Source organism: Streptomyces adelaidensis (assembly GCF_016598475.1).
Lineage (GTDB): Bacteria > Actinomycetota > Actinomycetes > Streptomycetales > Streptomycetaceae > Streptomyces > Streptomyces adelaidensis.
Genome location: NZ_JAEMUX010000012.1, coordinates 1 through 114,095, shown reverse-complemented (window position 1 = coordinate 114,095; position 114,095 = coordinate 1). Strand labels below are relative to the sequence as shown.

104 protein-coding genes, 1 other RNA gene, 5 pseudogenes and 1 riboswitch (1 of these 111 running past the window's edge) are annotated in these 114,095 nt (G+C 70.7%); of the genes and pseudogenes, 60 read left to right on the top strand and 50 right to left on the bottom strand.

Going from position 1 to position 114,095, the window contains the following annotated elements:
- The 23 genes from I8N67_RS09860 to I8N67_RS09750 form a co-directional block, all read left to right on the top strand.
- A protein-coding gene (locus I8N67_RS09860) for a hypothetical protein (protein ID WP_200302346.1) crosses the window boundary here: on the top strand, positions 1-239 show its 3' portion. 376 nt of this gene lie to the left of the window's left edge; only the last 239 of its 615 coding nucleotides appear in the window; the start codon falls outside the window, past its left edge; it ends in the stop codon at positions 237-239.
- A gap of 12 nt (positions 240-251) precedes the next feature.
- Positions 252-848: a head-tail connector protein gene (locus I8N67_RS09855; protein ID WP_200302233.1), complete on the top strand. Its 597-nt coding sequence runs from the start codon at positions 252-254 to the stop codon at positions 846-848.
- Positions 845-1,189 (top strand): head-tail adaptor protein, encoded by a 345-nt coding sequence (locus I8N67_RS09850; RefSeq protein WP_200302232.1) that lies wholly within the window; start codon positions 845-847, stop codon positions 1,187-1,189. Before I8N67_RS09855 ends, I8N67_RS09850 begins: the two co-directional genes overlap by 4 nt.
- Before the next feature lie 10 nt (positions 1,190-1,199).
- Positions 1,200-1,529 carry a hypothetical protein gene (locus I8N67_RS09845; RefSeq protein ID WP_200302231.1) on the top strand — a complete coding sequence of 110 codons (330 nt, stop codon included), beginning with the start codon at positions 1,200-1,202 and terminating at the stop codon, positions 1,527-1,529.
- Positions 1,530-1,533: 4 nt separating this feature from the next.
- Positions 1,534-1,908 (top strand): HK97-gp10 family putative phage morphogenesis protein, encoded by a 375-nt coding sequence (locus I8N67_RS09840; protein WP_200302230.1) that lies wholly within the window; start codon positions 1,534-1,536, stop codon positions 1,906-1,908.
- 4 nt (positions 1,909-1,912) lie between these two features.
- Positions 1,913-2,056, top strand: a complete 144-nt coding sequence (locus tag I8N67_RS09835) for a hypothetical protein (RefSeq protein ID WP_200302229.1) — start codon at positions 1,913-1,915, stop codon at positions 2,054-2,056.
- 2 nt (positions 2,057-2,058) lie between these two features.
- Entirely contained in the window at positions 2,059-2,283 is a 225-nt protein-coding gene (locus tag I8N67_RS09830; protein WP_200302228.1) for a hypothetical protein, read from the top strand.
- Positions 2,280-2,681, top strand: a complete 402-nt coding sequence (locus I8N67_RS09825; protein WP_200302227.1) for a DUF3168 domain-containing protein — start codon at positions 2,280-2,282, stop codon at positions 2,679-2,681. Before I8N67_RS09830 ends, I8N67_RS09825 begins: the two co-directional genes overlap by 4 nt.
- 13 nt (positions 2,682-2,694) lie before the next feature.
- Entirely contained in the window at positions 2,695-3,114 is a 420-nt protein-coding gene (locus I8N67_RS09820; RefSeq protein ID WP_200302226.1) for a phage tail tube protein, read from the top strand.
- Positions 3,114-3,428 carry a hypothetical protein gene (locus tag I8N67_RS09815; RefSeq protein ID WP_200302225.1) on the top strand — a complete coding sequence of 105 codons (315 nt, stop codon included), beginning with the start codon at positions 3,114-3,116 and terminating at the stop codon, positions 3,426-3,428. Before I8N67_RS09820 ends, I8N67_RS09815 begins: the two co-directional genes overlap by 1 nt.
- Entirely contained in the window at positions 3,425-3,793 is a 369-nt protein-coding gene (locus tag I8N67_RS09810) for a hypothetical protein (protein WP_200302224.1), read from the top strand. The genes I8N67_RS09815 and I8N67_RS09810 overlap by 4 nt, the downstream gene beginning before the upstream one ends.
- An 80-nt stretch (positions 3,794-3,873) precedes the next feature.
- A complete protein-coding gene (locus I8N67_RS09805; protein WP_200302223.1) occupies positions 3,874-4,137 on the top strand; it encodes a phage tail assembly protein T in 264 nt (87 codons plus the stop codon).
- 24 nt (positions 4,138-4,161) lie between these two features.
- Complete coding sequence (locus I8N67_RS09800) at positions 4,162-6,306, top strand: phage tail protein (protein ID WP_200302222.1); 2,145 nt, start codon at positions 4,162-4,164, stop codon at positions 6,304-6,306.
- Between the two features lie 13 nt (positions 6,307-6,319).
- The gene (locus I8N67_RS09795) at positions 6,320-9,442 is read left to right on the top strand and encodes a hypothetical protein (protein ID WP_200302221.1); all 3,123 of its coding nucleotides are present in this window, start codon (positions 6,320-6,322) and stop codon (positions 9,440-9,442) included.
- 13 nt (positions 9,443-9,455) lie between these two features.
- Positions 9,456-11,072 (top strand): right-handed parallel beta-helix repeat-containing protein, encoded by a 1,617-nt coding sequence (locus I8N67_RS09790; protein ID WP_200302220.1) that lies wholly within the window; start codon positions 9,456-9,458, stop codon positions 11,070-11,072.
- Positions 11,069-11,446 (top strand): hypothetical protein, encoded by a 378-nt coding sequence (locus I8N67_RS09785; RefSeq protein ID WP_200302219.1) that lies wholly within the window; start codon positions 11,069-11,071, stop codon positions 11,444-11,446. The genes I8N67_RS09790 and I8N67_RS09785 overlap by 4 nt, the downstream gene beginning before the upstream one ends.
- Before the next feature lie 67 nt (positions 11,447-11,513).
- Complete coding sequence (locus tag I8N67_RS09780; RefSeq protein WP_200302218.1) at positions 11,514-11,762, top strand: hypothetical protein; 249 nt, start codon at positions 11,514-11,516, stop codon at positions 11,760-11,762.
- A 71-nt stretch (positions 11,763-11,833) separates the two neighbouring features.
- A complete protein-coding gene (locus I8N67_RS09775; protein ID WP_200302217.1) occupies positions 11,834-12,754 on the top strand; it encodes an N-acetylmuramoyl-L-alanine amidase in 921 nt (306 codons plus the stop codon).
- Positions 12,754-13,125, top strand: coding sequence for a hypothetical protein (locus I8N67_RS09770; RefSeq protein ID WP_200302216.1), 372 nt, complete (start codon positions 12,754-12,756; stop codon positions 13,123-13,125). Before I8N67_RS09775 ends, I8N67_RS09770 begins: the two co-directional genes overlap by 1 nt.
- A complete protein-coding gene (locus I8N67_RS09765) occupies positions 13,122-13,460 on the top strand; it encodes a hypothetical protein (RefSeq protein WP_200302215.1) in 339 nt (112 codons plus the stop codon). Before I8N67_RS09770 ends, I8N67_RS09765 begins: the two co-directional genes overlap by 4 nt.
- A gap of 142 nt (positions 13,461-13,602) precedes the next feature.
- Positions 13,603-14,856 (top strand): helix-turn-helix domain-containing protein, encoded by a 1,254-nt coding sequence (locus I8N67_RS09760; RefSeq protein ID WP_200302214.1) that lies wholly within the window; start codon positions 13,603-13,605, stop codon positions 14,854-14,856.
- 120 nt (positions 14,857-14,976) lie between these two features.
- On the top strand, positions 14,977-15,480 hold the full coding sequence (locus I8N67_RS09755) for a hypothetical protein (RefSeq protein ID WP_200302213.1): 504 nt from the start codon (positions 14,977-14,979) through the stop codon (positions 15,478-15,480).
- Entirely contained in the window at positions 15,477-15,635 is a 159-nt protein-coding gene (locus tag I8N67_RS09750; RefSeq protein ID WP_200302212.1) for a hypothetical protein, read from the top strand. The genes I8N67_RS09755 and I8N67_RS09750 overlap by 4 nt, the downstream gene beginning before the upstream one ends.
- Before the next feature lie 94 nt (positions 15,636-15,729).
- Here the strand turns inward: I8N67_RS09750 and I8N67_RS42455 are convergent, their stop codons facing one another.
- Positions 15,730-15,969 (bottom strand): helix-turn-helix transcriptional regulator, encoded by a 240-nt coding sequence (locus I8N67_RS42455; RefSeq protein ID WP_200302211.1) that lies wholly within the window; start codon positions 15,967-15,969, stop codon positions 15,730-15,732.
- Positions 15,970-16,478: 509 nt separating this feature from the next.
- Here I8N67_RS42455 and I8N67_RS09740 point away from each other — a divergent pair.
- Complete coding sequence (locus tag I8N67_RS09740) at positions 16,479-17,060, top strand: TMEM165/GDT1 family protein (RefSeq protein ID WP_200302210.1); 582 nt, start codon at positions 16,479-16,481, stop codon at positions 17,058-17,060.
- 213 nt (positions 17,061-17,273) lie between these two features.
- Positions 17,274-17,432, top strand: a pseudogene (locus I8N67_RS09735) (HAD family hydrolase); the annotation flags it as partial.
- 130 nt (positions 17,433-17,562) lie between these two features.
- Here the strand turns inward: I8N67_RS09735 and I8N67_RS09730 are convergent.
- The 10 genes from I8N67_RS09730 to I8N67_RS09685 all read right to left on the bottom strand — a co-directional run bounded on the left by I8N67_RS09730 (position 17,563) and on the right by I8N67_RS09685 (position 30,266).
- The gene (locus I8N67_RS09730; RefSeq protein WP_200302209.1) at positions 17,563-17,796 is read right to left on the bottom strand and encodes a hypothetical protein; all 234 of its coding nucleotides are present in this window, start codon (positions 17,794-17,796) and stop codon (positions 17,563-17,565) included.
- A gap of 83 nt (positions 17,797-17,879) precedes the next feature.
- Positions 17,880-18,812 (bottom strand): ornithine cyclodeaminase family protein, encoded by a 933-nt coding sequence (locus I8N67_RS09725; RefSeq protein ID WP_200302208.1) that lies wholly within the window; start codon positions 18,810-18,812, stop codon positions 17,880-17,882.
- Positions 18,809-19,936 carry an aminotransferase class I/II-fold pyridoxal phosphate-dependent enzyme gene (locus I8N67_RS09720; RefSeq protein WP_200302207.1) on the bottom strand — a complete coding sequence of 376 codons (1,128 nt, stop codon included), beginning with the start codon at positions 19,934-19,936 and terminating at the stop codon, positions 18,809-18,811. The genes I8N67_RS09725 and I8N67_RS09720 overlap by 4 nt, the downstream gene beginning before the upstream one ends.
- A 46-nt stretch (positions 19,937-19,982) precedes the next feature.
- Positions 19,983-20,972 (bottom strand): aldo/keto reductase family protein, encoded by a 990-nt coding sequence (locus I8N67_RS09715; protein WP_200302206.1) that lies wholly within the window; start codon positions 20,970-20,972, stop codon positions 19,983-19,985.
- Positions 20,969-23,056 carry a molybdopterin-containing oxidoreductase family protein gene (locus I8N67_RS09710; RefSeq protein ID WP_200302205.1) on the bottom strand — a complete coding sequence of 696 codons (2,088 nt, stop codon included), beginning with the start codon at positions 23,054-23,056 and terminating at the stop codon, positions 20,969-20,971. The genes I8N67_RS09715 and I8N67_RS09710 overlap by 4 nt, the downstream gene beginning before the upstream one ends.
- A complete protein-coding gene (dapF, locus tag I8N67_RS09705; RefSeq protein ID WP_200302204.1) occupies positions 23,053-23,970 on the bottom strand; it encodes a diaminopimelate epimerase in 918 nt (305 codons plus the stop codon). The genes I8N67_RS09710 and dapF overlap by 4 nt, the downstream gene beginning before the upstream one ends.
- A 32-nt stretch (positions 23,971-24,002) precedes the next feature.
- A complete protein-coding gene (locus I8N67_RS09700) occupies positions 24,003-24,704 on the bottom strand; it encodes a 2OG-Fe dioxygenase family protein (RefSeq protein ID WP_200302203.1) in 702 nt (233 codons plus the stop codon).
- 27 nt (positions 24,705-24,731) lie between these two features.
- The gene (locus tag I8N67_RS09695; protein ID WP_200302202.1) at positions 24,732-25,808 is read right to left on the bottom strand and encodes an iron-containing redox enzyme family protein; all 1,077 of its coding nucleotides are present in this window, start codon (positions 25,806-25,808) and stop codon (positions 24,732-24,734) included.
- Between the two features lie 226 nt (positions 25,809-26,034).
- Complete coding sequence (locus I8N67_RS09690) at positions 26,035-27,048, bottom strand: DMT family transporter (protein ID WP_200302201.1); 1,014 nt, start codon at positions 27,046-27,048, stop codon at positions 26,035-26,037.
- A 242-nt stretch (positions 27,049-27,290) separates the two neighbouring features.
- Complete coding sequence (locus I8N67_RS09685; RefSeq protein WP_200302200.1) at positions 27,291-30,266, bottom strand: Tn3 family transposase; 2,976 nt, start codon at positions 30,264-30,266, stop codon at positions 27,291-27,293.
- A gap of 255 nt (positions 30,267-30,521) precedes the next feature.
- Here I8N67_RS09685 and I8N67_RS09680 point away from each other — a divergent pair.
- Positions 30,522-31,052, top strand: a pseudogene (locus I8N67_RS09680) (HAD-IA family hydrolase); the annotation flags it as partial.
- A gap of 295 nt (positions 31,053-31,347) precedes the next feature.
- On the opposite strand, the gene I8N67_RS09675 reads toward I8N67_RS09680, so the two are convergent.
- Positions 31,348-31,671 carry an antibiotic biosynthesis monooxygenase family protein gene (locus I8N67_RS09675; protein ID WP_200302198.1) on the bottom strand — a complete coding sequence of 108 codons (324 nt, stop codon included), beginning with the start codon at positions 31,669-31,671 and terminating at the stop codon, positions 31,348-31,350.
- A gap of 176 nt (positions 31,672-31,847) precedes the next feature.
- Here I8N67_RS09675 and I8N67_RS09670 point away from each other — a divergent pair, with 176 nt between their 5' ends.
- The gene (locus I8N67_RS09670; RefSeq protein WP_200302197.1) at positions 31,848-32,228 is read left to right on the top strand and encodes an antibiotic biosynthesis monooxygenase family protein; all 381 of its coding nucleotides are present in this window, start codon (positions 31,848-31,850) and stop codon (positions 32,226-32,228) included.
- Between the two features lie 49 nt (positions 32,229-32,277).
- On the opposite strand, the gene I8N67_RS42450 is transcribed toward I8N67_RS09670, so the two are convergent.
- On the bottom strand, positions 32,278-33,099 hold the full coding sequence (locus I8N67_RS42450; RefSeq protein ID WP_307835191.1) for a peptidoglycan-binding domain-containing protein: 822 nt from the start codon (positions 33,097-33,099) through the stop codon (positions 32,278-32,280).
- A 471-nt stretch (positions 33,100-33,570) separates the two neighbouring features.
- Between I8N67_RS42450 and I8N67_RS09660 the strand changes: the two genes are divergently transcribed.
- Entirely contained in the window at positions 33,571-35,793 is a 2,223-nt protein-coding gene (locus I8N67_RS09660; protein WP_234045384.1) for an MDR family MFS transporter, read from the top strand.
- On the opposite strand, the gene I8N67_RS09655 is transcribed toward I8N67_RS09660, so the two are convergent.
- Positions 35,774-36,280, bottom strand: a complete 507-nt coding sequence (locus I8N67_RS09655; RefSeq protein ID WP_200302340.1) for a GNAT family N-acetyltransferase — start codon at positions 36,278-36,280, stop codon at positions 35,774-35,776. The two genes, I8N67_RS09660 and I8N67_RS09655, sit on opposite strands and share 20 nt — an antisense overlap.
- Positions 36,281-36,429: 149 nt before the next feature.
- On the opposite strand from I8N67_RS09655, the pseudogene I8N67_RS09650 reads away from it, so the two are divergent.
- Together I8N67_RS09650 and I8N67_RS09645 are read left to right on the top strand one after the other, a co-directional pair.
- Positions 36,430-37,190: pseudogene (locus I8N67_RS09650) on the top strand (hypothetical protein).
- Between the two features lie 5 nt (positions 37,191-37,195).
- Positions 37,196-37,729, top strand: a complete 534-nt coding sequence (locus I8N67_RS09645) for a hypothetical protein (protein WP_200302195.1) — start codon at positions 37,196-37,198, stop codon at positions 37,727-37,729.
- Between the two features lie 122 nt (positions 37,730-37,851).
- Here I8N67_RS09645 and I8N67_RS09640 read toward each other — a convergent pair whose 3' ends face one another.
- Positions 37,852-40,515 (bottom strand): NACHT domain-containing protein, encoded by a 2,664-nt coding sequence (locus tag I8N67_RS09640; protein ID WP_200302194.1) that lies wholly within the window; start codon positions 40,513-40,515, stop codon positions 37,852-37,854.
- Between the two features lie 97 nt (positions 40,516-40,612).
- Positions 40,613-41,014 carry a DnaJ family domain-containing protein gene (locus I8N67_RS09635; RefSeq protein ID WP_200302193.1) on the bottom strand — a complete coding sequence of 134 codons (402 nt, stop codon included), beginning with the start codon at positions 41,012-41,014 and terminating at the stop codon, positions 40,613-40,615.
- Between the two features lie 119 nt (positions 41,015-41,133).
- On the opposite strand from I8N67_RS09635, the gene I8N67_RS09630 reads away from it, so the two are divergent.
- The gene (locus I8N67_RS09630; protein ID WP_200302192.1) at positions 41,134-41,529 is read left to right on the top strand and encodes a hypothetical protein; all 396 of its coding nucleotides are present in this window, start codon (positions 41,134-41,136) and stop codon (positions 41,527-41,529) included.
- A 22-nt stretch (positions 41,530-41,551) separates the two neighbouring features.
- On the opposite strand, the gene I8N67_RS09625 is transcribed toward I8N67_RS09630, so the two are convergent.
- Together I8N67_RS09625 and I8N67_RS09620 are read right to left on the bottom strand one after the other, a co-directional pair.
- Complete coding sequence (locus I8N67_RS09625; protein ID WP_200302191.1) at positions 41,552-42,223, bottom strand: O-methyltransferase; 672 nt, start codon at positions 42,221-42,223, stop codon at positions 41,552-41,554.
- 694 nt (positions 42,224-42,917) lie between these two features.
- Entirely contained in the window at positions 42,918-44,231 is a 1,314-nt protein-coding gene (locus tag I8N67_RS09620; RefSeq protein WP_200302190.1) for a DUF2330 domain-containing protein, read from the bottom strand.
- A 274-nt stretch (positions 44,232-44,505) separates the two neighbouring features.
- On the opposite strand from I8N67_RS09620, the gene I8N67_RS09615 reads away from it, so the two are divergent.
- Positions 44,506-46,569 (top strand): bifunctional glycosyltransferase 87/phosphatase PAP2 family protein, encoded by a 2,064-nt coding sequence (locus I8N67_RS09615; RefSeq protein ID WP_200302189.1) that lies wholly within the window; start codon positions 44,506-44,508, stop codon positions 46,567-46,569.
- Positions 46,570-46,648: 79 nt separating this feature from the next.
- Here the strand turns inward: I8N67_RS09615 and I8N67_RS09610 are convergent, their stop codons facing one another.
- Positions 46,649-47,884: a cytochrome P450 gene (locus I8N67_RS09610; RefSeq protein ID WP_200302188.1), complete on the bottom strand. Its 1,236-nt coding sequence runs from the start codon at positions 47,882-47,884 to the stop codon at positions 46,649-46,651.
- Between the two features lie 224 nt (positions 47,885-48,108).
- Between I8N67_RS09610 and I8N67_RS09605 the strand changes: the two genes are divergently transcribed.
- The 3 genes and pseudogenes from I8N67_RS09605 to I8N67_RS42440 all read left to right on the top strand — a co-directional run bounded on the left by I8N67_RS09605 (position 48,109) and on the right by I8N67_RS42440 (position 50,379).
- A complete protein-coding gene (locus I8N67_RS09605) occupies positions 48,109-49,278 on the top strand; it encodes a steroid 3-ketoacyl-CoA thiolase (protein WP_200302187.1) in 1,170 nt (389 codons plus the stop codon).
- A gap of 318 nt (positions 49,279-49,596) precedes the next feature.
- A pseudogene (locus I8N67_RS42445) lies at positions 49,597-50,040 on the top strand (helix-turn-helix domain-containing protein); the annotation flags it as partial.
- Positions 50,041-50,379 (top strand): WD40 repeat domain-containing protein, encoded by a 339-nt coding sequence (locus tag I8N67_RS42440; protein WP_307835194.1) that lies wholly within the window; start codon positions 50,041-50,043, stop codon positions 50,377-50,379.
- 20 nt (positions 50,380-50,399) lie between these two features.
- On the opposite strand, the gene I8N67_RS09595 is transcribed toward I8N67_RS42440, so the two are convergent.
- The 6 genes from I8N67_RS09595 to I8N67_RS09570 all read right to left on the bottom strand — a co-directional run bounded on the left by I8N67_RS09595 (position 50,400) and on the right by I8N67_RS09570 (position 56,449).
- Complete coding sequence (locus tag I8N67_RS09595; protein WP_200302185.1) at positions 50,400-51,719, bottom strand: patatin-like phospholipase family protein; 1,320 nt, start codon at positions 51,717-51,719, stop codon at positions 50,400-50,402.
- On the bottom strand, positions 51,716-52,879 hold the full coding sequence (locus I8N67_RS09590; protein ID WP_200302184.1) for a ComEC/Rec2 family competence protein: 1,164 nt from the start codon (positions 52,877-52,879) through the stop codon (positions 51,716-51,718). Before I8N67_RS09590 ends, I8N67_RS09595 begins: the two co-directional genes overlap by 4 nt.
- A gap of 30 nt (positions 52,880-52,909) precedes the next feature.
- Positions 52,910-54,775 carry a S8 family serine peptidase gene (locus tag I8N67_RS09585; RefSeq protein ID WP_200302183.1) on the bottom strand — a complete coding sequence of 622 codons (1,866 nt, stop codon included), beginning with the start codon at positions 54,773-54,775 and terminating at the stop codon, positions 52,910-52,912.
- Positions 54,776-54,924: 149 nt separating this feature from the next.
- Positions 54,925-55,248, bottom strand: coding sequence for a hypothetical protein (locus tag I8N67_RS09580; RefSeq protein WP_200302182.1), 324 nt, complete (start codon positions 55,246-55,248; stop codon positions 54,925-54,927).
- Positions 55,249-55,368: 120 nt separating this feature from the next.
- Positions 55,369-55,641 carry a DUF397 domain-containing protein gene (locus I8N67_RS09575; protein WP_200302181.1) on the bottom strand — a complete coding sequence of 91 codons (273 nt, stop codon included), beginning with the start codon at positions 55,639-55,641 and terminating at the stop codon, positions 55,369-55,371.
- Positions 55,601-56,449 (bottom strand): helix-turn-helix domain-containing protein, encoded by an 849-nt coding sequence (locus I8N67_RS09570; protein ID WP_200302180.1) that lies wholly within the window; start codon positions 56,447-56,449, stop codon positions 55,601-55,603. Before I8N67_RS09570 ends, I8N67_RS09575 begins: the two co-directional genes overlap by 41 nt.
- Before the next feature lie 92 nt (positions 56,450-56,541).
- On the opposite strand from I8N67_RS09570, the gene I8N67_RS09565 reads away from it, so the two are divergent.
- The gene (locus I8N67_RS09565; RefSeq protein ID WP_372443678.1) at positions 56,542-56,979 is read left to right on the top strand and encodes an ATP-binding protein; all 438 of its coding nucleotides are present in this window, start codon (positions 56,542-56,544) and stop codon (positions 56,977-56,979) included.
- Between the two features lie 835 nt (positions 56,980-57,814).
- On the opposite strand, the gene I8N67_RS09560 is transcribed toward I8N67_RS09565, so the two are convergent.
- From I8N67_RS09560 to I8N67_RS09535, 6 genes are all read right to left on the bottom strand, one after another.
- Complete coding sequence (locus I8N67_RS09560) at positions 57,815-58,249, bottom strand: aggregation-promoting factor C-terminal-like domain-containing protein (RefSeq protein ID WP_234045404.1); 435 nt, start codon at positions 58,247-58,249, stop codon at positions 57,815-57,817.
- A gap of 324 nt (positions 58,250-58,573) precedes the next feature.
- Complete coding sequence (locus I8N67_RS09555) at positions 58,574-59,425, bottom strand: ECF transporter S component (protein ID WP_200302178.1); 852 nt, start codon at positions 59,423-59,425, stop codon at positions 58,574-58,576.
- On the bottom strand, positions 59,422-61,182 hold the full coding sequence (locus I8N67_RS09550; protein ID WP_200302177.1) for an ABC transporter ATP-binding protein: 1,761 nt from the start codon (positions 61,180-61,182) through the stop codon (positions 59,422-59,424). Before I8N67_RS09550 ends, I8N67_RS09555 begins: the two co-directional genes overlap by 4 nt.
- Positions 61,179-62,258 (bottom strand): CbiQ family ECF transporter T component, encoded by a 1,080-nt coding sequence (locus I8N67_RS09545; RefSeq protein ID WP_307835193.1) that lies wholly within the window; start codon positions 62,256-62,258, stop codon positions 61,179-61,181. The genes I8N67_RS09550 and I8N67_RS09545 overlap by 4 nt, the downstream gene beginning before the upstream one ends.
- Positions 62,251-62,949: an SCO2322 family protein gene (locus I8N67_RS09540; protein ID WP_234045383.1), complete on the bottom strand. Its 699-nt coding sequence runs from the start codon at positions 62,947-62,949 to the stop codon at positions 62,251-62,253. Before I8N67_RS09540 ends, I8N67_RS09545 begins: the two co-directional genes overlap by 8 nt.
- 98 nt (positions 62,950-63,047) lie before the next feature.
- Entirely contained in the window at positions 63,048-64,307 is a 1,260-nt protein-coding gene (locus I8N67_RS09535) for an SCO2321 family membrane protein (protein WP_200302175.1), read from the bottom strand.
- 117 nt (positions 64,308-64,424) lie between these two features.
- A riboswitch (cobalamin riboswitch) is annotated at positions 64,425-64,575 on the bottom strand.
- Positions 64,576-64,606: 31 nt separating this feature from the next.
- Here I8N67_RS09535 and I8N67_RS09530 point away from each other — a divergent pair.
- On the top strand, positions 64,607-64,975 hold the full coding sequence (locus I8N67_RS09530) for a hypothetical protein (protein WP_200302174.1): 369 nt from the start codon (positions 64,607-64,609) through the stop codon (positions 64,973-64,975).
- 23 nt (positions 64,976-64,998) lie between these two features.
- Here I8N67_RS09530 and I8N67_RS09525 read toward each other — a convergent pair whose 3' ends face one another.
- Positions 64,999-66,027 (bottom strand): Strvi_7410 family MBL fold metallo-hydrolase, encoded by a 1,029-nt coding sequence (locus I8N67_RS09525; protein ID WP_200302173.1) that lies wholly within the window; start codon positions 66,025-66,027, stop codon positions 64,999-65,001.
- A gap of 374 nt (positions 66,028-66,401) precedes the next feature.
- On the opposite strand from I8N67_RS09525, the gene I8N67_RS09520 reads away from it, so the two are divergent.
- The 3 genes from I8N67_RS09520 (at position 66,402) to I8N67_RS09510 (ending at position 69,056) form a co-directional block, all read left to right on the top strand.
- A complete protein-coding gene (locus I8N67_RS09520) occupies positions 66,402-67,874 on the top strand; it encodes an aldehyde dehydrogenase (protein WP_200302172.1) in 1,473 nt (490 codons plus the stop codon).
- Between the two features lie 3 nt (positions 67,875-67,877).
- Positions 67,878-68,111 (top strand): ferredoxin, encoded by a 234-nt coding sequence (locus I8N67_RS09515; protein WP_200302171.1) that lies wholly within the window; start codon positions 67,878-67,880, stop codon positions 68,109-68,111.
- Between the two features lie 81 nt (positions 68,112-68,192).
- The gene (locus I8N67_RS09510) at positions 68,193-69,056 is read left to right on the top strand and encodes a tetratricopeptide repeat protein (protein WP_200302170.1); all 864 of its coding nucleotides are present in this window, start codon (positions 68,193-68,195) and stop codon (positions 69,054-69,056) included.
- 282 nt (positions 69,057-69,338) lie between these two features.
- Here I8N67_RS09510 and I8N67_RS09505 read toward each other — a convergent pair whose 3' ends face one another.
- A complete protein-coding gene (locus I8N67_RS09505; RefSeq protein WP_200302169.1) occupies positions 69,339-69,983 on the bottom strand; it encodes a TetR family transcriptional regulator in 645 nt (214 codons plus the stop codon).
- A gap of 217 nt (positions 69,984-70,200) precedes the next feature.
- Between I8N67_RS09505 and I8N67_RS09500 the strand changes: the two genes are divergently transcribed.
- From I8N67_RS09500 to I8N67_RS09490, 3 genes are read left to right on the top strand one after another with little or no spacing between them, the layout of a single operon-like run.
- Positions 70,201-71,700, top strand: coding sequence for a glycosyltransferase family 4 protein (locus I8N67_RS09500; protein ID WP_200302168.1), 1,500 nt, complete (start codon positions 70,201-70,203; stop codon positions 71,698-71,700).
- Positions 71,694-72,428, top strand: a complete 735-nt coding sequence (locus I8N67_RS09495) for a class I SAM-dependent methyltransferase (RefSeq protein WP_200302167.1) — start codon at positions 71,694-71,696, stop codon at positions 72,426-72,428. Before I8N67_RS09500 ends, I8N67_RS09495 begins: the two co-directional genes overlap by 7 nt.
- Positions 72,425-73,504 (top strand): prenyltransferase/squalene oxidase repeat-containing protein, encoded by a 1,080-nt coding sequence (locus I8N67_RS09490; RefSeq protein ID WP_200302166.1) that lies wholly within the window; start codon positions 72,425-72,427, stop codon positions 73,502-73,504. Before I8N67_RS09495 ends, I8N67_RS09490 begins: the two co-directional genes overlap by 4 nt.
- Before the next feature lie 4 nt (positions 73,505-73,508).
- Here I8N67_RS09490 and I8N67_RS09485 read toward each other — a convergent pair whose 3' ends face one another.
- From I8N67_RS09485 to I8N67_RS09470, 4 genes are all read right to left on the bottom strand, one after another.
- Positions 73,509-73,796, bottom strand: coding sequence for a hypothetical protein (locus I8N67_RS09485; protein WP_200302165.1), 288 nt, complete (start codon positions 73,794-73,796; stop codon positions 73,509-73,511).
- A gap of 43 nt (positions 73,797-73,839) precedes the next feature.
- Complete coding sequence (locus I8N67_RS09480) at positions 73,840-74,850, bottom strand: LLM class F420-dependent oxidoreductase (RefSeq protein WP_200302164.1); 1,011 nt, start codon at positions 74,848-74,850, stop codon at positions 73,840-73,842.
- Positions 74,851-74,956: 106 nt separating this feature from the next.
- Positions 74,957-75,799, bottom strand: a complete 843-nt coding sequence (locus tag I8N67_RS09475; protein WP_200302163.1) for a DUF5336 domain-containing protein — start codon at positions 75,797-75,799, stop codon at positions 74,957-74,959.
- A gap of 357 nt (positions 75,800-76,156) precedes the next feature.
- Entirely contained in the window at positions 76,157-77,119 is a 963-nt protein-coding gene (locus I8N67_RS09470; RefSeq protein WP_200302162.1) for an N-acetylmuramoyl-L-alanine amidase, read from the bottom strand.
- A 75-nt stretch (positions 77,120-77,194) separates the two neighbouring features.
- Here I8N67_RS09470 and I8N67_RS09465 point away from each other — a divergent pair, with 75 nt between their 5' ends.
- Positions 77,195-77,908: a hypothetical protein gene (locus I8N67_RS09465; protein ID WP_200302161.1), complete on the top strand. Its 714-nt coding sequence runs from the start codon at positions 77,195-77,197 to the stop codon at positions 77,906-77,908.
- Between the two features lie 158 nt (positions 77,909-78,066).
- The gene (locus tag I8N67_RS09460; RefSeq protein WP_200302160.1) at positions 78,067-80,169 is read left to right on the top strand and encodes a restriction endonuclease; all 2,103 of its coding nucleotides are present in this window, start codon (positions 78,067-78,069) and stop codon (positions 80,167-80,169) included.
- Positions 80,170-80,202: 33 nt separating this feature from the next.
- On the opposite strand, the gene I8N67_RS09455 is transcribed toward I8N67_RS09460, so the two are convergent.
- Both I8N67_RS09455 and I8N67_RS09450 read right to left on the bottom strand, forming a co-directional pair.
- Positions 80,203-80,913 (bottom strand): class I SAM-dependent methyltransferase, encoded by a 711-nt coding sequence (locus tag I8N67_RS09455; RefSeq protein ID WP_200302159.1) that lies wholly within the window; start codon positions 80,911-80,913, stop codon positions 80,203-80,205.
- Between the two features lie 128 nt (positions 80,914-81,041).
- A complete protein-coding gene (locus tag I8N67_RS09450) occupies positions 81,042-82,625 on the bottom strand; it encodes an MFS transporter (RefSeq protein ID WP_234045382.1) in 1,584 nt (527 codons plus the stop codon).
- A gap of 203 nt (positions 82,626-82,828) precedes the next feature.
- Here I8N67_RS09450 and I8N67_RS09445 point away from each other — a divergent pair, with 203 nt between their 5' ends.
- Complete coding sequence (locus I8N67_RS09445; RefSeq protein ID WP_200302158.1) at positions 82,829-83,368, top strand: SigE family RNA polymerase sigma factor; 540 nt, start codon at positions 82,829-82,831, stop codon at positions 83,366-83,368.
- A 192-nt stretch (positions 83,369-83,560) separates the two neighbouring features.
- Positions 83,561-84,403 carry a hypothetical protein gene (locus I8N67_RS09440; RefSeq protein WP_200302157.1) on the top strand — a complete coding sequence of 281 codons (843 nt, stop codon included), beginning with the start codon at positions 83,561-83,563 and terminating at the stop codon, positions 84,401-84,403.
- Positions 84,404-84,674: 271 nt separating this feature from the next.
- Here the strand turns inward: I8N67_RS09440 and I8N67_RS09435 are convergent, their stop codons facing one another.
- Both I8N67_RS09435 and I8N67_RS09430 read right to left on the bottom strand, forming a co-directional pair.
- Complete coding sequence (locus I8N67_RS09435; RefSeq protein ID WP_200302323.1) at positions 84,675-85,307, bottom strand: response regulator transcription factor; 633 nt, start codon at positions 85,305-85,307, stop codon at positions 84,675-84,677.
- A gap of 137 nt (positions 85,308-85,444) precedes the next feature.
- Positions 85,445-86,731: a sensor histidine kinase gene (locus I8N67_RS09430; protein ID WP_200302156.1), complete on the bottom strand. Its 1,287-nt coding sequence runs from the start codon at positions 86,729-86,731 to the stop codon at positions 85,445-85,447.
- Positions 86,732-87,052: 321 nt separating this feature from the next.
- Between I8N67_RS09430 and chsH3 the strand changes: the two genes are divergently transcribed.
- From chsH3 to I8N67_RS09410, 3 genes are all read left to right on the top strand, one after another.
- Positions 87,053-88,021 carry an enoyl-CoA hydratase ChsH3 gene (chsH3, locus tag I8N67_RS09425; protein ID WP_234045381.1) on the top strand — a complete coding sequence of 323 codons (969 nt, stop codon included), beginning with the start codon at positions 87,053-87,055 and terminating at the stop codon, positions 88,019-88,021.
- A 118-nt stretch (positions 88,022-88,139) separates the two neighbouring features.
- Positions 88,140-89,216 carry a Zn-dependent alcohol dehydrogenase gene (locus I8N67_RS09420; protein ID WP_200302155.1) on the top strand — a complete coding sequence of 359 codons (1,077 nt, stop codon included), beginning with the start codon at positions 88,140-88,142 and terminating at the stop codon, positions 89,214-89,216.
- 164 nt (positions 89,217-89,380) lie between these two features.
- Complete coding sequence (locus I8N67_RS09410) at positions 89,381-90,352, top strand: 3-oxoacyl-ACP reductase (RefSeq protein ID WP_200302154.1); 972 nt, start codon at positions 89,381-89,383, stop codon at positions 90,350-90,352.
- 238 nt (positions 90,353-90,590) lie between these two features.
- Here I8N67_RS09410 and I8N67_RS09405 read toward each other — a convergent pair whose 3' ends face one another.
- Both I8N67_RS09405 and I8N67_RS09400 read right to left on the bottom strand, forming a co-directional pair.
- Entirely contained in the window at positions 90,591-90,749 is a 159-nt protein-coding gene (locus tag I8N67_RS09405; protein WP_200302153.1) for a hypothetical protein, read from the bottom strand.
- Positions 90,750-90,883: 134 nt separating this feature from the next.
- Entirely contained in the window at positions 90,884-92,281 is a 1,398-nt protein-coding gene (locus I8N67_RS09400; RefSeq protein WP_200302152.1) for a hypothetical protein, read from the bottom strand.
- Between the two features lie 232 nt (positions 92,282-92,513).
- On the opposite strand from I8N67_RS09400, the gene I8N67_RS09395 reads away from it, so the two are divergent.
- From I8N67_RS09395 to I8N67_RS09385, 3 genes are read left to right on the top strand one after another with little or no spacing between them, the layout of a single operon-like run.
- Positions 92,514-93,440, top strand: a complete 927-nt coding sequence (locus tag I8N67_RS09395) for a Nif3-like dinuclear metal center hexameric protein (RefSeq protein ID WP_200302151.1) — start codon at positions 92,514-92,516, stop codon at positions 93,438-93,440.
- Positions 93,437-94,180 carry a zinc ribbon domain-containing protein gene (locus I8N67_RS09390; RefSeq protein WP_200302321.1) on the top strand — a complete coding sequence of 248 codons (744 nt, stop codon included), beginning with the start codon at positions 93,437-93,439 and terminating at the stop codon, positions 94,178-94,180. Before I8N67_RS09395 ends, I8N67_RS09390 begins: the two co-directional genes overlap by 4 nt.
- A 56-nt stretch (positions 94,181-94,236) precedes the next feature.
- A complete protein-coding gene (locus tag I8N67_RS09385) occupies positions 94,237-95,499 on the top strand; it encodes a bifunctional RNase H/acid phosphatase (protein ID WP_200302150.1) in 1,263 nt (420 codons plus the stop codon).
- Between the two features lie 36 nt (positions 95,500-95,535).
- Here I8N67_RS09385 and eda read toward each other — a convergent pair whose 3' ends face one another.
- Together eda and yaaA are read right to left on the bottom strand one after the other, a co-directional pair.
- Complete coding sequence (eda, locus tag I8N67_RS09380; RefSeq protein WP_200302149.1) at positions 95,536-96,192, bottom strand: bifunctional 4-hydroxy-2-oxoglutarate aldolase/2-dehydro-3-deoxy-phosphogluconate aldolase; 657 nt, start codon at positions 96,190-96,192, stop codon at positions 95,536-95,538.
- Between the two features lie 79 nt (positions 96,193-96,271).
- Positions 96,272-97,054 carry a peroxide stress protein YaaA gene (gene yaaA / locus I8N67_RS09375; RefSeq protein ID WP_200302148.1) on the bottom strand — a complete coding sequence of 261 codons (783 nt, stop codon included), beginning with the start codon at positions 97,052-97,054 and terminating at the stop codon, positions 96,272-96,274.
- Between the two features lie 224 nt (positions 97,055-97,278).
- On the opposite strand from yaaA, the gene I8N67_RS09370 reads away from it, so the two are divergent.
- A complete protein-coding gene (locus I8N67_RS09370) occupies positions 97,279-98,805 on the top strand; it encodes an RNB domain-containing ribonuclease (protein WP_200302147.1) in 1,527 nt (508 codons plus the stop codon).
- Here I8N67_RS09370 and I8N67_RS09365 read toward each other — a convergent pair.
- On the bottom strand, positions 98,756-99,427 hold the full coding sequence (locus tag I8N67_RS09365) for a hypothetical protein (protein ID WP_200302146.1): 672 nt from the start codon (positions 99,425-99,427) through the stop codon (positions 98,756-98,758). The genes I8N67_RS09370 and I8N67_RS09365 overlap by 50 nt on opposite strands.
- Entirely contained in the window at positions 99,412-100,200 is a 789-nt protein-coding gene (locus tag I8N67_RS09360) for a MerR family transcriptional regulator (protein ID WP_200302145.1), read from the bottom strand. Before I8N67_RS09360 ends, I8N67_RS09365 begins: the two co-directional genes overlap by 16 nt.
- Before the next feature lie 251 nt (positions 100,201-100,451).
- Between I8N67_RS09360 and I8N67_RS09355 the strand changes: the two genes are divergently transcribed.
- The 3 genes and pseudogenes from I8N67_RS09355 to rnpB all read left to right on the top strand — a co-directional run bounded on the left by I8N67_RS09355 (position 100,452) and on the right by rnpB (position 102,658).
- On the top strand, positions 100,452-101,273 hold the full coding sequence (locus I8N67_RS09355; RefSeq protein ID WP_307835190.1) for a helix-turn-helix domain-containing protein: 822 nt from the start codon (positions 100,452-100,454) through the stop codon (positions 101,271-101,273).
- A 62-nt stretch (positions 101,274-101,335) separates the two neighbouring features.
- Positions 101,336-102,163 (top strand): annotated as a pseudogene (locus I8N67_RS44570) (DMT family transporter); the annotation flags it as partial.
- An 82-nt stretch (positions 102,164-102,245) separates the two neighbouring features.
- An RNA gene (gene rnpB / locus I8N67_RS09345) (RNase P RNA component class A) lies at positions 102,246-102,658 on the top strand.
- 61 nt (positions 102,659-102,719) lie between these two features.
- On the opposite strand, the gene I8N67_RS43795 is transcribed toward rnpB, so the two are convergent.
- Together I8N67_RS43795 and I8N67_RS09340 are read right to left on the bottom strand one after the other, a co-directional pair.
- A complete protein-coding gene (locus tag I8N67_RS43795; protein WP_267912693.1) occupies positions 102,720-102,854 on the bottom strand; it encodes a hypothetical protein in 135 nt (44 codons plus the stop codon).
- Between the two features lie 179 nt (positions 102,855-103,033).
- Positions 103,034-104,323, bottom strand: coding sequence for a PIN domain-containing protein (locus I8N67_RS09340; protein ID WP_200302143.1), 1,290 nt, complete (start codon positions 104,321-104,323; stop codon positions 103,034-103,036).
- Between the two features lie 412 nt (positions 104,324-104,735).
- On the opposite strand from I8N67_RS09340, the gene pglW reads away from it, so the two are divergent.
- Both pglW and pglX read left to right on the top strand, forming a co-directional pair.
- Complete coding sequence (pglW, locus tag I8N67_RS09335; RefSeq protein ID WP_200302142.1) at positions 104,736-109,472, top strand: BREX system serine/threonine kinase PglW; 4,737 nt, start codon at positions 104,736-104,738, stop codon at positions 109,470-109,472.
- Positions 109,469-113,089: a BREX-2 system adenine-specific DNA-methyltransferase PglX gene (pglX, locus tag I8N67_RS09330; RefSeq protein WP_200302141.1), complete on the top strand. Its 3,621-nt coding sequence runs from the start codon at positions 109,469-109,471 to the stop codon at positions 113,087-113,089. The genes pglW and pglX overlap by 4 nt, the downstream gene beginning before the upstream one ends.
- On the opposite strand, the gene I8N67_RS09325 is transcribed toward pglX, so the two are convergent.
- A complete protein-coding gene (locus tag I8N67_RS09325) occupies positions 113,016-113,600 on the bottom strand; it encodes an ATP-binding protein (RefSeq protein WP_372443680.1) in 585 nt (194 codons plus the stop codon). The genes pglX and I8N67_RS09325 overlap by 74 nt on opposite strands.
- Before the next feature lie 203 nt (positions 113,601-113,803).
- Between I8N67_RS09325 and I8N67_RS09320 the strand changes: the two genes are divergently transcribed.
- Positions 113,804-114,095, top strand: a 292-nt coding sequence (locus I8N67_RS09320) for a helix-turn-helix domain-containing protein (RefSeq protein WP_200302140.1), incomplete at its 3' end; no start/stop codon positions are given.

The following is a 114,095-nucleotide window of genomic DNA, read 5'->3' as shown; positions in this document are numbered from 1 at the left end:
CGGAGCGGGCCGAGGGCATGACCCGCCAGGAGCTGATCGACCTCCCGCCGGACTTCGCCCAGCACCCCGGCCCCACCCCCGGCGACGACCCGGAAGACGGCGCCCTGTCCGGGCCCGGCCGCCCGGCCGAGGACGCCCCCAAGTCCGAGTGGATCGCCCACGTTGTCTCCAAGGGCCTGCTCTCGGTCGAGGACGCGGCGAACTACACCAAGGCCGACCTGATCGACCTTGCGACCTGACGGGAGGCCACCGTGGCACTGGACCCCCTGGCGACGGTGGCCGACCTGGAGGCCCGCGGCCTGACCGTCGACCCCTCCGAGACGGCGGTCGCCGAGACCTTCCTCGAGGAGGCCTCGGCCGCCGTCCGGGAGGCGGCCGGCGTGCCCATCAGCGAGACCATCTCCACCGTCACGCTGGAGGCCCCGGACAACTCGCCCTGGCTGACCCTGCCAGGACCGCCGATCCAGTCCGTTTCTGCCGTCACCATCGACGGCTGGACCGTCACCGACTACAAGCTGCGCTCCCACCAGCTGTGGCGTCCGGGCGGCTGGCAACTGGGCAGCGAGCCGTCCGAGGTCGCCCTCACCCAGACCCACGGCCTGCCCACGGTGCCCGCGGACATCGTCGGCCTGGTCTGCCGGATCGCGGCCGCCGTCCTCGTCCACCACCGGGCGCAGCCCGACGGCGAGGGCCTGGCCGCGAAGGACATCCGCGCCGAGCGGATCGGGGACTACTCCGTCACCTACGGCGACAGCGGCCGCATCACCGACATCGAGCTGCCCGAGTACATGCGCGAGCAGCTCGCCGCACGCTTCGGCGGCGGTGTGGCGGTGGTGAGGTCGAGGTGAGCCGCGCCGGGCACCTCCTCAACCGCACGGTCGAGGTGTGGCGGAAGACGGCCGTCGACGACGGCGGTGGCGGCCAACAGACCACCTGGGTCCACCAGTCCACCCCGCGCGCCCGCAAGTCCCAGCCCACCGCGCGCGAGCGGACGGCCGCCGACCAGGCCGGCGCCAAGCTCGCCGAGACCTGGTACTTCAACCCCGGCACCGACGTGCAGCGCGGCGACGAGCTCCGCCCCGCCGGCCGCGTCCTGAAGGTCATCGCCGTCTTCGAGCCGTCCGAGGACGACGTCTACCTGCGGGCGGACTGCGAGCTCGTCCAACCCCTGAACGGCACCACCACGTGAGGAGCAATCCATGGCCATCCTGACCGCACAGGCCACACCCCTGGGCGGGCTGCAGCCCACCTACGCCGCCGCCACGTCCGGCGGCGACCAGTCGCCCGTCGGCGAGAAGCTCGTCTTGCACGTCCGCAACGACGACGCCTCCGCCAAGACGGTCACCGTCGCGACGCCGGGGACCGTCGGCGGGCTCGCGGTCGCCGACGCCGCGCAGGTCATCCCCGCCGGCGGGGACGCGTTCATCCCGATGAAGTCATCCGCGTTCCGCGACCCCGCCACCGGGCGGGCCGCCATCACCTACAGCGCGGTCACCTCGGTCACCGTCGCCGTCCTGCAGCTGCCCTGAACCCGTGGCCAGCCGCGTCCGCCTCGACGGCCTACAGAACGCCTTGCGTGCCATCGCCCGCGTGCCCGAGGCGATGCGCCAGGCCCGCAACGACACCCTGCACGAGTGGGCCGACGCCGTGGAGAACACGGCCGCCGACAAGTCGCCCCGCGACCAGGGCAACCTGTTCCAGGCCATCGATCAGCGCGTGAACGAGCACTACGGGCGTGCGGACGTCGGCGTGTGGCAGCCCGACCAGCTCGAATACGCGATGTACGTGGAAAAGGGCACCTCGAAGATGGAGGCCCAGCCCTACCTCGTGCCCGCGTTCAACGAGCACCGCCGCCAGGTCACCCGCACCTACCGTGCCGCGTTCCGCCGGCACATCGGAGGGGGGTGAGCGCATGAGCCTGACCGACTCCTGGCTGCGGCAACTGGCCCGCGAACGCCAGCGCCTGTCTGACGCGGAGAAGAAGCGGGCCGAGGCGCTGAAGGAGATCGCCCGGCTGGAGAAGAAGCTCGCCAACGCCAAACAGCGGAGGGGGTGAGCATGGCTGTGCTCGGCAAGATCCGCATCCCGATCTACATGAGGACGGGCGACAGCAGCCCCGAGCGGCAGATCGGCACCGTCGTCTACGACCCCCAGGACGACGCCGCGGCGGAAGCCAGGCTGTGGCGGCCGCAACTGGCCGCGATGCTGCGCAAGGCGGCCGACTCGATCGAGAACCCTGCCCCCTGTGACTGCGACGGGCCGCCCGAAGCAGGCGCAGGGTGACGACCGCGCTGTGGCCGCTGCAGGTCGCGGTCGTGCAGAAGGCGCGCGCCCACGCCCCGCTGATGGCGCTCGTGACGGGCGTGTTCGACGAGGTCCCCGAGGACCAGGCGCACCCCTACGTCACGGTCGGCTCGATCACGGAGACCGTGGACGACGCCCACAACCAGCGCGGCCTGGAAGCACAGGTGGAGCTCCACATCTGGTCGCGCTACGAGGGGTTCAAGGAGGCCGCCGACGTCCTCGCCGCCCTCGATGCGGCCCTGGACCGGCAGCCGCTCACCGTCACCGGCTTCCGTGACATCTCCGTCGCGCATCAGCAGCACACCGAGCTGCGCGACCCCGACCCCGACATCCGGCACATCAACGTCAGCTATCGCGTGTGGCTGACCAAAGCGTAAGGAGGTACAGGCCATGGCTGGTCTGGACGCTTTCGGCACCCAGCTGCAGCGCGGCGACGGAGCCACCCCCGAGACGTTCTCCCCGCTCGCGAACGTCACCGACATCACCCCGCCCGGCATCGAGCGGGAGACCTACGACGTCACCGCCCACGACTCCCCGGACGCCTGGCGGGAGTTCACCGGCGGCCTGAAGGACGGCGGGGAGGTCGAGCTGGACATCAACTACGACCCGCGCGAACACGACGGGCTGATCGCCGACTTCGCCGACTCGGCGCCCCGCAACTACAAGATCGTCTGGCCGGGCACGCTCGGCAACTGGGCGTTCGCCGCCATCCTCACCAACTTCGAGCCCGAGGCGCCGCACGACGACAAGCTCGCCGCGTCCCTGACCCTCAAGGTGTCGGGCAAGCCGACCATCACCACCGGCGCCTGATGGCCGACGAGACCGTCTACGACGCCGATACGTGGCCGGTCGTCGCCTGCAGCGAACGGCTCCCGGAACTCAGGGACTGGCTGCGCGCCAACGGCATCGACCCGGGCGACGTCCCCGTGCATGAGGACATCACCATCGAGCCGCTCACGCTCGGCGGCGACCGGGCGATCCGCTTCACCGCCCACCTGCGCAACGCGGACGGGTGCAAGTACCTCGACGAGGCCACGGGCGAAGCCGCCCAGGAGGAACGCACCGTTCCCCTCGTCGTCGAACCCCCGCCGCAATGGCGGACCGAGAAGGAGAACGACGGATGACGACCTACCTGTCCGCAGAGCAGATCCTCGACGCCGACGACCTCGGATACGAGGACGTCGAGGTACCGGAGTGGGGCGGCACCGTGCGTGTGCGGGAGCTTCCGGGCACCGAGCGGGACAAGTTCGAGGCGCAGTTCGTGGGCAAGGACGGCGCGAGCCTGCGCACCGAGGGCCTGGAGGGCTTCCGGTCCCGGCTCGCCGCCGCGGCGATCGTCGACGACAAGGGCAAGGTGCTGTTCCGGTCGGCGGCCGAGACGAAGCGGCTGGGGGAGAAGTCGGCATCCGCGCTGCAGCGGGTGTGTGACGTCGCGATGCGCCTGTCGGCGATGAACGAGGAAGACGTCAAGGAGCTCGTGGGAAACTGAGGGCGCGACCAGAACGGCAGTTCTATTTCCGTCTGGCCGCGCACCTCGGCGCCCGTTCCGTGCGCCACCTGCTCGCCGATATGGGCTCGGCCGAGATCTCCGAGTGGCGGGCCTATGAGCAGCTCTCCGGTCCCCTCGGCGGAGTCCGCGGGGACGTCAACGCCGCCATGGTCGCGGCCGCAATCGTCGCGGTGAACCGGGGCAAGGGCCAGCGCGCGCCGTCGCTGGCCGACTTCATGCCGCGTTGGGACCGCACCCGGGTGCGTAAGACGCCCGAGGAACTCTTCAAGGCGGCCCTGGCCGCGAACACTGCCCTGCAGGGGCGGGTGATCGTCAACAACTGAATAGCGCCGAGGGGGTGATGGCCGGTGGCCACGCTCGCCTCGATGATGGTCCGTCTCGGCATCGACACCGACCAGCTGAGTGCCGGTGCCGACAAGGCCAAGGGCATCCTGACCGGGATCGGCAAGGCCGTCGGGGGCCTGGGGATCGGCCTTCCGGTGGCGGCCGCGGTCGCGGCCGGCGTGGGCGCGATGGCGGCCGCGTTCGTCTCCGCCGGGGTGGCGGCGAAGGCGCTGCAGCTCGCCGTCGGCCCGCAGATGCAGGCGATCGCCGACGTCGCCACCCTCGCCGAGGAGGCCGAGAAAGCCGCCGCCGAAGGCGCCGCGGACGCCGCCGAGAAGCAGAAGGCCTACAACGACGCCCTCGCTCAACTGCCCCCGGCAACGCGGGCGACGGCGAAGGAGTTCATCGGCCTCAAGAAGGACTACAGCGCCTGGTCGGACTCGCTGTCGGCGACGACGATGCCGGCCTTCACCAAGGGCCTGCAGCTGCTGCGCCGTCTGCTGCCCGCGCTCACCCCGTTCGCGAAGGCCGGCGCGCAGGCCTTCGGCGAGTTCGTCGACGAGATCGACCGCGCCACCTCGGGCAAGGGCCTGCAGGCCTTCGCCGACTCCATGGCGCAGGTCGCCGGGCGGAACCTCAAGTCGTTCCTGTTCGGCCTGAAGAACATCGCGTCCGGCATCGGCGGGATCATCAAGGCGTTCCTGCCGCTGTCGACGACCATGTCCGGCGGGTTCGAGGAGGGCACCGCCGCGTTCGCCCGCTGGGGCCAAGGCCTGAGCGACAGCAAGGGGTTCGCCGACTTCATCGCGCTCGCGCGCGAGGGCGCCACCACGCTGTCCCAGGTCGCGACCGCGGCCCTGAACCTGATCGTGGCGCTCGGCCCGCTGGTCGGGGTGACCACCCAGGTCGCCCTGGTCCTCGCGCGGATCATCAACGCCCTGCCGCCGGACGTGCTGTCCGCGATGGCCACCGGGATCGTCGCGGTCGCCATCGGGATGAAGCTGTGGGCGGCCGGAGCGAAGGTCGTCGCCGTCGCGAACGCGGTGATGGCCTCCAGCTCCTACCGGGCGATTGCCGGGTGGACGCGGATGATGGCCGTCGGCGTCGCCGCCTACGTGCGGATCGCGGCGGCCGCCGTCGTCTCGGGGGCCCGCACGGCGGCCGCGTGGGCGGGGGCCGCGCTGCGGTCGATGGCGACGTTCGCCGCGCAGATGATCCGTACCGCGGCGATCGCCGTGCGGCAGTTCGTGCTGATGGCCGCCCGGGCGATCATCTGGGCGGCGACGATGGCCGCGCAGTGGCTGATCGCGATGGGCCCGGTCGGCTGGATCATCCTCGCCGTGATCGCCCTGGTCGCGCTGATCATCGCCTACTGGGACGAGATCAAAGCCTTCACCATCGCGGCCTGGAACGCGATCTGGACGTGGATCAAGGGCGCCGCACAGAAGATCTGGGACCTGTTCCTGTCCTGGACGATCATCGGGCTCGTCATCAAGCACTGGGACACCATCAAGGCGAAGACGGTCGCCGTATGGAACGCGATCGTGGCGTGGGTGAAGCAGATCCCCGGCTGGATCTACAACGCGTTCCTCAACTGGACCGCCCTCGGCCTGCTGATCAAGCACTGGTCGGCCATGAAGTCGGCGACGGTCCGCAAGGCGACCGAGCTGATCAACTGGGTGAAGGGCATCCCGGGCCGGGTGAAATCCGGGCTGGGCAACCTCGGAAACGTCCTGTCCGGCGCCGGCCGGGCGCTCATCCAAGGCTTCATCAACGGCATCAAGAACATGCTCGGCTCGGTGAAGAGCGCGGCCGGCTCGATCGTCTCGGCCGCCCGGGACTACTTCCCCTTCAGCCCCGCCAAAACGGGGCCCTTCGCAGGCAAGGGCTACACCCTGTACTCCGGTATGGCGCTCGCCGACGCCTTCGGGCAGGGCATCACCGACGGCGTTCCAGGCGTGCAGTCCGCGCTGGACGGCATGGCCACCATCCCCGGCCTGCGCACCGCGAACCGTATCGGCGCCGGCGGCGGCGCGGCCGCGCAGGCCACGCGGATCCTCGTCGAGGTCGCCGGGCCCGAGGCCGTCAAGAAAATCATCCGCGCCATCGTCGTCAAGGACGGCGGCGGCAGCGTGCAGAAGGCCTTCGGCCAGCCCGGCCAGGCATAAGGAGGTCCCCGCCGTGGCGTTCCCCAACACCGCCCTGGACATCCGTACCGAGCTGAAACTGGACGGGGTATGGACCGACATCAGCGGCGACGTCTACGTCCGCGACGTCAAGGAGACCGACGTCGGCCGCCGCGACATGGGCGCCCGCACCGACCCCGGCAAGCTGACCCTGACCCTGAACAACAGAGGCGGCAAGTACTCCACCCGCAACCCCGAATCGGAGCTGTGGGGACTGCTCGGGCCGAACACGGGCGTGCGGGTGTCCGTGCCCGGCACCACCACCTACCTCGAACTGTCCGGCGCCGCCGACTCCTACGCCTCCACCCCCGACCACGCCGACCTCGACATCACCGGCGACCTCGACCTGCGATGGGAGGGCGAAGCCAACTGGTACGGGCCCGGCAGTCGCATGCTCATCGGCAAATGGGGCGACGCCGGGCAGCGTTCCTACCACCTGCGCCTCCAAGACGGCGCTCTCCTGCTCCACCTGACCCGCGACGGCACCAGCGGCCCCAACGCCGGATGGACACTGCCCCCTCTGCCCGCCCGGGCAGCCCTGCGCGCCACCCTCGCCGACGGCGAGACCGTCACCGTGTACTGGGCCCAGAGCCTCGCCGGGCCGTGGACCACGCTCGGCAGCGTCACCCTTCAGAGCCCGCTCACCACCGGCATCTTCGTCAGCACCGCACCGCTGCTCATCGCCCCCAGCCAGAGCGGCGTCACACCGGTGCGGACCGTGGTCGAGGGCAAGGTGTACGCCGCCGAAGTCCGCGACGGCATCGGCGGCACCCTCGTCGCGGCCCCCGACTTCGAGGGCCAGCCCCTCGGCACGGCAGCGTTCGCCGACTCCGCCGGCCGCACCTGGTCCTACAGCGGCACCGCCCGCATCTCGGACCGGGCGTACCGGTTCGTGGGTGAGATCTCCACCTGGCCGAAGAAGTGGGTGCCGGGCGGCTCCGACGTGTGGTGCTCGGTGGAGGCCGCCGGCGTCCTGCGCCGCTACGACCAGGGCACCAAGGCCCTGGCCTCCACCCTGCGCCGCCGCATCCCCTCAGGAAACCCCATCGCGTACTGGCCGATGGAGGAAGACAGCCTCGCCTCCCGCGCCTACAGCCCGGTCCCCGGCGTCACCCCGGCCGCCCTCACGGGAGTGGAGTGGGCCGCCGTCGACACCCTCCCAAGCTCCAGCCCCCTGCCCAAGCTCACCGCGGCGGCCACGCTGTCGGCGATCGTCCCGGACGCCACGGACGGGCAATGGCAGGTCGAGTGCGTGTACAACGCCGACGACAAGGCGCCCACCGCCAGCGAAACCCACGCCGAAGTGCTCAGCGTCTCCACCACGGGCACCGTGCGCCGCTGGGTCATCGGCATGCGGCAGAGCGGATGCCGCGTCTGGGGCTACGACGCCTCCGGCACCGACGTCATCTTCACAGCCGTCGCCCTGGAAGGACACCTGCACGGCTGGTACCGGCTGCGCCTGTACGCCCAGGACCTGGGCGGCGGCCAGATGGAGTGGGTGATCGGCGTCGCCAACGTCGACGGCCCCATCATCCAGCTTCCCAAGGAGATCACCGGGGAGCCCGGCCACGTCACCGCCGTGACCGCGAACTGGTCAGCCGACACCGAGGGCTGGTCGATCGGGCACCTGTCGGTGATGCCCGACGCGGCGAACACCATCTACGACGGCTCCGACAACGGCTACGCCGGTGAGACCGCCTGGCAGCGCCTCAGCCGCCTGGCCTCGGAACAGGGCCTGCCGATGGCCCGCATCCCCGGCCGGCTCACCCCGGAACGGCTGGGCGCCCAGCGCCCCGAGGAACTGCTGGAGCTGCTGCACAAGGCGGCCGAGGCCGACGGCGGCATGCTCCTCGAAGACCGGGACCGGCTCGGCCTCGTCTACCGCGAACGCTCCAGCCTCTACACCCAGGAACCCGCCCTCGTCCTGGACGCCGACCAGCCCGGCCTGGCCGACGAGGACATGGAGCCCGCCGAGGAAGCCGACTTCGTCCGCAACGACATCACCGTCAAGCGCACCGGCGGCTCGGAGGGCCGCGCCGTCCAGACCGAGGGCAAGTACGCGGTCGACCGGATCGGCGTGTACGACACCGCGCCCGAACTGTCGCTGGACGCCGATACCCAGACCGAGCCGATCGCCCACTGGCTGCTGCACCAGCTGACCTACGACGGCGCCCGCTACCCGGCGGTCACCGTCATGCTCCACAAGCCCGGCGCCCAGGCCCTGATCCCGGCCGTCCTGGCGCTGCGTGAGGGCGACCTGATTCGCATCACCAACCTGCCCTCCTACGTCGAGTACGGGCACCTGGACCTGATCGTGCAGGGCTGGCACGAGGAACTCGACCTGCACCGCTGGACGGTCACGTTCAACTGCTCGCCCGGCGGCCCCTGGCGCCTGGCCACCACCAACACCGTCCACGAAGGATTCGACGACGCCATCTACGACGTCACCCTCACCGACGGCGGCACCCTCCCGTGGACACGCACGAGCGCGCAGGCCCACACGGGCACGTACTCGCTGCGCTCCGGCGCGATCAGCAACAACCAGACCTCGGACGTGGCCCTCACCTTGCCGGCCGCGGCCGCCTCGCTGTCGTTCTGGTACCGCACGTCCAGCGAAGCGTCCGGGACCGGGTTCGAGGGGGACCGGCTCCTCGTCCTCGTCGACGGCGTCCAGGTCCTCCGCGCCCAAGGCACCACCGGATGGACCCAATTCACGACCGACGTCACCGGCAAGAGCGCGGTCGTCTTCCGCTACATCAAGGACAACTCGGCCACGGCCGGGGAGGACGCCGTCTACATCGACGACCTGCGGCTGACAGTGGGCAGCCACGCCCCCGCCAAGGCCAACACCGACGGCAGCGAACTCGACGCCGGCGTCGACGCCGACGACGGCACCCTCAGCGTCGCCGTCACCGCCGGGCCCCGCTGGACCACCGACGCGAACGAGATGCCGATCCTGATCGACGTCGGCGGCGAACACATGCTCGTCACCGCGATCAGCGGCACGAGCAGTCCGCAGACCTTCACGATCGGCGCCCGCTCGTACAACGGCGTCACCAAACCCCACCTCGCCGGGACACCGGTGACGCTGGCGTACCCGGCGATCGCGTCCCTGTAGGAAGGAGGACCCCTTGGCGACACCTGTCGAGGAATGGTTCGCCGGGATGGACATCACGGCCGGCCGCCTGGAGTCCATGAACCAGCGCTCCGCGTTCCAGGTCACCAACTACGGCGCGGACAGCAGCGGCACCGTGGACGCCTCACCCGGCATCCAGCTCGCCCTCAACGCCGCGCGGGACGTCGGCGGCGCCCAGGTCCTGGTCCCGCCCGGCGTGTACCTGATCGGCGCGACCCTGCGGATCTACACCAACACCAGGCTCACGCTCATGGCTGGCGCGGAGTTCCGCCGGGACGTCGCCGCGACGATGATCATCAACGGGGACGCGGGCCAGGACCTCGGCGGATACACCGGCCACTCGCAGATCGTCATCGAGGGCGGCCTGTGGAACATGAGGGGGACCACCAGCGGCCTCACCGCGAGCGCGATGTGCATCTCGATCGGGCACGCCACCGACATCGTGATCAGGGATCTGGAGGTCCGCGACCTGCCGGGATTCCACGCCGTCGAACTCAACTCCACCCTCCACGGGGTCATCGAGAACTGCCGGTTCAGGGGCTACGTCGACCCCGGGTCGAGGGATTTCAGCGAGGCCGTCCAGATCGACCTCGCCAAATCGAGCGGCGTGTACGGGGGGTTCGGACCCTATGACCACACCCCGAGCGAGGACGTCCGCGTCACGGGCTGCCACTTCGGCGCGAGCGGCACAGCGGGCACGACCGCGTGGCCGCGCGGCATCGGCAGCCACTCCGCGACGATCACGAAGTGGCACCGGCGGATCCGCATCAGCGACAACAGCTTCGAGGGAGTCCTTCAGTACGCCGTCTCGGCCTACAACTGGGAGGACGTGACGGTCACCGGGAACACATTCGTCGACTGCGGCTCCGGCGTCCGCGTCCGCACCGTGATCGTCTCGGACACCGAGGACACCAAGCTGCCCGACGGCACCCAGACGTCAGCGTCGCAGAACCTGCGCAACGTCACCGTCACCGGCAACTCCTTCCGGGGCGGACTGGCCTACGACGAGCCGATCATCGCGCTCGGCGAGACAACCGGCACCGTCCTCAACCTGACGGTCACCGGCAACACGATCGACGGCACGACATCCAGCCAGAACGGCATCCGCCTCCAAGAGGTGTCCCGCGCCACAGTCGGCACCAACGTGATCGCCAACGTGGCCGGGACCGGCATCTCGACGGAGGACTGCAACAACCTCGTCATCACCGGGAACAAGATCTGGACTCCGGGCGGGTACGGAATCACCCTCGTCGACACCACGCACTCCAGCGCGGTCGGCAACCAGACCCGCGACACAGGCAGCGGCGGCATCTACATCGACGGCGGCAACGACCTCCACATCCGCGACAACTACGTCAAGTCCCCGAGCCGCTCCTCCAACGGCACCTACTACGGGATCAGAGTCGACAACGCCGCATCCGTCTCACTGTCGGGGAACAAGACCAGGCCCAACGGCAGCGGCAACGAAGCCGCCTACGGCCTGCGGATCTTCAGCGGCGCGTCACTGATCCACCGCTACGGCAACGACTGGCGAGGAGCAACATTCACGACCGGAGCCATGCTGGACAGCTCCACCACCCCCAACACGTCGGCCACCGACGTCACCGCGTGACCGAAACAGACGACCACCCCGACGAAAGGGCCCCCTTGTCCACCACCGTCACCACCTCGTACGTCCTCGTGAAACGGGACCAGGCGACCGGCCGCGTCCTCGCTTCCGGCGTCGCCGGCGCGACGGCCGCCGAGGCCGGGCAACGGGCCGCCCTCACCAACGCCGGAGGCTGGCTCGCCTCCTGGCGGCCGATGTCCTGGCAGAAGGACGCCAACGACCAGTTCTGGACCGACCCCGCCACCGTCATCGTCTCCGCCGAGGACCCCGACTCCTCGGTCCTGTACGAGGCACGCATCGTGAAGCGGACCGTCACGGTCGTCGACGAGCCCATGATCACGTCGGGCGAGACCGCCTACGAGCTCTTGCCCGCCTGACCCTTCACCCCGCCCGGCCCCGGAGCCACCCCTTGGCCCCGGGGCTTCTTCCCGCCCGGGAGGGCCCATGAGCTTCAGTCTCCACGCGGAGGGCCTGCTCGCCGACGTCGTCGAGCAGGTCACCGCCGCCGACAGGGGCGCAGACCCGCAGTTCGAGACGGTCCGCGCGTTCGTACTCGCCGAACTGGACGCCTGGCCCACCGCAGAGGGCGCACCGAACGGCGTCCTCCTCGACCTGGCCGGCCACCACGAGGCGACCAGCCGGAACGTGACGATCGTGATGCGGCCTATGCGGGTCAGCCCGCCCGAGGACTGACCGCCACCCAACCCACGCGCCCCGAGCCGTCTGGCCGGGGCGTTCCTCATGCCCCGGAAAGGGGGAAGCTCATGGCCACACCACCCACCGCTGCCACGTTCGCCGCGCTGCTGCGCGCCGAGGGTGTCACCGTCGTCGAGGTCGGTGACTGGGAGGACCACAACCGCAACCACATGGGGCCGTGGGGCCCCGTGCACGGGGTGATGTTCCACCACACGGTCACCTCCGGCAGCGCGCGTACGGTCGCGATGTGCCGCGACGGCTACGCCGGTTTGCCCGGGCCGCTGTGCCACGGCGTCATCACCAAGGACGGCCGTGTGTACCTGGTCGGCTACGGCCGCGCCAACCATGCGGGCCTGGGCGACGACGACGTCCTGCGGGCGGTCATCGCCGAGCGCGCGCTGCCGGCTGATGACGAGGCCAACACCGACGGCAACCGCCACTTCTACGGCTTCGAGTGCGAGAACCTCGGCGACGGCGAGGACCCGTGGCCGGCCGCCCAGCTGCTCGCGATCGAACGCGTCGCCGCGGCGGTCGTCCGGCATCACGGCTGGGGCGCGGCGTCGGCGTTCCGCCACCTCGACTGGCAGCCGGGCAAGGTCGACCCGAAGGGGATCAACTGGCCTGCGATGCAGAAGCGGGTCGCGTCCCGTCTCGGCTCGTCCGTGCCGGTCCCCTCGCCGCCGGCGCCGAGCACCCCGACCGTGAGCCTCGGCAAGCTCCGCGCGGCCGCGCGCAGCGACCCCCAGAAGGCCAGCACTCCGGTCTCGTACAAGGGCGTGATCACCGTCGAGGCCGCGCTCGTCGACCGCGGCCTCCTCGCCGCCCGCTACTCCGACGGCCACTGGGGCACCAAAACGACGCCGGCGTACGCGGCATGGCAGCGCTCCGAGGCGGGCGGCGGCTACACCGGCGCCGACGCCGACGGCATACCCGGACGTGACAGCCTGCGCCGCCTCGGACTGCAGGCCGGATTCAAGGTGGAGGACTGATGCAGATGCAGAACCTGTTCGTGAGCTTCATGCGGACGCTCGTGCCGATCGTGGCCGGCCTCGTACTCGGCGCGGCCGCGCGCATCGGCCTCGACCTCGACGACGCCACCACCGCGGCGTACGTCACCGCCGCGCTCACCGCTGGGTATTACGCGCTCTTCCGTGCCGTCGAGGAACTCGCCGAGCGGATGGCCTGGCAGCCGCTGCAGCTGCTCGCCGGGGTGCTGCTCGGCTGGGCGCGGCCGCCGCAGTACGTCCAGCCGGTGACCGCTCCGGTGCGGCTGCAGCTCGACAAGGCGGCCATGCGGCAGGACATCAGCGACTTCGTCCGCCGGCTCGACAGCGCCGCTCGCGACCGGGGCCCGAGATGAGTCAGGGCACCGGAGTGCCGGCGGTCGATGTCATCGTCATCTGGAGCGTGGCCGCCGTGGCGGTCGCGGGCCTGGCCGCGCTCGCGTGGCGCACGTTCCGGGGGGTGCGTCGGATCGTCGACCGGATGGACGACCTCGTCGACGACTGGCACGGTGTGCCTGAGCGGCCGGGTGTGCCCGGACGGTTGGGGGTGATGGCGCGCCTGCGTCAGATCGAGGTCCGTCTCACCTCCGTCGAGCATGAGCTGCAGCCCAACAGTGGGCGGTCGCTGAGGGACGCGGTCGACCGCGTCGACGCCCGCACACGGACCCTCACAGCCGACACCGACAACTGACGAGTGCCCCTGCACGGCCCTGACGGGTCGTACAGGGGGCCTTTCGTCATGTCCAGGCGGCCGTCAACACCACAACGGCCCCCGCAGGGCGGGGGCCGTGAGGCGTACCGTTCTGAGTACCACCACAGAACGGAGCACAAGTATGCCCGAGCCATCAGGCAGCCACGTACTCACCTTCGGCCAGCGCGTCCAGCGAGCCCGCGAACGTGGGGGTAAGAGCCGCCCCGTCGTGGCAGGCCTCATGGACCAATCCACGGAATGGGTCAAAGCAGTTGAGAAAGGCACGATCGGCATGCCTCGCCTGCCCAAACTTCTCCGACTGGCCCAAGTCCTGGGCGTCGAGGACATCGCCGAGCTCACCGGAGACGACCGCATCGCCGCTACCACCTACACAAAGGCCGTTCACGGCGACCTCCCCATCGTCAAGCGCGCCCTCACCACCTACCGGCTCACGCCCGCTGACCGCGAACCCGAGCCAGCCGACGTCCTTGCCGCCCGTGTCCGCGCGGCATGGAAGATGTGGCACGCAGGCGATACCGAACACCCCGTACGCCGCGACGTCGAGGGCCACCGGTCCCGCATCGCCAACTTGCTGCCGGCACTGCTCGCCGACACACAGCACGCTTCCCGCGCCCTCGATGGCACAGACCGCAGGCGCGCCCTCGTCGCCCTCGCCGAGTCCTACCACCTGGCCCAGCTCTTCCTCTCCTTCCAACCCGCGCCCGACCTAGTGGTCCTCACGGGTGACCGCGCCATGACTGTGGCCCAGGACGCCGACAGCCCACGCGCGATCGCCGGTGCCGCCTGGTACATGAACCACGTCCATAGGGACGCGGGGGAGGCGGCCGAGGCGCGCGTCGAACTTGCCGAGCAGGCCGCCGCACTCCTCAATGATCAGGAGGACCCGGAGCACATCGCCCGCCGTGGGGTTCTGTACCTCGCCGTCGCCCTGTCGTACGCGAAAACGGGCCAAGCCGGGGACGCGTGGCGGTACTGGGACAAGGCTGACGCTGAGGCCCGCCAGCTCGGCGACAGCTACGCCCACCCCTGGCTGATCTTTGGGCGAGGCATCGTCGACGGCTACGCCATTACCATCCACACCGACTTGATGCAGCCCGCGAAGGCGTTGCAGGTGGCTGAGTCTCTCGACCTGGGTCGGATCCCGTCCGCTACGAGGCGCGCGTACCACCTGATCGAGACAGCACGGGCGCACAACATGCTCGGCGAGAGCGTCGCGGCCGTGTCGCTGCTGGGCAAGGCGAAGGTGGAGTCACTGGAGACGATCCGCTTCAACCTGCACACCCGTTCGGTACTGCCGGAACTGGCCAAGTCTGGCCCGCGCATGGTGCGTCAGGACGCGCTAGATCTCGCGCGGCAACTCGGCGTGCCAGCATGATCATCTGAGGGGTAGGAACCCTACCCCTCAACAAGGGGGTAGGACTCCTACCCCCTGCGCCCGCCCGCCGCGCTTACGGTCGGTGATCTGACGATCACCGAACCGTGGAGCGTGGCAGTGATGAATCGGGCACTTCTCAACAGACTCATCACCGACTGGCTCGCCCGCGCCCACCCGCACCCCGACCGCGCCCGCGCCGAATGGTCGGACCGCGGCGTCGCGCTCCTTCCTATGGCCACGCGTTTCAGCGCCGTACGCCTCAGCAGCCAGCTCGTCCACGCGGCAGTCGGCACTCACGAGCCGAAGGCCCTCGCCGAGGAACTCGCTTTCCGCCTCGACGGGGCCGTCATCCACGACAGCTTCTCGGTCGGGCGCGCGTACTACGCGCTCGTCCACTGGCACGCTGGCCTCGTCTGGGACAACAACGACAACGACGCCCAGTGCCTCGGAGCGGACGCGTACCTCGGCGTCCCGCGCATAGAACGCGTCGCGCCCCCCGGAACCTATTGGCTGGTCCCTCCCCAATACGAGGGCGACTACTGCCGCCCCGAGGCCGTACGACGATTGGTCGAGCAAGGCCGTGCCGTATTGGCAGTCGACGACACAGTAGGGGCGGCATCATGATCTGCGGACGTTGCCAGGAGGCGATCAAGAAGCGCGAGCGCTACGAGTCGTTCGTCCCCGACTCTGCCTCAACGGCCGCGCCCACCGTGTACTACCACGCGTGGCTGTGCCCCCAGCCTCCGACCCAGACCGCCCCCATTTCCATACGCCGCTGAGTCTCCTGCCGTCGGTCAGCACCCCGGCCGCAGGATGCCGCCCCGTGCCGATGGGGCGGCCGGTGACCCGCCGCACGCCCCCGTCGGCGGCGGGTCACTGCACGAGATCAGACAGGGGTACGTCGAGGACGTATGCGATGCGGTGCAGTGTGGCGAATGTTGGGTTGCCGCTCCCGGCCTCAAGGGCCTGGAGGGTCCGACGGTCCACCCGGGCCGCGAGATACAGGTTCTCCTGGGTCAGGTTCTGGCGTATCCGCTCGGCCTGCACTCGCCTCCCGACAGCCCATTGCCGCTCGGCGAACCAGTTGTCATCGTCAGGTGGTAGATCGCGCACTCCGTAAACGCTTGACCGGCCACGATCTTCTGTCGGCGGAATATATTCGGCATTGTGTGATCTTGAAGAGCGGGGGTAGGGACGGAGCTATCCCCCTCCTCGAACGGCCCTCCCTGTCCTGCTGCCAGGCGGTAGGGATGGGCCGCGGCGCCCTCGGTCTCCGGACCGGGGGCGCTGTCCTTTGTGGGGCGGGGGTAGGCGAACGACCTCTCGCATCGGGCATGCATGCTGGATGCAGGCCGAGGGCCCACATATGTGTGTCTTAGTAAGATTCTCGCCGGACCGTCGACATACTGCTCAGCTCGTCTGAGCCGGCGCCCGGAGGCAGGTCCCGTGATTCGGGGCCCGCCAGCGAGACCTTCGGCAAGCAGTGCACCGTCCGTGCCGTTCGGCGCGGTCAGTCTTCCGTCCCGTACCGTTTCGGTGCGGGCGACCGTGTGCTGCCGTGCCGAGGTGTCGCGTCAGCGGATGGTTTCTCTCGGCGGGGTGGCCCGACCGATTGAGGAACCTTGATCAGCTTCAGTGTCACGGCGCTCGTCTTCGGCGTCGTCTTCCTCGCCGAACTCCCCGACAAGACCGCTCTCGCCGGTCTCGTGCTCGGCACCCGTTACCGCGCCTCGTACGTCTTCGCCGGTGTCGCCGCCGCCTTCGCCGTGCACGTCGCGCTCGCGGTCGCGGCGGGCAGCGTGCTCACGCTGCTGCCGCAGCAGATCGTGCACGCGCTGACGGGAGTGCTGTTCCTCGGCGGCGCGGCGGTGCTGCTCCTGAAGAAGGGCGAGGATGACGAGGAGATCCGCCGGCCCGAGAATCAGAGCTTCTGGAAGGTCTCGGGGGCGGGCTTCATGCTCATCCTGGTCGCCGAGTTCGGGGATCTGACACAGATCATGACGGCGAACCTCGCGGCCCGGTACGACGATCCGCTGTCCGTGGGCCTCGGGGCGGTCCTCGCCCTGTGGGCCGTGGCCGGACTCGGGATCGTCGGCGGCAGGGCGCTGATGAAGCGGGTGCCGCTGGACCTCATGACGCGGGTCGCCGCCGTGCTGATGACGGGGCTCGGTGTGTGGAGTCTGTGGGAGGCCGTGACGGGTTGAGGGAGAGGGGTGGCGGGCGACCCCCTTGTTTTGTATCGTAGAGAAACAAAGTGGCTCCCGCCCGCACTCCCTGACCGGTGGGCGGGGCCACCTTGTCCCTCCGGGGCTGCCCGGTTCCCTCCGGGGCCGCCCGTCCCTGGGCGCGGCTGCTCCTGGGTACGGCTGTTCGTGGCGCCCCTCCGGTTTCCCGTTCCCGCCCCTTGGAGCCTGCCGATGACGGCCGCCACCGTTCTGACCGCCCGCGCCCTCCTGCTGGACATGGACGGCACCCTCGTCAACTCCGACGCCGCCGTCGAACGCGTCTGGCGGCGCTGGGCCGAGCGGCACGGGCTGGACGGCACCGCCCTCATGAGCTGTTTTACAGGGCGAAAGAGGATCAGCTACTCGTGGTTTGTCACTCTGGGTAACTGCTTCTAGGGCCTTCCCGACCGCTTTGCCAGAGGGCGGTGGCGAGGCGATGACGCCGTACAGGGTGGTGCCCAGCTCAACTGCGTGTCCCCCATCACTTGGTGCTTCGGCCCGCATGCGCGCGGAAGACCCTGTCCTCATGCGGACCGTAAGCGAGGTCGAACACGACCAGGACGCCGGTGCGACGGTCCCGTCCCTCCTCCGCGTCTCGTAACTGGACATGGATACGGCGGTCACGGATGGTCCCGATGATCGCGGGGAGTACCGCGACTGCCAATACGGTCAGAGTGATCACGGTCTGGACGGCGGTGTCGAATGTGTTGTTCATGGCTCCCAGCCTGGTCATTGGCACGCCTCAGCGACAGCGCCAGGACTGTCACCTGGCATCAGATTCCGGCCATATTTGTGCGCTTATGAGAGCCCTTCGACGGCAGCTGCGGCCACAACCAGGTCCTGCCATGACATGCCCACGCTCTTGAAAAGCTTTGGCCTCTGGGGCATGACGTTCACGGCTCCGCGCACAAGCTCGGACAGGTTGCCAGCTATCGCCTCCGTACCGATGTCGCCGGAGCGCAGAGGAATCAGGATGTCGCCTGCCTCACTCAGCGCCGCGGTGCGCGCTTCGACAACGACTGTGGCCCGGGCGACGAATTCGGTGTCCACCTCTCGGGCCGTCGGTTCGTGAGATCCGATGGCTACGACGACTGTGTGGGATGCGACGGCTGCGGCCTGGAACAGCGGCGTACGCGATGTCGTGCAGCAGGCCACGATGTCGGCGGTCGCGACGGCTTCTGAGGGAACCGTCTCTGCGTCCAGATCGGCCTTCTGGCAGCGCTCGACCAGCTTCGCTGCCTGCTCTGGGCGACGCGCGACGACGCCGACCGAGGAGACGGGGCGCACGGCCCGGATTGCTTCCACGTGGCCCCATGCCTGCGGTCCGGCTCCGAAGAGGACGAGCCGTTCGGCATCCGGGACCGCCAGGTGGTCCACGGCGACGGCGGAAACCGCGGGGGTGCGCAGCAGGGTCAGGGCGGAGCCGTCGATCAGGGCTGTCGGGCGGAGCGTGGCTGCGTCCATCAGGAGGTAGGAGGCGATGATGCGTGGCTGCCCGCGGGCGGGGTTGCGGGGCGCGACTCCAGCGATCTTCACTCCGGTGTACGAGGATGTCGTGGAGGGCATCAGCAGCAGCTGGCCCGCGTCGACGTCGAGCACGGTGCGGGGGACGTCCGCTTCGGGGTCCAGCCCCGCGCGCAGGGCTTGTTGCACTGCCTGAATGGCTCGTGGCATGGGCAGGCGGCGCGCCAGTTCGCAGGCGTCGATCAGTGGCAGTGCTGTGGGGTTCACGCACTCAGTTCTTTCAGAACATGTGAGGCCTTTTCCAGAGCGGCTGCCAGCTGGGCCGGTTCCTGCCCGTAGGTGAACCGGAGGTGGTGCTCGGTTCCGAAGTGGGTCCCGGCGCCGACCAGCACGCCGCCGCGGGCGTGCAGTGCCTCGGCGACTTCGGTGCTGGGCAGGTCCAGGTGGTAGCGGACGAATGCCAGGGAGGTGGCCTGGGGCGGCACGGCCGACAGCAGTTGGTCGTGGGAGTCGATCCACTGCTGCATCTGGGTCCAGCTCTCGCGGAGGAAGCCGCGGTAGCGGTTCAGCAGTCGGGTGCGGGTGGTGGGGGTGAGCGCCAGTTCCGCGAGGGCCATTGCCGGCCCGGCTGCGGAGACGGTGGTGTATTCGTGTCGTTGGCGAAGCTGCGGTGTGAGCGTGGGTGGTGCGATCAGCCAGCCGAGACGCAGACCTGGCATGCCGAATGCCTTGGAGAGGCTGCCGACGCATACGACTCGGTCGTACCGCCCCCAGAAGGTGGGGCTGGCCTCGTCGGTGTGGAGTTCGGTGCCGCGGTGCACTTCGTCGGAGAGGATCCATGCGCCCGCACGGTCCGCGATGGAGACGATCGCTTGTATCTCCTCCTCGGTGAGGATGGTGCCGGCCGGGTTGTTGGGGGTCGTCACCGAGATGGCTCGGGTGTCCGGGCGGACCGCGTTTGCCAGCGCGGCGATGTCGGGTCGCCAGCCACGCTGCGGGTCCAGTGGGAAATCCTCGACGACGGCGCCCCGGTTGAGGGCGGCACCCCAGACTTGACGGTAGCCGGGTGACATAGTCACCACGTGGTCCCCGGGTTGGATGAGGGTCTCGACGGCGACTGTGTTGGCCTCTGCCGCCCCGACGGTGACGATGACCTCCGAGGCATGTTCCGTGCTGCCGGCGTGCCACTGCGCTATCTGCGCGCGCAGTTGGTCCGTGCCGCATGTCGGCGGGTAGCTCAGCTCGCTGTTGAGAAGTCGGCTCAGGGACTGCTCGTTGTCCACCAGGTCGCGCAGCCGGATCGGCCGGCAGCCGCTGTCGGCCAGGCTGTACGTGGCCGTGGCTCCCAGTCTCCCCTGCCATTCCAGCAGTTCGAACGGGGTGAAGGTCATGGATATTCCCCAGGGACTCGGTGGAATGAACGCATGGGAGGTGGCATTACTCGGCGCTGTCCACCTTGGCTGGATCACGTTCGATGACCGGGCCGAGGGCGGTGTCGATGCGACGCATCAGCGCCGGGTCGATACGGATGCCCGCAGCCTTTGCGCTGTCGCGTATCTGCTCCGGCCGGGAGGCGCCCACGATGGCCGAGGCGACGTTCGGGTTCTGCAGCGTCCAGGCGACAGCGAGCTGGGCCGGGGTCAGGCCCAGCTCCTGAGCGATGGGGGTGAGCTGCTGCACTCTCTCGAGCACTTCGTCGCGCAGGAAGGTCTTCACCCAGCCGGAGCCCACCTCGTCCGTGGCCCGCGATCCGGCGGGCGGAGGATGCCCGGGCAGGTACTTGCCGGTGAGTACGCCTTGAGCGAGAGGCGACCAGACGATCTGGCTGAGACCTTCCTGTTCACAGAGGGGTACGACCTCCTCCTCGATGACACGCCAGAGCATCGAGTACTGGGGCTGGTTGGACACGAACTGGTCCAGGCCCAGTTCGCCGGCGAGTTTCATGGCCCGTGCGATCTGGTCCGCGGTCCACTCCGAGACGCCGATGTAGAGGACCTTGCCTTGCCGGATGAGGTCGTCGAAGGTCTTGAGGGTCTCCTCGAGCGGTGTCCGGTGGTCGAAGCGATGTGCCTGGTACAGGTCGACGTAGTCGGTGCCCAGTCTCGACAGTGAGCCGTTGATGGCCTCGGTGATGTGTTTGCGGGACAGACCGCCGTCGTTCGGTCCGGGACCGGTCGGGAAGAACACCTTGGTGGAGATCACCAGGGACTCGCGACGCTGGCCTTTCAGCGCCTTGCCGAGTACGGCCTCGGCGGCTGTGCCCGCGTACACGTCGGCCGTGTCGAACGTGGTGATTCCGGCGTCCAGCGCGGCATGGACGCACTGGACGGCCTGGTCGTCGTTGATCTGGGCGCCGTGCGTGAGCCAGTTTCCGCAGGCGATCTCGCTGACCTGAAGTCCACTACGGCCCAGTTGTCTGAATTTCATGCGCAGTCCTCACTGCTGTCGTCCCCGCGCGGAGGCAGGGGTGTGATCCGCACGCGGTTGTCGTGGAAGACCGCTCCGCCGCCCATGTCCGCGTCCCGTTCGTCGACGGTGGCGTTCGGGCCGGAGCCGTCAGTCAGTTTGGGCCAGTGGCCCTTGGTCGTCATGGCGACTCCTGGGCGTACGACGTCGTCGATTCTGACCAGGGCCTCGAAGGCGCCTCGGCTGTTGGCCACTTGGACAGGGTCGCCGGTCACGATGCCGCTCGCCGCGGCGTCCTTCGGGTGCAGCACGACATACGGCGGGCCGGCCCGGCGGCGCAGCGCAGGCTTGTTTCCGAAGATGGTGTTGAGGAAGAAGTGGTTCGCCACGGAAAGGAGGACGAAGGGGAAAGACTCTGCCAGTTGGGTGTCACGGGTCTCCGTGGCCGGAACGTATCCGGCCACGGCGTCGAAGCCGTCTGCCCGGGCGGTCTCCGAGAGGAACTCGAGTTTCCCCGACGGGGTGGGGAAACCGTTCTCGAAGGGCACGTACCCCTTCGGGTAGGAGAGCCGCGCCCATCCTCTGTCGCGCAGTGTGTCCACGGTGATGCCGGCCAGGGACGGGTGCCGGGAGTCGAGGAGTTCGCCCGCCAGTTCTTCGTCGCTGGCGTACAGCGCCGGTTCCGTCAGCTTCATGGCCCGGGCCAGGCGCCGGAACGTCTCTGTGGTGGACAGGCACTCCCCGGGCGGGGCAACCGCCGGTTCGTTCCAGGTGATGTACAGATGGCCGTAGCCGTCGTGCACGTCCAGGTGCTCGGGCTGCATGGTGGCGGGCAACACGATGTCCGCGTAGTCGGCGGTGTCGGTCTGGAAGTGATCCATGACCACGGTGAAGAGGTCTTCCCGGACCAGGCCCTGGCGGATTCGGTTCTGATCAGGGGAACTGGCCAGAGGGTTGGCGCCGTAGACGATCAGTGCCTCGACGGGTGGATCGTCCGTCTCCAGCAGCCCTTCGGCCAACCGCGTCATGGACAGGCTCCGTACGGGACGGCTCAGCAGGTCGTCCCGGTAGAGGGCCTCACGGTTCCCGCCGAAGTATCCGTCGGTCGAGTAGAGCAGACCGCCGCCGGGTCGCCGCCAGTCGCCGGTCACGGCGGGCAGACAGGCGAGGGTTCGCAGGGCGGTGCCGCCCCCGGCGTGGCGCTGAATGCCCTGCGACACCCGGATGGCGGTGGGCCGACTGTTGGCGATGCGCCGTCCGAGCCGGACGATCTCCTCCTCGGTCACTCCCGTTTCCTGCGCCGTGAGACGCGGGCTGAACTCCAGCACTCTCTTCCGGAACTCCTCCCACCCCACGGTGTAGGTGTCCAGGTACTCCTGGTCCTCGGCACCCTCCTGGAGAACCACGTGCATGAGGCCCAGGGCGAGCGCCGCGTCCGTGCCCGGAAGGGGCGCGATGTGCTCGTCGGCCTGGGCCGCTGTGCGGCTGCGGATCGGGTCGATGACGACGACATGTGCACCGTCGCGCCGCGCGCGCTGGATCACCTTCCAGAGGTGGTGGTGGGTCGTGAGGGGATTGCTCCCCCACAGCAGGATCAGCCGGGAATGAACCAGATTCTCCGGATCGATCCCGGTGCTGGTGCCGAGTGTGTACTGGAGTCCGGCGAGACCGGCGATCGAGCAGATGGTCATGTCGTGGCGCGAAGCACCCAGTACGTTCCACAGCCTGCTGCCGGCCCGCCCCTGCAGCCCTTGGAGGAAGCCGAGGGTTCCGGTGCCCTGGTACGGCCAGATCGCCTCGCCACCATGGCGTTCGGTGGTCTCCGTCAACCGCCGCGCGATCTCGCCCAGGGCGCTGTCCCAGCTGATGCGTTCGAACCGGCCCTCGCCCTTGCGGCCGATGCGCCGCAGCGGGTGAAGCAGCCGGTCCGGCGCACGCGTGTGCTCCAGGAACTGGTTGACTTTCACGCACAGGGTGCCCCTGGTGTAGGGATGGTCCGGGGTGCCGCGCAGCGCGACGGCCTCACCGTCCCGGACCGTCACTTGCCAACTGCAGCCGTCCGGGCAGTCCAGCGGGCATGCCCCGGGGACTTGCGTGACACTCATGTGCCTCTCCTTCCAGACGGCTCCGGCACTGCGCGCCGATCAGCCAACTCCGTGCGCAGCGAAGGCGAAAGAACGCCCCGCATCACCTCCCGCGCGGTTCCGGTCAAGCTGACCCGGCCGTCCCGCGCCACGCTCACCTCGACTTCACCGCCGGGCATGCGGACTCTCACGTCCCGGCCGACGAAGCCGCGCGCGTACGCCACGGCCGCCGCGGCACACGCACCGCTCCCCGAAGCGGGTACCTGGCCGGCGGCCCGCTCCCAGACCACCGCATCCAACGTGTGGTCGTCGTTCACACGCACGAACTCCACGTTGGTGCCGTCGGGATAGCGGGAATGCCAGGCCAGAGCGGGACCCAGGCGCTGAGCCAGCTCCCTGTCGATCCGGTCCCTGAACACGACTGTGTGTGGAACGCCCAGGTGCAGGTCGGTGACGGTGACCGCCGCGTCCGGCCCCTCACCGGCAACAGAGAGAGCAACGCCACCGACGCCGACGCCGTTGTCTCCGTTGCCCTCCACGGAGGTGAACCGCGGCAGCCCCATGCCCACACGCACCAGGCCGTCAGCGAAGTCCACAATTCGGACCTCCGCATCGCCGCCTCGTGTCCGTACCGTGAACGGCTTGCCCCCACGCCACTGCTCGACGTGGTGCTCAGCGACGTACAGGGCGAACATGCGCAGTCCGTTGCCGCTCATCCCGCATTCGCTGCCGTCCGCGTTGAAGATGCGCAGCGACACGGGGGTGTCGGGCTTGGGGGGTTCCAGTGGCCCGAGAAGCAGCCCGTCCGCCCCTGCTCCGTAGTGCCGGTCGCAGAGCAAGCGGACGGCCTCGGGGGCGGGCTCGGGGGCGAGGACCGTGCCGCCGTATCGGGGGTCGACGACCAGGTAGTCGTTGCCCAGCGCCTGGTACTTCACGAAGTCGACCATGAGCTGCCCGCCGCGGCGGGTCAGTTCTTCGGGCTGTTGGCGAGGGCCGCCACGTCGTGCTCGTCGCCGTACCACTTGTCCTTCCAGCGGGAGAAGGCGATGATCACGATGTCCCGGTGGCCAGGCCCGCCGTCGGCGGAGGTCACGTCCGTGACGTCGTGCTGGAGTGCCTTGTCATCCAGAAGGACGGCCTGTCCGGCCGCCAGTGTGCCCGTCCAGAACGGCTCGTCGGCGCCCGGCTTCCACAGGCGGGTCTCGCTTCCGCCGACGTTGTTCCGCCGCAGCACGGCGATCATGACGTGCTCATGTCCGTCGTGGTGCACACCCTCCGGGGTCAGTGGTCCGGGGTGCTGGCCGTCGGCCCTGGTGCGGTTCTGGTGGACGTTGATCTGCCAGTCCTCACCGCGGTCCAGACCGATCGCATCCGCACCGAGTGTGATCATCGGGGTGAAGTCGGCAAGGATGGTCTCGTACGTACGGCGAATACCACCACCCACCTTGTTGAACTGCTTGTAGGTGGTGTAGTCACGCTGCGGCAGCTTCTCGTAGAGCCAGCCCTTGTCGCGTCCGGGTTCCGGCGTGAGCCGGTACTGGGCGAACCGTTTGAAACGCGTGCCGTTGCCCATGTACGGGTCGAGCGGGAGGTCTTCGTAGCTCTGGAGCATCTCCGGCGTGGCCGGAGGGAGAGCGATGATCGAGAATCCTTGCGGGCCGAGTGGCATGACGCGGAGCCTTTCCTGTCAGACCGGTCAGTGAGCGGCGAGATCGGGCATGCGTTCGTCGAGGTAGCGGGCGGAGGAGTTGAGCCGCCACAGTGTTCCTCGGGCGATCGCGCGCCGCATGCGCTCGGACTCGGCAGCCGGGACGACGACGTTGTGGAACCAGCCGGCCGCGTGCCGGGAGTCGATGGTGATGTGCAGCTTGTGGTACACGATGCCGACGTCGGGCAGTCCGAGGCGCTCCCAGGCGTGCACGACCTGCACGAAGCGGTCGGGCGCCAGCCACTCGGTCATTCCCAGGAATCCGACGGCTTCCGGGTACAGGTGCCGGTAGCGGCAAAGAAGCACGGCGAGATTTCCGGACAGAAGCGCGTTGGCGGTGAGTGACCGCTCCAGCTCTTCGGCGGGAATTTCGAAGACTCGGAAGATCTGGTTGAAGAGATGGGTGTGGACCTGTGACGGGTCCCCGTTTCCCATCTCGTCCCAGAAGTTTTCGGCTATCTCCATCTTCGCGGCGCCGCTGGTGCCGACCTGCATCATGGCGAGCAGATCATCGAATCGCCCGTCGACGACCGATTCCTGGATCACATAGTTCCGCAGGTCGTCTTCCGTTGCCTGGTTGCGGATGAACTCCCGGTAGTACGGGTGCTTGTAGACCCGGTGTTGACGGGCGAGTTTCTTCAGCCACGAGAGGAACGCGGAGGGTTCCGTCGGCGCGGCGTCGAGTATGCCGGGCTCCAGCATGGCGTCTTCGGTGGCCATGGTGGCCTGTTCGAGCAGCCGGAGTACCTCTTGAACGACCACGGAACCTTCGGCGGTGGGCGCCTCGGGGAGTTTCGTCGAGAGCCCGTAGATACGGGAGAGCAGCAGTTGCTGGCCGTAGAAGGCTCCCTGATCGCCGGTTGCGGACTGCGCGTTGAGTTCGCTGACCGCTTTGCGGAGATCCGCCCGCTCACCAGTGGTGAGTGAAGCGTCAAGATCTTGCGCGGACCGATTCAGCAGCGAGGATATTTCCTCAACCACCGGATAGACCTCCACGCCCGTTTTCTGATCGAGTAAGTGAACCCCTGTGCTCACACCGTCTCCTGTCGTATGCCGATTCTCCATGCCAGCGGCATGACCGCATGGCTACCTGCGGAACGCTAACTTCTTTGTCATTCAAGGAGCTACATCGCATCGAGAGGTTTGGCGTGACGAGAGGTCTTGACGCATCTGGTACAAGGATGCGTGCTCACTGAACGTGGATGGCGTGATGCGCATCATTCGCTACCGGTTGTAATGACGGGCGGCGGCCTCAACGGCCGCCGCCCGCCTTGTGCATGGTGCTTAGGCGTCAGTCCTTCGTCGGCATGGCCGGACGCGACATGCGCTGGCCGTGGTCAGCACCTGGGTCGGACGCCCTTCGGGAAGCCGCTCGGCCAACCCCCTCGTCGGCGGCGAGGAAGAGAACCGCGAACAGCAGCAGGGCCGTGCCGGTGAGGACGATCGCGTTGAGCCGCTCGCCGAAGACCAGCATGCCGATGACCGCCGCGGTGAGCGGCTCCACCAGGGCGACCACGGAGGCCGTGGTCGCCCGTACCGCGCCGAGGCCGACGAAGAACAACGTGTACGCCAGCGCCGTCGGCACAGCCCCCAGGTAGAAGATCAGGCCCAGGGTCCACGCCGGACGCTCCAAGTCGGGCAGCAAGCCCTCCAGCAGAGCCATCGGCAGAAGGCAGACCATGCCGACCGCGAAGCCGGTCACCGTGGACTCGAACGCGCCACCGGCGTTCTTCCGGCCGGAAAAACGGCCCAGCAGCGTCACGCCCGCGTACCCGGCGGCGGAGAGCAGCGCGTATCCGATGCCCAAGAGAGGAGCCGGGCCAGTACTCCCATCAGCGCCCCCCATCAGCAGCACCAAGCCGCCGACGCCACTCGCCACCGCGGCGGTTCCGGCGACGCCAGTGCGCTCGCCCAGCGTGAGCCGGGCTCCGACCGCGACCAGTACCGGACCCGAGCCCAAGGTCACCACCGTGGCCACGGTCAGCCCGGCCTGCTGCACGGAGGCGAAGTAAGCCGTCTGGTACACCGCCAGCCCGAAGCCTGTGATCAGTGCTCGCCGCGGGTTCGCCGCGAACGTTGCGCGCAGCGACAGCGCAGTCTCCGGCCGCCGGGACCGTCGGACCAGGTGAGCTGCCAGAAGCAGCCCGAGCCCGGTGAGGAACCGCCAGAAGGAAACGGAGATGGGGCCGATTCCGCCGACGTCGTACAGTTCGGCGGCCACTGCGCCGCCAGTGCCCCATGCTGTGGCCGCAATTGCGACGTAGAAGACACCCTGCCGGACGGGCAGGGCAGAAGAGGACTGCAACTGAGGTCTCCTCGATTGATTGCCATCACGATGTCTCCGTGGGCAACCCGCGCAGCCACCCCGGTAACCCCGGGATGGCTCTGCATGACTGCCCGCCTTAAGCGGCGGGCGGCGGAGGCGTCAGAAACAGTTGCATGTGATCACCCTACCCGGCAAAGGGCAGGCGTCCCAGCATGGACTGGGACCTGTCCACCGCTCGGGGACAGATCCCCTCGTGTGACCTGCGCGTTCTTCAAGCACCGTCAGAGGCCATCCGCAGGAAGGCGAAGCGCGCTGTCGTACGGGCCGGGCGGGATGTGGAGGGTGGCGGTGTCGTAGTCGCCGAAGCGCAGCACGTTGTCCCTGCGGTGCGGGCTGAGCGCCGCGATGTCGTCGGGGCTCAGCTCCCAGCCCTGCGCGGCCATCTGACGCAGTGTGTCGGTCATGTCGACGGTGGTGGAGAAGATGATGCTGTTGGCCATCAGGTCGAGGAACTTGACGGCTTTCTCCTGGAGTTCGGGATCGCGGGAGCGCAGGTAGCCGTCCCCGCCGAAGTGCAGCCACTTCGTGTACCCGTTGTATGCCTCGGCCTTGTTCGTGGCCCTGGTGATCTGTTCCCGCAGCTGTGGGTCCGACAGGTAGCGGAGCAGGACGATCGTCCGGACTGCGCGGCCGACCTCGCGGAAGACCCGGTAGATCTGGTTCTTGCGGGAGTGGTTGTTCAAGCGCCGCAGGAGGGTGACGGAGGACACGGTGCCTTCCCGTACCGACAGGCCGACCTGCATGAGGTCCTTCCAGCCGTTCTCGATGAGCTTCCAGTCGATGCAGGTGCGTGGGTCGGCGGAGAACAGCGCGTCGATATGCCGGTAGCGCACCTGGGGACCAGGGCGGTGGAAGGTGAGGTCCTGGAAGTTGCGTATCCGCGGCAGCAGGTCGATGCCGAGCAGGTGGGCGAGCCCGAAGACCGGGAAGGACTGGCCCTGGGTGTCGGCGTGTACGGTGTCCGGCTTGACCTCCGACTCGTTCGCAAGGAGCGCGTCGATGAGGTAGACGGCTTCCCACACCCCGCAGGGGATGAACCGGGAGAAGAGCGCAACGTAGGTGTCGGAGACGAGGTGGTGGGCGATCCCGCCGTAGCCGCCGTAGCGGATCGAGGTCTCGGCGAGGAGGTTGTCGATGACGGTGTCCATCATGGTGCCGTCCACCGCCGCCACCGACCCATCCCCCCACGCCGCCGTCAGGTCCAGGCCGGCGTGGGCGTTGACGACGTCGGCCCCGCACCGGTTGAGAACCGGGATGGTGAAGTGGCGTTTCGCGATCGCGCCGAGCTCGTGCGCGGCCACGCTGCCCCGCATGTGGCGCACCGCCTGGGCAGGGCCGAGCCCGGAACCGTAGACGAACGCGGTGGTCACGTAGCGCGGCAGGGGTTCCTTCAGCTTCGGCTCGCTGCCCGAGCGCGGGCCGGGCCGTTTCCACCAGTCCGTCCAGTGCGCCGCCCGCGCCAGATGTTCCAGCACACTGCGGGCGGGAAGCCGCTCGGAGAGAGCTTCTTCCAGCTTCTCCGCGGAGGCGGTGCGCTCGCCTGCTCTGCGTACGGCAAGGGAGGGGACGCCGGTGACCGGGTCGATGGTGAGGTCCTGGTTGTCCGGATACCCGGCGTCCACGGTCTCGGCGATCATGGTGAGCCGCTCGCGCAGCCGAACGGTGAACTCGCTCGCGGTGGCCGGGAAGCCGGCCTGCTCGCAGAAGCCCGCGAGCTTGGGCTCACACTGCTCCCACGGCAGGAGCATGCGCGTCCAGTCACCGTAGTCCTCGGCCCCGATCACGGCGACATCACCGCAACGCAGCTCCTCCACGAGACAGGCGAACACCATCGCCTCGAAATGGCGGCGCACCAGCATCCCCGGCTGTTCACGGGAGTAGACGGTCTTCAGCCACATCTTCGGCGCGAACGACAGGTCCAGCCGTACCAACTCCCCGTTCTCGTCCTTGCGGGTGGGATGCGTGTCCGCCACGAGGGGCCGGGTGAGGTGCTGATAGGCGAGGACGTGGTCCAGCGCATCCAGCACGCTGCGGTCGGTCGAGGTCGCGGTGAACGACAGACGGCGGGCGATCTTGAACATGGTCGGCCGGTCCGGCCTGAAGAAGCGCTCTACCAGTGCCGTGTAGTTACTGCCCCGGTAGGCATCCAGGGCCTCCAGCTCCGCCAGCTGGGCCTCGAACCCGCCCGCCGCCTCGATCGCAGCCCGGGCGTTCTTCAGCGCCAGCAGGTCATCCAGCGACGCCTCCCTCTCCCACGCGCCGGGAGCGGCCTCGCCGCTGCCGCGCAGGGCGGTCAGCACGTCCCGGAAGGTGGCCAGGAGCTGCTCGGTGGTCTCCTTCTGCCGCTTCTCGATCTCCAGCAGCTCTTCCTGGGCCCGCTTGAGGTGCCGGGACATGCGCTTGGAGAGCATCACCACGGTCTCGTCCCGCACCGCCGCCTGCACCTGCGCGAGCAGGCACACGGTCATCGCGGTGCGGCGGGGCTCGGCGATGTCCTTCATCTCGCCCACCGACAGCACCCTCGCCTGCTCGGCCAGCGCGGCCACCTTCGCCGGCGGTGTCTTCCCCACCCAGAAGACGGCATCCCCCAGCCCGTCCACCCTCTCCATCCGCTCCGCATGGGCCCTAAACCGTGACCACGTCGCCCGCCGGGCGGGCTGCTTGATCCACGCGAACAGGCTCTGGTACTCGCCCTCGACGACCTCCAGCATGCCCGCGACCCGCTCCCGCGCCGCGTCACTCATGCGCGCGACGATCGCCTCGCACTGCGAGGCTTCCACCTCGGAGCGGATACGGGCAGCCATCCGGTCCAGGGTGGAGAACGCCGGCAGCTCCAGCCGCTCCTTCTGCCGGACCAGCTCCTCCAGCGCCACGTTCACCAGGTCCGCGGTATGCGCCTTCACCGGCGCCGCCGCCCGCATCGCCGCCTCCGCGACCGCGCGGGCCTCGCCCGGCCTGTGCTTCAGCTCCAGGCGCTCACGTACGGCGGACCGGTAGCGCTCCTCGCTCCGCTCGGAGTCCGCCTCCGGCAGCGTCCCCACAGCGAGCCCCGCCTGATCGCGCACGTGAGCCACGACCACCTCGGGTATCTCCCCGAGCTTGGGGACGCGGCCCAGTCGTGCCGCGGACTTCAGCATCACCAACAGCGCCAAGACCCGGCCCGGGCGGTCATGCGTACGCTCACGTGCCCACGCCACCTCCCGCCGACGGCGTGAAGAACTCCCGCAACTCCCGTTCCGAGATCAGCCTCTTGAACCTCGGATACGCCGTCCGCTCCAGCGACGCCACACCAACCGCCCCACGCCCGACCGACTGACAGCGGCCACAATAAACGGCGACGATCCCGGTGGCGGTGCCAGGGCCAGATCACGGAGCGTACACACACTCACCGTATTTGATCATCACACTCTGCTATGAAGTGGCGGCTATTACGCGTATCTCCTCCGCCCACCATGAGGGTCGTGCACGGCCGCCAGGGGTACGCCACGTTGGCCGTCCTGCTGCCGGACCGGCCCGTGGAGCAGAACCACGCGGACAACGCGCGGATGCTCGCCGAGGAGACGGCTGACGTGGACGGCGTCGTCCCGATCCCCGGCGCGCCCGAGTTCCTCGCCTCCCTCGTCACCGGCGCCGTACCGCACGCCCTGGTGACCTCCGCCGACGTCGCGCTGTCCACGGCACGGATGGCCGCCGCCGGGCTGACGCTGCCCGAGGTACGCATCACCGCCGAGTCGGTCGGGGCGAGCAAGCCGGACCCCGAGGGCTTCCTGAAGGGCGCCGCCGAACTGGGCGTCCCGCCCGAGGAATGCGTCGTCTTCGAGGACTCCGGCGCCGGGATCGAGGCCGGTCGGGCCGCGGGGATGCGGGTGGTGGGGATCGGGGAGCGGGCGCGGCCGCATGGGCCGGATGTGGTGGTGCGTGACTTGACGGCGGTGCGGGTCGAGGTGGGCGAGGGCGGGCTGATCCGGGTGCGTGTCGGTTAGGGCGCGCGGAGAACTCGGGCCCGCGCTGGACGTCGTATCGGCCTGTTCCGGTCGCTGTATCGGCCCGCGTCGGACGTCGTTTCGGCTTGCTCCGGAGGCTGTATCGCTCCGCGCCGGCACTGAATCGGCCGGCTCCCGACGTCGAATCGCTCCGCGTCGGACGCCGTATCGCCCCGCGCCGGACGCCGTATCGCCCCGCGCCGGACGCTGAACCTCCCCGCCCGGACGATGAACCTCCCGGCCCGGCAGCGGTTTCGCTGCCGGGCCGGGGCGTTGTGCTCAGGGGTGGTGTTCGTCAGCCCTCGGACTTCGGGCCCGTCTGCTGGAGGACCTCGAAGGTCCAGACGGTCGAGCCGGAGGCCGCCGGCTTGGGGCGCTCGCCGCCACCCTGGTGCGCCTGCTTCATGGGGCCCTCCATCCACGCCTGGAAGGCGTCCTCGTCGCGCCAGCGGGTGTAGACGAGGTAGTTGTCGGTGCCGTCGACGGGACGCAGGAGCTCGAACCACTCGAAGCCGTCGGAGTTCTCGACCACACCGGCGCGGGAAGCGAACCGCTTCTCCAGCACCTCACGCTGCTCGGCGGGGACGGTCAGGACGTTGATTTTTACCACGCTGGGCACATGACACCTTTCAGGAACACAGGCCGGGCGCTGCACCTGGCCTTGACCACGTGGGAGCAGTCTCCTACATGCGGGTGGTCAGGAGCCCGATCCCCTATGTGTCCCGCTCGGGCACGCTTGGGCACGTTCGGGAAAGACGCTGGATCATCGGGCGCGTCCCGCCTTACCGTGACGCCATGAGCAATGACTCGGAAGCTCCTGTCGCGCCCGTCGAGGCCTACGAACCCCCCTACTACATGGCCGTCTTCACCACGGTGCGAACCCAGAACCAAAGCGGCTACAGCGAGACCAACGCACGCATGGAAGACCTGGTGAAGGACATCCCCGGGTACTTGGGAATGGACCACGCGCAGACTCCTGGCGGGCTGGGCATCACCGTCAGCTACTTCCGCGACGCCGACGCCCTCACGGAGTGGCGGACCAACGCCGAGCACCGCACGGCGCAGAAGCGCGGGCAAGCCGAGTGGTACCAGAGCTACACGCTGCGTGTGGCGAAAGTGGAGCGGAGCAGCGGGTTCACGCGAGAGCGGGCCCCGCAGCCCCCGACAGCAGGCTGACCGAACACGCGGCCTGCCACGGGTCTACCCCGCCCGGCCGCCTCGCCCGTCACGGCTCCTTCGTCTCGGACTCCAGCCGCTCCCGGGTCACCGGACCGTAGACGCCCGGTTCCTCCTGGCCCTTCGTGATGTTGCGGGACTCCTGGTACGCGCAGACGGCCAGCTCGACCTGGCTGTTGTAGTTCTCGTCGATGTCGCCGTTGTAGAAGTCCAACTGGCGCAGCCGAAGCTGGAGTTCGGTGACCTCGGGGTCGTCGTCGCCCGCGCGGAGCGTCTTGGGGACGACGAGTCGGCTGTCCGACTCCTCCGAGCCGGCGGCCGACGAGCCGCCGGAGGCACTGGCGCTGGGTGAGCTCCGCGTCGGGTCGGGTGACGCCGACGGCGAGGCGGACGATCGCGTGGGCGAAGGTGAGGAGGACGGGGTCGGCGTGGGGCTCGGCGGCGGGGCCTCGCCCGTCGGGGCCGGTGCGGGCGCCCCGGCCGCGTCCTCCTCGGACGGCTCCACCGGCGACGCGTCCCCGTCGGCGGACGTGTCCGGCGCGCTCGCCCGCAGGTCGTCCGGCAGGGCGCCGTCCCGCTCGGGGGCGTCGTAGGAGAACAGCCCGCTCATGAATCCGGCGGCGGCCATCACTCCCGCGGCGGCCGTCCCCGCGAGGGCCACGATGATCCCCGTACGACGGCGGCGCCGACGCCGGTCGCGCCTCGCCGAGGAGGCGGGGGAGGGGGAGGGGGAGGAGGCGAAGGCATCGTCCTCGAAGGGCGCGAGGACCGTCGTCGTGGCCCCCGCGGGCCCCCCAGCTCCCGAGGCCCGTGCGGCCCCTGTGGCCTCTGCGGCCGGCGAGGGTGACCGCTGTGTCCGGAACGGGTCCACCCGCTCCTGCTGAATCGTTAAAGCATCATGCTTGTCGTGCCCGCCCCGGGCTCCGTCCCCGCCCCCGTCCCCGCCCAGCTCCACATAGGGCCGTATCCGAAGAGGGTCGAAGTCCTCCGCTGCCGCCGCCTCGGCCGTACGGACTTCGAGAAGGGCCTCGGACGCGCGGCGGCCGCACGCGCAGGACGGCGTGCCGTCCGAGGCCCTGGGTGTGGAGCACTCCGGACATATGTGACTGGTCGGTTCACTCATGTGTCGTTCCTCCCCGCGAAGACTCCAGAGTTTAAGCAAACGGTCGCCACAGAATCTCCCTGGCGCCCCGGGAATCACGGGTTCCGGAACGGCTCGACAGGCCATAACCGGTCACACCGATCACGATGGAACGGAGAGTGGAGGAAGGGGAGGAATGGGAAGCGAGGAAGAGGAGACTGGGGACGCTGTACGAGACCCTCGGACCCTCGGGAGGTCTGCATGACCGACGACACGACCGACGACCCGACCGACACCCCGACTGGCGACCCGACCGACGGCACGGCCGAAAACGGCACCGGCGGCGCGACCAGCGGCCGCACCGCCGCCGACACCCCCGCCTCCACGCCCCCGCTCGGCCGCCCCCGCCGCCACGACACCCCTGCCGGCGAGCGCGTACCCGGTGGCGTGATGGTCCCCATCGGGGCCCTGCTGCTCGGGATGCTGCTGGCGGCGCTCGACCAGACGATCGTGTCGACGGCGCTGCCGACGATCGTGAGCGATCTCGGCGGGCTGGAGCACCTGTCGTGGGTGGTCACGGCGTACATGCTGGCCGCGACGGCGGCGACGCCGCTGTGGGGGAAGCTGGGGGACCAGTACGGCCGGAAGAGGCTGTTCCAGACGGCGATCGTGATTTTTCTCATCGGGTCGGCGCTGTGCGGAACGGCGCAGGACATGCCCCAGTTGATCGGGTTCCGGGCGCTTCAGGGCCTCGGCGGCGGCGGGTTGATGGTGCTGTCGATGGCGATCGTCGGGGATCTGGTCCCGCCGCGTGAACGCGGGCGCTACCAGGGCCTGTTCGGCGCGGTCTTCGGCGCGACGAGTGTGCTCGGGCCGCTGCTCGGCGGGCTGTTCACCGAGCATCTGAGCTGGCGCTGGGTGTTCTACGTCAACCTGCCGGTCGGAGCGGTGGCGTTGATCGTCATCGCCACCGCGCTGCGCATCCCGCGCCGGACCGAGCGGCACGTCATCGACTACCTCGGCACCTTCCTCATCGCCTCCGTCGCCACCTGTCTGGTCCTGGTCGCCTCCCTCGGCGGCACCACCTGGGACTGGGACTCGCCGCAGATCATCGGCCTCGCCGTGCTGGGCGTGCTGCTCGCCGCCGTCTTCGTGGCCGTCGAACGGCGGGCGGCCGAACCCGTCCTCCCCCTCAAGCTCTTCCGGGTCCGCACCTTCACCCTCTCCGCCGTCATCAGCTTCGTTGTCGGCTTCGCGATGTTCGGCGCCCTGACCTACATGCCGACGTTCCTCCAGGTCGTGCACGGTGTGTCGCCGACCATGTCCGGTGTGCACATGCTGCCCATGGTGGGCGGGCTGCTGCTGTCCTCGACCGTCTCCGGACAGATCGTCAGCCGTACGGGCCGCTGGAAGGTGTTCCCCGTCGCCGGTACGGCCGTCACCACGCTCGGGCTGCTGCTCCTGCACCAGCTCGACGCGGACAGCTCCACCGGCGAGCTGAGCGCGTACCTCTTCGTCTTCGGGCTCGGCCTCGGCCTGGTCATGCAGGTCCTCGTCCTGATCGTGCAGAACGCCGTCCCGTACGAGGATCTGGGCGTCGCCACCTCAGGTGCGACCTTCTTCCGGTCCATCGGCGCCTCGTTCGGCGTGGCCGTCTTCGGTACGGTCTTCGCCGGGCACCTCGGCGACAAGCTCACCGACGCGCTGAGCGGGGTCCGGCTCCCCTCCGGCGTCAGTGTGGACGGGCTGAAGGCGGACCCGCGCGAGATCGCCGACCTGCCTGGCGCGCTACGGCCGCCCGTCCTCGACGCCTACGCCTCCGCCATCACCGACGTCTTCGTCTACGCGGCCCCGGTCGCCCTCCTCGGCTTCGTCCTCGCCTGGTTCCTGCGCGAGGACCGGCTGCGGGCGTCCGTGACGGCGCCCGACGCCACGGAGACGCTCGCCACCGTGCCCGTCGAGCGGTCGTCGTACGACGAGGTGTGCCGGGCGCTGTCCCTGCTCGGCTCCCGGGAGGGCCGGCGCGAGATCTACCGGAAGATCACCGCACGGGCCGGCTACGACCTGCTGCCCGCCGCGAGCTGGCTGCTGCTGCGGATCAGGAAGTACGGCTGGGCCGAGCCCGCCGTGCTCGCGGAGAGCAGTGCCGTCCCCCTCGACGTGATCATGGCCGCGACCCGGCAGGTCGAGGAGCGCCGCCTCGCCCGCCGCGAAGGCATCGACCTCGTCCTCACCGCCACCGGACACGAGGCGGCCGAGCGGCTCGCCAAGGCCCGCGAGGACTCCCTCGCCGAACTCCTCGGCGACTGGTGGGGCCCGGACCGGCCCACCGACCTCGTCCGCCTCGTCGAGGAACTCAACGCCGAACTCTGCGGCTCGGACGGGGAACGCCCGCACGTCGAGGGCGCGATCACGCGTCGCACGTCCGCCACGACCACGGCTGAGTCCGGGACGGAAGCCGGGTCTACGTCAGTTTCTTCGTGAACCAGTGGTCCGCGTACTCCTCGGTGTTGTGCGGTGCGCTCTCCTCGTAGCCGAGCCGGGAGTACAGCGCGCGTGCCTCCACCAGGTCGCCGCGGGTGTCGAGGACGATCCGCTCCGCGCCGAGCGTCCGGGCCGCGTCCTCGGCCGCCGCCACGAGCAGCGCGGCACCGCCCCTGCCCCGGGCCTCCTTCAGCAGGAACACCCGCTTCAGCTCGGCCGTGGCGGCGTCCATCAGCCGTACCCCCGCCGTGCCGACCGGCTCCCCCTCGTACCGCGCCACCAGCAGTACCCCGCCCGGCGGCGCGAGGTACTCCCCGGTGTCCGCCGCGACCTCACGCGCCAGCTCGTCCGGGTCCGTGACATGCCCCTCGTGCAGCAGATACCAGCGGTCGCTGACCTCCGTGTAGTACGCCCGCCAGAGCACGGCGGCGGCGGGGGAGTCGTGGGGCTCGGGGGCCAGGGACCAAGCGGTCGTCGTACGGGGCATGGTGGTCATTGTCCGGAGTGGACGCCGGTCGCCCGCAAGCGAATTACGGTCCGGGACGCTTGCCGTTTGAACCGAGGTGTTCGGGCAACCCGTGCGACAGGCGGCCCGTTGGGGCGAGAAGCCCGGGCCGAGGACTCTGGAAGGCATTCATGTCCACAGGCTTGATCATCGCTTTGATCGTGATCGTGGCGGTCGTGGTCGTCGTGGCGGCCGTCCTGACCTGGCGTGCCCGAGGCGCTGCGGCGGGCGGCGGATCGCTGAAGCGGCGTTTCGGACCCGAGTACGACCGGACCGTGACCCGGCACGACGGCGACGAGCGGGCCGCCGCCCGCGAGCTCGCCGTGGGGGTCCCCCCACGCCCTTCAGGCAGTGGGGGAGGGTGAAACGGCACGGCTCGCTGGAGAAGCGGCCGCTGCCGGGCGCGGAGCGCGAACGGTACGAGTCCCGCTGGGCGGCCGCCCAGGAACGCTTCGTCGACTCGCCGCGCCAGGCGGTCGCCGAGGCGGACCGGCTGCTCACCGAGGTGGCCGGCGCGCGCGGCTTCGCGGACGGCGGCGGCTACGAGACCCAGCTGGAGGCGCTCTCCGTGCACCACGCGCACCACGTGCAGGGCTACCGCCGGGTGCACCGCGCGGCACACGCCTCCGGCACCACCGCCGAGGGCCGCGCGGGCGCCGGCACCGCCCCCGGCACGGCCACCGGAACCGAGGAACTGCGCGAGGCCATGATCGAGGCCCGCGCCCTGTTCGAGGACCTGGTGACACCCGACCGCCGGGACGCGCGGGCGGACCGTGACGGTACGGCCACCGAGGGCCGCCGCCACGCACCCGCCGCCCGCTCCAACGGCGGCCGGTCCCACCGGGCCCATCTGCCGTCGGTGCTCACCAGGCGCCACGCGAAGGGGAGTTGAGGGGGATGACGGACGACATGAGGCGTGACGGCGCGAAGGGGAGCGGGATCGCCCCCGGCACCCGGGCGACGGACACCACCACCGGCCCCGCGGGTGCGACCGGCACCCACGCGGCCGTGGTGGCGGGGCACGACACGGCGGCGGACCGTACGGACGGCCGCGCCGGGGGCCGTGGCGACGGCGGGACACCGGGCGGTCTCGGCGAAGGCCGCAGGGAACACACCGAGGCCCCCACCACGGGTGGCTCCAGGGCCGGGTCCCCGCTGCTGGCCCATGAGGAGTGCGACAAGCTGTCGCTGCGGTTGCAGCACGCGGTCGGTGGGTTCGTCGACGAGCCCCGGACCGCCGTCGAGGAGGCCGATCACGTTCTGGAGGACGCGGCCGCCCGCTTCACCGACGCGGTGACCCAGCGGCGCCGTACCCTCCGCGCCACCTGGCAGACCACCGCCGACGACCGCGCCACCTCCACCGACACCGAACAGCTCCGCCTCGCCCTGCGCGACTACCGAGAGCTGACCGAACGGCTGCTGCGGCTCTGATGTCCGACATCTGACGCCGACAGCGGCATACGAGGAGGCCGCGCCCCGGGTCGTGCACCGGGGCGCGGCCTCCTCGTATCCGCCGGCCGAGGCCGGCGCCGTCACGGGTGGCGTGTCCCCGGTCAGACGTTGGTCGTGATCCGGAAGCGGGGGTCGGGCTGTCCCCCTTCGGTCGTTCTCTGTCTCGGGTCCATGCCCACGGTCCGAAGGCTCGGATGCGCGGCCAGCGCGGACAGGTCCACGGCGCTGAAGCTGCGGTCGAGCAGCAGGGTGTGCAGATGGGGGAAGGCGGCGAGCCACTCCCATGTGGGGGCCTGGTCGGCGTGCAGCCACAGGCAGGTCAGGCGTTCGGCGACGAGGCCGTTCACCAGGTCCTCGGGGGTGAGTTCAGCGCCGATCCGCAGCTGGGCGCGGCCGCCCAGGCGTCCGAGCGCGGCGAGTTCGGCCCGCGTCACGATCTCGAAGTAGATGTCGTCGTCGGGGAGGCGGGCGATGACCTCGGTGGCGTACTGGTCGGTGTCGAAGCGATGCCAGGCCTGGGCGATGTGGCCGCGTACGGCGGGATCCGGGTGGCCCGTGTACCGGGCGAGGACGGGGATCGCCGCGTCGCCGCCGATCAGCGTCGCCGTCCGTACGGTGAGGGCAGCGGTGTCGGGCTCCTGGTTCTCCGGTCCGGGGAGCAGTTCGAGGACCACGGGGCCCACCTGGGCCAGGTCCTGGGCCTCGGTGTCGCTCCTGGGCGGGATCAGGCGGGCGGCGCGCTCCTCCACCCGGGCGCGGATCGACGGTTCGAGCTCGGTCGCGTGCTCCAGCGACGCCATGGCCAGAAGGTGCAGCAGAGTGCGCCGGCGGGGTACGGCGACGTCGCCGCGCGAGATGAGCTCGCTCAGGAGGACCGCACGTTCCTTGGGGCGCGCGTGGGCGATGGCCATGCGGATGACGTCCTCCCACTGGCTGTCCGCGGCGCGCAGTACCAGAAGGGACAGATCTCCTTCTTCCACGGCGGCCTTGGCTCCCAGATAGTCCTGGAACGTGCGGTGGACGAAGTCGATCGTGCCGGGCACGGGCTCGCGCAACACGCCGCTGCGGAGCAGCAGATGCCGGAAGACCTGCCGCGCCGTCCCCTGGCTCGCGGCAGCGGACACCGACGGCAGCGTATGGGCGATGATCCTTTCCGCCTGGTCGCTGTCGATCTCCGATTTGCCGTTCAGCAGGAACTTGTAGGCGAGCTTCTGCAGAAGCTGTGTCTTGGGCTCCTCGGTGAGGTCGATGCTGTCGGTGAGCGCCATGTTCCGCTCGATGTCACGGCGGGAGAGCAGCATCGACAGCGCGGCGTCGTACAGGTCCTTGCGGGCACGGGGCAGGAAACCCCGGCGGTCTCGATGCAGGGCGCAGATCAGGCCGCACATCAAGGGGTTGGTGGCCAGGCGGGAGAGATCGCCCTTGGTGCGCACCGCCGCCGTCAGCGACTGTTCGTAGCTGTCCAGCAGTTCCCAGTCGGAGGTGTCGCTGGCGCGGGCCGCCGAGTGCCAGCGCCGGATGAAGTGGTTGACATCGGCCGTACTCATGGGGGCCAGGGACCCTTCGGTGAATCCCTGGCCGTCCAGCCAGCGCTCACGTACCGCGGAGGGGCGGGAGGTGATCAGCCACAGGTTTCCCGGGTAGGCGGCGATGAGATCACGCAGCCATTCCTTGGCCTTCTCCCGGACGGCGGACGGCACTTCGTCCATGCCGTCGACCAGGAGCAGGCCTCGCCCGGCCCGCAGGACGCGGTCGGCCCAGCCGTGCGGCTGCGCGTCGGCGAGCGGGTTCCGAGCGGCTGTCAGGAAACGTCCGGGCGTGGGCAGGTCGTGCCAGGAGTGCGTCAGGGTCCGCAGCGCGAGCACGAACGGGACCCGGCCGGTCAAGGAGGCCAGATGTCCGTCCGGCGTCGCTCCCCGGGCTGCGGTCACCGCCAGCCACTGCACGAGCGTGGTCTTCCCGGATCCCGCGACTCCGCGCAGCAGCACGCGGTCCCGTCCGTCCGCCAGCACGTGATCGGCGCGGATCGGCAGCCGGCGGGTGCCTTCACCGACTCCCAGCTCCAGGCTGAGGTAGGCCGTGTCCAACGGCCACTGGGCGGGGGAGTTGGTGAAATCGATGCCGTAGATCGTGAGCGTGCCGTACTTCTCGGTGACGTACGCGGCGTAGCGCGCTTCGAAGGCGGCGTCCTCGCCGATCCGTGAGGGGGTTCGTTCGAGGAGCAGGTCGATCCGGGTGACGGCTTCGGCGAGCTGGGTGCTCTGGCTCACCAGGGTGCGGGCGACGAAGGTCGAGCGCTGGGTGAAGAAGTGCAGGATGTGCAGGCAGGCGACGTCCACCAGAGTGTCGTGCAGCCTCGCCGCGTCGTCGGACAGGTCGAAGGTCACCCGGGGGTCAGCGTCACGCAGCCGTCTGGCCAATGCCCGGTGACCGAGCTGCACCGCCTGGACGTCGTCCATGTCCAGGTCGCCCAGCGCCCGCAGCGTATGGGCCAACGCCGTGGCGACGGCGTCCTCCTCGTCGAACGCGACCGGCCGCTCGACAGGACCGGTGGACCCGACGGCACGCGCGACCAGCTCCGCGGCGACCTTCCGCAGTTCCTTCTCACCCAGGACGCGCTTCTCGCCCCGGAACGACACCAGACCCGAGACCTTCACCGGTTGGGGGACGAGACCGGCGCCGGCCCCCTGCTGCACGAAGAGTTTTCTGACCAGGGGCGCGACCACGCTCGACGCCAGACGAGCACCGATGGCAGCAGCGTCCACGCGTTCCCCTTCCCCCGATACCTCACAGCATAGGACGCGGCAACCAGCGGGGGACCGGGTCGGCCGCACCCGGGGTTGTGCGGCAGAGGTGTCCGGCTCACCCCTCCCGGCGCTCGCGCCACTCCTGTACGACGGCTTCCACGTCGTACGGCTTCAGGCCCAGCGGCGGTCCCGGCGGTGGCTTGAACATCATGTCGCGGATCTTGACGTTGATCTCGGAGATGATCTTGCGGACAATGCGTTCGGAAGGTGCCTCGGTGGCGGCGGCCAAGGCGTCCTCGGCCTCCTTCCGCAGTGCCAGCGTCGGCGGCAGGACGGAGAGGCCCTCGCGGGCCGTCTTCTGTTTGATCCACCAGAGTTCGTCGTAGGTCGTGTCGTCGCCGGGGAGCGGCCGGCCCACTCCGGGGAGGGCCTTGAAGTCGCCGCGCGCCTCCGCGTCGCGGATCTGTTTGTCGACGAAGGACTCGAAGCTGACACCGGGTGGCTTTCGCTCGGTCATGCGTCCATTGTGCCGGAGCCCGCACAACCGGACGATCTGGGGAATTATCATGCGGCGGCGGTGCGCCAAGCGTGCCGTGCGCAGCGACAACTGGAGTGTTGACCCGTTAGGAGCGGTACGTGCTCGAACTCACCATGGCCTCGGTCTCCGAGGCGGACGCCGGGGCGACGGCCGGCATGCAGATGGCCGACGCGCCCAGCGAGCCGGGCGCCGTGCTCCGGGTGGGCCGCGATCGGGTGGTGTGCCGTCTCGCGACACCTGACGACTGGCTCTTCGTCTCCCGGGTGCACCTGGAATTCCTGTGCGGCCCCGACGGCAACTGGCAGGTCACCTGGCTGCGTGGCTCGCACGCCGACCCCTCCTCCGAGGTGCGGCTGACCCTGCTCGGCCACCAGCCCCAGCCGCTGCCGTACGGCGGCACCGCGAAGCTTCCGCCGAACGGCTCCGGCGAACTCGTCATATACGACCGTACGGGTCCGCGCAGCGTCAACGTCGGCTTCTACCACGAGCCCTGACGGGGCCTCGGCGGCGACGGGTTCAGTCCAGCACCCGGGCCAGCGCGAACCCGTCGTACCCCTTGCCGCCGACCGTCTGGATCGCCGTGCCGGTCAACTTCGGGTGCGTGGCGATGAGTTCGATGGCGGCGCGGGTGCCGCGGATGTCCGGCTCGGTGCTGTGCGCGTCGGCGACGCGGCCGCCGCGTACGACGTTGTCGACGACGATGACGCTGCCGGCGCGGGTGAGTTTGAGGGCCCACTCCACGTAGTGCGGGTTGTTGGCCTTGTCCGCGTCGATGAAGACCAGGTCGAACGGGCCGGGGTTCTCGTCGGCCAGCTTGGGCAGCGACTCCAGGGCCGGGCCCACCCGCACCTCGACGAGCGCGTCCAGGCCGGCCCGCGCGATGTTGCGGCAGGCGACCTCGGCGTGCCGGGCGCTGTACTCCAGCGAGATCAGCCGGCCGTCGGCGGGCAGCGCCCGCGCCAGCCAGATGGTGCTGTAGCCGCCGAGGGTGCCGATCTCCAGGATGCGGCGGGCCCCCTGGATCTGGGCCAGCAGCTGGAGGAACTTGCCCTGGCCGGCCGTGACGTTGACCTGCGGGAGCCCGGCGGCCACGCTGTCGCGCAGCGCGGCCGCCAGGGGCTCGTCGTCGGGGGAGAGGTGGGTGCTGAAGTAGTCGTCGACGTCGTCCCAGGCCTGCGACTCGCTCATGAAGCTCTGCCTCCTGTGCCCTTCAAATGTCTAGTTAGGTCAGCTAACTAGTCGCCCTAACGAATATAGGCGCAGGTCGACTCCCTGTCAGCGATTCGCCGCTCCGGGGGGGGCGCGAGTCTGAGTGCATTCTCGCCGACGGGGGCGGGCATCTCGCGCGCGACGGGGGTGTGGGCGCGGCGCCTGGCGGGTGGCTGAGGGGTGGCAATGTGCGCCGGTGGGTGGGCGCCGGGTGGCACGGTGCGCCGGTGGGTGGGCGCCGGGTGGCACGGTGCGCCGGTGGGTGGGCGCCGGGTGGCACGGTGCCCTGGTGGGTGGGCGCCGGGTCGGCGCGCTGCCGGTGAGCCCGGTGTCCCGCACGGCCTCCCATTCTTGGTCGACCGTGCCGGGCTTTCTCCTCGGGGGAGGGGCGGGTGTCGGGGGCGTGGCCCTGGATCGGGGCGCCCGGCGAGTGGTTGCAGGGTGGCAGCAGGGCCTGAGCGGGCGGCCGTCGAGCGGGGCCGGCGTCCTGGCGGGTGGGCGTCCCGGCAGCGGGCGGCGCCCGGGCAGTGGCCCGGGCGCCGCCCGGCCCGTGATTCTCAGCCGGCTGGCCGGCGGGCGGTGCCGGGGTGCCCGGCGGGTAGCCGCCTGGGGCGCCGCGATTCCCGGCGGTGATCCCGGTGTCGTGGTCCCGGTGCCACCCGGCGCGGGATTTTCAGGCGGCCGGCCCGGGCTTCTGGTCCGTGGGTGCGCCAGGTGAGTGGTCGGCGGGCGGTGCCGGGGCGCCCGCCGGCGGCCCCGGTGGCACCGAGGTGCCCGGCGGGAAGCCGCCCGGCGCCCCCGGCTGGTAACCCCCCGGCGGCATCGGCGCCCCGTGCTGGTAGTAGGCCCCCGGCGGGTAGGCCCCCGGCGGTGGCACCAGCGGCGGCTGCTTGGCTGCGTTTCGTTTGAGGACGATCGCTACGGCTACGGCCTTGATGGCCAGTACGGCGATGCCGAGGCCGAAGGTGAAGAGCCAGCCGGGGATGCCGCCCACGGTCCACATCTCGTCCATGTAGATGACCTTTCGGTAGGTGTCGTCGGTGGGGGACCGGCGGAGGGTGTGGTCGTCGGAGATCTGTGACGGCTGGGGGAAGTTCTGGTCGATGGCCGTGAGGAAGTCCGTGCCGCCGGCGGTGAGGTCGCCGAGGGTGCCCGTGGGTGCGTCGAGGCGGCCCGCGAAGGTCACCTCCGGCCGGTCCCCGCCGATCGCGGAACTCGGCTCCATGCGGTGCTCGGCGAGGACGTACAGGGCGAGGGACTGCGGGGTGGTGGCGAGGCGCGACAGGCGCATCGGGTAGACCGGCTCGTCGCTGGCGAAGGTGAGGTGGAGCGGGTCGAGGGTGCCGGAGAGCGGGGCGTTGGACGCGGAGTCCTCCGGCGCCAGCCGGATCGCCACGTACTCCCACTTCTGCCGGACGTACGGCTCCAGCGCCGCGTCCAGCCGGTCCGGGAGCGCGAAGCCGTTCTCGTCCAGCCAGTCGCCGAGGGCGCCGGAGTCGGTGGCGGTCAGCCGGGCCACGTCGAACGGGCCGAGCCGCTCACGGCCGACCACACCCACCCCGGCGCCGGCCTGCGGGGCCTCGGCCCCCGCGCCGTCCGACGTCCCCCACTCGAACGGCCAGTCGCCCGAGCGCGGCCAGAAGTACTCACGGCGCCGGGACTCGGGCGCGGTCTCCTCGTCGAGCCGGTCGAAGACGGCCGCGTCGCCGAGCCGCACCGTCGCCCGGCTGGGCACCGGCATGATCCAGGCGGCCGTACGGGCGTCACCGGCGACCGTCAGGCTCATCACGATCTGCTCCTCGCGGCCGTCCCAGCGCACGACGGACATCTCGCGGTTCACATACATGTTCCGCTCGCTGTCCGGCACCATCGCGCCACAGCCGCAGGCGTACGCCGGTGCCACCAGGGACGCCAGCTGCAACCCGAGCAGCGCGAGGACGACCGCCAACAGCCGTCCGCGTGCCCGCTCCCGTACGAAATCCCCCATGCCGGCCACCATCCCCCGTGCGCCCCCTGCCGTTCCGACGTGCTCGGAGCCATGCTTTCAGGTCATTGTCCGTGGCCTGTCACAGGCCCGCCCATGATGTGCATCCGTGATCCACGCCGCGCCCCTGAGAGTGCGGGCAACCTTCCGCGCACTATCGTCATCCAGACAAAACAAGGGCGACTCTCAGGTGAAGAGGGGGTTGCCCGCGTCTCACAGCGGGGGGAATGCGAGCCTTCTGAGTGGGACATCAACGGGGCGGGGAGGGCGACAGGGCGTGGCGACGGAACAGAGCAGACCGGGCGGTGCCGTGGGCGCGGGTGCGGCGGCGCGGCTGGGGACGGTTCGGGCCGTGCTGTGGCTGGTCGCCGCGATCCTCGCGGTGCGGCAGGTCGCGGTCGTGCTGAGCACGCCCAAGGGCGAGCGGCTGACGGACCTGGAGACCTGGGTCGGGCCCAGCGGGGTCCTGCATGTGAACGGCTCGCTGTACGACTCGACCCGGTTCACGGGCACCCCCTTCGGCGGCCTCGTCCTCAAGCCCCTCACCCGAACGGCGGAACAGGCGCTCGGCTGGGGCTGGACCTTCGGCACGCTCCTGCTGGTCGTCGCCCTCGGCCTGGTCGCCGCGCGCGCCCTGCCGCAGCCCGTCAGCCGGCGTACGGCCCTGCTCGCCGCGCCCGTCGCGGTCACCCTGCTGATGCTGTCGCTGCCCGTACGCAACACGCTGTACCTGGGCCAGACCAGCATCATCCCCGTCCTCCTCGTCCTCGCGGGCTGCTTCGCGGTCCGGGGCGAGCGCGCCAGCGGGGTCTGCGTCGGGCTCGCCGCGGCCCTCCAGCCGACCGTGCTGCTCTTCGTGCCGCTGCTGTGGTTCACCGGGCGCAAACGGGCCGCCGCGACCACCGGGGTCACGTTCGCCGGAGCCACCGCGCTGGCCTGGGCCGCGATGCCGCACGACTCGTACACCTACTGGGTGCACCATCTCGCCGGCGTCGGGCTCGGCGGCCGGGCGGACGACCTCGCCAACCAGTCGATGCACGGCACCCTGCTCCGGCTCGGCCTTGAGGGGCCGCTGGAGATCGCCGTCTTCTTCGCGCTGGCCGCCGCCGTCGCCGTACTCGGCATGCGGCGGGCCATCCACTACGCCCGTGACGGACAGCTGCTGCTCGCCGTCGCCATCACCGGCTGTGTCGTGGTCGCCGTCTCCCCGACCTCCTGGAAGCACCAACTGCTGTGGGTGCTGCTCGCGGTGGTCGGCCGGGTCGGCAGGAAGGCCTCGTCGCGGTACGTGTGGCCGGTCGCCGTCGTCCTGGTGATGACGCTGCCCGCGAAGATGATGGTGCCGAACATGGGCGCCCTGCACCCGGTCCGCGACAACGTCGTCCTGCTGGCCGCGCTCGCCGCCGCCCTCGTCGTCCCGTTCCTCTCCCGCACCTCGGAGTACTACCGGACACCGATCCCCACCGAGTACGCCCCGAAGGCGGAGACCCGCTTCAGCTGGGCCCCGCTGCTGCGCCGGGTGGCCACCCGCCCGAACCTGCTCCTCGAACTGCTGCTGATCCGCGTCACGTACGCGGCCTACCAGCGCACCCGGCTGGGGGCCACCGGCAGCCGGGTCGCCGCCGAGGATCACGCCGGCCAGGTCCTCTCGGTGGAGCGGGCCCTGTTCATCGACATCGAGCACTGGTTCAACCACGCGGTGGTCCAGGTCGGCTGGCTGCGGAGCTTCTTCGACTTCTACTACACGTCGTTCCACTTCGTGGTGCCGCTCAGCGTCCTCGGCATCCTCTACTGGCGCCGCCCCGCCGACTACCGCTGGGCCCGCACGGCCATCGGCTTCACCACGGTCCTGGCGCTCGTCGGCTTCTTCTTCTACCCGCTGGCCCCGCCGCGCCTGATGCCCGGCCTCGGCATCATCGACACCATCCACGGCGTCCAGGACTTCTCCAGGCCGGACTACGGCAAGCTGACCGAGCTCACCAACCAGTACGCGGCGATGCCGTCACTGCACTTCGGCTGGTCCCTGTGGTGCGGGCTCACGATCGCCCTGGTCGCGCCCAAGGTGTGGATGAAGGTGCTGGGCCTGATGCACCCCTTCTTCACGGTCCTGGCGATCGTGGCGACGGGCAACCACTGGGTCCTCGACGCGGTGGGTGGCGCGGCGGTGGTGGGCGCGGGCTTCGGGCTCACCTATCTGCTGACCGGCCCCCGCACCAAGGCGCCCCGAAAGGGGCGCGGGGAACCGCGCGAGCAACCACTGACGACCGACGGACTCGCGACGGCCGTAGGGCGCGGCGGCGGTGGAGACGGCAAAGACGGCGGGGGCCGGGGCGGGGCGTAGGAGGAAACGCCCCGGCCTCCCGGGAAACGGGCCGACGGCGCCGGGAGGCCGTCGGCCCGAGTACAGGGGTGCGGTGCCCTCAGCCGTTGGTCACCTGAAGATGCTTGACCCCGTTGATCCAGGCGGAGCGCAACCGGCTCGGTTCACCGGCGAGCCTGAGGCCCGGCATCGCGTCGGCGATCGCGTTGAAGATCAGGTCGATCTCGAGGACGGCCAGGGATTTGCCGAGGCAGAAGTGCGGGCCTCCGCCGCCGAAGCCGAGGTGGGGGTTGGGGTCCCGGGTGATGTCGAAGGCGTCGGGGTCGGTGAAGACCTCCGGGTCGTGGTTGGCGGAGGCGTAGAAGATGCCGACGCGGTCGCCCTTCCTGACCTGTTTGCCGCCGAGTTCGAGGTCCTGGGTGGCGGTGCGCTGGAAGGAGTTGACCGGGGCGGCCCAGCGGACGATCTCCTCCGCCGCCGTCGCCGGGCGCTCGCGCTTGTAGAGGTCCCACTGGTCGGGGTGGGTGAGGAAGGCGTGCATGCCGTGGGTGATGGCGTTGCGGGTGGTCTCGTTGCCAGCGACCGCCAGCATCAGCACGAAGAAGCCGAACTCGTCGGAGGTGAGGTTGCCCTCGCCCTCGGCGGCCACCAGCGTGCTGACGATGTCCTTCGCCGGGCACTGCTTGCGGTCGGCGGCCATGTTCATGGCGTACGCGATGAGTTCCATGGCCGACTCCTGGCCGACCTCCTCGGTGATGGCGTACTCGGGATCGTCGTACGAGATCATCCGGTTCGACCACTCGAAGATCCGGATGCGGTCGTCCTGCGGGATGCCGATCAGCTCCGCTATGGCCTGGAGGGGCAGTTCGCAGGCGACCTGGGTGACGAAGTCGAAGGGGCCGGGCCGGTCGAGGGCCTCCCGGGCGATGGTGAGGGCGCGGTGACGCAGGTTGTCCTCCAGCGCGCGGATCGCCCGCGGGGTGAAGACGCGCTGCACGATCTGGCGGACCCGGGTGTGCTCCGGCGGGTCCATGTTCAGCAGGATCAGCCGCTGCGCGTCGATCGCGTCGCGCTCGATGTGCTCGTTGAAGCGGATGATCGCGGTGTTGACCGTGGAGGAGAACAACTCGGGGTGCGTGGAGACGTACTTGACGTCCGCGTGCCGGGTGACGGCCCAGTAGCCCTCGTCCTCGAAGCCCGCGACACCGGGCGCCTGCGCGACCCAGTGGACCGGTTCCGTGCGGCGCAGTTCGGCGAACTCGGGGAGGGGCACACGGTGGTGCAGCAGATCGGGGTCGGTGAAGTCGAACCCGTCGGGCAGCGCTGGACAGGGCATCGGCAACTCCTGACGGAGCATCAGCTATAGGGAATTGCGGTGACGGTAGTAACGGGTTCTACAAGTAGCAAGGGGTGCGCTCGTCCCAATCGCCGCATGCCCCTTGCGGTGACGGAGCCGTCCTCAGCAGACTGCTGGAGAGAACTAGAACGCGTACTAGTTCTGCGTGGCGGGCCGGGCCGGGACGCCCCGCGCCGCGCGGGTAACCGTCGAGAGGATCCCCCATGGCCGCGGAACCCGTGATCGTCGAAGCCGTACGCACCCCCATCGGCAAGCGCGGCGGCGCGCTCGCCAACCTCCACCCCGCCTACCTGCTGGGTGAGACCTACCGCGAACTCCTCGGCCGTACCGGCATCCCCGCCGACTGCGTCGAACAGATCGTCGGCGGCGCCGTCACCCAGGCCGGCGAGCAGTCGGGCAACCCCGCCCGGGTCGCCTGGCTGGCCATGGGGCTGCCGTACGAGACGGCGGCGACGACCGTGAACGCCCAGTGCGGCTCGTCGCAGCAGGCCTCGCACATGGTGGCCAACATGATCGCGGCGGGCGTCATCGACGTGGGGATCTCCTGCGGGGTCGAGGCGATGTCACGGGTCCCGCTGGGGTCCGCGTCCAAGCACGGGCCGGGTAAGCCGTTCCCGGAGGAGTGGAACGTCGACCTGCCCAACCAGTTCGAGGCGGCCGAGCGCATCGCCCGCCGCCGCGGGCTGACGCGGGAGAACACCGACGCGCTCGGCCTCCTCTCGCAGGAGCGGGCCGCCGTCGCCTGGGCCGAGGAGCGCTTCAAGAAGGAGACGTTCGCGGTCCAGGTGCCGACGACCGAGGCGGAGCAGCGGGCCGGCCAGGGCATGTGGCGCCTGGTCGACCGCGACGAGGGACTGCGCGACACCTCCCCCGAGGCGCTGGCCCGGCTGAAGCCGATCATGCCGGCGGCGGTCCATACGGCGGGCAACTCCTCCCAGATCAGCGACGGCTCGGCGGCCGTCATGTGGGCGTCGAAGCGGATGGCCCGCGCGCTGAAGCTGCGGCCCCGGGCGCGGATCGTCGCCCAGGCCCTGGTGGGCTCCGACCCCCACTTCCACCTCGACGGGCCGATCGACGCGACGAAGGCCGTACTGGGCAAGGCCGGGATGACGCTCAAGGACATCGACCTCGTCGAGATCAACGAGGCGTTCGCGTCCGTGGTGCTGAGCTGGGCGCAGGTCTTCGAGCAGGACCTGGCGAAGGTGAATGTGAACGGCGGCGCGATCGCGCTCGGTCACCCCGTGGGCGCGACAGGAGCGCGGCTGATCACGTCCGCGCTGCATGAACTGGAACGCACGGACAAGGAATTCGCGCTGGTGACGATGTGCGCGGGCGGCGGACTGGCCACCGGGACGATCATTCAGCGGTTGTAGGGCGCTCCCCGCCGGCCCGCGTTGTTCGGGTGTGGCCCCGCTGGTCGTCCCGCGACCGGCAGGGCCACATCCCGTTGAGCGGCCCCCGTGCCGCCCCTTTCCCCCCGAGCGGCTCCCCCGTGCTCAGGCCGCTCCGTTCCCCCGTGGTGCGCGGTCCCCCGCACCGCCCACACCATTCATTTCAACGGGTCGCGCATTGTTCGGCAGGGGCACCGCGCCTGCCGAACAATGGCCGGACGCGCTCTCTCCGCTTATCTGGCCGGATGCGTACGGTGGCTGTCCGAGATGGTGTGGGCGTGATGGAGGGGGAACAGCGCGGTGGCGGGTCGTCGTGAGGTGCCGGTCGATCCGGGGGCCGGGCCGGTACAGCGGTTCGCGTTCGACTTGCGGAAACTGCGGACCGAGGCGGGCGGCCTCACCCACCGGGCGATGGCCGCCCGGGCCGGTTACTCGATCACTACCCTGTCCCAGGCCGCGGCGGGCGAACAACTGCCCACCCTGCCGGTGGCCCTGGCCTTCGCGGCGGCCTGCGGGGGCGACCCGGCGGAGTGGGAGGCCCGGTGGCACCAGGCGGTGGAGGAGGCCGCGGCCCTCGACGAGCAGGACGGGGGCGAGGGCGCCGAGCCGCCGTACCGGGGGCTGGCCCGGTTCGAGACCGACGACAGCGGGTTGTTCTTCGGCCGGGAACGGCTCACCGGCGAACTCGTCGACCTCATGCGCCGGCGACGGTTCGCGGCGGTCTTCGGCCCCTCCGGCATCGGCATGATGTTCCGTCAGGTGGAGTCGATGGCGTTCAGCCCGGACGGCCGCACCCTCGCCTCCGTGGCCGGCGGCGGCACCGTACGGCTGTGGGACACGGCCACCAGATACGAGCGCGCGACCCTCGACGGCGGGGGAGAGGGCTCCGGGGTCCTGGCCTTCAGCCCCGACGGCCGCACCCTCGCCACCGGCGACTACGACGGCCGCCTGCGCCTGTGGGACGCCGCCCTGCCCGGCCCCGAGAAGGCGGTCACCGGCATCTGCCGGGCCGTCCACCGCGACCTCACCCAGCAGGAACGGGCCCAGTACCTCCCGGACGAGGAATCAGGCCGAGTGTGCTGACGGCCTTCGTACGACGAAGGTCACCGCTGCGGTGGGTGGAACTTCGTCAGGTCGGCCGGGAGGAGTTCGGGGTGGTAGGCCGCGAGGCCGGCGCCGCCCAGCCACCAGCCCCGGTGGACGAGGGCGCGGCACAGAGCGGGGGAGAGACGGTCGAAGACGGTGGGCACCAGGGCGAGATCCCGGCCGTCGTGGGTGCGGTGTTCGGGGAAGGTCGCGCGCCACCGGTGCAGGACCGGGTCCGCCAACGGGAAGTCGGTGGAAAGCTGGACCAGGATGCCCCGGCGGGCGCCGGGCGGGACTTCACCGGCGGGGTCGGCCGCAGCGCCGCGCAGGAAGCGCTCGATCGTGGCGCGGGTGCGCAGTGCGGTGCTCTGCCGGTAGAGGAGGGAGTTGGCTCGCGCCAGGTCGCGGATCACCGGGACACGGCCGTACATGCCGGGTCGGAGCAGGCCCCCGGCGTTGAGGACGCACAGGAACGTGTGGCGGTACCTGTCGCTGTCCAGCGCTTCCAGGCCCGTGTTGTCGTAAACACCGCCGTCCAGGAGGGCGGGGCGGTGGGTGGCGCACGGGAAGGGCGCACTGTCGAGGACCACGGGCGGGAAGGCGCCGGGGACCGCGGCCGAGGCCGACACGGCGTGGCTGAGGCGCAGGCCCGTCCCGGCCGTGGGGGCGAGGCCGATCGTGTAGTCGCCGTACACGTCGCGCTCGAAGGTGAAGCGGACGCCGGTGGTCAGGTTGGCGGCGTTGATGATCCAGCGGACCTGTGGGTCCAGGTGTGCCAGCTCGGTCTGGGCGAGGAACCAGTCGTCGAGGCGTCTGGCCAGCAGGTCCGTGCGGGTGGTGGGGCCGAGGGTTCGCCAGCTGTCCCGGAGCAGTGCCCGCTTGAGGGAGTGGGAGGAGACCTGGTCGACGACGGGCGCGATCACCAGCTCGTCCACCGCCCGTGGGGTGAAGTCCCTCTCGCGGAGCGCCGGCCAGGCGGTGGCCAGGCAGGCGTTGGCTATCGAACCTCCGGATACGGAGGAGGAGTAGCGCAGTCGGCGAAGCAGCCCGGTGTCGGCCAGGAGGCGGATGAAGCCCAGCGCGGAGAGCGTGGCGCGGCAGCCTCCGCCGGAGAGGGCGAGGGCGACCGGGGTGCCCGTGGCGGGTGGCGGTTCGGCCGGGCGGAGGGGGTCGCCGCAGGGGCGGGCGGTCAGGCCGGTGCCGAGGGCGGGGGAGTCGACGGCCCAGGTCGGGCCGGGAGGGGAGACGGACGGGGCGGAAGAGGCGGATGGGGCGGATGGGGCAGTGGGGGTGTCGGGGCGCGTGAACGCGTCCGTCCCGTGGCGTGACTTGGTCATGGCCGGTCTCCGATCGAGATGACGAGTGCCTGGTCGGTGGGCCCTCTGACATCGACCTCGAAGGCACGGTCCTCGCGCAGGTGCTCCAGTGCCTCCTCGGCGAAGGGGATGTGGTGGGTGAGGTGGATGACGTACCCGTCGTCGCGGGCACGGGAGTCGACGAGCCAGCGCAGGGTGTCCTCGCCCGGGTGGTGGTGGCGGACGCCGTCGGCCGAGATGACGTAGTGGTCGGCCCGGACCCGGTCGAAGAAGTCGGGTGCCAGGTTGCGGCCGCTGCCGTGGTGCGGGAGCTTCAGCAGGTCGACGTGGAGCGGGGCGGAGTCGTCGAGCAGGTCGAGGGCGCGCAGGCCGGCCAGGACGTGGTCGCCGCGGGCGTCGCCGGTGAGCAGGGCGGTGCCGTCCTCGTGACGCAGGAGCAGGACGATGCTGGAGAGGCTCTGCACCGAATCGTCGTCGTACGCCGCCGAGATGACCTCGGGGTCGCCGCGCTGTTTCGCCAGGCGCCAGCGTTCCTCCAGTTCGGCCAGGGCGGCCTCGTCCGGCGCGACGACCGTGACGTCCAGGTCGTGGAGGGTCGCCTCGGCGCCCTCGACGAGGGGAGTGTGGAAGGGGCTGTTGCCGTCCAGGCGCAGGGCGGCGGCCGCGTCACGGATGTCCCGGCCCTGGTTGTAGCTGGCCGTGACCGCCGCGGCGGATGCGGCGGCGCGTTCGAGGAGCGGGCGGACGGAGGCGCTCAGCCCGGGGGCCCGCTGATCGACCAGATCCTCCACGGAGTTGAACCACAGGGCGTCCACCGCGTAGGGCGGGGCCTCCCCGTCCTGCTGGGCCTGCCGCATGTCGCGGAAGAGCCGTACGAGTCCGCCGGCGTGGTCGTCGTCGACATGGGAGAGGCATACGACGTCGAGGTGGGGCGGGGCTCCGTCGCCTCTGCCCCGGCCGACGGGGCCTCCGTCTCCGCCCGCGAAGCCTCCGCCCCCGCCCGCGAGTTCTCGCAGCCGGCCTCGGAGCGAGGCCTGGTAGACACCCGCGGGTCCGCCGTCGACGAGCATGACCCTCTCGCCGGGCGGGCGCCGCCGCACGCCGTCCGGGTCCTCGTCCGCGCCCCAGCGGACGAGGAAGCAGTCGCCGTGGCGGGCGTCGAGGAAATCGAAGGTCAGCATGTCGTCCTGCCTCGCCGGACCGGTCGGCTGTCACACGGACTGCATGGCGCGCAGCACGTCGACGAGCCCTTGGCCCTGGAAGTCGCGTTCACGGGCGAGGTCGGTCGCCGTCGCGCACAGGATCTGCTTCACGCGCTCGGGGCGGCCGAGCAACTCGCGGTAGCGGGCCGGCCGCATGGCCGCGGCCCCGCTGACGTGTGCCGCCGCCTGGCTGGTGCCGTGCATGGCGGCGATGCCCTCGCCGGGGATCGGTCCGTCGATGTCCTCACCCGGCGCCACCAGGTCGGGCTTGGGCCGTCCGCCGCCGGTGGGGCCACGGCTGGAGAAGTGACTGACGCCGTGGCGGTGCGGATTGCCGCGGTGGGTGGAGCCGGCGGTGATGACCGACTCCGCGTTGCCGGGATCGGAGACGCTGGTGTCGTGGTAGCCGCTGTCCAGGGTGTGCGCGGCCCCGGTGAACCCGGCGTTCTCTGCCGCGGTGACGACCACGACTCCCGACCTCGTCAGCCGGTCGCACTCGACGCACACCGGGGTCCACCCGGTGGAGTGGGTGGCGACGTCGTGCGGCACCGACAGGCTGATGTTGACCCCGGCGATGACGAACCGGCCGGCCTGCTCATTGATGTGGCGGACCGCCTGGAGCGCGGTGACGATGGAGAACTCGTCGACCTCACCGGCGTCGTTGAGGACCCGGAAGTCGTAGAGCCGGACGCGCGGACAGATACCGCGGAACTCCAGCTCCGGCCACCACCCGCCGATGATGCCGGCGATGTGCGTGCCGTGCTGGTCACCGGGCGGGACATAGGGGTCCAGCTGTCCCGGCGGGGGCGGGCCGAAGCCCGGGCCGGTCTCGACGGACGGCAGGGCGGCGGACCAGTTGACGAGTCCGTTGACCAGCGCGTCGTCGGGCAGCCTCTCCCGTACGCAGGTGAAGTCGAAGGAACGGGCGATCCGTGACTCCAGTTTCCGGGCCGGCGAGACGGTGGTGTCCCACTCGTGGAACGCCGAGTGCCGCAGATCGATGCCGCTGTCGACCACGGCCCAGCCGATGGAGGCGCTGTCGACCGAGAACACCTGCTCGGCGGCGTCGGCCTTGATCGTCCGCCGGGACCGTACCACCGCGTGGGTCGCCCGGCGGTTCGTCGTCACGGAGACGATCGGGTACTTCAGCCGCCGGTCGACGACTTGGCCGACGGGGCTGTGGGCTCCGCGTACCGGGTACTCGTCCACGACGACGGCGGCCAGCATCCGGACGAGCACGTCGGTCACGTCCTGTTCCGCCGCCCCGGCGCGCGCCTCGTACGGCAGGGTGTCCGCCACGACCCGGCGCAACAGTCTCAGGAACCAGGTGAGCTGCCGGCCGCGTTCCTGGCGGCGCTGCATGTTGTCGTGGATCTCGCTGGTCGCCGGAGACCGGATGTGTCCGTGGAGAGCCGCCTCCATGCCCTCCGCGCCGCTGTCGACGGCCAGTTCGTGGGCGACCCGCACCACCCCGGCGAGACTGGTCAGCGGCAGCAGGGCCCTGAGCAGCTCCTCCAGGGTCACCTGCGCAGCCACGAAACTCCCGGCCGCGACGGGCCGGCACTCCTCCGTCAGCCCGAGCCGCTGAAACCGTTCGAGAGCCCGCTCGACGCCGTACTCCTCACGGACGGCGAGGATCAGATCCTGCCGGTACGGGGGCGGGGCGGGCGGCGGTGATGAGGGTGACGGTGGTGAGGACGGCGGTGGCGTGGGCGGCGGTGGTGAGGGTGATGGTGGTGGTGCGGGCGGCTGAAGCGAGGGTGGTGGCTCGGCGAACGCCAGCCACACGTCGAAGTGGACGGGGCAGTCGGTGGCCCACAGGACAGGGACGGGTCCCTCCCCGTAGAACACCGCCAGGAGTTCCGCTCGGTCCATCAGGGCTCCCCATGCGCGCGGCGCGGGAGACGGCGGCCGGGGCCAACACGTCCGACGGCCTGCCGCGGGGTCTGATCCCATTCTCCGTCCCGGGCGTGACCACCGCATCCGGACGGGCCGTCACCGACCGGGTCCGCCGCTCGGGGCTGTCAGCCGGGCAGGTTGCCGATGGTGCAGGCCCAGCTGGTGTCGCCGAGGCCGGTGATGAACTGGTGCTTCTTGAGGGACTTGGCGCCGGCGCTCTTGTACTCGGGCGTGGCGGTCCAGTCGGCGGACAGCTTGCCGAACGCCTTCGACGTCTCGCCACCCCCGGGCGCCTTCTTCAACCAGCCCTTGTACGCGGCCACGGTCAGCTTGGCGGGCTTGGCGGCCGCGGCCTCGGCCTGCCCGGCGGCGAACGCCTGGCCCGTTCCGCCGAGCACGGCTATGGAAGCGGCAGCGGCGATCGCGGTCGCGGCAATGCGGTTGCGCACGGTGGTTTCCCCTCGTTACACGAGTAGTTCGTGGTGTCGCGACGAAGTCACGGGTGCGGGGGACGGGGCGACATTGTCTCTTGGGGCAGGGGGAGGGGCGCCGTATCTACCGACGGACAATCAGGAGGGGTGCATCGCTGCCCAGTTGAGGAAGGTGGTGAAGGTGGCGGGGTCCAGGGTGAGGTGGGGGCCGGTGGGGTTCTTGGAGTCGCGGGCGAGCAGGGCGGGGGTGGGGAGTTCGGCGACTTCGACGCAGTCGGCCTGGTCGCCGCTGTACGTGGACTTGCGCCAGGCGAGGGGGCCGAGGGGTACGCACTCGACGCAGGCGGCTTGGTCGCCGCTGTAGGTCGACTTACGCCACCGGGGGCTGGTCGGTCGTGGCGTGCTTCCCATAGCGTTCCTCCACCACTTGTCGGATCAGTGCTGCCGAGTCCTTCACCGACAGTGCCGCAGCTTGCAGAAGATTGTAACGAAGCGTACGAGCCTCTACTGCCTCGGGATTGCTGGTCGGATTCGCGGTGTCGTAGCTCTCGCTGTAGGTGATGGTGGGGTCGTTGGCGAGGTGCAAGATGTCGAAGGGGCCCATCATGCCCGCATGGACGCCGACTTCGAACGGCAGCACCTGGATGTGCACGCGAGGTTTCCGCTCGTAGGCCAACAACTGCAGCAGTTGCTCTCGCATGACCTCAGTGCCGCCGATCTTCTGATAGAGGGCGGCTTCGCTGAGCACAGCCCAGAGGATCGGTGGCTTGTCCTTCGTGAGGATGCGCTGTCGCTCCATCCGCGCGGCGGTGCGGCTGTCCAGGTCGTTGTCGTGCAGGGCGGCGAAGACGGCGGTGGCGTACGCCTTCGTCTGAAGTAGGCCGTACACAATCTGAGGCTGGAAGGCGTAGATCGCCGTTGCCCGCGACTCCACCTCCGCCACCTGCTGAAACCAAGCCGGAAGTTGGCTGCGCATCACCAGTACGAGGAGCCGCGTCAGCGACCCGTCCGTTCCGAGCGCCGCATCCACCCGTTCGCTGAACTCCTGCGTCGGAACCTTACGGGCCGTCTCGATCTGGCCGATCAGGGAGCCCGTGTAGTTGACGATCTCGCCGAGTTGCTTCAGCGTCAGCCCCGCCGCCTCGCGGTGTCGGCGCAGCTCGTAGCCGTAGTACTGGAGCGGTGAGGCGCCTGGGTCGAGGGCGTTGGTCTGGGTCATGTGCGGTCCCCTCTCGCGAAAGCCGTGCAACACCGGAACAGGTTGTCGTCATTTGGTAGCCCACGGTAGTTGCGGCAGGTCACCCTTGTGGTGTGAACGCACACTTTCCCCCCTTCATCCTGGGTGTCGGTCCGCCCCAGTACCGCATGGTGCTCACCGCTGGTGAGCACTCGGCTCACCACATCCGCGAGATCGTCCGGTCGCGCCTGGACGACTGGGGGATGTCGGAGCTGGCCGGCGCCGTCGAACTCGGTGTGACCGAGCTGGTCGCCAACGTCGTACGCCATGTCCCGGACAGACGCTGCACCCTGCTGTTGCTGAAGGCGGCGACGGGAGTTCGGGTGGAGGTCAAGGACGGGTCGACCCAACTTCCCGTCGTACGGGATGACTTGGCGCCGGAGGAGGAACGCGGTCGCGGGCTGGTGCTGTTGGGCGCGGTGGCGGACAAGTGGGGGGTAGGGCCCCGGCTCGGCGGAGGTAAGACGGTGTGGTTCGAGTGCCGGTGCGGCGACGAGGGGGCGTGCTTGTGAGCGGCGCGACGGGCGGTACCGGTGGTGAGCACGGCGACCGGTTCCGCGAGAGCGGGCGCGTTGCGGGCCGAAAACGGAAGCGCGGGGTCCGAGCTCTGGGGAAGGCAGGTGCCGAGGTGTTCAGGAAGTTCCGGGCCGCTGGTGTGGTGTTCGCGGTCCTCTTCGGCGTACGCGGGAAATGGGCGGAACGGCGGGTCGCTGGAAACGCCCAGCACGTGCCGTTGCCAGGAGCCGAGCCTCGCGAAGCTGGGCGGTGGACCGGCGACGGAGACGGCGACGGAGCGGACCGGGGGCCGATGATGGTGGTAGGCGTGGATGTCCTGCACCGCCCTGTCCTTTTCCAGGGTGACCAGTACGACTGGGAGGCCTTCGTGAGGGCCGGGGGGAGGGTGCCCGGACGGGACGACTGCACGTGTGTCCGGCCGCGACAGATCTTGCGCGGGTAGGGGCGGTCGCCGGCCGGTGCCACCTCGGCGCAACGGGCGGATCGTCGAGGTGCGGCCCCATCCGCACGGTGGCCCGGGACGCCGGTTGGCGTCTTTGTTCCAGGCCTGAGGCCTGAGACCAGTTCTTTTCCGTGCCGGGAGCGGAACGGATCTGCCGATCTCGCGGCGGCTCCGGGAGGCGGCGACCGTGCTGCTGGTGAAGGTGACGTCCTTGTTGTAGCGGGTCGTCTTCGTCTTCTTGAGGCCGGGGGTGTATGTCTCTTCGGGCACTGTCCTGGAGGGCAGTGCCCGAAGTGTCGCGGCCCCCGCACGGCGAAGGCGGCGGCCCGGGGATCGGGGCCGCCGCCTTCAGCTCTGCCGCTGTGGGGCTGATCAAAACCAGTGGCTGATCAGTACCAGTTGTTGGCCTGCCAGAAGTCCCACGCGCCACACGGGCTGCCGTAGCGGTCCTTCATGTAGTCCACGCCCCACTTGATCTGGGTGGCGGCGTTGGTCTTCCAGTCGGAACCGGCGGAGGCCATCTTCGTGCCGGGGAGGGCCTGCACCAGGCCGTAGGCGCCGGAGGACGCGTTCGTCGCGTTGATGTTCCAGTCGCTCTCGTGGTCGACGATCTTGGCGAAGCAGTTGTACTGGGCCGAGTTCGAGATCATCTTCTTCGCGGTCGCCTGTGCCTGAGAGGCCTCCGACGCGGCGTGGGCGGGCGCGGCGGCGAGCAGCGTACCGACGGTGGCGGCGGCCACGGCGGTACCGGCGAGGGCCTTCTTCGGGGAGGCGATGCGGCGGAGAAGGGAGAGAGTCACGGGGAACCTTTTCTTCGGGGACATGGCCGTCGCGGGCATGCCTTCACCACGTGATGTGCGGTGGGGGCGTACGTCGGCGCCGAGGCCCGGGTGGGCTCGTCGGCGCCGTTGCGACTCATCCAGAGAAACAGCCCGAGCGGCCATCCGCAATGACCCCTTTTGCTAGTTGTGGCCGTATTCGCCCAGAAGGCGCCTTCTGTGACGTGGCTCTCAAAGCCCAGGTCAGCAGCGATAAAGGCGTGGGCATGCCACGCAGTTCGATCTACGACCCGCTTCGTATGTGACGTGGGTCCTGTGGGGTGGTTCACGGCTCAGGTAACCGATGGTGTCCGGCGCTTCACCGACTGGTCATCGCGGGGGCGGGGTGAAGGTGACCGCGCTCTCGAAGGCGGCCCTGCGTGTGGCCCGGCGCAACGCCTTCAGGACGGGGGTGCCGAGGCTGAGGGTCAGGACGACGGTGACGACCGCGCGGCCCAGGTCCCAGCCGAGGGACGTGGCCAGGCAGTACGCGACGAAACGGGCGAGGTTCACGGCCGGGGCCGCCGCCGCGTCGAAGGCGATGTTCGAGGCGAGACTGCCGATGAAGGGCCAGCCGTAGAGGTTCATGACCGTGCCGTACGCGAAGGCGGCGACGAAGCCGTAGGCGGCGAGCAGGGCCAGCTCGGCGCGGCCGCGCAGCCGGTTCGCGCCCGGCAGCAGCCCGGCCCCCATCGCGAACCACCCCATCGACAGCATCTGGAACGGCATCCACGGCCCCACGCCCCCGGTGAGCAGCGCGGACGAGAACATCGTCACCGCGCCGAGCGTGAAGCCGAAGCCGGGGCCGAGCACCCGCCCGCTGAGCACCATCAGGAAGAACATCGGCTCGATGCCGGCCGTCCCCGCCCCGATCGGACGCAGCGCCGCGCCCGCCGCCGCGAGCACACCGAGCATCGCCACCGCCTTCGCCCCGAGCCCCGCCTCGGAGATCGTCGCGCCGACGACCCCGACCAGCAGCACGAGCAGCCCGGCGAACAGCCACGGGGCGTCCTGCGCGTGCGCGCTCACCTGGGAGGCGGGGTCGGCGAAGAAGGGCCAGACGAAGGCCGCGCCGCCGATGAGGCTGACGAGGAGGAGGGCGGCGAGGGAGCGGGGGGAGAAGGGGACCGGGCGGGGCCGAGGCCTGGGGCTGGGGCTGGGGGGCGAGGGGTGGTGGTTCATGGCGCGGCCCTCCGCAGGGCACGTCGTACCTGGGTGGTGGTCAGCCACTTCTGCGGCGCGAGGATCTTCGTGACCTGCGGGGCGAAGGACGGGGACCCGACGACCACCTCGTGGGTCGGGCCGTCGGCCACGATCTCGCCGTCGGCGAGGATCACGACGCGGTCGGCGAGCTCGGCGGCCAACTCCACGTCGTGCGTGGCCAGAACGATGGCGTGGCCGTCGGCGGCGAGCGTGCGCAGGGTCGCGACCAGGCGGGACTTGGCCGCGTAGTCGAGGCCCCGGGTCGGCTCGTCGAGGAGGACGAGCGGCGGGCGGGCCGTGAGGACGACCGCGAGGGCGAGCGTCAGCCGCTGGCCCTCCGACAGGTCGCGGGGGTGCGTGTCGTCCGCGATCCCGGGCAGCAGCCCGGAGACGAGCGCCCGGCAGGTGCCCGGCCCGGCCCCCGCGTCCCGGTCCGCCGCCGCGCACTCGGCCGCCACCGTGTCCGCGTACAGCAGGTCCCTGGGCTCCTGCGGTACGAGGCCCACCCGGCGTACGAGATCTGCGGGCGCCGTGCGGTGCGGCACCGCCCCGCCCACCCGCACCGAACCGGCCGCCGGTTCCAGCAGTCCGACCAGGGCCGAGAGGAGGGTGGACTTGCCGGCGCCGTTCCGGCCCATCAGGGCGATGGTCTCGCCGGGGGTGACGGTGAGGGTGAGGTGGTGGAGGGCGCGGACGCGGCCGTGCTCGATGGAGAGGGCGTCGACAACCGCCGGGTGGGCGGAGAGTGAGGGTGCGTCAGGGACAGGGCGGGTGCGTCGTACGAGGCGTCGGAGGAGGGAGGGCGTCGGAGCCGGGGAGAGCTCGGGAGCGTCGGTGCGTCGCGGGGTGCGGGTGGGGTGTGGCTGGGCGCGCGGTTCCCCGCGCCCCTTCGGGGCGGGGCCCTGGTGGGACGGTGTGTGCGCGGCGAGGGTCTCCCGCAGCGGGCCCGACCTGCGGCGCGCGTCCCGTACGGTCAGCGGGAGGGGGGACCAGCCGGCCAGCCGGCCCAGGTCCACCACCGGCGGGTACACCGGGGAGACGGCCATCATCTCGGCCGGGGTGCCGAGGACGGGCGGGGCGCCCGGCGCCGGGAGGAGCGCGACCCGGTCGGCGTACTGGACGACACGCTCCAGGCGATGCTCGGCCATGAGAACCGTCGTGCCGAGGTCGTGGACGAGTCGCTGGAGCACGGCCAGGACCTCCTCGGCGGCCGCCGGGTCGAGCGCGGAGGTCGGCTCGTCGAGGACCAGGGCGCGCGGGTGCGGGGTGAGGACGGACCCGATGGCGACGCGCTGTTGCTGGCCACCGGAGAGGGTGGCGATCGGGCGGTCGCGGAGCCCGGCAAGGCCCAGCAGGTCCAGAGTTTCCTCGACCCGGCGCCGCATGACGTCCGGTGCGATCCCCAACGACTCCATGCCGTAGGCGAGTTCGTCCTCGACGGTGTCCGTCACGAAGTGCGAGAGCGGGTCCTGCCCCACCGTGCCCACCACGTCGGCGAGTTCGCGCGGCTTGTGCGTACGGGTGTCCCGCCCGGCCACCGTGACCCGGCCGCGCAGGGTCCCGCCGGTGAAGTGCGGCACCAGCCCGCTCACCGCCCCGAGCACCGTCGACTTCCCGACCCCCGACGGGCCGACGAGCAGCACGAGTTCACCTTCCGGCACCTCGAAGTCCACGCCCCGGACGGCGGGTTCGGCCGCCCCGTCGTACGTCACGGAGACATCCTCGAAGCGGATCATGAGGGCTCCTCGAAAAGGGGACCGGGGGCGGGTACGACGAACGTGGGGAGCAGCCCCAGCAGGATCGCGGCGGCGGGCCACAGGGGGAGTGCCGGGGCGGTGAGGGGTACGACGGTGGGGTGCAGGGCGGCGGGGTCGTACGCGGCGCTGAGGATCAGCAGGACGGCGACGGCCATGCCGGACCCGGCCACCAGCCACGCCCGTACGCCCCACACCTCCGGCCGGTAGCGGGTCCGGGGGGAGCGACGGCCGCCCAGCCGCAGCCCGGTGAGCGCGGCGGCCACTCCGGCGAGCAGCACGGGCAGGCCGTACGTGGAGCCCGCGGCGGTCAGTACGCCGTACGTGCCCGCGCAGACGCCGAGCAGACCGCCGAGGGTGAGGGCGGCGGTCGTACGGCGGACCGGGGCCGGGACCTCGGCGGTGCGGCCGTAGCCGCGCGAGTCCATCGCGGCGGCCAGCGCCACCGACCGCTCCAACGCGCCCTCCAGCACCGGAAGTCCGACGTGCAGCAGCCCCCGTACGCCCCTGTCCGGCCGCCCGCGCAGCCGCCGCGCGGCCCGCAACCGCCGTACGTCCGCCACCAGATGCGGCGCGAACGTCATCGCCACCACCACCGCCACACCCGCCTCGTACAACGCCCCCGGCAGCGACTTCAGCAGCCGCGCCGGGTTCGCGAGCGCGTTCGCCGCGCCGACGCAGATCAGCAGGGCCGCCAGCCGCAGCCCGTCGTAGAGCGCGAAGAGGAATCCCTCCGCCGTGACCCGGCCACCGAGGCGGATGCCCCGCGCCCAGTCCGGGAGCGGGACTTCGGGCAGCGTGAGGAGGGTGTGCGTGCCGGGGATGGGCGAGCCCAGTACGACGGCGAAGGCCAGCCGGATGAGGAGGACGGCCAGCCCGAGCTTCACGAACGCGGTGTACGAGCGGGCCCAGGGGGCGTCGGTGCGATGGGTGGCCACGACGTATCCCGCCACCGCGATGAGGAGGGCGAGGAGGAGGGGGTTGGTGGTGCGGGACGCGGCGGTGGCGAGGCCCAGGGCCCAGAACCACCAGGCGAGGGGGTGGACTCGGCTAGGCACGGTCGTGGTCGTCGTGGTCGTCGTGGTCGTCGTGGCGGGTGTGGTGGTCGTGGTCACGGTGGCGACGCCGCCGCCTGGTCTGCCACAGCGCCGCCGCTCCCAGTACGGCCACCGCGGCGGCGCCGGCGAACAGGCCGACGGACGGTCCGTCCTCGTCGTCGGAGGTGGGTGACGAAGCCGCGGTCTCGGAGTCCGCGTCGACCGCCTCGCCGCACCCCTTCCCCGGATAGTCCGCGATCGCGCAGAGCAGCGCGTTCGTGTCGTACCGGAGCGGCTTGGCGACGGAGGCCAGCGCGTCGGCCGTGGTCGCGTCGTCCGGCACGCGCGCACAGGCGGTACGCGCCGCCGGGGGCGTCTCGCCGGCCGGGGCGTCCACCGCCGTGCCGAAGTCGATGACCAGGGCGACCCGCTTGTGTCCGTTCCGCGCGGCCGTGTCCCCGCAGACGGTGGCGAAGTCGGCCGCCCCGCGCGGCCGGGCCGCGTCGGCGGAGTCCCGGCCGACGGCGAACCGGAACCCCTGGACGTCACCGTCGAGGGGCCGGGCGGTCGACGGCCCCTGGGTCGCGTACGCCCAGGCCGAACCGTCCCGCTCCCAGAAGGACCAGTAGCGGTACGCGGCGGCCCGGGCCTGCCCCACGCCCCCCACTCCGACGAGAAGCAGCACGCTGCCGAGCAGCAGGAGCGCGCCCATCGGCCGAGGACGGCGGAGCGCGCGCACCGGCTGAGGACGGCGGAGCGCGCGCACCGGCTGAGGACGGCGGAGCGCGCGCACCGGCTGAGGACGGGGGATCACGCCCGCCGCCGCTTCCTCGCGGCGCGCACCAGCACGAACCCGGCGGCCGTCACGGCGGCGACGCCCCCGAGCCCGATCGCCCACCACGCGCCGGCGCCGAGACCGTCACCACCGTCCTCCCCGGCGGCCGTGTCCTCGTTGGGTACGGAGGAGTAGTCGTCCACGTCGCGCGCCGGGCCGGTCTCCTTCAGCTGGGCCACGAGGTCGGCGCCGCCGAAGTCGCGCGGGTCGTCGCCGGCGGTGTGCGCGGCGAAGATGAGCTGGGCGTACGCGGCGGGGCCCGCCCCGGCCGCCCAGACGCCGTAGTTCTTCTCCAGCCAGGCGAGCGGCTTCTCGGTCGCCCCGGTGTCCCCGGCGGCGGCCAGCGCGACGACCGCGTCGGCGGTGTTGCCGTGGTCGGGCTGGTCCTCCGCACCCGCGAGGGCGGACGTCAGATAGCCGTCGGTGGCGAGGGCGCCGGCGAGATGGACGGCACCGTTGTGGGCCAGATCCTCGGGGGAGTCACCCGAGACGCACCCACCGCCGCTCCCGGTGGCTTTGCCGGTCGCGGCCACGAAGCCCTCGCCCAGGCTGCCGAGCACGGCGGCGGCCGTGGCGTCGGCGTTCGCGGCGAGAGCGCCCTTCTTGTCGGGCTGGTAGGCGAAGCCGCCACCGTCTTCCTCCCCCTTCCCGCAGGGGATGGCGAGGGCGCGCAGGGCGTCGTACGGCGAATGGCCGTCCGCCCGCTGCTTCTCGGGGTCGTCGGCCACGGCCGTCAGCGCGCCGATCACGACGGACGTCGAGTTCGCGTCGCTGGGCCCGCCGGCGGTGTACCCCCAGCCGCCGTCCTTGTTCTGGTTGTCCCTGAGCCAGCGCACGGCCCGCCCGGTCTCGGCGTCGCGCCCGCCGACCGCGGCGAGCGCCTGTACGGCCGCGGCGGTGCTGTTGGTGTCGACGGCGGTCTTGGCATCGCACTCCGCCGTGGCATCGGCCCGGTACGCCGCGAACGCCCCGCTCGCGCACTGCTGCCCGGCGAGCCACTCCACGGCCCCCGCACCGGGCTTCTCCCCCACGGTGTCCAGCGCGAGGAGGGTGAGGGACTGCCGCCAGACCCCGTCGTACGTGGGGTCCGTGGAGCCGTACAGACCCGTGGGCGTCGCTTGGGAGGCGGAGGGGGACGGCGCGTTGTCGGCGAACGCGGCCGAGGTGTAACCGCCGCCGAGCCCGGCTGTGACGGCCAGTACGGTGACTACCGCGGCGCTGCGGCGGACATTCATGATCGGCGGCTGCCTCTCCCTGACAGGGAGCCGGGCGGCACGGCGAAGCGCCGGGCGGCTCGGCTCCGTATTCCTCGACGGTGCCGTGACACCGGCGGGCCGCCGGTGACGCGAGCCGGTCACTGTTCCGTACCGGGCAGTCCGGCTCGCCGCTCCCTTGCCGGGGCGGCTCACGGTTGCGGGTCAGCGCCGGATTTGCACCGGCTTCCCCCTGTACGGGTGTGATGACGACCCGGTCACTCTACCTGCCGGTAGCGAACCGCCTGAGGGCCGGCTGTGCACCGGGATAGGTTCGGGCCATGCGTACGGGGAGACTGCTCGGGGCGGGGCGCACGGCGGACGTGTACGAACTCGAGGAGGACGAGGGCGGGTTCGGGCGGGGTGGGCGCCATGGTTCCGGCGGGACCTGGGTGTTGCGGCGATACCGGGACGGCTGGGGCGCGATGATCCTCGCCCAAGTCGCGGTCGACCCGGCCGACTTCCGCGCGGACCTGGCCCACGGGATCCTCCTCGCCCTCCTCGCCCACCGGCCGGACGGCCCCTCCACGCTCACGGACGAGGGCCTGGCCGAGGCGAGGAGGCGTCGGGCCGCCAACCCGACGATGAGTGTGCGCGAGCGTGAACTCCTGGGGCGGGCCGAGGAGTTGATCCGCTCGGTCTCCGGATGATCCGGATGGGGGCGTGGGGCTGCTCACACCGCCACGTACGTCACCGGATCGCTCCCCGTCACCGCCTCCGCGCGGCCCAGTTTCACCAGGCGCCGCAGATGGGCCTCGGCCTCGGAGACGGCGATGTTGCGGGAGCCGAAGGGGATGTCGGCCCAGGGGCGGTTCCACTTCATGCGTTCGGCGAGCTGCCAGGCGGTGAGGGGCTCGGCGAGGAGGGTGAGGAGTCCGGTGAGCCGGGACTCGTGGTGGGCCAGCAACTTCCGTACCCGGGCGGCCGCGTCGGTGAACGCGTACTGGTGGGCCGGGAGGACCTCGGCGGGGGCGAGCCGGCCGACGCGTTCCAGGGAGTCGAGGTAGTCGCCGAGGGGATCGGTGACGGTGTCGTCGTCCGGGTCCTCGTACAGGCCGATGTGCGGGCTGATCCCGGGAAGGAGATGGTCGCCGGAGAACAGGCGGTCGTGGCCGGGCAGTTGGGCCGGGTGTGTCTCCTCCAGGTGCAGGCAGACGTGGCCGGGCGTGTGGCCCGGGGTCCAGATCGCGCGGACGCGGCGGCCGGGGAGGTCGAGGAGTTCGCCGGGGACGATCTCGCGGTCGGGCAGGGCGGGGGAGAAGCCGGGGAGAGGGCGGCGGCGTGGGGTGCGGAGGGGGGCGAGGTGTTCCTCGGGGGCGCCGGCGGCGGTGAGCTTGGCCGTCATGTACGAGAACCAGCGGTCCGGGCCCGTGCCCCGGGTGCGGCGCACGATCGCCGTGTCCGCGGCGTGCATCGCGATCCACGCGCCGGACGCGTCGCGCACCGCGCCCGACAGGCCGTGGTGGTCGGGGTGGTGGTGGGTGATGACCACGCCGTGGATCTCCGCGACCGACGTACCGCATGCCGTCAGGCCGGCGGTGAGGGTGTCCCACGACGTGGGGTCGTCCCAGCCGGTGTCGATCAGCACCGGGCCGTTGTCGGTGTCGACGACATACACGAGCGTGTGGCCCAGCGGGTTGTCCGGAATGGGAACCTCGACGGACCGCACGCCGCCGCCGTGATCGTGCACGTGTGCTGCCATGGGATCCCCTGTCGCCGCGACTCCGGCCACTATAACTAGAACGAGTTCCACCGAGGGGAGAGGGGGAGTGCGTTGTCGGCTGCGGGTCCGGTGGGGGCTGGTCGCGCAGTTCCCCGCGCCCCTGAAAGACACGGCCACTGACGGCCGAAAAGCACGGGGCGCAGCCCCTGCTTTTCGGGGCGCGGGGAACTGCGCGAGCAACCCCCCCACCCGCACCCGACAACGCACCCCCCAACCCACTCACTCCCCGGCACAGCCCAGCGGCAGCGCTGCCGTGGACTCCTCTGCCCAGAACTGGTATCAGTTCCCTATCTGATGCATCGTCAGAGAACGAACGCTGGAGAAGAAGACCCGGCTCCGGGAGGCAGTCGCCCATGACGGAACTCGTGGAACACGGACAGCTGTTCATCGGCGGGGAGTTGACCGACCCCCTGGGCACGGACGTCATCGAGGTGGTCTCGCCGCACACGGAGGAGGTCATCGGCCGCGTACCGCACGCGTCGCGCGCGGACGTGGACCGGGCGGTCGCCGCCGCGCGGCAGGCGTTCGACCACGGCCCCTGGCCACGTATGACCCTCGACGAGCGCATCGCGGTCGTCACCCGGATCAAGGACACCTTCGCCGTACGCCACGAGGAGTTCGCCCGGATCATCAGCTCGGAGAACGGCACCCCGTACACCTCCAGCGTGATGGTGCAGGCGCTCGCGTCGCTGATGGCGTGGGACGCGGCGATCACGACGGCGCGCGGATTCACGTACGAGGAGCGGCGGGACGGCGCGCTGGGGAAGATCCTGGTGCGGCGGGAGCCGGTCGGGGTGGTCGCGGCGATCGTCCCGTGGAACGTGCCGCAGTTCACCGCCGCCGCCAAGCTGGCCCCCGCGCTGCTCGCGGGCTGCCCGGCAATCCTGAAGGTGTCGCCCGAAACCCCCCTGGACGCCTACCTGTTGGCGGAGATCGCGGCGGAGGCGGGCCTGCCCGAGGGTGTTCTGTCCATCCTTCCCGCCGACCGCGAGGTCAGCGAGTACCTGGTCGGGCACCCGGGCGTCGACAAGGTCTCCTTCACCGGCTCGGTCGCCGCCGGCAAGCGGGTCATGGAGGTCGCCGCCCGCAATCTCACCCGCGTCACGCTGGAGCTGGGCGGCAAGTCGGCGGCCCTGATCCTGCCGGACGCGGACGCGGTCACCGCCGTCGCCGGCATCGCCCCCTTCGCCTGGATGATCAACGGCCAGGCGTGCGTGGCCCAGACCCGCATCCTCGTACCCCGCACCCGCTACGACGAGTTCGCCGAGGCCTTCGCGGCGGCGGCCTCCGCGCTGAAGGTCGGCGACCCCCTCGACCCGGCCACCGAACTCGGCCCCCTCGTCGCCGAGCGCCAGCAGCGCCGCAGCCTCGACTACATCCGGATCGGCCAGGAGGAGGGCGCCAAGATCCTCACCGGCGGCGGCCGCCCGGCCGGTCTCGACCGCGGCTGGTACGTCGAGGCCACCCTCTTCGGCGACGTCGACAACTCCATGCGCATCGCCCGCGAGGAGATCTTCGGCCCGGTGATCTGCCTCCTGCCGTACGGCGACGAGTCCGAGGCCGTACGGATCGCCAACGACTCCGACTACGGCCTCAGCGGCAGCGTCTGGACCGCCGACGACGAACGCGGCATCGACATCGCCCGCCGGGTCCGCACCGGCACCTACTCCGTCAACACCTTCAGCCTCGACATGCTCGGCCCCTTCGGCGGCTACAAGAACTCCGGCCTGGGCCGCGAGTTCGGCCCCGAGGGCTACGGCGAGTACCTGGAACACAAGATGATCCACCTGCCCGCCGGCTACCAGCCCCCGGCCGGGGAGGCGTAGGACATGGGCGACCGCTGGCACGTGGAGGTCGACCGTGCCCTCTGCATCGGCTCCGCCCAGTGCACCCACCACGCCCCGGACGCCTTCCACCTCGACTCCGCCATGCAGTCCCACCCCACCGACCCCGAGACCGACGCGGGCGAACCCGTCCTGAAGGCGGCGGAGGGCTGCCCGGTCGAGGCGATCTCGATCGCCCTGCTGGGCAGCGGACAGCCGGTGTTCCCGCCGGAAGAGTAGCGGCGTACGCTCCTGCGATCGTCGCGGTGGCGAGCGGGCCCGGAGAGCCGGACCCGTGGATGTGAGCAGGGACAGGGAAGCGTGCGGAAGTCCGAGGCCAGGCAACTGATCGAGCAGGCGTACGCGGCCTGGGACGCGGAGGAGTGGCAGCGCGCCGCCGACCTCTACGAGCAGGTACTCGCCCATTACCCGGACGAGACGTCGAGCGCCGAGTGGTGGTACGACGCCGCGCTCGGCCACAAGTTCCTGCGCAACTGGGAGAAGGCGTACGAACTCGGCGTCCAGGCCGCCGCCCGCGCACCGCGCGGCGAGGGCGACCCCGCGTACTGGAACCTCGGCATCGCGGCCACGATCCGTCGCGACTGGGCGACGGCGCGTGACGCCTGGGCCGGCTTCGGCATCGAACTCCCGGCCGGGGAGGGCGAGATCGAGGGCGGCTTCGGTCACGCCTGCGTCCGCCTGGACACCGGCGGCGAACGCGAGGTCGTCTGGATCGAACGTCTCTGCCCCACCCGAGGGCGCGTCGTGAACGTACCCGTGTCCGGCGGTCGCCGCTACGGCGAGATCGTCCTGCACGACGGCGAGCCGAACGGCGAACGCGTCATCGACGGCAGCACCTACCCCGTCTTCGACGAACTCCTCCTCTTCGAACCGTCCGACCTGCCCACGCTCCAGGTGACGGTCACCGCGGGCGACCCCGCCGACCTGGAAGCGCTCGTCGACCTCTTCACCGACCACGCCTTCGGCGCCGAACCCGCCAGCAGCGTGGTCTTCCACTGCTCCTGCTGCAGTGAGGGCACCATCCACAAGGAGCGGAGTGTCCACGCCGGCGCCCAGCGCGTCTGCCTGGCGGCCCCGGAGAGCGAGGCCAGGCGGCTGCTGGACCAGTGGGCGGGGGAGGCGGCGATCGGGCGCGGCTGGAGCGGGCTGGAAATCGTGGGATAAAAAATCCTATTTGGGGTGTTGCATCCGTTCTTCTTGTCCTACTCTGGAGATAGGCCTACGAGGCGAGTAGAGGGAGTCGACCGGAGTAGCCGACATGGGCGAGAGGTTGAAGATCCGCCGGTGCCGACGTCGACGGTCGGGCTGAGAGGCCGGAAGGTCGCAGGACAGGGCCTGACGGTGACCCTCGGCACCTGTTCCGGAGCAGTCATACCGGTACAGGGAAACCCGTCTCGTAGGTCCCTTCGTAGGCCCCGACGTCTGTTCGGGGCCCTATTTTTTTGATCACTTCTTCTGCTCGGGCGCGGTCAGGTCGATGAGCCGGCACACCGTCTCGATGTCGATCTTCACCTGGGCGATGGAGGCGCGGCCCGAGAGCCAGGTGACCAGGGCCGAGTGCCAGGTGTGTTCGATGACGCGGACGGCGGAGAGCTGTTCGGCGCTGGGGTGGTCCAGGCCCATGGCGTCGAGGATGATCGCGGTGGTCTGGTGGGAGACCTGGTCGACCTCGGGGCTGACGCTGCGGTCGGCGAAGGTGAGGGCGCGGACCATGGCGTCGGCGAGGTGGGGCTCGCGCTGGAGGGCGCGGAACGCGCGCATCAGGGTCTCGGCGACCCGCTCGGCCGCCGTGTCGCCGGTCGGCGGCTTCTTGCGGAGCATGCCGTGCATGTGCTCCAGCTGCGCCTGCATGGTGGCGACCAGCAGATGGATCTTGGAGGGGAAGTAGCGGTAGAGGGTGCCGAGGGCGACCTGGGAGGACTCGGCGACCTCGCGCATCTGGACGGCGTCGAAACCGCCCCGGCTGGCCAGCTGGGCGCTCGCGTGCAGGATGCGGCGCCGACGGGCCTCCTGCCGCTCCGTGAGGGGCGGCGAGTCCGGACGCGGGGCCTGTCGCGCGCTACCGGCTTCCACCTTGACTTCCGCAGGCATGGGTCTCGTTCCGTGACGGTTGTGACGGTCGGTGAGGGTATGCGATCAGACAGCATGCCAGGGCCTGTGTCGTGGCGTGAATCACCTGATCCAGCTCTCACAGCGGTTCTACCAGCCGGTAGATTCAAAGCCTCTTGAACGATCAACTCTGAAACTTGTTCTAGATTACCGTCTCGTCGTAATCTCACGGGAAATCGCAGTGAGAAGGGGGCCAGGAGTGACCGCTGAGGCCAGTCAGACGGGGGCCCGGCATGACCTCGCGGCCGACGGTGGGAGCCCGCTCAACATCGCGCTCCTCACCTATAAGGGGAACCCGTTCTGCGGGGGCCAGGGCGTCTACGTACGGCACCTCTCGCGCGAGCTCGCGCGCCTCGGCCACCGCGTCGAGGTGATCGGCTCCCAGCCGTATCCGGTACTCGACGCGCTCGACGTCCTCGACGAGGATCACGGGGACCGGCTCTCCCTCACCGAGCTGCCCAGCCTCGACCTCTACCGGCACCCCGACCCCTTCCGCACCCCGAAGCGGGACGAGTACCGCGACTGGATCGACGCCGTCGAAGTGGCCACGATGTGGACCGGCGGCTTTCCCGAGCCCCTGACGTTCTCGCTCCGCGCCCGGCGTCATCTGCGCGCCCGGCGCGGCGAGTTCGACGTCGTCCACGACAACCAGACGCTCGGCTACGGCCTGTTGGGGGACGTCGGCGCGCCCCTCGTCACCACCATCCACCACCCCATCACCGTCGACCGGCAGTTGGAGCTGGACGCGGCCGAGGGCTGGCAGCGGCGGATGTCCGTGCGCCGCTGGTACGCGTTCACCCGGATGCAGAAGCGGGTCGCGCGCCGGCTGCCGTCCGTGCTCACCGTCTCCGGCACCTCCCGCAAGGAGATCGTCGAGCACCTCGGCGTCCGCGACGACCGTATGCACGTCGTGCACATAGGCGCCGACACCGACCTCTTCGCACCGGATCCGGCCGTCGCCCAGGTGCCCGGCCGGATCGTCACCACCTCCAGCGCGGACGTGCCGCTCAAGGGGCTCGTCTTCCTCGTCGAGGCGCTCGCGAAGGTGCGCGCCGAGCACCCCGCCGCCCATCTGGTCGTCGTCGGCAAGCGCCCCACCGAGGGGCCGGTCGCCCAGGCCGTCGAGCGGTACGGCCTCGAAGACGCCGTCGAGTTCGTCAAGGGCATCTCGGACGCCGAGCTCGTCGACCTGGTCCGCTCGGCCGAGGTCGCCTGTGTGCCCTCGCTGTACGAGGGGTTCTCGCTGCCCGCCGCCGAGGCCATGGCCACCGGTACGCCCCTGGTCGCCACCACCGGCGGGGCCATCCCGGAGGTCGCCGGACCCGACGGAGAGACCTGCCTCGCGGTGCCCCCGGGCGACCCGGGTGCACTGGCCGCCGGGCTGAGCCGACTGCTCGGCGACCCCGGACTCCGCCTGCGGCTCGGCCGCGCGGGACGCGAACGGGTCCTTGAGCGGTTCACCTGGGCCAAGGCCGCCGAGGGCACGGCGGCCCACTACCGCGAGGCGATCGCCCGCGCGGAGGGCCGTGCGGGGGGCCGCGTCGCAGCCGTACCGATGACGGGCCGGGCCGCCGAAGAGGCGGCCGAGGACACCCTCGGCACAGCGGACGTAGTCGAAGAAGCGGCCGAAGCAGCAGCCGAAGAAGTAATGGAAGCCAACCGCGAAAGCGCCAACCGCGAAAGCAGGGCCACGTGCTGACCGTCGATTTCTCCCGGTTCCCGCTCGCCCCGGGGGATCGTGTCCTGGATCTCGGCTGTGGAGCGGGCCGGCACGCCTTCGAGTGCTACCGGCGCGGCGCCCAGGTCGTGGCCCTCGACCAGAACGCCGAGGAGATCCGCGAGGTCGCCAAGTGGTTCGCGGCGATGAAGGAGGCCGGGGAGGCCCCGGAGGGCGCCACCGCCACCGCGATGGAGGGCGACGCCCTAGCCCTGCCCTTCCCCGACGAGTCCTTCGACGTCGTCATCATCTCCGAGGTCATGGAGCACATCCCCGACGACAAGGGCGTACTGGCGGAGATGGTCCGGGTGTTGAAGCCCGGCGGCCGCATCGCCATCACCGTCCCGCGCTACGGCCCCGAGAAGGTCTGCTGGACACTGTCCGACGCTTACCACGAGGTCGAGGGCGGCCACATCCGCATCTACAAGGCGGACGAACTGCTGGGCAGGATCCGCGAGGCGGGCCTCAAGCCGTACGGCACCCACCACGCGCACGCCCTGCACTCGCCGTACTGGTGGCTGAAGTGCGCGTTCGGTGTCGACAACGACAAGGCGCTGCCGGTCCGCGCGTACCACAAGCTGCTGGTCTGGGACATCATGAAGAAGCCCCTGGCCACCCGGGTCGCCGAGCAGGCGCTGAACCCGCTGATCGGCAAGAGCTTCGTGGCGTACGCGACCAAGCCGCACCTGCCCGCCGTGGACGCCCGGTGACCACTCCCCGGACGGAACACCTGGTCCTGCCCGGTGTGCTCACCGCCGAGCAGGCCGCCATCACCGTGCGCGGCATCCTCGCGGTACAGCGCACGGACGGCGCCATACCCTGGTTTCGCGGTCACCACCTCGACCCGTGGGACCACACCGAGGCGGCCATGGCCCTGGACGCGGCGGGCGAGCACGAGGCCGCCGAGCGAGCCTACGAGTGGCTGCGCCGGCACCAGAACGGGGACGGCTCCTGGTACGCCGCCTACGCCGACGGGGACGCCGCCGACGTCACCGACCGGGGCCGCGAGACCAACTTCGTCGCGTACATAGCCGTCGGCGTCTGGCACCACTACCTGGCCACCGGCGACGACACCTTCCTCGACCGGATGTGGCCTGCCGTCTACGCGGCCGTGGAGTTCGTCCTGCGGCTCCAGCAGCCCGGCGGGCAGATCGGCTGGAAGCGCGAGGACGACGGCACGCCCGTCGACGACGCCCTGCTGACCGGTTCGTCCTCGATCCACCACGCGCTGCGCTGCGCGCTCGCCATCGCCGAGCAGCGCGAGGAGCCGCAGCCCGACTGGGAGTTGGCGGTCGGCGCGCTGCGCCACGCGATCCGCCGCCACCCGGAGCGGTTCCTCGACAAGGGCCGCTACTCGATGGACTGGTACTACCCGGTCCTGGGTGGCGCGTTGACGGGTACGGAGGCCAAGTCCCGTATGGCGGAGGGCTGGGACCGTTTCGTCGTGCCCGGCTTCGGCGTCCGCTGTGTCGTCCCCAACCCGTGGGTGACCGGCGGGGAGTCGGCCGAACTCGCCCTGGCCCTGTGGGTGATGGGCGAGTCCGACCGCGCGCTGGAGATCCTCCAGTCCATCCAGCATCTGCGCGACACAGACTCCGGCCTCTACTGGACGGGCTTCGTCTTCGAGGACCGGGCCGTCTGGCCCGAGGAGTTGACGTCCTGGACCGCCGGTTCACTGCTGCTGGCGGTGGCCGCCCTGGGTGGGGACGAGGCCACGTGCGCCGTCTTCGGCGGGGAGCGGCTGCCGCGCGGGCTGGACGACTTCGACGACTCGGAGTGCTGCTGAGCTGTCAGTGGCGGTGCATCCGGCCCGCGATCGCGTGGCCGACGAAGAGGTACACGATCGCGGCGAGCCCGTACCCGGCGACGACCCGGGCCCAGGCCTCGTCGAAGGTGAACAGGTCGTGCGACCAGCCCGCCAGCCAGCGGGCGGCGTCGTGGATGAACTGCACGAAGTCGTTGCCGCTGTTGGCGTCCAGCAGATACATCAGGATCCAGAGGCCCAGGATCAGAGCCATGATGTCGGCGACGATGGCTATGACCCGGCCCGCCTGATTGGCACCGCTATATCCAGACATGCTGAACGGGTTGCCCGCCGCCCTTCGATGAAACCTCGATGGGTCAGGTGTTGAGCTCGGCCAGCACCCGCAGCGTGTGCGGATCGGGGCCGAGGAGCAGCAGGTCCGTCACCGGCCCCTTCCGCCACAACTCCAGCCGCTCCGCGATCCGTTCACGCGGCCCGATGAGGGAGATCTCGTCGGCGAAGGTGTCCGGTACGGCGAGTACGGCCTCCTCTCGCCGCCCGTCGAGGAAGAGCTGCTGGATGTGCCGGGCCTCCTCCTCGTATCCCATGCGGGCCATGAGATCGGCGTGGAAGTTGCGCTTGGCGTGGCCCATCCCGCCGATGTAGAAGCCGAGCATCGCCTTCACGGGCAGCAGCCCTTCGGCGACGTCGTCGCAGACCTTCGCCCGGGCCATGGGCGCGATGAGGAACCCTTCGGGTACGTCGGTCAGCGACGCCTCGTAGACATCGGTCCTCGTCGGCGACCAGTACAAAGGCAGCCAGCCGTCCGCGATCCGGATCGTCTGCGCGATGTTCTTCGGCCCCTCGGCGCCGAGCAGGACCGGGAGGTCGGACCGCAGGGGGTGGGTGATGGACTTCAGCGTCTTGCCGATGCCGGTGCCGTCCGGCCCGTCGTACGGGAGGGGGTGGAAGCGGCCGTCCAGCTCAACAGGGGCCTCACGCCTCAGGACTTGGCGTACGACGTCGACGTACTCCCTGGTCGCGGTCAGCGGGGACTTCGGGAACGGCCGCCCGTACCAGCCCTCGACGACCTGTGGCCCGGAGAGCCCGAGACCGAGCAGCACGCGCCCGCCGGAAAGATGGTCCAGGGTCAGGGCGTGCATCGCGGTGGTGGTCGGCGACCGGGCGGCCATCTGCGCAATCGCCGTGCCCAACTTGATCGTTGACGTCTGCGCGGCGATCCAGGTGAGCGGGGTGAAGGCGTCCGAGCCCCACGACTCGGCGGTCCACACCGAGTCGTAGCCGAGCCGCTCCGCCTCCCGCGCGAGCGGGACATGGTCCGCCGAGGGGCCGCGCCCCCAGTAACCGAGTGCCACACCGAGCCGCATACGCCTGCCTCTTGACGGTACGTCAGCCACGCCGGGCGGGAGGCGACTGTACGGCAACGGCCCCTCGCTCGGAAGAGCGAAGGGCCGTTGCCGTACGACGAGGTGATCAGCCGCGCTGGATGCCGCTGGTGTCCTGCAGGACACCGCGACGGCCGTCCTGCGTCTGGGCCACCAGGTTGGCGCCGCGCTGCTCGACCGCCAGGTACCAGGTGCCCGGCGCCAGTTCGGCGATCGCCGACTGCGAACCGTCCTCCGCGAACAGCGGACGGGCCACCGGCACCGCGAACCAGAACGGCGAGAAGTCACCGGCCGGCGGCTGCGGCGCCGCCGCCTGCTGCTGCGGAGCACCGAACGGCGCCCCCGGCTGACCGGGCTGTCCGGGCTGGCCCGGCTGTCCGGGCTGGCCCGCACCGTAGGGCGCCTGCGCACCGGCACCCGGGTAGCCGTAACCACCGGGCGGCTGGCCGCCGTACGGCAGCGGGGCCGCCGGACGCGGCGCACCGACGAGGGCGGCCTTGAGGGCGGGGACGAGGGGGGTGGCGATGGCGGCGGCGGCGAGGACCAGCGCGGCGATCAGGCCGAGGATGAGCCCGGCACCGGAGTCGGGCTCCGAGCCTCCGAAGGTGCCCAGCAGTTCCTCCATCGCCCCGAACGGGTCGATGATCGACCAGAACGAGGTCCACGCGGCGAAGATCGTCAGGGCCACCCCGAGCTGGCCGACGTCGAGACCGACGACCTTGGGCGGCTGCGGCAGCGCACGGGCGAGGACGATCAGCACCGCACCGACGATGCCGGCGACGTACATGCTCATCACCAAGCCGAGGTTGTCCCAGGCATTGGGGATGTCGTCGCCGGAGCCGTCGAACGTGTCGAGGAACGACGCGATGAACAGCAATACCGCTGCTCCGATCACGACGCCGTCGCCTCTGGTGAGGGAGCGGATATTCACTTCAGGTCCTTCGTCAGTCGTCTCGTCATCGGTGGAGGCGTCGCCGTCACCATGTCGCCGTCAGGCCGTGGTGGGAAGCGCGGGGGTGGCTCCTCATCGTAGGGACGACCATATCGTCCGACCGACGTGGGTGTCCGCCGGGATGATCTCGGTGATCACGACCCGCCCGCTACCCTCGCAGGAAACTCACGATTCCCTCAGAGTTCCCCCGCGCCGCTTTCTGCCGCCAGGCACCGCTGGTCAACAGTGCCGCGTCATGGATACCGCGCATCCCGGCACACTCGGTGAACACGGCGGGAACTGTTGACAGATTGAGACCGCATTCGGAATTCCCCCCCACCCGAAGAGGAGAGTTGTTCAGTTTTCCAGGAAGCTCGTGATGCCGTCGGAGAGTCCCTGTGCCGCCTTCTGTCGCCAGGCACCGCTGGTCAACAGTGCCGCGTCCTTGCTGTCGCGCATGTTGCCGCACTCGATGAACACCTTGGGGGCGGTGGACAGGTTGAGGCCGCCGAGGTCCTTGCGGGTGACGAGGCCGGTGCCGTCGCCCACGTAGTTGGAGGGGGCGCTGCCGGTGGCGCGGACGAACCGGCCGGCGATGCGCTCGCCGAGTTCGCGGGAGGACGCGACGATGGGGCGCGTATCGGCGGCGCCCGAGTTCACCGAGCCCGGCAGGATCACATGGAAACCGCGGTTGCCCGCGCCCGAGCCGTCCGCGTGGATCGACACCACCGCGTCCGCTTCCGCCTCGTTCCCGATCCGTGCCCGCTCGTCGATGCACGGACCCCAGGCCCGGTCCCCGTCCTGCGTGAACTTCACCGTGGCGCCCTGCTCTTGGAGGAGCGTCCGCAGCCGCCGTGCGACGTCCAGCGTGAACTTGGCTTCCATATAACCGTCGTTGGTGGTCGTCCCCGTCGTGTCGCACTCCTTCGAGCCCGTCCCGATGTTCACCTTGCGGTTGATCTCGGTGGTGTGCTGGAAGTTGCCGGGGTTGTGCCCCGGGTCGATCACGACGACCTTGCCCTTGAGGGGGCCGGTGGGGGCGGGGGCGGAGGAGGAGGGAGAGGCGGAAGGGCTCGCCGCCTTGCTGTCGTCGCCGCCGGACGGGCCGGCGGACTCCGAAGGAGTGGTCGCCGCCCGGGTCCCCGGCACCGCCGCCCGGTCCGACCCGCTGTCACCGCCGCCCGAATCCCCGGTGGCCTGCCAGACGCCCCATCCGGCCACCGCCCCCACCGTGATCGCGGCCACCGCCACGGTCAGCGGACGGCGAAGAGGGGAACGGCGGGGCTGGGGCGGATCGAAGTCCGGGCCTACGTACGACACGTCTGCCACCTTACGGGGCGGGTCCGGTGTCGGTGGGTCTGGACTGGCCGGTCGTCGTCAGGTCAGAGTACGAGGATGCTGGAGGTGCTGATCGCGGTTCTCGGGGCGGTGGTGGGCGCGTCGGCGCTCCTCGTGAGCATCGCGGGGCACCGGCACAACGTTCGCCAGGCCGAGCGGCTGGCGGAGCGGGAACGCCGTATCGAGGCCCGGGAACGCGAGGCGGATCAGCGGGAGAGACTGACCCAGTCGTCGATGCTGCACGTGGCGATGGTCAGCGGCCCGTCCGTCCTGGCCGACGGCTTCGTGCGCTGGCGCCTCGAAGCGGTCAACACCAGCAACCAGCCGCTCCTCCAGGTCGCCGTCCACTACGACGGCGTACGCCTCGACGCCCGCGAGGTCCTGCCCGCCGGCGGCGCGCTCACCGTGAACCTCCCCACGGCCTCCACCGCCGGCGCCCCACCCTCGGCCCTGCTCTGCTCCGTCGACTTCACCGACACCTCCGGCAGCCGCTGGCGCCGGCTGGCGACCGGCGGACTCCAGCCGCAGGCGGCGGGCGGCGGCGAGGCCCACTGGTATGCGCCGGTGGCACCGATCGTCAGCCCGCACGTACCGATGAGCCGACCGGATCCCGGCGGTATCCCTGGTGGCCCGCCCCCGGATTTCTCTACGCCGCCGTTCGCGGGCCGCCCGATGGAGCCGCTGTCCCGACGGGCCCACCGGCCCGCCGTGGCGGCCGTGATCCTCGCCGTGGCGGCCGCCGTGTACTTGATCGTCCGGTACGTGGGCTAGAGCGGCGCCGAGCGCTGAGTGCCGCGTGTCGCGTGTTGAGTGCTGACCGGCGATGGGCGGATTCACCAGTACGGGATAAAGTCGTGCGGTTACGTCGGGTTGTGGGGCAGTGCTTCGCCATGCGGTGCGCGGAGCTCTGGGGGGAGGGCCTGAAGCGCATGAGTCGTCGCTCCAACGGGTTGGCCGGAATCTGGGCAGAGGCCCAACGCCAGCAGCAGCGCCAGTCGGAGGCGCGGGCCAGGCAGCAGCGGGAGTACGAGCGACAACAGCGCGCGTACCAGCGGGACGTGGTCCGCAGCCAGCGGGAGCAGCAGGCGGCGTACCGGCAGCAGCGCGAGGCGGAGGCGCGGCGCCGCACGGAGGAAATGGACGCGCGGGTCGCGGCCTTGGAAGGGCTGCTGGTCGCGGGCTGCCGGGCACCGGCGTTCGGCGCGGGCTCCCTCGGCCGTACCGAGCGGCTGGAGCCGTTCGCGCCGGGGCCGCTCGCCCACCCGGTGCCCATGCCGGACCCCAACCACTACCAGGCGCAGGGCGGCGGCTGGACCGCCCAGCGCCGGGCCCAGGCACAGGCCGAGGCGCGCGCCCGGTTCGAGTACGACTGGCACGCCGCGCAGGCCGCCGAGGCGCAGCGCCAGGAGCAACTGGCCGGGTACCAGCGGCAGTACGAGCAGTGGGCCGAGGGACAACGGGCGGAGATCCGGCGGCACAACGCCGGGATCGCGGAGATGACGGCGGCGCTGCGGGGCGGCGACCCGGAAGCCGCGGTCGACTACTTCTCCGCCGCCCTCTACGCCTCGGCCGCGTGGCCCGACGGCTTCCCCCGGGCGATCTCCGCGGCGTACGACCCGGCGGCACGGCAACTGGTCCTCGACTGGGAGCTGCCCAGGTACGACGTCGTGCCCGAGACGAAGACCGTCGTCTACATGCCGAGCGTCGACCAGGACAAGGAACGGCCGCGTCCGGTCACCCAGCGGCGGGCGCTGTACCGGGACGTCCTCGCGCAGTGCGTCCTCCTGGTGCTGCACGACCTCTTCGCCGCCGACGAGTTCGGCGCGCTGGAATCCGTCGCCCTCAACGGGTTCGTGGACGACCACGATCCGGTGACCGGCAGGCGGGCCCAGATCTTCCTGGCGACCGTCATGGCGTCCCGGCCGGTGTTCTCCCGGCTGAACCTGGAGCAGGTGAGCGCCGTCGACTGCCTGTCGGACGGGCTCCGGGGCCAGCTGTCCGCCCGCCCGGACCAACGCACCCCCGTACGGACCGGGCGCCGGCCCGACGACGTCGGCGACGTCGTCGTCACCCACGGTGGCGACGAGGACCCCGACCTGCTGGAGATGGACCCCATCGCCTTCGAAGGGCTGGTCGCGGAACTCTTCCGGGCCATGGGCATGCAGGCGGTCACCACCCAGCGCTCGAACGACGGCGGGGTGGACGTCGACGCCCTGGACCCCGCCCCGATCCGGGGCGGCAAGATCGTCGTCCAGGTCAAGCGCTACCGGAACACCGTCCCGCCGACCGCCGTCCGCGACCTGTACGGCACGGTCCAGGACGCCGGCGCCAACAAGGGTGTCCTGGTCACGACGTCCAAGTTCGGCCCGGGCTCGCACACCTTCGCCAACGGCAAACCGCTCGAACTGGTCTCAGGCCGCGAACTCGTCGACCTGCTGCACCGGCACGGGCTGCGGGGGCGGCTGGGGACGGGGGAGCGGGGCGGTCCGGCCGCTCCCGCCGTTCCCGCGCAGCGGACGGCGCCGGACGACGGGGACACGGGCCCCGACGACTACAGCGTGCTCGGCATGTCCTGGACCGGCCGCGTCGCCCTCGACGTCTGCGCCCTGGTCTGCCAGGGCAACCGGGTCCTCAGCGACGACCACTTCGTGTTCTTCAACAACCTCCGGACCCCTGACGGGGCGGTCAGAGCCGTCCCGCCGACCGCACCGGACAAGGCCGCGATCCAGGTGTCCTTCGACGCCCTCCCGGCCACCGCCGACCGCTTCGTCCTGGTCGCGGCGATCGACCCCGCCGCCAACCCCGAGGCCGACCTCGCCGGCTTCACCGACGCCCACATCCGCCTGCTGGACCCCTCCCGCGCCGAACAGGGCCGACTGGAGGTCTCCGACGGCCGCTCCGGCGAGACCGCCCTGGTCCTCGGCTCCTTCCGCCGCCGGGCCAACGGCGACTGGGACTTCGTCATCGGCGGCAAGGGATACGGGGGTGGTCTGGAGGAACTGGTCCAGGACTACGGGATAGAGGTGGCGTAGGGGGCCCAAGTGGGCCCAAGTGGGCCCGACGGATCAGATCCCCGTACCCGTACCCGTACCCGTACCCGTACTTGTACCGGTCCCCGTCCGCCGCAGCACCCGCAGCGAGTCCGTCGCCGAGACCTCCGTGAAGGCGCCGGAGGCGAGGGCGCGGAGGTAGACGCGGTACGGCGCCTGGCCGGTGAACTCGTCCTCGGGGTCGGGGAAGACGTCGTGGATGACGAGGAGGCCGCCGGGAGCGACGTGCGGGGCCCAGCCCTCGTAGTCGGCGGTGGCGTGCTCGTCGGTGTGGCCGCCGTCGATGAAGACGAGGGCGAGCGGGGTGCCCCAGAAGGCGGCGACCTGCGGGGAACGGCCGACGACCGCGACCACGTGGTCCTCCAGGCCCGCCCGGTGCAGGGTGCGGCGGAACGTGGGGAGCGTGTCCATGCGGCCCACCTCGGGGTCGACGGTGGACTCGTCGTGGTAGTCCCAGCCGGGCTGCTGCTCCTCGCTGCCCCGGTGGTGGTCGACCGTGATCGCCGTGACCCCGGCCTCGCGGGCCGCGTCGCCCAGCAGGATCGTGGAACGGCCGCAGTACGTGCCGACCTCCAGCAGCGGCAGCCCGAGCCGCCCCGCCTCCACCGCCGCCGCGTACAGGGCCAGCCCCTCACCCACGGGCATGAACCCCTTGGCCGACTCGAAGGCGGCGAGGATCTCCGGCTTGGGGGCAGAGGGTGGGGCGGGGGCGGGGGCCGCGGACATGGGTCCTCCGTGATGTCGTACGTACGCGCGGACGGGGACCGTACGAGCCGTCACGCTCGCTTCGCTCGTACGTTCCCGAGGGCGCCCCATGCTGCCACGTGGGTGGTCGTCGGCCGCGGGGGCCTCGGTCAGGAAACCCGCTCGGCCGGACGTACGACGGTGGAGGCGTCCTTCTCGTCGCTCAGCTTGTCGGTCCCGCCGCTCGCGCGGAGCGTCAGGCCGGGGGTGGGGCGGCGGCCCGGCAGGAACACCGCGAGGACGATGCCGACGGCGACCGCGGCCGTGGCGATCAGGAAGGAGACGCGGAAGCCGTGCATGGTGGGGATCGCTACGCCGCCGACGTGGTTCGCGGTGTTGGCCAGCACCATGCCGATGACGGCGCTCGACATGGACGTGCCGATGGAGCGCATGAGGGAGTTGAGACCGTTCGCGGCGCCCGTCTCGGACGGGTCCACGGCGCCGATGATCAGCGCCGGGAGCGAGGAGTAGGCGAGGCCGATACCCGCGCCCAGGACCACCGAGATGACCACGGTCTGCCAGGCGGCGCTCATCAGGCCGAGCCCGGCGCCGTAGCCGATCGCGATGATCAGCAGGCCGAGGATGAGGGTGCTCTTGGGGCCGTACTTGGTGGAGATCCGGGCGTAGACGGGCGCGGTGAACATCATCGTCAGGCCCAGCGGGGCCACGCACAGGCCCGCGACGACCATCGACTGACCGAGGCCGTAGCCGGTGGAGGAGGGGAGCTGGAGGAGCTGCGGCAGGACGAGGGAGACGACGTAGAAGGAGACGCCGACCATGATCGAGGCGAGGTTGGTGAGGAGTACCTCGCGGCGGGCGGTCGTGCGCAGGTCCACCAGGGGGGCGGGAATGCGCAGCTCCAGGACGCCCCAGAGGAGCAGGACCACGGCCGACGCGGCGAACAGGCCGAGCGTGGACGCGGAGGTCCAGCCCCAGTCGCTGCCCTTGGTGATCGGCAGGAGGAAGAGGATGAGGCCCGCGGAGAGGCCGAGCGCGCCGAGATAGTCGAAGGTGCCCTGCGCGCGCGCCTTCGTCTCCGGTACGGCGACGAGGGTCAGCAGGATGGAGAGGACACCGAGGCCGGCGGCACCGAAGAAGAGGACGTGCCAGTCGGTGTTCTGGGCGACCGCGGCGGCGAGCGGCAGCGCGAGTCCACCGCCGACGCCTATGGACGAGCTCATCAGGGCCATGGCGGAGCCGAGACGTTCGCGGGGCAGTTCGTCGCGCATCAGGCCGATGCCCAGCGGGATCACGCCCATGGAGAAGCCCTGCAGGGTACGGCCGACGATCATGGGGGCGAGTTCACTGGTGAACCCGCTGATCAGGGCGCCGACCACCATCACGGCCAGGCTGGCGAGCAGCATGCGGCGCTTGCCGACGAGGTCGCCCAGGCGGCCCATGATCGGGGTGGCCACGGCACCCGCGAGCAGGGTGGAGGTCAGGACCCAGGTGGCGTTGCTGGGGGAGGTGTCCAGCAGTTGCGGCAGATCCTTGATCACCGGGACGAGCAGGGTCTGCATCACCGCGACCACGATGCCCGCGAAGGCCAGCACCGGGACGATCGCGCCGTTTGCTCCGGTCGCTCCGGTCGCTCCGGTCCTTCCAGCCGCTCCCGACGCGCCCGACGCGCCCGACGCTCCGGTCGCTCCCGTGGTGGGCCGCTCGGGTGTCGGCGATGTGTGCTGCTGCGTCATTGCGCGGGGCCTCCTGGCCGGGGTGAGAGGTACGTGTCACCTGAACCTTGTGTGCCGGGGCAACTATTCCGTTGTTTTGAGTGACTAACGAAATCTTGACTTGCCCATGGGGAAATGACGTGCCGTCAGGGCCGGAATTCCCTGCGGGGCGGGGCAACGGAATCGGGCCCTCGTGGACTGTTAAAGACATCTAGGAGGTGCTCATGGGGGATCGGAAGCAGGCCGGGGACGAGGAGTTCCAGAGCTTCCTCATCGGCCGCTGGCCACGGCTGATGCGTACGGCATTTCTCCTCACGGGGGAGCAGCACGCCGCGGAGGACCTGGTCCAGACGACGCTGGAGCAGGTGTTCGTGGCCTGGCGCCGGGTCAGCTCCAGGGACGACCCGGACACCTACGTCCGGCGCGTGATGATCAACGCCCACGCGCGCAAGCACCGCAGACGCCTCAAGGAGTTCCTGGCGCCCAGGAGCGACTCGGACCTGGTGCCCGAGCTGCCCGACAGCGGGGACCGCATCGCCCAGGCCGACGACCGAAGCGCCCTGCTGACAGCCCTCTCCCAATTGCCGCCGCGCCAGCGCGAAGCCGTGGTCCTGCGGTACTGGGAGGACCTGAGCGAGAGCCGGACCGCGGAGGCGATGGGCTGTTCCGTGGGCGCGGTGAAGAGCAACGCGGCGAAGGGGATCGCGAAGCTCCGCGCCATACCGGGACTCGCCGAGACAGTGACGCAGGGAGGCCGGAGGTGAAGGAAGCGAGGGGGGGCGAACGGTGCGGACGGCACGAACGGCACGGATGGCGTGAACAGCGCGGACGGCGTGAACAGCGTGGACGGTGAGAACGGTGAGAACGGTGAGAACAGTGCGGACGGAGCGAACAGCGCGTACGGAATGAACGATGCGGATGGTACAGACGGCGCGAACAGGGAGGCGATCCAGAACATGACGCACCGCGACGGCACGCCCGGCGACATCACGCACAGCACCGCGCTGGAGCGGGACATCGCCCTTCTGCTGGCCGACGCGGCCGGCGAGGTCGAGATCGGTATAGCCCCCTATCAGGCGGTGGTACGGGGCGGGCGGCGCCGCAAGGCCCGCCGTTGGGCGGTTGCCGCTGCCGCCGCCGTGGTGATCGCGGGCTCCACGGGGACGCTGGCGCTGGCCGGGGTGGCGGACGGGAACGGAGGCCGGGTGGCACCGGCGGCCACGGCACCCGTGACATCCGAGGCTCGTCATCTGGGCGAGCCGTGGCGGATCGCACTGGCCGAGGGGCGGGACCAGGGCACGGTCTGGCAGGTGAGCATCGATGTCTGGGAGGCGCCGAGGAACAGGGCGGAGGCGGCTGACCAGCTCGCCGAGATGGGCCTGTTCGGGGATGTGCCGACGGGCCTGGACGGCGCGGCCGATCTCGTGGGCAAGACCTGGAACTTCGTTCATCTGACCCTGGGCAGCGACCAGATGGGCGCGGTGATCGACGGTGAGGCCGACGCCCTGTCGGGCACGGACCTGGAGGTCTACTCGACGGTCCTCCGCACCGGCGGCGACCGGGACAAGGACGGCGCCCCCGAGCGCCTCGTCATCGGCACGGTCGCTCCCACCGCCCAACAGGTACGCGTCACCTGGTCCGACGGCACCACCACGAACGTCAACCACGTCACGGACCTCCCCTACTACGCGGACCTGCGCAACCCGCGCATCGTCGAGGTGAAGGGCGCCCAGACCAACTGGTTCGTGGCGCTGGCTCCGGAGGGGGTGGGATACGAGTCGGCGAAGGTGACGAAGTGACGGGGCCGGGGCGGGGCACGGGGTGAGCGGGTGACCGGGTGAGGCGGTGAGCGTGGCGGGTGGCTGGGTTCTCCACGGGGTGGGCAGCCGGTGGTTGCTCGGGGGCTGGGTGCTCGACGGGGGTGAGTAGCCGGCCGTTGGCCGGGGGTTTCCCACGGGGTCGGCACCCATGGGGGGTGGCCGGGCGTCGGGTGTCCCACGGGGGTGCGCATCCGCCGGTCGGTCGGCGGCTGGGTGTCCCACGGGGGTGTGCACCCGGCGGCCGAGGCGGCTAGAGCCAGCCCTGTTGTCGGGCCTCGCGCATTGCTTCCATGCGGTTGCGGGTGCCTGTTTTGCCGATGGCTGAGGAGAGGTAGTTGCGGACGGTGGACTCGGAGAGGTGGAGCCGGACGGCGATGTCGGCGACGGTGGCGCCGTCGGCGGAGGCGTTGAGGGCGTCGCGTTCGCGGGCGGTGAGCGGGTTGGGCCCGGCGCTCAGCGCGGCCGTGGCGAGGGCCGGATCGACGACGGTCTCCCCGGTCAGCACCCGGCGGATGGCCTGGGCCAGCTCCTCCACGGGCCCGTCCTTGACCAGGAACCCGGCGGCGCCCGCGTCCATGGCCCGGCGCAGATATCCCGGCCGGCCGAAGGTGGTGAGGATCAGCACCCGGCAGTCGGGCGCCTCGTCCCGCAGCTCGGCGGCGGCGTCCAGGCCGCTCATCCCGGGCAGCTCGATGTCCAGCAGAGCGACATCCGGCCGATGGGTCAGCGCCGCGTCCACGATCGCGTCACCCCGCCCGACCTGCGCCACGACCTGGATGTCCGCCTCCATACCCAACAGCAGCGCGAGCGCGCCCCGCATCATCATCTGGTCCTCGGCGAGCAGAACCCTGATGGACCTTGCGGGCCGGTGGTCCCGCGGCATCTCGTTCACGGCCCAAGGGTAGGGCGGCGGGGGCGGTTCCGACGGATGTGCGGGCCGTTCGGGGCGGCGGTGCGAGCGGCCGTCGGGCGCCGCGCACGGAGCGCGGCGCCCTTGCGACTCGGTCCGGCCGGCCCCGATCAGGCGCACGGCTCCGGCGCGGGCTTCGGGTCCGACGCAGGCTCCGGTTTCGGATCCGGCGCGGGCTCCGGCAGCTCCGGGCCGTCACCCGGCTCCGGTGTCATGGGCAGTTCCGCCGTGACGACGAAGCCGTGTCGGCGGGGGTCCGGTCCGGCGTGGAGGGTGCCGCCGGCCGCGGTGAGGCGTTCGGTCAGGCCCTTCAGCCCGTTGGGGGTGATGCCGGGGGACGAGGTGGGCGGGGGAGTGGTGGTGCGGGGGCCGTTGTCGGTGATGGTCAGGCGGGTGTGGTCGGTGGTCGTGGAGAGGGTGATGGCGCAGTGGGTGGCGTGAGTGTGGCGTACGACGTTGGTGATCGCCTCGCGGACGACCCAGCTCAGCAGGGCCTCGGCCCGGGGCGTCGGGGGCGGGCCGGAGCGGCTTACGGCGAGGGTCGTGCCGGTGGCCGACAGGACGGAGTCCGCGCGGGCCAGTTCCGTGGTGAGGCTGCCCTCGCGATAGCCGGTCACGGCCTCGCGGATCTCGGTGAGGGCCTGGCGGCCGACCGACTCGATGTCCGTGATCTGGGCGATCGCCGCGCCCGGGTCGTGCGGGGCGACACGGCGGGCCGCCTCCGACTTCACCACGATCACCGACAGCGTGTGGCCGAGGAGGTCGTGCAGATCGCGGGAGAAGCGGAGGCGTTCCTTCTCCACCGCGCGGTGGGCCAGCTCCTCGCGGGCGGCGCGCAGTTGTCGTACGGCCTCGGAGAGGGAGAGGAGCGCGGCCGTCACCATCACGGAGATGAGGGTGCCGTAGGCCACGTTGATCGCGTCCCAGCCGTCGCGGACCGCGGAGACGCCGCCGGCGAGCGCGGTCACCGCCAGCCCGGTCCGGCCCAGCAGCGGGCCCCGCATGACGGCGCCCACGGCCAGACCGAGCAGCGGGAAGAAGTTCAGCCAGCTGCCGCCGTAGGCGAGGGCCAGGCCGCAGGCGACCAGGCCGAGCAGGACGAGCGCGAGCCGGGTGGAGGGGGACTCGCGCTTCTCCTTCACGAAGGCGCGCATGACCACGCAGATGTAGAGGGAGTTGAAGGTGAGGAGGCCGAGACCGCCGATCCAGGGGTTCGGGGCGCGGCCCTGCACAAGGTTGGCGAAGGCGCCCATCCCCATCAGCAGCCATGGCAGCAGGGTGAGAGCGGTGGGCGGCGGGCCCGGTTCCTCCGGCGCCCCGGACCGGCCGCCACGGCGCACCGCCCGCCACGAGAATCGAGTCGGCCTGTCCCCTGTGCACGTTTGCGTCTGCGTCATGCTTCGACACTACGAAGACGACGCGACGCCCGGCAGATGCGGTTGTACGGAGTCCGGCGGGACAAATGTCATGGCCGAGCGGCCCCATATCTGACGTACTGTCAGGAGCCTTCACAAGTGCACGGAGCTCGGCTATACAGAGGGTCGCCGGACTGGAACGCGTTCTAGAAGGGCGGGTTCCGGGCCCCTGTGACGACCTCGGTGCGGCCGCTGGTGCGGACGGTCGTACCGAGGTTCCCCAACGCCCCACCACCGCGCCCCCATCCCGTACGCCACACGCCGCCGCACCCCCTGCCGGACGGGTCGTGAGACAGGAGCCCCATGCCCATCGACGCAGCCAAGGCCCTCGCGGCCGAGCCCCGTTCCGCCGAGATCGAGTGGACCCGTAAGGACGTCCTGCTCTACCACCTCGGCATCGGCGCCGGTATCCCCGCGACCGACCCCGGCGAGCTGCGCTACACCCTGGAGTCCCGGCTGCATGTTCTGCCGAGCTTCGCCACCGTCGCGGGCGCGGGCTCGCCCGACGTGATCGGCGGCCTCGACGTACCCGGCGTCGACGTGGACCTCGCCAAGGTGCTGCACGGCGGCCAGCGCGTCGAGTCGCACCGGCCGATCCCGGTCGAGGGCCGGGCCACCGCGACCTCGCGCGTGGCGGCGGTGTACGACAAGGGCAAGGCGGCCGTTCTGGTGATGCGGACCGAAGTGGTCGACACCGACGGCCCGTTGTGGACGAACGAGGCCCAGATCTTCGTACGGGGAGAAGGCGGCTGGGGTGGTGAGCGCGGGCCGTCCGCCCGCCGGGAACCGCCGACGACCGCACCCGACAAGGAGGTCGAGCGGGTCGTCCGAGAGGACCAGGCGCTGCTCTACCGTCTCTCCGGCGACTGGAACCCGTTGCACGCCGACCCGGAGTTCGCCGGCCGCGCCGGGTTCGACCGGCCGATCCTGCACGGGCTGTGCACCTACGGGATGACGTTGAAGGCCGTGGTGGACACGGTGCTCGGCGGGGACGTCGGCCGCGTCCGCGCGTACGGCACCCGCTTCGCGGGAGTCGTCTTCCCGGGCGAGACCCTCCGCATCCGCATGTGGCGGCCGGACGACAGTTCGGTGCGGGTGGCGGTGACCGCTGTCGAGCGGGACGACGCGCCGGTCCTGGCGGACACCCTCGTCGAGCACGAGGTCGAGCACGAGGTCGAGCACGAGGTCGAGCACGAGGTCGAGCACGAGGTCGAGCATGAGGTCGGGCACGAGGTCGGGCACGAGGTCGAGCATGAGGTCGGGCACGAATGAGCGACGGGATGCCGTTGAGCGACGCGATGCCGTTCCGGGCCAACCGGAAGGTCAGGGTCTCCTGACAGGTACTGCAAGTCCTACAGGTACTACAGGCACTCCTGAGGGGAGCCGCACCATGCGCGCAGCCGTACTGCACGAGATCGGCCAGGACAAGCTGGACGTGCTCGACGACGTCGAAGCGGTGGGGTTCGGGCCGGGCAGGGTCAGGATCCGGGTGCGAGCCACGGGGCTGTGCCACTCGGACCTGTCCGCCATGGCCGGGGTGCTGCCCCAGCCCGGCCCCTTCGTCCCCGGGCACGAAGGGGCCGGCGAGATACTCGAAGTCGGGGAGGGTGTACGGGACTTGAAGCCCGGCGACCGGGTCGTCGTGTGCTGGCTGCCGGCCTGCGGCAGCTGTCCGGCCTGCAAGCGCGGCCAGACCCAACTGTGCCTCGCCGGGTTCATGAACGCGGGCACGCCCAACTTCAGGCGGCCCGCCGGGGATGTCTTCGGCATGGCGGGCACCGGCACCTTCACCGAAGAGGTCGTCGTCGACGCGGGCTGCGCCGTGCCCATACCGGACGACGTGCCCTTCGACATCGCGGCCCTCATCGGCTGCGGCGTCACCACCGGGCTCGGCGCGGCCCTCAACACCGCCGATGTGGAGGCCGGTTCGTCGGTCGCCGTCATCGGCTGCGGCGGCGTCGGCATCTCGGCGATCCAGGGCGCCCGGCTCAAGGGCGCCGCCGAGATCGTCGCCGTCGACCCGGTGCCCTCCCGGCGCGAGGCGGCGCTCAGGTTCGGGGCCACCAGGGCGGTTTCGCCGGAGGAGCTGGCCGACGTCAAGCAGTCCGTCACCGCGGGCGAGGGCTTCGACTATGTCTTCGAGGTCGTCGGCCGCTCGACCACCGCCCGCACCGCGTACGAGACCACCCGGCGCGGCGGCACGCTCGTCGTCGTCGGCGCGGGCGCGCTGGACGACTTCCTCCAGCTCTCCATGTTCGAGCTGTTCTTCGACGAGAAGCGCATCCTGCCCTCCATGTACGGCGGCGGGGACATCCTGCGCTCCTACGAGCGGACCATCGCCCTCTGGCGGGCCGGCCGCGTCGACCTGGCCGGTCTGATCACCCACCGGGTGCCCCTCGCCGACATCAACGAGGCGCTCGACCAGATGCGGACGGGCACGGCGCTGCGGACCTGCATCGAGATCTGACACGTCAGAGGGGAACCTGGGCTCGACGAGAGCTCCATGAAGAGCGTGAACCGATCGGCCAACCGATCGGCCGACGAATCGGCCAACCGATCGGCCGACGAATCGGCCAACCGATCGGCCGACCAATCGGCCGACGAATCAGCTTCGGCGGAAGGGACTCGGCGGTGTCACTGCCCCTTGAAGGACTGTCCGCGATCGTCACCGGCGCGGGTCGCGGCCTCGGCCGCGCCGAGGCGCTGGAACTGGCCCGCCTGGGCGCGGCCGTCGTCGTCAACGACTACGGCCGGCCGGGGCGGGACGGTTCCGGGGAGACGGACACCGGGCCCGCCGAGGAGGTCGCGGCGTCGATCCGTGCGGCGGGCGGCCGTGCGGTGGCGCACACCGGGGACGTCTCCGACCACCAACAGGCGCGTGAACTGGTCGAGTCGGCCATAGCGGAGTTCGGCAAGCTGGACATCCTCGTCAACAACGCCGGCATCCTGCGCGACCGCATGGTCTTCTCCATGTCCGAGGAAGAGTGGGACACGGTTGTCCGGGTGCACCTCAAGGGGCACTTCAACACGACCCGGTTCGCCTCCGCCCACTGGCGTACGCGGGCGAAGTCGGGCGCGGGCGGGCCGGTGTACGGGCGCGTCGTGAACACCTCCTCCGAGGCCTTCCTCGCCGGCTCCGCCGGACAGCCCAACTACGCCGCCGCGAAGGGCGGAATCGTCGGGCTGACCACCTCCACGGCCCTCGCGCTCGCCAAGTACGGCGTCACGGCGAACGTCATCTGCCCGCGCGCCCGGACCCGGATGACCGAGGACGTCTTCGCGGGACTGCCCGGGGCGGCGGAAGGTGACCACACCGGCCTTGACCCCCTCGCCCCCGAACACGTCGCCCCACTCGTCGGATACCTGGCCTCGCCCGCCGCCGCACAGGTGAACGGGCAGCTCCTCGTCGTACACGGCGGCATGGTCGCGATCGTCGAACGGCCCCGGATACAGGCGAAGTTCGACACCAAGCAGGACGCGTTCACGTACGACGAGCTGGACGGGCTGCTCACGCCGTACTACGTCGACCGGCCGGAGGGGGAGACGTTCGCGGCGGCGGAGGTGCTCGGGCTGCGGCATGGGCGGGAGGTGGCGGGGGGCTGAGGCCGGTCGGGCTGAGGTCGGTCGGCTCATGTCGCCCTGTACGACGAGGCTGGTCGCTGGTCGCTGGTCGCTGGTCGCTGGTCGCTCGTCGCCGGCCGACGGGCCCAACGGAACGGCCCCGCCCATCAACCGGTGGTGATGAGCGGGGCCGGATGCCGCGATGGCCGGCTCTGGCATTCCGTACTGACGTCGCATTGACGTTTCTGCCAGAGCCGTCGGGAGGGGACTCGTCCCGCCCTCAGACGACCGTCGTCGACTCCGTCTGGCCGGCCGGCTTGCGGTGCCGTCCGTGCGGGGACGTCTCGGCCTCGTGGGCCGAGATCTGACCCCGGTGCTTGCCGTGACCTTCCGCCTCGTGGGGGTTGGCGGGAGGCTGGGTCGTGTGCGCGTCGCTCATGTGGTTGTCTTCACCCCGTCGCATGATCTTCTTGTCGGCGAGAGAGTTTAACGGGCCTCCACGTTCATCCGGAAAGCGCCCAAGGGCGTGTCGGCCGCCCCGCGCCCACCTCGCACGCAACGGCCACCTCACCGTCACCCGACCGTCACCTCCTCGGGCATTCGCCCCTCCAACGGGGCCTGCTGCAACGGCACGGGCCGGGCCACGACCGGCGGCGAGGGGGGCGACGTGAGGGAGGGCACGGGGGACGGCGCGGGCGGCGCCTCCGTCGCCGGAGCAGTCGCCGTCGGCTCCGGAGCCTGCGGCCCTTGCGGGGGTTCCTCCGCCCCCTCCCCCCAAGGCACTCCCACCCGAGCCACCCCGCACCGCACCACCCCTGTGGCGTAGGGCAGTTGCAGCACGCCCTGTTGGCTCCACAGCCCCGCCCCCGCCAACCAGCCCTCGGGGGCGGGTAGATGGTGGACCTGGCGAGAGGCCGGGCGCCACATGCCGAGCCAACTGCCCCGGACGCCGTCGACGCGCAAGGCGACCGCGCAGCTCTCGGGGGTCAGGATCTGGCCCGGCTGGATGGCGAACGGGGTGATGCGGTGGCCGTCGGGAACCCGCAGGCACTCCGGGAAGCGGACCGGCAGCGTGCTGCCCAGCACGCCCCAGCCGAGCCGGTCGTCGCCGGGGGAGGGCGCGTCGGAGCGGATCAGGAGCAGCCCGCTGTCCGGGTCGGCGAGCAGGACGCGGTCGTTGCTGTCGTCCGCGATCTGGAGCAGCGGCGAGACCGTGCCGCCCTGCTCCAGGTCGACCGCCACCGACTTCGTCCGGCCGCCCAACTCCTGGTCCAGGGCGAGCAGCCGGCCCGTCCCGTCCAGCCAGACCCCGCCCGAGCACCGCCCCGGCACCTCCGCCAGCAGCTCCGGGCCGAACGTTCCGCCCGCCACCAGCCACACCGCCGTGGCGCTCCGGCCCAGGACGAGGGCGTACGCCCGCTCCCCGCACGGCGCGGGCGGCAGCAGCCGTACCTCGGCCGCCGGATCGGCGCACTCCACCGCGCCGAGCGGCAGTTCGCCGGTGCCGGGCCCGGTCGGGTAGAGGAGCGAGAACAGGTGCCGGTCGGCCGCCAGCCGGTGGATGAGGACCCGGCCGTCGGTCAGGGGGAGCACCTCGGTGCCGGGCTCCTCCGGCTGGTTGCCGGGCAGGGGGACGGCGTACGGCTCGGGGCCGTCCAGGGTCCAGCGCTCGGGGAACCAGGACTCGCCGTCCAGGGCGAGGCGCGCCGCGTACGTACCGTCGGCGGTGATCACGCAGCCGGGCGGTGACGCGGACCGCTCGATGCCGTCGGTCCCGCCATGGCCACCACTGCCTTCGCTGCCGCCATGGCCACCACTGCCGTCGGCCCCGCCAAGCGCGCCGTTCCCGTGGGTCCCGTCGTTCTCGCCGATCGCGTGTTGCCCCGTCCCGTTCCCGTTCCCGTTTCCGTTTCCGTTCCCGTTCTCGCTCCCGTGGCCCGTCGCGGGTGAGGGGGATGCACAGGCCGTCATCGTTCGATCACCTCCGGCGACGAAGCTAGTTTTCGCACGCACAGACGTGGGACAACCGGGACCCCCTTCACACATAAGGGTGCTCGTCGCCCGATTCGCCTGAGGGAACGGCGGCAGATGTGCTGGCCGACGCGCCGAAGCGGGAGGTCGGTCGGCTGGGACGCGAGAGGCGGGGCAGGTCAAGTGACCCGCGGCCGGTCGGGGACGGGAGCAGTACGGGTAGCCTTTGTCCGTGCCCCGTCTGTCTGAAGTCATCACCGCGCTCGACGCCCTCTGGCCGCCCGAGAGGGCCGAGGGATGGGATGCGGTCGGCACGGTCTGCGGAGACCCCGACCAGGAGGTCGCACGGGTCCTGTTCGCCGTCGATCCCGTCCGGGACATCGTCGAGGAAGCGGTGAAGCTGGGCGCGGACCTGCTGGTCACCCACCATCCGCTCTATCTGCGCGGTACGACGACGGTGGCGGCCTCCACCTTCAAGGGCCGGGTCGTGCACACGCTCATCAAGCACGACATCGCGTTGCACGTCGCCCACACCAACGCCGACACCGCCGACCCGGGAGTCAGCGACGCCCTCGCCGGCGCGCTGGACCTGCGGGTCCTACGCCCGCTCGTACCGGACCCGGCCGACCCCACCGGGCGGCGCGGCCTCGGCCGGATCTGCGAGCTGGACCACCCGCTGACCGTACGGGAGCTGGCCGCGCGGGCCGCCGAGCGGCTGCCGGCCACCGCGCAGGGCATCCGGGTGGCCGGCGACCCCGAGGCGCTCGTCCGCACGGTCGCCGTCAGCGGCGGCTCCGGCGACAGCCTCTTCGAACAGGTCCGCGCGGCGGGCGTCGACGCCTTCCTCACCGCCGACCTGCGCCACCACCCGGTCTCGGAAGCCCGGGCGCATGACACCGTGGGCGCGCACAGCCCGCTCGCGCTGCTCGACGCCGCGCACTGGGCCACCGAATGGCCCTGGTGCGAACTGGCCGCCGCCCAGCTCGACGAGATCTCCGACCGGGAGGGATGGGGACTGCGCGTCCACGTCTCGAAGACGGTCACCGACCCCTGGACCGCCCACGCGGCGTCCACCCACCCGTCGCCCACCACCGCCCCTCCGACGAGCGCCTCGCGCGCCCCCTCTTCTTTCACCGAAACACCGGGAGCCCCCAACTGAACGCCGAGCCCGCCGACCAGATCCGCCTTCTCGAAGTCCAGGCCCTCGACGTACGCCTGCAGCAGCTCGCCTACAAGCGGAGGTCGCTGCCCGAGCACGCCGAGATCGAGTCTCTGACGAAGGACCACACCCAGCTGCGCGACCTGCTCGTGGCGGCGCAGACCGAGGAGAGTGACACCGCCCGCGAGCAGACCAAGGCCGAGCAGGACGTGGACCAGGTGCGTCAGCGTGCCGTCCGCGACCAGCAGCGCCTGGACTCGGGCGCGGTCAGCTCCCCGAAGGACCTGGAGAACCTCCAGCGCGAGATCACCTCCCTCGCCAAGCGGCAGGGCGACCTGGAGGACATCGTCCTGGAGGTCATGGAGCGCCGGGAGTCCGCGCAGGAGCGGGTCGCCGAGCTCACCGAGCGGGTCGGCTCCGTCCAGGGGAAGGTCGACGACGCGACCGCGCGCCGTGACGCCACCTTCGAGCAGCTCGACGGTGAGGCCGCCTCGGTGACCAAGGAGCGCGAGGTCATCGCCGCCGTCATCCCCGCCGACCTCCTCAAGCTCTACGACAAGCTGCGCGAGCAGCAGGGCGGCATCGGCGCGGCCAAGCTCTACCAGCGCAGCTGTCAGGGCTGCCGCCAGGAGCTCGCCATCACCGAGCTGAGCGAGATCCGCAAGGCCCCGTCCGACCTGGTCGTCCGCTGCGAGAACTGCCGCCGCATCCTGGTGCGCACGGCGGAGTCCGGCCTGTAAGGGGCACGTGGTCAGAGCACGTGGTCAGAGCACGTGGTCAGAGGCAAGAGGGTTACGTGGTAAGGGAGTTCATCGTCGAGGCCGACGGCGGTTCCCGGGGCAACCCGGGGCCCGCGGGCTACGGTTCCGTCGTCCTCGACCCGGTGACGGGCGAGGCGTTGGCGGAGGCCGCCGAGTACATCGGGGTCGCCACGAACAACGTCGCCGAGTACCGGGGGCTCATCGCGGGCCTGAAGGCGGCGTACGCGCTGGATCCGACGGCCGCCGTCCGGGTCCGGATGGACTCCAAGCTCGTCGTCGAGCAGATGTCGGGCCGCTGGAAGATCAAGCACCCCGGCATGAAGCCGCTCGCCGCCGAGGCCGCCCGGGTCTACCCGCCTGATCAGGTCACCTACGAGTGGATCCCCCGCGACCTGAACAAGCACGCCGACCGCCTCGCCAACGAGGCGATGGACGCGGGGAAGCGCGGCGAACAGTGGTCGCCGTCCGCGTCCACGGCGGAGCTGGACGCCCGCGCGGCGAGAACCGCCCTCCCCGAGCCGTCGGGCCCGCCCGGGGACGCGACGGCCGGCGCGGCGAAGGCGCGGGCGGCACTGGCGGAGGCGGCAAAGGCGAAGGCGGAGGCGGCGCAGGCGACCAAGGCCGCCGCCGATCTCCGCGCCGCCAAGAACATCGCCTCCGCCGCCCCCGATCTGGGCGCGCCCGCCACCTTCGTCCTGCTGCGCCACGGCGAGACCCCGCTGACCCCCCAGAAGCGGTTCTCGGGGAGCGGCGGTTCGGACCCCTCCCTCTCGGACGTCGGCCGGTACCAGGCGGAGCGGGTCGCCGCCGCGCTGGCCGCCCGGGGGACGATCCAGGAGGTCGTGTCGTCGCCGCTGGCCCGCTGCCGGGAGACGGCGGGGATCGTCGCGGCCCGCCTGGGCCTCAAGGTGACCGTCGAGGACGGGCTGCGGGAGACGGACTTCGGCGCGTGGGAGGGGCTGAGCTTCGGCGAGGTGCGGGAGCGGTACCCGGACGACATGAACGCCTGGCTGGCCTCACCGGACGCCGGACCCACCGGCGGCGGCGAGAGCTTCGAGGCCGTGGCCCATCGGGTCGCCGCCACCCGGGACGAGCTCATCGCGGCGCACAGGGGCCGTACGGTCCTGCTCGTCAGCCACGTCACACCGATCAAGACCCTGGTACGCCTGGCTCTCGGCGCGCCCTCGGAGTCCCTGTTCCGCATGGAGCTGGCCGCCGCCTCGCTGTCGGCCCTGGCCTACTACGCGGACGGCAACGCGACCCTCCGGCTCCTCAACGACACCTCACATCTGCGCTGAGGCATTGAGGCATTGAGGCATTGAGGCATTGAGGCATTACTGAGCGGGGCTGCCGCCGAGCGCCGCGGCGGTCCGGGCCAGCTCCTCGATCCGCCCCCAGTCCCGCGCGGCCACCGCGTCCGCCGGAAGCATCCAAGTGCCGCCCACACAGCCGACGTTGGGGAGGGCCAGGTACTCCGGTGCGTTGCCCGGCCCGATGCCGCCGGTCGGGCAGAAGCGGGCCTGCGGGAGGGGACCGGCGAGCGACCTCAGATACGCCGTGCCGCCCGCCGCCTGCGCCGGGAAGAACTTCATCTCCCGCACCCCGCGCTCCAGCAGCGCCACCACCTCCGAGGTGGTCGACACCCCCGGCAGGAACGGCACCCCGGACACCTGCATGGCGTCGAGCAGTACGTCCGTCCAGCCCGGGCTCACCAGGAAGCGGCCGCCCGCCGCGACGGCCTCCCCCACCTGCGCGGGGGTGATGACCGTGCCCACTCCGACCACCGCCGCCGGCACCTCCGCCGCGATCGCCCGTACGGCGTCCAGCGCGGCCGGCGTCCGCAGGGTCACCTCGATCGCCGGCAGCCCGCCCGCGACCAGGGCCCGCGCCAGCGGCACCGCGTCGGAGGGGTCGTCGACGACGACCACCGGCAGGACGGGCGCCAGGTCGAGGACGGAGGCGTACGACGACGAGGGCAGCGGTGAGGACATGCCTTCATCGTGCCCGGGCCGCACACCATGCACAACGTGCGTTGCGCACAGTGCAATGCTCGGGGTGGGGGGAGGCGGGTCAGTGCACCTCGGTCACCAGCACATCCAGCCCCCACGCCTTCCCGGCCCCTGCCGCGGGCTCCACCTCCACGACATACCCAAGGTCCCGCAGCGCCTCCGCCAGCTCCGCCGGACCCTTCGGCGCGATCCCGGCCGACAGCAGACTCCGTACGATCCGGCCCTTGGTCGCCTTGTTGAAGTGGCTGACCACCTTCCGGGTCGGCGCGTGCAGCACCCGTACGGTCGCCGTCCGCCCGGCCACCTCGCCCTTCGGCCTCCACGCGGCCGTGTACGCCGAGGACCGCAGGTCCAGGACGAGGCCGTCGCCGGCCGCCTCGGGGAGCGCCGACGCCATCGGCGTACGCCAGTGTGTGCCGAGCGCGCCGACGCCGGGCAGCTTCACGCCCATCGAGCAGCGGTAGGAGGGGATCCGGTCCGTCACCCGGACCGCGCCCCACAGACCGGAGAAGACCAGCAGCGAGCGCGCCGCCCGCTGCTTCGCGGCGGTGTCCAGGGTGGCCAGGTCCAGGGCGTCGTACAGCACGCCCGTGTAGATCTGCCCGGCCGGGCGCGTGCCCGCCGTCAGCAGCTCCGTGTTCTTGGCGACCTCGCCGCGCAGCCCCTCGCTCAGGCCGAGCACCTCGCGCGCCTTGTCCTCGTCCCCCGCGCACAACTCGACCAGCTCACCGAGTACGGCCTCCCGTGCCCCGGTGAGCGCCGGGAGCGAAAGCCCCTCCAGTTTCAGGGGAGCGCCACCCGACGAGGGGGCCTTTCCTTCGGACGGGGGCAGCAGGACGAGCACGGGTGCTCCTTCTCATGACTCGTGGGGCTGACGAAAGCTCCGCGACAGCGTACGGGGTGGGGTGGGGCTCCGCCGGACCGGCCGAGGGCGCAGGTGGGCTGCCGTCGGGGTGTCCCCCGGGGCTGCCGTCCCGGGCAGTCGTCGGGGCGCCGTCGGCTGCCGCAGGGGCACGGCCCGGCTGCCTTCGGGGTGCCGTCCCGCCCGCTCCGCCCTACGCTCGACCCATGCCCCGCCGCCACCTCCGCGTCACGGGCGCCGCCGAGGCTCCCCTGCGGTCGGCCCTGCGCGCGCTGCGCGGGGAACTCGGTGTCCCCGACGCCTTCCCGCTCCAGGTCCTCGTCGAGGCGGAGCACGCCGCGAAGTCCCCCCGCCTCCCGTCGTACGACGCCACGGACATCCCCCTCTTCACCATCGACCCGCCCACCGCCACCGACCTCGACCAGGCGATGCACCTCGCACGACGCCCGGCCGGTGGCTACCGCGTCCGGTACGCCATCGCCGACGTCGCCGCCTTCGTGGCCCCCGGCACCGCGCTCGACGCCGAGACCCACCGCCGGGTGACGACCCTGTACCTCCCCGACGGCAAGGTCCCCCTGCACCCCGCCTGTCTCTCCGAGGGCGCCGCCAGCCTCCTCCCGGACCACCCCCGCCCGGCGGTGCTGTGGACGCTGGACCTCGACGCGGACGGCCGTACCGAAGCCGTCGACGTCCGCCGCGCCCTCGTGCGCAGCCGCGCCAAGCTGGACTACGCCGGCGTGCAGCGGGAGATCGACGCGGGCACCGCCGAGGAACCGCTCGCCCTGCTGAAGGAGATCGGGCTACTGCGCGAACGCCTCGAAGTCGAACGCGGCGGCATCTCCCTCAACGTCCCCGAGCAGGAGATCGTCGAGCATGCAGAGGGCGATACCCATGGTGATGGTGATCGTGATCGTGATCGTGATGGCGGTGGCGGTGGCGGTGGCGACGAGAGCTATGAATTGACGTACCGCGCCCCGCTCCCCGCCGATGGCTGGAACGCCCAGATCTCCCTGCTCACCGGCATGGCCGCAGCCGAGCTGATGCTGGCCCACGGCACCGGCGTACTGCGCACGCTCCCCGCCGCACCGGACGGCGCGGTCGGCCGGCTGCGCCGTACCGCGCGTGCCCTGCGCATCGACTGGCCGCACCATGTCTCGTACGCGCGGCTCGTCCGCTCCCTCGACCCGCGCGAACCGAGGAACGCGGCCTTCCTCCTGGAGTGCACGACGCTGCTCCGGGGCGCGCACTACACGGTCTTCCGGAACGGAGAACTCCCGGACATCACCACCCACTCCGCGGTCGCCGCCCCCTACACGCACTGCACGGCCCCGCTGCGCCGCCTCGTCGACCGCTACGCCGCGGAGATCTGCCTCGCGGCGGTGGCCGGCGACCCGGTCCCCGACTGGGTCCCGGCAGCCTTCGGCACCCTCCCCGACGAGATGGCCGAGGGCACCCGGCGGGCCGGGCGGGTGGAGCGCGAGTGCGTCGACATCGTCGAGGCCGCGCTGCTCAAGGACCGTATCGGCGAGGTCTTCGACGGGTGTGTGGTGGACGTGGAGGAGCGGGTCCGCGAGGGCGAACCCGCCGCCGGGACAGTGCAGTTGGAGTCCCCGGCCGTCATCGGCCGCCTCGTCGGGACCCCCGGCGAGCCGCTACCCCTGGGGGAGCGGCTACGGGTACGGCTCACCCAGGCCGCGCCGGGAGCGGCGAAGGTCCGGTTCGTTCCCGTGTGAACTCCCGTACGGTCCTTATGAGTTGGTCGGCCTCGTCCGCGTGGAAGCGTACGAGCCGTACCGCCCTGCGGCGGCCGAGGAAGGTCGAGTACTCGACGGGCTCGGCCAGTTCGAGGGTGATCGTGGTCTGTGCGCCGACCTCCAGGTTCAGCTCGCACTCCCGCTTCTCGTGCGTCGTACGCAGCTCGCGGCGCACCGACGCGACGGCGGTGACCGGGACGCGCAGATCCACGGTGGCGAAGCGCCGCAGCCGCAGGGTCGTGCCGGTGAGGACGTGGGGGCGGGTGACGGAGGCCGCGTGCAGTCCGACGACGACGAGGATCGTGTAGAGGTCGAGGATCAGGACGATCCCGTGCGCCGTGGGGAAGTCGCGCAGCAGCACCGACATGGTCACCGTCTCGACGACGCACACGAGACCGAAGCCGAACATCATGGCCCCCTGCCCACTCGCGTACCCGTACGCCCGCCCCTCCCCGGTGCCGTGCGGACGCCGGGCGATCCAGCGCAACAGGCTTGCCACGAGCAGGAGTTCATGGCGCACCAGGACGTGGGCGGTTCGGCGGGCGGTACGGAGGGTGGTCCGGCGGGCGGTAGGGGCGGTGTTCCTCACGGGGATGGGCATGGGCGGTCCTCCATCAGTATCCGGAGTGCGTGGCGGATGGCCTCCGCCTGGGCGGGGGCGAGGTCGGCGTAGAAGGCGCGCAGGAAGGTGTCCTTGCCGCCGCTGTCACCTTCGATGGAGGTGTCCCGCGGGAGCATCTCCGGCGGGACGAGGCCGGCCAGCAGACGGGCCGCCCCCGTCACCCGGGGGTCGTCGGGGCCGGCGTCGGCGAGCGCGTCGAGCAGCGCGTACGCCTCGTGCGCCCGCTCCACCGCGCCGGGCGCCGCCATCATGCTCTCCAGCCCGGCCAGCAGCTCCGCCCGCGCCTCGGGCGTCGCCGTCGTCTCCAGCAGAGCGAACACCTCGCGGTCCTTGACGGCCATCGGGGACTGCGGCGTAGGCGTCCCGAACTTCCCGAAGAGGGCGGTGAGTTCGGGAGAGACGGGCCCCTCGGCCGGCAGTCGCCCGGCCCGCGCGTCCGCCATCAGGGCGCGCAGCCGGGCCCGCCGTTCCCGGATCGCGGTCTCCTGCCGGGCCAGGTCCTCGTCCAACTCCCCGAGTACCTCGACGAGTTCGCGCCCCGCGTCGTCCGCGAGCACGTCCCGCACCTCGGCGAGACCGAGCCCCAGCTCCGTCAGCCGCCGGATGCGCGCCAGCACGACCGCGTGCCGCAACGTGTAGTCCCGGTATCCGTTCGGCCGCCGCTCCGGCTCCGGCAGCAGGCCCAGGTGGTGGTAGTGCCGCACCGTCCGTGTGGTGACACCGACGGTCGAGGCCAGTTCTCCGATCCGCATGGGACCAGTAGAAACGTTGACGCCGCGACAGGGTCAAGCGACACCGTGCGGGGGACGTGCGGGGGCGGGTCGGGAGGATGGGGCGGGGGATGGGACGGGGGTGGGCCGAGGGATGGGACGGGGGACGGGACGGGGGACGGGTCGGGGAATGGGCCGAGGGACGAGTCGGGGAGCGGGTCGGGGATGGGATCGGGTCGTTCGGGTGTTGCATCCTGCGGGAATCCCAGGGCGAGCGGAAGACAGGGCATGCGGTGACCGGACGTGAGCAGACCCGATGGACCCGGGCGACCCTCGGCCGTCCCGACCGCCCCCTCGACCTGCTGACCGCCCGCTTCGACCGCCACCGCTACGCCCCGCACACGCACGAGGAGTTCAGCGTGGGCATCTGCGTCCTGGGTGCCTCCTGCATCGACTACCGGGGCGGCGCCCTCAAGGTCGGCGAGGGCGCGATCGTCGTCCTGGCCCCAGGAGAGCCGCACACCGGCGAGTCGGCCTACGGCACCTACGCCTACCGCGCCCTCTACCCGGACCCCACCCTCCTCACCGACGGCATCCTCGGCGGCATCCCGCACTTCCGCGAGCCCCTCCTCCACGACCCCGAACTCTCCACCGCCCTGCGCACCGCCCACGCCGAGCTGAGCACCTGCCCCGACCCCCTGGAGGCCGAGTCCCGCCTCCCCTGGCTGCTCACGGCCCTGGCCCGCCGCCACTCCACGGCCCGCCACACCTCCGACAGGGTCCCGGGCGCCGGCACCATCGCCCTGGCCGTACGAGACCGCCTCGCCGACGAACTCTTGACTCCCCCCTCCCTTGCCGACCTCGCCATCGACCTGGGCCTCTCCCGCTACCAGCTGCTCCGCGCCTTCCGCGCGACCATGGGCATGCCCCCGTACGCCTGGCTGGCCCAGCACCGGGTGAGCCGCGCCCGCACGCTGCTGGAGGCCGGCGGCCGCCCGGCGGACGTGGCCGGCCAGGTGGGCTTCGCCGACCAGGCCCACATGACGCGCTGGTTCCGCCGGGTACTGGGGGTGACACCGGCGGCGTACCGGACGGGGGTGACGCCGAGGCCCTGAAGCGGGACGGGAGCGCAACAGCGTTCAAGACGTACGCCACCGCTCCGGCCGAGACTCACCCCATGACTGCACGCGGCTGGTTCCTCTTCTCCCTGATGGGAGTCCTCTGGGGCATCCCCTACCTGATGATCAAAGTGGCGGTGGACGAGGTCTCGCCGTCCATGGTCGTCTTCGTACGCTGTGCCCTGGGCGCGGCCCTTCTGCTCCCCTTCGCCATCCGCCAAGGGGGACTCACCCGCGTGGTGCGGCAGCACTGGCGTCCGATGCTCGCCTTCGCCGTCATCGAGGTCATCGGCCCCTGGTGGACGCTGACCGACGCCGAACGCCATCTCTCCAGCTCCACCGCCGGCCTGCTGATCGCGGGCGTACCGATCGTGAGCGTGGTCCTGGCCCGTTTCTTCGGCGACACGGAACAGCTGGGCGCCCGCCGGATCACCGGGCTGGCCCTGGGCCTCGGCGGCGTGGCGGTCCTGACCGTCCCCCACCTCACGGGAGGCAACGCCCTCTCCCTGGCCGAGGTGGCGATCACGGTGGTCGGCTACGCGACAGCCCCCCTGATCATGACCCGCCACCTCAAGCAGGTCCCCACCCTCCAGCTGATAGCCCCGGTCCTGCTCCTCGCGGCACTCGTCTACGCCCCGGCGGCGGCCCTCACCCGACCCTCCACGATGCCCTCCACGCCCACTCTGCTCTCCCTCGCGGGCCTGGGCGTCATCTGCACGGCCCTGGCCTTCGTCGGCTTCCTGGAACTGGTCCGCGAGGTCGGCCCCACACGGGCGACGGTCTTCACCTACGTCAACCCCGCCGTGGCGGTGGCGGCGGGCGCGCTCCTGCTGGACGAGCAGCTCACGGCCGGAGTCCTGGCCGCCTTCGCCCTGATCCTGGCGGGCTCGTTCCTGGCGACGGCCGCCGGGCCTGTCCCGGCGGGACCGAAGCCCTCCGCCCGCCCGGTAGCATGGTCCACACGGCAGACGAGCCGGGCGGACGGCCGCGTGGAGGTTCTTGTGGATCTCCCCGAGGAACGTCCGGGCTCCACAGGGCAGGGTGATGGCTAACGGCCACCCGGGGTGACCCGCGGGACAGTGCCACAGAAAACAGACCGCCCAGCGCTCCGGCGCTGGGTAAGGGTGAAACGGTGGTGTAAGAGACCACCAGTGCCCAGGGCGACCTGGGCAGCTAGGTAAACCCCACCCGGAGCAAGGTCAAGAGGGGCCGCCTCTTCGCAAGAAGAGCGACCCTGCGCGGACGTTCGAGGGCTGCCCGCCCGAGTCCGCGGGTAGACCGCACGAGGCCGGCGGCAACGCCGACCCTAGATGGATGGCCGTCTCCCCGGCCGCCGCGAGGCAGCCGGGCGACAGAACCCGGCGTACAGCCCGACTCGTCTGCCTCTCAGCGTTCCCCCAAGCCAGAGGCCATGATTTCCGGCGCTTACTGCGGCCACTTTGATCATGACGAATTCCAGTGCCCCTTCGAGAGCGGCACCTTCACACCGTCCTTGGCATCGCTGCGCAACTCGGCGGCGATCTCCAGCCGGACAGCGGTCCGAAGCTCCTTGACCGGATACGGACGCGTCGTTCCCATTGTCCTTCCACACCCCGAGACGATCGGCCTGACGGCGATGCGGTGCGTGCCGGACGACCGGACTGTACGCAGGGCGTTGCGGGCCGGGTCCGGTCAGTAGCAACGTGCTGCGCTGACATGGAGAACCGGCCGATGAGGCGCACCGCCGTCTCTCGGCTTGACGGCGCTCCGGGACGGAGTCACGACTCGTCGTTGTCTGACGGTTCGTTGATGAGCGATACGAGGAGGGGGTGAACTTTGAAACCGGAAGCGCGACCTGGACCGTTTTTGTACTGGGCTGTGAGAACTGCTACTGCGGAGTCCGGGATGAGCCCTTGTTCGTGCAGGTTGCCGCTGATCCGCTTGATCGGCTTGGTGAAGCCTCTCAGGCTGCGATCGTCGTCGTAATCGCAAATGTCGTAGACGGACGTGGCTTCCACGTAGCCGTCCATCTCGGCTGCGTAGCGGATGACTGCGACACGATCGCCGTAGCCCTCGTAGGCCAGTCCTCGGAAGAGTTCCTCAAGAGCCTCGGCTGTCCAGCCACCGTGTGTGCTCTCGGCCTCGATACGTTCGACCCGCGCGATGTCCTCCACAGAGCCGGCCTGGAGACTGAGCCGCAGAACAGGGGCGGCCACTTCCAGGAACTGCTTGGGTGACAGCAGGAAGAGTCGTCCTCCGCCACGGGTCCGGAGTTCTGCGGTCAGTTCCGCCCGAGGACCGCGGTTGTTACCGCGTTCCTTGCGCCACCAGTCCTCTTTCGCGTCCGCGGTCACGAAAAGTACGTCGCACTGGCGCCGGGATGCCTCTCGCAGGAGTTGTTCCCACACGAAAAAGTCCCCGACGGCCCCGTTGCCGTCCTTCTTGGCATCCATGTAACCCGGCGGGACTCGTTGCTCGACACGCTTCTGCCCCAAGCCGACGAGCTTGGGGACCTCTTCGTCGGAGAATGGTGCCCCAACCCGGCCCGTCAGCGCCTGCTCAAGCGTGGCGATCACCGGATCGGTACTCGTGTCATGGCTGATGTTCTGCCACTCGCCCTCGCCGACCTCGGTGATCTTTTTCCGTACCTCGTCGAAGATCTCGCTCAACCGGTCGCGAAGCTCGTCGAATTCCTCATCGCTCAACGCCACACGGCTGGCCCAGGTGCGTAGCGTCTGCACTGCCTGCCCGGCGTGCCCACTCATATCCTGTGCGGCCTTGACGCTGGTCGACCGTGCGTCGGAGATCGTGCTCTCCCGGTTCCGCCAGAACTCCACCAGGACCTGGTGCGGGACCCACAGGCGCTCGCCGAGAGCGCCGAGCGCGTCCAAGAGATCGGCACGGGCCTGCTCGGTATAGCGGTAGAGGTTGAGTAGCACGTTGGCGTCGGCGGCGACCAGGCCGCCCGTCAAAACGGTGGTGAAATCCGCCGCCGTGGGAGTGCGGAAGGCTCCAAAGTCGTCGAACAGACCGCGGACGTTTTCATCGGTCGTCGTGTCACTTGCCACCGCGCCACCCCCGTCAACACCGCACGTCAGGTTCCCCTTACCGACGTGTCCGATGGCGACCCTAGCGTTTGACACGCTGAGTGGAGGGCGGATGGAAAAAGAAGGCGATCCGCCCCTGATCGGTACGGCATTCACGCGGCTGGCAGCGCGAAAGTCTCACTCACCGCCCTGCTCCCTTGGCGCGTCGGGCACACCTGGAGGTGATTCCTTGTACATGCGGAAGACTGACCGGTCTGTACAGCCGTTGGCCAGCGTGGTGGCGAGTGCCCGATTCGATCATGCGAGCCGTATGCACCGTAGTTCCGTCCTGCATCACCTCTTCGCATGTCACATGCAGCCACTAGGATCTGCGTCGAGGGCCTGACCATGGGGAACGGCGGCCTGTGGGGGACACGAGGAGCGGGGAACAGGCATGCGGGAAGGCCGGTGGGTCACGGTCACCGAGTCCGAGTTCGATCACGAACGCCGTGGCCTGGAGGCCATCCGGGAGAAGCTGCCGGACTCCGACCCCTGGCGTGCCTGGTCGAACTTCACCTTCACCGCGAACACCGGCCACGTCCGGGAGGTCGACCTGCTGGTCGTCGCCCCCGGCGGCGTCTGCATGATCGAGCTGAAGGACTGGCACGGCTCGGTCACCTCCGAGAACGGCACCTGGGTGCAGACCACACCCGGCGGTCGCCGCCGTACGCACGGCAATCCGCTGCACCTGGTCAACCGCAAGGCCAAGGAACTGGCCGGCCTGCTCGCGTTGCCCGGCAACAAGCGCGTCTGGGTCGCCGAGGCCGTCTGCTTCACGGACAACAGCCTTCGTGTACGCCTGCCCGCGCACGACCAGAACGGCGTCCACACCGTCCACCAGCTGGTCGAGATACTGAAGGAGCCCCCGCGTGACGAGCGGCGCCGCATCACGGCGATCAGCTCGCGCGAGATCGAGGCGGCCCTCAAGAACATCGGCATCCGCAAGAGCGACGCGCAGTACAAGGTCGGACCGTACGAGCTGCAGCGCAAGTCGTTCGACTCCGGGCCCACCTGGGCGGACTACCTCGCCCGCCACAGCGACCTGCCCGAGGCCGCCCGCGTCCGCATCTACCTCAGCGAGCGCGGCTCCGACACCTCCCTGCGCCAGTCCGTCGAGAACGCGGCCCGGCGGGAAGCCGCGGTCCTGGGCCGTTTCAAGCACCCGGGCGCGGTCGAGCTCAAGCAGTATTTCCCCTCCGGGCACACCTCCGGCCCGGCCCTGATCTTCGACTACCACCCGGACACCCTGAAGCTGGACGAGTACCTGGTCCAGTACGGCGAGAAGCTGGACATCCTCGGCCGGATGGCACTGGTCCGCCAGCTCGCCGAGACCATGCGCTCCGCGCACTCCAGCCGCATCCACCACCGGGCTCTCGCAGCACGCTCTGTGCTGGTCGTCCCCCGCACGCGCGGCGGGAAGGGCCGGGCGGTGGGGGAGGAGGCCGCCTGGCTCACTCCGCAGCTCCAGATCTCCGACTGGCAGATCGCCACCCAGCGCAGCGGCGACTCCTCCCAGGGCCAGGGCATGACCCGCTTCGCGCCGACGGCCCTGTCCGCGATGCACCTGGCGGACGACGCCGACGCCTATCTCGCCCCCGAACTCACCGCCCTCAAGCCCGACCCGGTCCACCTCGACGTGTACGGACTCGGCGTCCTCACGTACCTGCTGGTCACCGGCAAGGCCCCGGCCGCCAGCCAGGCCGAGCTGCTGGCCCGCCTGGAGGCGGGCGAGGGACTGCGCCCCAGCTCCCTGGTGGACGGCCTGTCGGAGGACGTCGACGAACTGGTGCAGGCCGCCACCGCCTACCGGCCGGGGCAGCGCCTCTCCAGCGTGGACGAGTTCCTGGAGCTGCTGGAGGTCGTCGAGGACTCCCTGACCGCCCCGGCCCAGACAGCCATCACCACGGAAGCGCTGGACGAGAAGGACGAGGAGGACGAGACCCCGGCCGACAAGGACCCGCTGGAGGCCGTCGCCGGTGACGTGCTCGCCGGCCGCTGGGAGATCCGCCGCCGCCTCGGCACCGGCTCCACCAGCCGCGCCTTCCTCGTCCGCGACCTGCAGGCCGAGGCCCGCAAGACCCGCCCGCTGGCCGTACTGAAGGCCGCCCTCTCCGACAACCGGGGCGAGATCCTGGCCCGCGAGGCGGAGGCCATGGGCCGCCTGCGCCCCCACTCCGGCATCATCCGCCTCGTCGAACCCGAGCCGCTGCACATCGGCGGCCGTACCGTCCTGGCACTGGAGTACGTCGGCGACGAACGCGACGACGCCGGACCGGGCACCGACGCCGGGAGCCGCCCGCGCCGCCGTGAGGAGACGGTCGCCCGCCAGCTCCGCGACAACGGCCGCCTCCAGGTGGACCAGTTGGAGGCGTACGGCGACTACCTCTTCGGAGCCGTCGACTTCCTGGAGGGCGAGGGCGTCTGGCACCGCGACATCAAGCCCGACAACATCGCCATCCGCATCCGCCCCAACCGCACCCGCGAACTCGTCCTCATCGACTTCTCCCTCGCCGGCTACCCGGCGAAGAGCACCAACGCGGGCACCGACGGCTACCTCGACCCCTTCGTCGACGTCATCACCCGCGGCTCGTACGACTCGCACGCCGAGCGGTACGCCGTCGCCGTCACCCTGCACCAGATGGCCTCCGGCGAGCTGCCCAAGTGGGGCGACGGCAGCGTCCTGCCCCGCATGACGGTCCCCAAGGACTGGCCGTACCCGACCATCGCGGCCGAGGCCTTCGACCCGGCCGTACGGGACGGCCTCGTCGCCTTCTTCCAGAAGGCCCTGCACCGCGACGCCGGCCAGCGGTTCCCCGAGCTGAAGCCGATGCGGGACGCCTGGCGCAAGGTCTTCCTCGACGCCTCCCAGACCGTCCCGTCCAGCCACCGTTCCCGCCACCCGGCCGCCGCGACCACAGGGGAGGGGACACCCGCCGAGGCCGCCGTCACGGCGGCGATCGCGGACGCCGAGCCGGAGACCGCCGAGCAGCAGCGCGACCGCCTCGCCGCCGAGGTCACGCGGGACACGCCGCTGACCGTCTCCGGCCTCACACCCGCCGCACAGTCCTTCCTCTACGGCCTGGGCATCACGACGGTCGGCGAACTGCTCGACTACAGCCGCCGCAAGCTCGTCAACGCCCCTGGGCTGGGCGCCAAGACCCGCAACGAGGTCCAGCAGCGGCAGCGCGAGTGGGGCGAGCGGCTGCGCGAGATCCCCGTCTCGCCGCTCACGCCGAAGGGCCGGGCAGAGGCCAAGGAGGAGCTGGAGCAGCTCACGGCCGCCGAGTCGGCCTTGGTGGGCCACCTCGCGACGGGCGAGTCGGCGGGCGCGCTGCCCGCCCGAACCCTGCGCTCCGTCAGCCTCGACACCCTCGCCACCGTCTTCGTGCCCGCCGTCAACAACAACGGCTCCAACCGCAACAAGGCCGAGATGGTACGGCTGTTGCTGCGCCTGCCCGACGAGCACGGGGTCCTGCCGGACATCGGCGTCTGGCCCAAGCAGAAGGACGTCGCTGACGCGCTCACCCTGAGCCACGGCCGTATCCCGCAGATGCTCAAGGACGAGCGCAAGCGCTGGAAGGCCGAGCCGGCTGTCCAGGCGCTGCGCGACGAGATCGTTGACCTGCTGGTGAGCATGGGGCGCGTCGCCTCGGCGGTGGAGATCGCGGATGCCCTGGCCGTCCGGCGCGGCACGCATCTCGCGGGGCGCGAGCAGCGGCGGGCGATGGCACTGGCGGCCGTACGGGCCGTGGTCGAGGTCGAGCAACTGCTGCCCCAGGAGGCCGAGTTCCAGCACCAGCCGAACCGCAAGGCGACGGACGAGTCCCTGGGCGCCGGCCTGCTCGCCCTCGACGTACGGGAGAACGACGGCCCGGACACCCCGACGGCCCCCGGACTCCTGGAGTACGCGACCCGACTCGGCAAGACGGCCGACCGGCAGGCCAAACTGGACACCCTCCCGACGGCGGCGACCGTCCTCGCCGAGCTGGGCGCGCTGACGGTGCCGCCGGGCGTGGTGGACTGGGACGAGCGGCGCATGGTGGAGCTGGCGGCTGCGGCGTCGGTGAACGCCGCCGCCACTCCGCGCCTGGAGATCTACCCGCGCGACCTGCCCCTGGTACGGGCGTTGCGCCTCACGCAGGCGGGGCTGGTCCGCTGGATTCCGGGCGTACCGGAGGGACGGCAGCCAGGCCTGACGGGCGAGGACGTGCACGAGCGGGTGCGCGCTCGCTTCCCCGAGCTGGTCGTGGTCGACGGGCGGGGTGGCACCTCCCACGAACTGCCGACGGCCGGTCCCCTGACCAAGGCCCTGCGCGACGCTGGCTTCGAACTGTCGCTCAGCATGCGCGACGAGACGGGGACGCTGCGCTACCTGCCGACGCGGGTGGACGACGCGTCCAGCTACCTCACGACGGGCGCGTGGCGGCAGTCGACGCGTACGGGAGCGGTGACGCGGTACGCCGACGACCCGCAGCTCGCGGGTGCGGTGCGCGCGGAGGAACGGCTGCTCGCGTCGGCCCGCCGGGACGGGTTCCGGGTGCTGACCGTACGACAGCAGTTGGTGCGGGACGCGGTGCGGGAACTGGGAGCCGAGCGGCTGGGCGCGGGCGCGCTGTCGGTGACCGAGCTGTTCCTGGAGGCCCTCCACGCCCAGGTCACGCCGGGCACCAAGCCCACCTGGGAGACCCTGCTCAAGGCGGACGCCGCCGAGCCGGGTTCGAGGGGTGCGGTGCGGTTCGCGGAGTACGTGCGGACGGCGTGGGGCGCGGTGGAGCCTCGGATCGCGGGGCTGCTGGGCGACGGTGGTGGGGGCGGTGGTGGCGGGGCTGGTCCTGTCGGTCCGGTCCTGCTGACGGAGGCCGGGGTGTTCGCGCGGTACGACGCGATGGGCGTCCTTGACCGACTGGCGTCGGCGGCCAGGCAGGGCGGGCGGGGACTGTGGCTCCTGGTCCCGCAGAGCGACCCCTCGCGCGAGCCCCGGCTCGGGCAGGTGGCCGTGCCGTACCAGGCCGGCCTGGGGGAGTGGATTCAGCTTCCGGACACATGGGTGGGCAACGCCCATCGCGGGTCCGGCGAGGGTGTGGCCAGTGCTAGCGCTAGTGCCAGTGGTGTCGAGGGAGACGTCAAGTGATCGACCGCAAGGCTCTATTGAACGACCTGAAGCAGCAGGTCAAGACGGTCGAGACCGACCTCGGACTCCAGGTGAAGGCGCTGGGCGATGTCGGCGCGAAGCTGAGGTCCGAGTACGACCAGGCACGCAAGCTGGGGCGGACGGCGGCGACGTGGACCTCATGGCTGGACGAGCGGGTCACGCAGGTCGCGGTGGCGTGGGTACTGGGGACTGTCTTCGTACGGTTCTGCGAGGACAACCGGCTGATCCCGGAGCCGTACCTGACGGGGGCGGACGGTGACCGGCGGGAGCTGGCGGAGTCACGGTACGACGCGTACGTGGAGTCGGACGACGATCCGACGTACCGGGGCTGGCTGGAGAAGGCCTTCGAGGAGCTGGGACAGGGGCAGGCGGGACGGCTGCTTTTCGACCAGCGGCACAACCCTCTGTACCAGGTTCCGCTTTCGCATGACGGTGCGCGGGAGCTGGTCGAGTTCTGGCGAGGGAGGGACGAGGGGGGTGTTCTCGTCCACGACTTCACCGATCCGCTGAATGCGGACGGCACGGAGGGGTGGGACACGCGGTTCCTGGGTGACCTTTACCAGGACCTGAGCGAGGCTGCGCGGAAGACGTATGCGCTGCTGCAGACGCCGGAGTTCGTGGAGGAGTTCATCCTCGACCGGACTATGAATCCGGCTGTGCGGGAGTTCGGGTACGAGGAACTGAAGATGATCGACCCTACTTGTGGGTCGGGGCACTTTGTGTTGGGGGCGTTTCGGCGGTTGGTGCAGTTGTGGGCGGAGGGGCAACCGGGGAAGGACGTGCACGAGCGGGTGTCGGCGGCGCTGAAATCGGTGCACGGTGTGGATGTCAACCCGTTTGCGGTGGCTATTGCACGGTTCCGATTGCTGGTTGCGGTAATGGCGGCGGGTGGGGTGCGGACGCTGGCGGAGGCGGCGAAGTACGACTGGCCCGTGAATCTGGCAGTGGGGGACTCGCTGATCAAGACCCGCCGTTCCCAGCAGGGCAACCTGTTCGGCGGGGTGGACCAAGGCTTCGTGGACGAGCTGGCGGAGTTCAAGTACGCCACGGAAGACCTGCATGAATACCCGGATATCCTGCGTCCGGGGCGGTATCACGTCGTGGTGGGAAATCCGCCGTACATCACGGTCAAGGATAAGACGCTCAATGAGCTGTACCGGGAGATTTATCCGGCCTGTGCGGGGAAGTACGCCTTGTCGGTTCCGTTCGCTCAGCGGTTCTTTGAGCTGGCCAAGCGTGGGGATTCTGCGGGACGCGGCTATGGCATGGTCGGCCAGATCACTGCTAACTCCTTTATGAAACGTGAGTTTGGTACCAAGCTCATCGAGCAGTATTTCGGCCATGCGGTGGAGCTAACTGAAGTAATCGACACCTCGGGAGCGTACATTCCTGGGCATGGCACACCCACGGTCATTCTCGTGGGAAGGCAGCGGGGTGGCGACGGGCGATCGCCCGTTATCCGGACCGTTCGTAGTGTCCAGGGCGAGCCATCCGCGCCAGATAATGCTGAAGATGGGCTCGTCTGGCAGGCGATCGTGGCGCAAATCGACAAGCCGGGATCGGTGAGTCAGTGGGTGTCAGTAGGCGAGCTTGAGAGAGCTAAGTACTTCGGGCGTCAACCGTGGATTTTGGCTGATGGCGGACTCGAGATGGTTGAGCAGCTAAACGTAGCTTGCGTGACCAAACTTTCCTCCTTGACGAGTCGACTTGGCGTCTTCGGCATGACAAACGCTGACGACATCATGTTGACAACTCGAGCGGCTTGGGTGCGACGCGGAGCAGAGGAAACCTTTGGGAAGGACTTGGTTCTGGGTGACGAATTGCGGGACTGGAGGCGAGATGGTGATACCTACAGCTTCTATCCGTACGCCGACGACTTGATGCTTCGCGAGTTGCCTCAGGAGTCGCGAGCATACAAATGGTTGTGGCCGGGGCGAACCGTGATGGGGAATCGTGCGACCTTCTCTAAGGGGACGTACTTTACGGATGGCCGTCGGTGGTACGAGTGGCACCAGACTACTCCAAGCCGTGGTGCCCATGCCTGGACGATCACCTTTGCCTTTGTTGCCACGCACAACCACTTTGTGCTGGATCGAGGGGGAAAGGTGTTCAAGCAGTCCGCTCCACTCATCAAGTTGCGGCGGGATGCGAGCGAGGAGGAGCACCTGCGGTTGCTCGGGCTGCTCAACAGCTCCACTGCGGGGTTCTGGCTCCGGCAAGTCAGCCATGACAAGGGGCGTCCGGGTGCAGATGTAGCCGGTGCTGATGAACCTTGGGAGCACCGTTTCGAGTTCACGGGAACCAAGCTGGAGGAGTTTCCACTTCCGTCTGAGTACCCCTCGGAACTGGGGACTGCTTTGGACGGCCTTGCCCGGGAGTTGACTGCGACAAGCCCCTCCGCTATCGCATCGGGTGCTGTGCCTACTGCGGTTGCGCTACGTGAGGGCAGGGAGCGGTGGGAGGCTATCCGCGGGCGCATGATTGCTGTTCAAGAAGAGCTGGATTGGCAGGTATACAGTCTCTACGGCCTTCTTGATCAAGAGATCATTGCGTCGACTGAGGACGTTCCTGTAATTGCCCCCGCTGAACGGGCCTTCGCTATCGTGTTGGCTCGCAAAGTGGAGCGTGGCGAGGTCAACACCTCATGGTTTGGGCATCACAACCATAAGTTTGCGCCAATCCCGGAGCTCCCTGCCCACTGGCCCGCCCCCTACCGCGAGATCGTCCAGAAGCGCATCGACGTCATCGAGTCGAACCGTGCTATCGGCATGGTCGAGCGCCCCGAGTACAAGCGCCGCTGGGCCACTGAGGGTTGGGACGCCCTCCAGGAGAAGGCCCTGCGCTCCTGGCTGCTCGACCGTATGGAAAACCGCGACCACTGGTTCGACGAGAACGGTCAGCCCACCATCCTCACCCTGGCCCGTCTCACCGACGCCCTCTCCCGCGACGAGGATTTCGTCTCCGTCGCCAAGCTCTACGCGCCCCGTAAGGAACTCGCGAAGGTCGTCTCCGAGTTGATCGCCGAGGAACACGTGCCGTTCCTCTCCACCCTCCGCTACAAGCCCTCCGGCCTCAAGAAGCGCGCCGACTGGGAAGAGGTGTGGGACCTCCAGCGCAAGGAGGACGCCGCGCCTGACGAGCCCGCCAAGCGGAAGATCCGGGACTCCATCCCCGTGCCGCCGAAGTACACCTCGGCAGACTTCCTCCGCGTGTCCTACTGGAAGGCGCGCGGCAAGCTCGACGTGCCCAAGGAGCGGTTCGTCTCCTACGGGCAGACCAACGCGGCCACCCCCGAGCTGTACGGGTGGGCCGGCTGGGACCAGCGGGAGCAGGCGCAGGCCCTCGCCACGTACTTCACCAACACCACGCTGTCCACCGAGGAGATCACGCCATTCCTCGCCGGTCTGCTGGAACTGCAGCCGTGGCTGTCCCAGTGGCACAACGAGTTCGACATGCTCTACAGCGGCTCCCCGGCGGACTTCTTCGCCGGTTACCGCCAGCAGAAGCAGGGCGAGCACGGACTCACCGACGACGACCTCCGCAACTGGCGTCCCCCGGCCGCAACCCGAGGTCGTCGCGCCGCCGTGAAGAAGTAGCCGGAAATGACTCGGTGTCGTGCCCGTACGCCGATGCCGAGTCTGTCGGAGGAGGGGCCACCCGGTGCGTGTGCGGGTGGCCTCCGGCCGGTACGCGCAGCGTGGCCCATACAGTCTTGCCGGGGGCGGCCGAGCGAGGCGTGACGCCCCAGGCGTCCGCGAGGGCTGAGACAAGGAGCAGGCCGCGGCCGGACTCGGATGCGGAGTCGGGGGTCGGGGGAGTGGACGGGGGCTGTTTCTCGGCTCGGGTATCCGTCACCTCGATGCGGAACGTGTCCTCCACCAGGGTGAGTTGGACGTGGAAGTCCCGGCCGGGGACGTGGCCGTGGCGTACGGCGTTGGCAGTGAGTTCGGCCGTGATGAGGGTGAACGTCTCGTTGGCCGGGGTCGTGTAGGGGTGGCCCCAGTCGTTCAGGCGGTGTGAGACGAGTCGCCGGGCGAGGCGGGCACCGCGCGGAGTCGAGGTGAAGCGCATGCTGAACTCGCGTTCGGGTGCGGGGCGCTGTGGCATATGCCCGTTCGGGGGAGTTGCTGACTTCATGGGGGTAACGGTCGCGGACTCTGCGTAGCGTTGACCAGGAGTGACGCGCTGACGGGTACGGGCTGTACGCGTGAGCGGTGCGCTTGTATGCGGCGTGGGGCGTGACCGGTTTCTGGGGCCTCGCGTTGGGTGAAGTCCGGTGGCTGTGGTGGGCGTACGGGAGGAGCTGCGGCGTGGACGACGAGGTTCAGCAGCCGGAGTACGAGTTCGGGGCGGGCATTCTCTACGTGTTCGGGCGTCAGTTGAAGCTGTTCCGGGAGCGGGCGGGGAAGGACCGCGCGGAACTCGGCTCGCTGACCGGGTACTCCGCCTCGACGATCGCGGCGTTCGAGCAGGGGAGACGTATCCCGCCGCCGAAGTTCATCGACCGGGCGGATGAAGTGCTGGACGCGGGTGGGGTGTTGCGCGCGAGCAAGGAGGAGGTGGCTCGGGCTCAGTATCCGGCGTTCTTCCGGGACGCGGCTA

Coding starts and splice junctions, on each gene's coding strand:
- I8N67_RS09845 (WP_200302231.1), top strand. CDS start 1,200: ATGGCCATCCTGACCGCACAGGCCACACCCCTGGGCGGGCTGCAGCCC.
- I8N67_RS09835 (WP_200302229.1), top strand. CDS start 1,913: ATGAGCCTGACCGACTCCTGGCTGCGGCAACTGGCCCGCGAACGCCAG.
- I8N67_RS09830 (WP_200302228.1), top strand. CDS start 2,059: ATGGCTGTGCTCGGCAAGATCCGCATCCCGATCTACATGAGGACGGGC.
- I8N67_RS09820 (WP_200302226.1), top strand. CDS start 2,695: ATGGCTGGTCTGGACGCTTTCGGCACCCAGCTGCAGCGCGGCGACGGA.
- I8N67_RS09815 (WP_200302225.1), top strand. CDS start 3,114: ATGGCCGACGAGACCGTCTACGACGCCGATACGTGGCCGGTCGTCGCC.
- I8N67_RS09810 (WP_200302224.1), top strand. CDS start 3,425: ATGACGACCTACCTGTCCGCAGAGCAGATCCTCGACGCCGACGACCTC.
- I8N67_RS09805 (WP_200302223.1), top strand. CDS start 3,874: ATGGGCTCGGCCGAGATCTCCGAGTGGCGGGCCTATGAGCAGCTCTCC.
- I8N67_RS09780 (WP_200302218.1), top strand. CDS start 11,514: ATGAGCTTCAGTCTCCACGCGGAGGGCCTGCTCGCCGACGTCGTCGAG.
- I8N67_RS09775 (WP_200302217.1), top strand. CDS start 11,834: ATGGCCACACCACCCACCGCTGCCACGTTCGCCGCGCTGCTGCGCGCC.
- I8N67_RS09770 (WP_200302216.1), top strand. CDS start 12,754: ATGCAGATGCAGAACCTGTTCGTGAGCTTCATGCGGACGCTCGTGCCG.
- I8N67_RS09765 (WP_200302215.1), top strand. CDS start 13,122: ATGAGTCAGGGCACCGGAGTGCCGGCGGTCGATGTCATCGTCATCTGG.
- I8N67_RS09760 (WP_200302214.1), top strand. CDS start 13,603: ATGCCCGAGCCATCAGGCAGCCACGTACTCACCTTCGGCCAGCGCGTC.
- I8N67_RS09755 (WP_200302213.1), top strand. CDS start 14,977: ATGAATCGGGCACTTCTCAACAGACTCATCACCGACTGGCTCGCCCGC.
- I8N67_RS09750 (WP_200302212.1), top strand. CDS start 15,477: ATGATCTGCGGACGTTGCCAGGAGGCGATCAAGAAGCGCGAGCGCTAC.
- I8N67_RS09730 (WP_200302209.1), bottom strand. CDS start 17,796: ATGAACAACACATTCGACACCGCCGTCCAGACCGTGATCACTCTGACC.
- I8N67_RS09720 (WP_200302207.1), bottom strand. CDS start 19,936: ATGACCTTCACCCCGTTCGAACTGCTGGAATGGCAGGGGAGACTGGGA.
- I8N67_RS09715 (WP_200302206.1), bottom strand. CDS start 20,972: ATGAAATTCAGACAACTGGGCCGTAGTGGACTTCAGGTCAGCGAGATC.
- I8N67_RS09710 (WP_200302205.1), bottom strand. CDS start 23,056: ATGAGTGTCACGCAAGTCCCCGGGGCATGCCCGCTGGACTGCCCGGAC.
- I8N67_RS09700 (WP_200302203.1), bottom strand. CDS start 24,704: ATGCCACTCGGCCCGCAAGGATTCTCGATCATCGCTCTCCCTCCGGCC.
- I8N67_RS09695 (WP_200302202.1), bottom strand. CDS start 25,808: ATGGAGAATCGGCATACGACAGGAGACGGTGTGAGCACAGGGGTTCAC.
- I8N67_RS09670 (WP_200302197.1), top strand. CDS start 31,848: ATGAGCAATGACTCGGAAGCTCCTGTCGCGCCCGTCGAGGCCTACGAA.
- I8N67_RS09660 (WP_234045384.1), top strand. CDS start 33,571: ATGACCGACGACACGACCGACGACCCGACCGACACCCCGACTGGCGAC.
- I8N67_RS09655 (WP_200302340.1), bottom strand. CDS start 36,280: ATGCCCCGTACGACGACCGCTTGGTCCCTGGCCCCCGAGCCCCACGAC.
- I8N67_RS09645 (WP_200302195.1), top strand. CDS start 37,196: ATGACGGACGACATGAGGCGTGACGGCGCGAAGGGGAGCGGGATCGCC.
- I8N67_RS09635 (WP_200302193.1), bottom strand. CDS start 41,014: ATGACCGAGCGAAAGCCACCCGGTGTCAGCTTCGAGTCCTTCGTCGAC.
- I8N67_RS09625 (WP_200302191.1), bottom strand. CDS start 42,223: ATGAGCGAGTCGCAGGCCTGGGACGACGTCGACGACTACTTCAGCACC.
- I8N67_RS09620 (WP_200302190.1), bottom strand. CDS start 44,231: ATGGGGGATTTCGTACGGGAGCGGGCACGCGGACGGCTGTTGGCGGTC.
- I8N67_RS09610 (WP_200302188.1), bottom strand. CDS start 47,884: ATGCCCTGTCCAGCGCTGCCCGACGGGTTCGACTTCACCGACCCCGAT.
- I8N67_RS09605 (WP_200302187.1), top strand. CDS start 48,109: ATGGCCGCGGAACCCGTGATCGTCGAAGCCGTACGCACCCCCATCGGC.
- I8N67_RS42440 (WP_307835194.1), top strand. CDS start 50,041: ATGATGTTCCGTCAGGTGGAGTCGATGGCGTTCAGCCCGGACGGCCGC.
- I8N67_RS09595 (WP_200302185.1), bottom strand. CDS start 51,719: ATGACCAAGTCACGCCACGGGACGGACGCGTTCACGCGCCCCGACACC.
- I8N67_RS09590 (WP_200302184.1), bottom strand. CDS start 52,879: ATGCTGACCTTCGATTTCCTCGACGCCCGCCACGGCGACTGCTTCCTC.
- I8N67_RS09585 (WP_200302183.1), bottom strand. CDS start 54,775: ATGGACCGAGCGGAACTCCTGGCGGTGTTCTACGGGGAGGGACCCGTC.
- I8N67_RS09575 (WP_200302181.1), bottom strand. CDS start 55,641: ATGGGAAGCACGCCACGACCGACCAGCCCCCGGTGGCGTAAGTCGACC.
- I8N67_RS09570 (WP_200302180.1), bottom strand. CDS start 56,449: ATGACCCAGACCAACGCCCTCGACCCAGGCGCCTCACCGCTCCAGTAC.
- I8N67_RS09560 (WP_234045404.1), bottom strand. CDS start 58,249: ATGTCCCCGAAGAAAAGGTTCCCCGTGACTCTCTCCCTTCTCCGCCGC.
- I8N67_RS09555 (WP_200302178.1), bottom strand. CDS start 59,425: ATGAACCACCACCCCTCGCCCCCCAGCCCCAGCCCCAGGCCTCGGCCC.
- I8N67_RS09550 (WP_200302177.1), bottom strand. CDS start 61,182: ATGATCCGCTTCGAGGATGTCTCCGTGACGTACGACGGGGCGGCCGAA.
- I8N67_RS09540 (WP_234045383.1), bottom strand. CDS start 62,949: ATGGGCGCGCTCCTGCTGCTCGGCAGCGTGCTGCTTCTCGTCGGAGTG.
- I8N67_RS09535 (WP_200302175.1), bottom strand. CDS start 64,307: ATGAATGTCCGCCGCAGCGCCGCGGTAGTCACCGTACTGGCCGTCACA.
- I8N67_RS09530 (WP_200302174.1), top strand. CDS start 64,607: ATGCGTACGGGGAGACTGCTCGGGGCGGGGCGCACGGCGGACGTGTAC.
- I8N67_RS09525 (WP_200302173.1), bottom strand. CDS start 66,027: ATGGCAGCACACGTGCACGATCACGGCGGCGGCGTGCGGTCCGTCGAG.
- I8N67_RS09520 (WP_200302172.1), top strand. CDS start 66,402: ATGACGGAACTCGTGGAACACGGACAGCTGTTCATCGGCGGGGAGTTG.
- I8N67_RS09515 (WP_200302171.1), top strand. CDS start 67,878: ATGGGCGACCGCTGGCACGTGGAGGTCGACCGTGCCCTCTGCATCGGC.
- I8N67_RS09505 (WP_200302169.1), bottom strand. CDS start 69,983: ATGCCTGCGGAAGTCAAGGTGGAAGCCGGTAGCGCGCGACAGGCCCCG.
- I8N67_RS09485 (WP_200302165.1), bottom strand. CDS start 73,796: ATGTCTGGATATAGCGGTGCCAATCAGGCGGGCCGGGTCATAGCCATC.
- I8N67_RS09480 (WP_200302164.1), bottom strand. CDS start 74,850: ATGCGGCTCGGTGTGGCACTCGGTTACTGGGGGCGCGGCCCCTCGGCG.
- I8N67_RS09465 (WP_200302161.1), top strand. CDS start 77,195: ATGCTGGAGGTGCTGATCGCGGTTCTCGGGGCGGTGGTGGGCGCGTCG.
- I8N67_RS09460 (WP_200302160.1), top strand. CDS start 78,067: ATGAGTCGTCGCTCCAACGGGTTGGCCGGAATCTGGGCAGAGGCCCAA.
- I8N67_RS09455 (WP_200302159.1), bottom strand. CDS start 80,913: ATGTCCGCGGCCCCCGCCCCCGCCCCACCCTCTGCCCCCAAGCCGGAG.
- I8N67_RS09450 (WP_234045382.1), bottom strand. CDS start 82,625: ATGACGCAGCAGCACACATCGCCGACACCCGAGCGGCCCACCACGGGA.
- I8N67_RS09445 (WP_200302158.1), top strand. CDS start 82,829: ATGGGGGATCGGAAGCAGGCCGGGGACGAGGAGTTCCAGAGCTTCCTC.
- I8N67_RS09440 (WP_200302157.1), top strand. CDS start 83,561: ATGACGCACCGCGACGGCACGCCCGGCGACATCACGCACAGCACCGCG.
- I8N67_RS09435 (WP_200302323.1), bottom strand. CDS start 85,307: ATGCCGCGGGACCACCGGCCCGCAAGGTCCATCAGGGTTCTGCTCGCC.
- I8N67_RS09430 (WP_200302156.1), bottom strand. CDS start 86,731: ATGACGCAGACGCAAACGTGCACAGGGGACAGGCCGACTCGATTCTCG.
- chsH3 (WP_234045381.1), top strand. CDS start 87,053: ATGCCCATCGACGCAGCCAAGGCCCTCGCGGCCGAGCCCCGTTCCGCC.
- I8N67_RS09420 (WP_200302155.1), top strand. CDS start 88,140: ATGCGCGCAGCCGTACTGCACGAGATCGGCCAGGACAAGCTGGACGTG.
- I8N67_RS09405 (WP_200302153.1), bottom strand. CDS start 90,749: ATGAGCGACGCGCACACGACCCAGCCTCCCGCCAACCCCCACGAGGCG.
- I8N67_RS09400 (WP_200302152.1), bottom strand. CDS start 92,281: ATGACGGCCTGTGCATCCCCCTCACCCGCGACGGGCCACGGGAGCGAG.
- eda (WP_200302149.1), bottom strand. CDS start 96,192: ATGTCCTCACCGCTGCCCTCGTCGTCGTACGCCTCCGTCCTCGACCTG.
- I8N67_RS09370 (WP_200302147.1), top strand. CDS start 97,279: ATGCCCCGCCGCCACCTCCGCGTCACGGGCGCCGCCGAGGCTCCCCTG.
- I8N67_RS09365 (WP_200302146.1), bottom strand. CDS start 99,427: ATGCCCATCCCCGTGAGGAACACCGCCCCTACCGCCCGCCGGACCACC.
- I8N67_RS09360 (WP_200302145.1), bottom strand. CDS start 100,200: ATGCGGATCGGAGAACTGGCCTCGACCGTCGGTGTCACCACACGGACG.
- I8N67_RS43795 (WP_267912693.1), bottom strand. CDS start 102,854: ATGGGAACGACGCGTCCGTATCCGGTCAAGGAGCTTCGGACCGCTGTC.
- pglW (WP_200302142.1), top strand. CDS start 104,736: ATGCGGGAAGGCCGGTGGGTCACGGTCACCGAGTCCGAGTTCGATCAC.
- I8N67_RS09325 (WP_372443680.1), bottom strand. CDS start 113,600: ATGCCACAGCGCCCCGCACCCGAACGCGAGTTCAGCATGCGCTTCACC.